The organism is Streptomyces sp. NPDC036813 (genome assembly GCF_055609245.1).
The window spans coordinates 151,670-265,701 of record NZ_JBVJPV010000003.1; the positions used below are offsets into that span (position 1 = coordinate 151,670).

At 69.8% G+C, this 114,032-nt stretch carries 98 protein-coding genes and 1 riboswitch (1 of these 99 cut by a window edge); of the genes, 55 read left to right on the forward strand and 43 right to left on the reverse strand.

What is annotated here, in order from left to right; translation table 11 throughout:
- Positions 1–385: 385 nt before the first annotated feature.
- Positions 386–1,354, reverse strand: a complete 969-nt coding sequence (locus ACZ67Q_RS08270; protein ID WP_471178056.1) for a DNA-methyltransferase — start codon at positions 1,352–1,354, stop codon at positions 386–388.
- Positions 1,355–1,553: 199 nt separating this feature from the next.
- Between ACZ67Q_RS08270 and ACZ67Q_RS08275 the strand changes: the two genes are divergently transcribed.
- The 6 genes from ACZ67Q_RS08275 to ACZ67Q_RS08300 all read left to right on the forward strand — a co-directional run bounded on the left by ACZ67Q_RS08275 (position 1,554) and on the right by ACZ67Q_RS08300 (position 7,846).
- Entirely contained in the window at positions 1,554–2,159 is a 606-nt protein-coding gene (locus ACZ67Q_RS08275; protein WP_471178058.1) for a hypothetical protein, read from the forward strand.
- Positions 2,153–4,279 (forward strand): DEAD/DEAH box helicase family protein, encoded by a 2,127-nt coding sequence (locus tag ACZ67Q_RS08280; protein WP_471178061.1) that lies wholly within the window; start codon positions 2,153–2,155, stop codon positions 4,277–4,279. The genes ACZ67Q_RS08275 and ACZ67Q_RS08280 overlap by 7 nt, the downstream gene beginning before the upstream one ends.
- Complete coding sequence (locus ACZ67Q_RS08285) at positions 4,276–4,503, forward strand: hypothetical protein (RefSeq protein WP_451206359.1); 228 nt, start codon at positions 4,276–4,278, stop codon at positions 4,501–4,503. Before ACZ67Q_RS08280 ends, ACZ67Q_RS08285 begins: the two co-directional genes overlap by 4 nt.
- Positions 4,503–6,449, forward strand: a complete 1,947-nt coding sequence (locus tag ACZ67Q_RS08290; protein ID WP_471178064.1) for an AAA family ATPase — start codon at positions 4,503–4,505, stop codon at positions 6,447–6,449. The genes ACZ67Q_RS08285 and ACZ67Q_RS08290 overlap by 1 nt, the downstream gene beginning before the upstream one ends.
- Positions 6,449–6,826: a hypothetical protein gene (locus ACZ67Q_RS08295; RefSeq protein ID WP_471178066.1), complete on the forward strand. Its 378-nt coding sequence runs from the start codon at positions 6,449–6,451 to the stop codon at positions 6,824–6,826. Before ACZ67Q_RS08290 ends, ACZ67Q_RS08295 begins: the two co-directional genes overlap by 1 nt.
- A gap of 585 nt (positions 6,827–7,411) precedes the next feature.
- The gene (locus tag ACZ67Q_RS08300; RefSeq protein WP_471178068.1) at positions 7,412–7,846 is read left to right on the forward strand and encodes a hypothetical protein; all 435 of its coding nucleotides are present in this window, start codon (positions 7,412–7,414) and stop codon (positions 7,844–7,846) included.
- A 1,309-nt stretch (positions 7,847–9,155) separates the two neighbouring features.
- Here ACZ67Q_RS08300 and drmB read toward each other — a convergent pair.
- The 5 genes from drmB to ACZ67Q_RS08325 form a co-directional block, all read right to left on the reverse strand.
- Positions 9,156–10,958: a DrmB family protein gene (drmB, locus tag ACZ67Q_RS08305; RefSeq protein WP_471178071.1), complete on the reverse strand. Its 1,803-nt coding sequence runs from the start codon at positions 10,956–10,958 to the stop codon at positions 9,156–9,158.
- Positions 10,939–14,118, reverse strand: coding sequence for a helicase-related protein (locus ACZ67Q_RS08310; RefSeq protein WP_471178073.1), 3,180 nt, complete (start codon positions 14,116–14,118; stop codon positions 10,939–10,941). The genes drmB and ACZ67Q_RS08310 overlap by 20 nt, the downstream gene beginning before the upstream one ends.
- Positions 14,115–15,632, reverse strand: a complete 1,518-nt coding sequence (locus ACZ67Q_RS08315; protein ID WP_471178076.1) for a nuclease-related domain-containing DEAD/DEAH box helicase — start codon at positions 15,630–15,632, stop codon at positions 14,115–14,117. The genes ACZ67Q_RS08310 and ACZ67Q_RS08315 overlap by 4 nt, the downstream gene beginning before the upstream one ends.
- Positions 15,629–20,341: a DEAD/DEAH box helicase gene (locus tag ACZ67Q_RS08320; RefSeq protein WP_471178079.1), complete on the reverse strand. Its 4,713-nt coding sequence runs from the start codon at positions 20,339–20,341 to the stop codon at positions 15,629–15,631. The genes ACZ67Q_RS08315 and ACZ67Q_RS08320 overlap by 4 nt, the downstream gene beginning before the upstream one ends.
- A gap of 877 nt (positions 20,342–21,218) precedes the next feature.
- Complete coding sequence (locus ACZ67Q_RS08325) at positions 21,219–21,503, reverse strand: hypothetical protein (protein WP_471178081.1); 285 nt, start codon at positions 21,501–21,503, stop codon at positions 21,219–21,221.
- A 342-nt stretch (positions 21,504–21,845) separates the two neighbouring features.
- Between ACZ67Q_RS08325 and ACZ67Q_RS08330 the strand changes: the two genes are divergently transcribed.
- From ACZ67Q_RS08330 to ACZ67Q_RS08345, 4 genes are all read left to right on the forward strand, one after another.
- Positions 21,846–22,238: a hypothetical protein gene (locus ACZ67Q_RS08330; protein ID WP_471178084.1), complete on the forward strand. Its 393-nt coding sequence runs from the start codon at positions 21,846–21,848 to the stop codon at positions 22,236–22,238.
- Positions 22,239–22,265: 27 nt separating this feature from the next.
- A complete protein-coding gene (locus ACZ67Q_RS08335) occupies positions 22,266–22,694 on the forward strand; it encodes a hypothetical protein (RefSeq protein ID WP_471178086.1) in 429 nt (142 codons plus the stop codon).
- 66 nt (positions 22,695–22,760) lie between these two features.
- Positions 22,761–24,263 (forward strand): hypothetical protein, encoded by a 1,503-nt coding sequence (locus tag ACZ67Q_RS08340; protein WP_471178088.1) that lies wholly within the window; start codon positions 22,761–22,763, stop codon positions 24,261–24,263.
- Between the two features lie 204 nt (positions 24,264–24,467).
- The gene (locus ACZ67Q_RS08345; RefSeq protein ID WP_471178091.1) at positions 24,468–26,258 is read left to right on the forward strand and encodes a beta-ketoacyl-[acyl-carrier-protein] synthase family protein; all 1,791 of its coding nucleotides are present in this window, start codon (positions 24,468–24,470) and stop codon (positions 26,256–26,258) included.
- A gap of 30 nt (positions 26,259–26,288) precedes the next feature.
- Here ACZ67Q_RS08345 and ku read toward each other — a convergent pair whose 3' ends face one another.
- Positions 26,289–27,350: a non-homologous end joining protein Ku gene (gene ku, locus ACZ67Q_RS08350; RefSeq protein ID WP_471178093.1), complete on the reverse strand. Its 1,062-nt coding sequence runs from the start codon at positions 27,348–27,350 to the stop codon at positions 26,289–26,291.
- Between the two features lie 71 nt (positions 27,351–27,421).
- Here ku and ligD point away from each other — a divergent pair, with 71 nt between their 5' ends.
- Positions 27,422–28,303 (forward strand): non-homologous end-joining DNA ligase, encoded by an 882-nt coding sequence (gene ligD, locus ACZ67Q_RS08355; RefSeq protein ID WP_471178096.1) that lies wholly within the window; start codon positions 27,422–27,424, stop codon positions 28,301–28,303.
- 4 nt (positions 28,304–28,307) lie between these two features.
- Here the strand turns inward: ligD and ACZ67Q_RS08360 are convergent, their stop codons facing one another.
- A complete protein-coding gene (locus ACZ67Q_RS08360) occupies positions 28,308–29,111 on the reverse strand; it encodes a nuclease-related domain-containing protein (protein ID WP_471178099.1) in 804 nt (267 codons plus the stop codon).
- Positions 29,112–29,227: 116 nt separating this feature from the next.
- Between ACZ67Q_RS08360 and ACZ67Q_RS08365 the strand changes: the two genes are divergently transcribed.
- From ACZ67Q_RS08365 to ACZ67Q_RS08395, 7 genes are all read left to right on the forward strand, one after another.
- Positions 29,228–29,734, forward strand: a complete 507-nt coding sequence (locus tag ACZ67Q_RS08365) for a protein-tyrosine phosphatase family protein (protein WP_471178101.1) — start codon at positions 29,228–29,230, stop codon at positions 29,732–29,734.
- A gap of 89 nt (positions 29,735–29,823) precedes the next feature.
- Positions 29,824–30,663 carry a hypothetical protein gene (locus ACZ67Q_RS08370; protein WP_471178104.1) on the forward strand — a complete coding sequence of 280 codons (840 nt, stop codon included), beginning with the start codon at positions 29,824–29,826 and terminating at the stop codon, positions 30,661–30,663.
- Positions 30,660–31,916, forward strand: coding sequence for an ATP-binding protein (locus tag ACZ67Q_RS08375; protein ID WP_471178106.1), 1,257 nt, complete (start codon positions 30,660–30,662; stop codon positions 31,914–31,916). The genes ACZ67Q_RS08370 and ACZ67Q_RS08375 overlap by 4 nt, the downstream gene beginning before the upstream one ends.
- 876 nt (positions 31,917–32,792) lie before the next feature.
- Positions 32,793–33,314 (forward strand): SH3 domain-containing protein, encoded by a 522-nt coding sequence (locus ACZ67Q_RS08380; protein WP_471178109.1) that lies wholly within the window; start codon positions 32,793–32,795, stop codon positions 33,312–33,314.
- A 73-nt stretch (positions 33,315–33,387) separates the two neighbouring features.
- Complete coding sequence (locus ACZ67Q_RS08385) at positions 33,388–34,755, forward strand: FtsW/RodA/SpoVE family cell cycle protein (RefSeq protein WP_471178112.1); 1,368 nt, start codon at positions 33,388–33,390, stop codon at positions 34,753–34,755.
- Positions 34,752–36,209, forward strand: a complete 1,458-nt coding sequence (locus ACZ67Q_RS08390) for a penicillin-binding transpeptidase domain-containing protein (RefSeq protein ID WP_471178115.1) — start codon at positions 34,752–34,754, stop codon at positions 36,207–36,209. The genes ACZ67Q_RS08385 and ACZ67Q_RS08390 overlap by 4 nt, the downstream gene beginning before the upstream one ends.
- Positions 36,210–36,254: 45 nt before the next feature.
- Positions 36,255–36,776, forward strand: coding sequence for a DUF3291 domain-containing protein (locus ACZ67Q_RS08395; protein ID WP_471178117.1), 522 nt, complete (start codon positions 36,255–36,257; stop codon positions 36,774–36,776).
- 1 nt (position 36,777) lies between these two features.
- On the opposite strand, the gene ACZ67Q_RS08400 is transcribed toward ACZ67Q_RS08395, so the two are convergent.
- Positions 36,778–37,659 (reverse strand): hypothetical protein, encoded by an 882-nt coding sequence (locus tag ACZ67Q_RS08400; RefSeq protein WP_471178120.1) that lies wholly within the window; start codon positions 37,657–37,659, stop codon positions 36,778–36,780.
- 94 nt (positions 37,660–37,753) lie between these two features.
- Positions 37,754–38,863 (reverse strand): ferritin-like domain-containing protein, encoded by a 1,110-nt coding sequence (locus ACZ67Q_RS08405; RefSeq protein ID WP_471178123.1) that lies wholly within the window; start codon positions 38,861–38,863, stop codon positions 37,754–37,756.
- A 167-nt stretch (positions 38,864–39,030) separates the two neighbouring features.
- On the opposite strand from ACZ67Q_RS08405, the gene ACZ67Q_RS08410 reads away from it, so the two are divergent.
- From ACZ67Q_RS08410 to ACZ67Q_RS08425, 4 genes are all read left to right on the forward strand, one after another.
- Positions 39,031–39,972, forward strand: a complete 942-nt coding sequence (locus tag ACZ67Q_RS08410; protein WP_471178126.1) for an AurF N-oxygenase family protein — start codon at positions 39,031–39,033, stop codon at positions 39,970–39,972.
- Positions 39,973–40,772: 800 nt separating this feature from the next.
- Entirely contained in the window at positions 40,773–41,423 is a 651-nt protein-coding gene (locus tag ACZ67Q_RS08415) for a TetR/AcrR family transcriptional regulator (RefSeq protein ID WP_471178129.1), read from the forward strand.
- A gap of 10 nt (positions 41,424–41,433) precedes the next feature.
- Positions 41,434–41,763, forward strand: coding sequence for a hypothetical protein (locus ACZ67Q_RS08420; protein ID WP_471178132.1), 330 nt, complete (start codon positions 41,434–41,436; stop codon positions 41,761–41,763).
- Positions 41,764–41,866: 103 nt separating this feature from the next.
- Positions 41,867–43,240, forward strand: coding sequence for a C40 family peptidase (locus tag ACZ67Q_RS08425; protein WP_471178135.1), 1,374 nt, complete (start codon positions 41,867–41,869; stop codon positions 43,238–43,240).
- A 144-nt stretch (positions 43,241–43,384) separates the two neighbouring features.
- Here the strand turns inward: ACZ67Q_RS08425 and ACZ67Q_RS08430 are convergent, their stop codons facing one another.
- The 5 genes from ACZ67Q_RS08430 to ACZ67Q_RS08450 all read right to left on the reverse strand — a co-directional run bounded on the left by ACZ67Q_RS08430 (position 43,385) and on the right by ACZ67Q_RS08450 (position 49,136).
- Positions 43,385–44,635, reverse strand: coding sequence for a styrene monooxygenase/indole monooxygenase family protein (locus ACZ67Q_RS08430; protein ID WP_471178138.1), 1,251 nt, complete (start codon positions 44,633–44,635; stop codon positions 43,385–43,387).
- Between the two features lie 62 nt (positions 44,636–44,697).
- Positions 44,698–45,354 carry a GTP-binding protein gene (locus ACZ67Q_RS08435; protein WP_361630982.1) on the reverse strand — a complete coding sequence of 219 codons (657 nt, stop codon included), beginning with the start codon at positions 45,352–45,354 and terminating at the stop codon, positions 44,698–44,700.
- Positions 45,335–45,748, reverse strand: a complete 414-nt coding sequence (locus tag ACZ67Q_RS08440) for a DUF742 domain-containing protein (RefSeq protein WP_471178923.1) — start codon at positions 45,746–45,748, stop codon at positions 45,335–45,337. The genes ACZ67Q_RS08435 and ACZ67Q_RS08440 overlap by 20 nt, the downstream gene beginning before the upstream one ends.
- Before the next feature lie 5 nt (positions 45,749–45,753).
- Positions 45,754–46,260, reverse strand: a complete 507-nt coding sequence (locus ACZ67Q_RS08445) for a roadblock/LC7 domain-containing protein (protein WP_471178141.1) — start codon at positions 46,258–46,260, stop codon at positions 45,754–45,756.
- Positions 46,257–49,136 (reverse strand): sensor histidine kinase, encoded by a 2,880-nt coding sequence (locus tag ACZ67Q_RS08450; RefSeq protein ID WP_471178144.1) that lies wholly within the window; start codon positions 49,134–49,136, stop codon positions 46,257–46,259. The genes ACZ67Q_RS08445 and ACZ67Q_RS08450 overlap by 4 nt, the downstream gene beginning before the upstream one ends.
- Before the next feature lie 369 nt (positions 49,137–49,505).
- Between ACZ67Q_RS08450 and ACZ67Q_RS08455 the strand changes: the two genes are divergently transcribed.
- A complete protein-coding gene (locus tag ACZ67Q_RS08455; protein ID WP_471178147.1) occupies positions 49,506–50,297 on the forward strand; it encodes a protein phosphatase 2C domain-containing protein in 792 nt (263 codons plus the stop codon).
- A gap of 160 nt (positions 50,298–50,457) precedes the next feature.
- Here ACZ67Q_RS08455 and ACZ67Q_RS08460 read toward each other — a convergent pair whose 3' ends face one another.
- Entirely contained in the window at positions 50,458–50,949 is a 492-nt protein-coding gene (locus tag ACZ67Q_RS08460) for a MarR family winged helix-turn-helix transcriptional regulator (protein WP_471178150.1), read from the reverse strand.
- A 264-nt stretch (positions 50,950–51,213) separates the two neighbouring features.
- On the opposite strand from ACZ67Q_RS08460, the gene ACZ67Q_RS08465 reads away from it, so the two are divergent.
- Positions 51,214–52,035: a lysozyme gene (locus ACZ67Q_RS08465; protein ID WP_471178152.1), complete on the forward strand. Its 822-nt coding sequence runs from the start codon at positions 51,214–51,216 to the stop codon at positions 52,033–52,035.
- An 860-nt stretch (positions 52,036–52,895) separates the two neighbouring features.
- On the opposite strand, the gene lon is transcribed toward ACZ67Q_RS08465, so the two are convergent.
- From lon to ACZ67Q_RS08480, 3 genes are all read right to left on the reverse strand, one after another.
- Positions 52,896–55,310, reverse strand: a complete 2,415-nt coding sequence (gene lon / locus ACZ67Q_RS08470) for an endopeptidase La (protein ID WP_471178155.1) — start codon at positions 55,308–55,310, stop codon at positions 52,896–52,898.
- Between the two features lie 186 nt (positions 55,311–55,496).
- On the reverse strand, positions 55,497–56,300 hold the full coding sequence (locus ACZ67Q_RS08475; RefSeq protein ID WP_471178157.1) for a rhomboid-like protein: 804 nt from the start codon (positions 56,298–56,300) through the stop codon (positions 55,497–55,499).
- A 246-nt stretch (positions 56,301–56,546) separates the two neighbouring features.
- A complete protein-coding gene (locus tag ACZ67Q_RS08480; protein ID WP_471178159.1) occupies positions 56,547–57,515 on the reverse strand; it encodes an ATP-binding protein in 969 nt (322 codons plus the stop codon).
- A gap of 233 nt (positions 57,516–57,748) precedes the next feature.
- Between ACZ67Q_RS08480 and ACZ67Q_RS08485 the strand changes: the two genes are divergently transcribed.
- The 5 genes from ACZ67Q_RS08485 to ACZ67Q_RS08505 all read left to right on the forward strand — a co-directional run bounded on the left by ACZ67Q_RS08485 (position 57,749) and on the right by ACZ67Q_RS08505 (position 64,805).
- The gene (locus ACZ67Q_RS08485; RefSeq protein WP_471178162.1) at positions 57,749–58,426 is read left to right on the forward strand and encodes a spermine/spermidine synthase domain-containing protein; all 678 of its coding nucleotides are present in this window, start codon (positions 57,749–57,751) and stop codon (positions 58,424–58,426) included.
- A gap of 124 nt (positions 58,427–58,550) precedes the next feature.
- Positions 58,551–59,288 (forward strand): response regulator transcription factor, encoded by a 738-nt coding sequence (locus ACZ67Q_RS08490; protein WP_103781389.1) that lies wholly within the window; start codon positions 58,551–58,553, stop codon positions 59,286–59,288.
- On the forward strand, positions 59,285–60,394 hold the full coding sequence (locus tag ACZ67Q_RS08495; RefSeq protein WP_471178165.1) for a sensor histidine kinase: 1,110 nt from the start codon (positions 59,285–59,287) through the stop codon (positions 60,392–60,394). Before ACZ67Q_RS08490 ends, ACZ67Q_RS08495 begins: the two co-directional genes overlap by 4 nt.
- Before the next feature lie 291 nt (positions 60,395–60,685).
- A complete protein-coding gene (locus ACZ67Q_RS08500) occupies positions 60,686–64,540 on the forward strand; it encodes a multifunctional oxoglutarate decarboxylase/oxoglutarate dehydrogenase thiamine pyrophosphate-binding subunit/dihydrolipoyllysine-residue succinyltransferase subunit (RefSeq protein ID WP_471178167.1) in 3,855 nt (1,284 codons plus the stop codon).
- Positions 64,541–64,625: 85 nt separating this feature from the next.
- On the forward strand, positions 64,626–64,805 hold the full coding sequence (locus ACZ67Q_RS08505) for a DUF6104 family protein (RefSeq protein ID WP_003992906.1): 180 nt from the start codon (positions 64,626–64,628) through the stop codon (positions 64,803–64,805).
- 130 nt (positions 64,806–64,935) lie between these two features.
- On the opposite strand, the gene ACZ67Q_RS08510 is transcribed toward ACZ67Q_RS08505, so the two are convergent.
- Positions 64,936–65,787, reverse strand: a complete 852-nt coding sequence (locus ACZ67Q_RS08510) for a hypothetical protein (protein WP_471178170.1) — start codon at positions 65,785–65,787, stop codon at positions 64,936–64,938.
- A gap of 139 nt (positions 65,788–65,926) precedes the next feature.
- On the opposite strand from ACZ67Q_RS08510, the gene ACZ67Q_RS08515 reads away from it, so the two are divergent.
- Complete coding sequence (locus ACZ67Q_RS08515) at positions 65,927–66,880, forward strand: DUF4097 family beta strand repeat-containing protein (RefSeq protein WP_471178173.1); 954 nt, start codon at positions 65,927–65,929, stop codon at positions 66,878–66,880.
- 1 nt (position 66,881) lies between these two features.
- Positions 66,882–67,910 carry a PadR family transcriptional regulator gene (locus ACZ67Q_RS08520; protein WP_471178176.1) on the forward strand — a complete coding sequence of 343 codons (1,029 nt, stop codon included), beginning with the start codon at positions 66,882–66,884 and terminating at the stop codon, positions 67,908–67,910.
- A 19-nt stretch (positions 67,911–67,929) separates the two neighbouring features.
- Here ACZ67Q_RS08520 and ACZ67Q_RS08525 read toward each other — a convergent pair whose 3' ends face one another.
- From ACZ67Q_RS08525 to ACZ67Q_RS08540, 4 genes are all read right to left on the reverse strand, one after another.
- Complete coding sequence (locus ACZ67Q_RS08525) at positions 67,930–68,496, reverse strand: Clp protease N-terminal domain-containing protein (RefSeq protein WP_471178179.1); 567 nt, start codon at positions 68,494–68,496, stop codon at positions 67,930–67,932.
- Complete coding sequence (locus ACZ67Q_RS08530) at positions 68,496–68,705, reverse strand: helix-turn-helix domain-containing protein (protein WP_471178182.1); 210 nt, start codon at positions 68,703–68,705, stop codon at positions 68,496–68,498. Before ACZ67Q_RS08530 ends, ACZ67Q_RS08525 begins: the two co-directional genes overlap by 1 nt.
- Positions 68,706–68,844: 139 nt before the next feature.
- The gene (locus ACZ67Q_RS08535) at positions 68,845–69,810 is read right to left on the reverse strand and encodes a zinc-binding dehydrogenase (RefSeq protein ID WP_471178185.1); all 966 of its coding nucleotides are present in this window, start codon (positions 69,808–69,810) and stop codon (positions 68,845–68,847) included.
- Positions 69,811–70,146: 336 nt separating this feature from the next.
- Positions 70,147–71,370 (reverse strand): NAD(P)-dependent malic enzyme, encoded by a 1,224-nt coding sequence (locus ACZ67Q_RS08540; RefSeq protein WP_471178188.1) that lies wholly within the window; start codon positions 71,368–71,370, stop codon positions 70,147–70,149.
- A gap of 583 nt (positions 71,371–71,953) precedes the next feature.
- Between ACZ67Q_RS08540 and ACZ67Q_RS08545 the strand changes: the two genes are divergently transcribed.
- From ACZ67Q_RS08545 to ACZ67Q_RS08555, 3 genes are all read left to right on the forward strand, one after another.
- Positions 71,954–72,919 (forward strand): ABC transporter substrate-binding protein, encoded by a 966-nt coding sequence (locus tag ACZ67Q_RS08545; RefSeq protein WP_471178190.1) that lies wholly within the window; start codon positions 71,954–71,956, stop codon positions 72,917–72,919.
- Positions 72,920–72,954: 35 nt separating this feature from the next.
- A complete protein-coding gene (locus ACZ67Q_RS08550) occupies positions 72,955–73,893 on the forward strand; it encodes an amino acid ABC transporter permease (RefSeq protein WP_471178193.1) in 939 nt (312 codons plus the stop codon).
- 104 nt (positions 73,894–73,997) lie between these two features.
- Entirely contained in the window at positions 73,998–74,750 is a 753-nt protein-coding gene (locus ACZ67Q_RS08555; RefSeq protein ID WP_471178926.1) for an amino acid ABC transporter ATP-binding protein, read from the forward strand.
- 62 nt (positions 74,751–74,812) lie between these two features.
- On the opposite strand, the gene ACZ67Q_RS08560 is transcribed toward ACZ67Q_RS08555, so the two are convergent.
- A complete protein-coding gene (locus ACZ67Q_RS08560) occupies positions 74,813–75,601 on the reverse strand; it encodes a class I SAM-dependent methyltransferase (RefSeq protein WP_471178196.1) in 789 nt (262 codons plus the stop codon).
- Between the two features lie 99 nt (positions 75,602–75,700).
- Here ACZ67Q_RS08560 and ACZ67Q_RS08565 point away from each other — a divergent pair, with 99 nt between their 5' ends.
- On the forward strand, positions 75,701–76,330 hold the full coding sequence (locus tag ACZ67Q_RS08565) for a CGNR zinc finger domain-containing protein (protein ID WP_471178199.1): 630 nt from the start codon (positions 75,701–75,703) through the stop codon (positions 76,328–76,330).
- Here ACZ67Q_RS08565 and sodX read toward each other — a convergent pair.
- Complete coding sequence (gene sodX / locus ACZ67Q_RS08570) at positions 76,234–76,677, reverse strand: nickel-type superoxide dismutase maturation protease (protein WP_471178929.1); 444 nt, start codon at positions 76,675–76,677, stop codon at positions 76,234–76,236. The genes ACZ67Q_RS08565 and sodX overlap by 97 nt on opposite strands.
- A 145-nt stretch (positions 76,678–76,822) precedes the next feature.
- Between sodX and sodN the strand changes: the two genes are divergently transcribed.
- Complete coding sequence (gene sodN, locus ACZ67Q_RS08575; protein ID WP_103781377.1) at positions 76,823–77,218, forward strand: superoxide dismutase, Ni; 396 nt, start codon at positions 76,823–76,825, stop codon at positions 77,216–77,218.
- A gap of 242 nt (positions 77,219–77,460) precedes the next feature.
- Here sodN and ACZ67Q_RS08580 read toward each other — a convergent pair whose 3' ends face one another.
- The 6 genes from ACZ67Q_RS08580 to ACZ67Q_RS08605 all read right to left on the reverse strand — a co-directional run bounded on the left by ACZ67Q_RS08580 (position 77,461) and on the right by ACZ67Q_RS08605 (position 84,575).
- Positions 77,461–78,441 (reverse strand): hydroxyacid dehydrogenase, encoded by a 981-nt coding sequence (locus tag ACZ67Q_RS08580; protein ID WP_471178932.1) that lies wholly within the window; start codon positions 78,439–78,441, stop codon positions 77,461–77,463.
- A gap of 38 nt (positions 78,442–78,479) precedes the next feature.
- Entirely contained in the window at positions 78,480–79,388 is a 909-nt protein-coding gene (locus tag ACZ67Q_RS08585; protein ID WP_471178202.1) for a carbohydrate ABC transporter permease, read from the reverse strand.
- Positions 79,385–80,332 carry a carbohydrate ABC transporter permease gene (locus tag ACZ67Q_RS08590; RefSeq protein WP_471178205.1) on the reverse strand — a complete coding sequence of 316 codons (948 nt, stop codon included), beginning with the start codon at positions 80,330–80,332 and terminating at the stop codon, positions 79,385–79,387. The genes ACZ67Q_RS08585 and ACZ67Q_RS08590 overlap by 4 nt, the downstream gene beginning before the upstream one ends.
- A complete protein-coding gene (locus ACZ67Q_RS08595; protein WP_471178208.1) occupies positions 80,332–81,669 on the reverse strand; it encodes an ABC transporter substrate-binding protein in 1,338 nt (445 codons plus the stop codon). The genes ACZ67Q_RS08590 and ACZ67Q_RS08595 overlap by 1 nt, the downstream gene beginning before the upstream one ends.
- Before the next feature lie 211 nt (positions 81,670–81,880).
- Positions 81,881–82,942, reverse strand: coding sequence for a substrate-binding domain-containing protein (locus ACZ67Q_RS08600; protein WP_471178210.1), 1,062 nt, complete (start codon positions 82,940–82,942; stop codon positions 81,881–81,883).
- A 142-nt stretch (positions 82,943–83,084) separates the two neighbouring features.
- Positions 83,085–84,575 (reverse strand): right-handed parallel beta-helix repeat-containing protein, encoded by a 1,491-nt coding sequence (locus tag ACZ67Q_RS08605; RefSeq protein WP_471178213.1) that lies wholly within the window; start codon positions 84,573–84,575, stop codon positions 83,085–83,087.
- 164 nt (positions 84,576–84,739) lie between these two features.
- Here ACZ67Q_RS08605 and ACZ67Q_RS08610 point away from each other — a divergent pair, with 164 nt between their 5' ends.
- Genes ACZ67Q_RS08610 through ACZ67Q_RS08620 form a run of 3 tightly spaced genes read left to right on the forward strand, consistent with a single transcriptional unit; the run spans position 84,740 to position 86,395 of the window.
- On the forward strand, positions 84,740–85,132 hold the full coding sequence (locus ACZ67Q_RS08610; protein ID WP_471178215.1) for a helix-turn-helix transcriptional regulator: 393 nt from the start codon (positions 84,740–84,742) through the stop codon (positions 85,130–85,132).
- Positions 85,133–85,142: 10 nt separating this feature from the next.
- Positions 85,143–85,553: a VOC family protein gene (locus ACZ67Q_RS08615; protein WP_471178218.1), complete on the forward strand. Its 411-nt coding sequence runs from the start codon at positions 85,143–85,145 to the stop codon at positions 85,551–85,553.
- Between the two features lie 11 nt (positions 85,554–85,564).
- Complete coding sequence (locus tag ACZ67Q_RS08620; RefSeq protein ID WP_471178220.1) at positions 85,565–86,395, forward strand: VOC family protein; 831 nt, start codon at positions 85,565–85,567, stop codon at positions 86,393–86,395.
- A gap of 62 nt (positions 86,396–86,457) precedes the next feature.
- Here the strand turns inward: ACZ67Q_RS08620 and ACZ67Q_RS08625 are convergent, their stop codons facing one another.
- The 4 genes from ACZ67Q_RS08625 to ACZ67Q_RS08640 all read right to left on the reverse strand — a co-directional run bounded on the left by ACZ67Q_RS08625 (position 86,458) and on the right by ACZ67Q_RS08640 (position 90,488).
- On the reverse strand, positions 86,458–86,793 hold the full coding sequence (locus ACZ67Q_RS08625; RefSeq protein WP_471178223.1) for a DUF952 domain-containing protein: 336 nt from the start codon (positions 86,791–86,793) through the stop codon (positions 86,458–86,460).
- A 333-nt stretch (positions 86,794–87,126) separates the two neighbouring features.
- Entirely contained in the window at positions 87,127–87,735 is a 609-nt protein-coding gene (locus ACZ67Q_RS08630; protein ID WP_471178225.1) for a GNAT family N-acetyltransferase, read from the reverse strand.
- Between the two features lie 204 nt (positions 87,736–87,939).
- Complete coding sequence (locus tag ACZ67Q_RS08635) at positions 87,940–89,019, reverse strand: polyprenyl synthetase family protein (protein WP_471178228.1); 1,080 nt, start codon at positions 89,017–89,019, stop codon at positions 87,940–87,942.
- A 62-nt stretch (positions 89,020–89,081) separates the two neighbouring features.
- Complete coding sequence (locus ACZ67Q_RS08640; protein WP_471178231.1) at positions 89,082–90,488, reverse strand: family 2B encapsulin nanocompartment shell protein; 1,407 nt, start codon at positions 90,486–90,488, stop codon at positions 89,082–89,084.
- 293 nt (positions 90,489–90,781) lie between these two features.
- On the opposite strand from ACZ67Q_RS08640, the gene ACZ67Q_RS08645 reads away from it, so the two are divergent.
- Both ACZ67Q_RS08645 and ACZ67Q_RS08650 read left to right on the forward strand, forming a co-directional pair.
- Complete coding sequence (locus ACZ67Q_RS08645; protein WP_471178233.1) at positions 90,782–91,372, forward strand: N-acetylmuramoyl-L-alanine amidase; 591 nt, start codon at positions 90,782–90,784, stop codon at positions 91,370–91,372.
- Positions 91,373–91,418: 46 nt separating this feature from the next.
- Positions 91,419–92,315: a 1-aminocyclopropane-1-carboxylate deaminase/D-cysteine desulfhydrase gene (locus tag ACZ67Q_RS08650; protein ID WP_471178236.1), complete on the forward strand. Its 897-nt coding sequence runs from the start codon at positions 91,419–91,421 to the stop codon at positions 92,313–92,315.
- A gap of 36 nt (positions 92,316–92,351) precedes the next feature.
- On the opposite strand, the gene ACZ67Q_RS08655 is transcribed toward ACZ67Q_RS08650, so the two are convergent.
- Complete coding sequence (locus tag ACZ67Q_RS08655; protein ID WP_471178239.1) at positions 92,352–93,950, reverse strand: Na+/H+ antiporter; 1,599 nt, start codon at positions 93,948–93,950, stop codon at positions 92,352–92,354.
- Between the two features lie 61 nt (positions 93,951–94,011).
- Here ACZ67Q_RS08655 and ACZ67Q_RS08660 point away from each other — a divergent pair, with 61 nt between their 5' ends.
- From ACZ67Q_RS08660 to ACZ67Q_RS08670, 3 genes are all read left to right on the forward strand, one after another.
- Positions 94,012–94,272: a UBP-type zinc finger domain-containing protein gene (locus tag ACZ67Q_RS08660; protein WP_471178241.1), complete on the forward strand. Its 261-nt coding sequence runs from the start codon at positions 94,012–94,014 to the stop codon at positions 94,270–94,272.
- Positions 94,273–94,599: 327 nt separating this feature from the next.
- The gene (locus ACZ67Q_RS08665; protein WP_103781358.1) at positions 94,600–95,016 is read left to right on the forward strand and encodes an ATP-binding protein; all 417 of its coding nucleotides are present in this window, start codon (positions 94,600–94,602) and stop codon (positions 95,014–95,016) included.
- Positions 95,013–96,197, forward strand: coding sequence for an RNA polymerase sigma factor SigF (locus tag ACZ67Q_RS08670; RefSeq protein WP_471178244.1), 1,185 nt, complete (start codon positions 95,013–95,015; stop codon positions 96,195–96,197). The genes ACZ67Q_RS08665 and ACZ67Q_RS08670 overlap by 4 nt, the downstream gene beginning before the upstream one ends.
- A gap of 64 nt (positions 96,198–96,261) precedes the next feature.
- Here ACZ67Q_RS08670 and ACZ67Q_RS08675 read toward each other — a convergent pair whose 3' ends face one another.
- A complete protein-coding gene (locus tag ACZ67Q_RS08675) occupies positions 96,262–96,726 on the reverse strand; it encodes a hypothetical protein (RefSeq protein ID WP_471178247.1) in 465 nt (154 codons plus the stop codon).
- Positions 96,727–96,874: 148 nt separating this feature from the next.
- Here ACZ67Q_RS08675 and ACZ67Q_RS08680 point away from each other — a divergent pair, with 148 nt between their 5' ends.
- Positions 96,875–97,843, forward strand: coding sequence for a diacylglycerol/lipid kinase family protein (locus tag ACZ67Q_RS08680; protein ID WP_471178249.1), 969 nt, complete (start codon positions 96,875–96,877; stop codon positions 97,841–97,843).
- Between the two features lie 321 nt (positions 97,844–98,164).
- Positions 98,165–98,422: a WhiB family transcriptional regulator gene (locus ACZ67Q_RS08685; RefSeq protein ID WP_003992873.1), complete on the forward strand. Its 258-nt coding sequence runs from the start codon at positions 98,165–98,167 to the stop codon at positions 98,420–98,422.
- Between the two features lie 286 nt (positions 98,423–98,708).
- Here the strand turns inward: ACZ67Q_RS08685 and ACZ67Q_RS08690 are convergent, their stop codons facing one another.
- Both ACZ67Q_RS08690 and ACZ67Q_RS08695 read right to left on the reverse strand, forming a co-directional pair.
- Complete coding sequence (locus ACZ67Q_RS08690; RefSeq protein WP_471178252.1) at positions 98,709–100,184, reverse strand: sensor histidine kinase; 1,476 nt, start codon at positions 100,182–100,184, stop codon at positions 98,709–98,711.
- Between the two features lie 415 nt (positions 100,185–100,599).
- Positions 100,600–101,262: a TetR/AcrR family transcriptional regulator gene (locus ACZ67Q_RS08695; protein WP_471178255.1), complete on the reverse strand. Its 663-nt coding sequence runs from the start codon at positions 101,260–101,262 to the stop codon at positions 100,600–100,602.
- A 95-nt stretch (positions 101,263–101,357) separates the two neighbouring features.
- On the opposite strand from ACZ67Q_RS08695, the gene ACZ67Q_RS08700 reads away from it, so the two are divergent.
- From ACZ67Q_RS08700 to ACZ67Q_RS08735, 8 genes are all read left to right on the forward strand, one after another.
- A complete protein-coding gene (locus ACZ67Q_RS08700) occupies positions 101,358–102,110 on the forward strand; it encodes an SDR family oxidoreductase (protein ID WP_471178258.1) in 753 nt (250 codons plus the stop codon).
- A 193-nt stretch (positions 102,111–102,303) separates the two neighbouring features.
- Positions 102,304–103,089: a glucosamine-6-phosphate deaminase gene (gene nagB / locus ACZ67Q_RS08705; RefSeq protein WP_471178260.1), complete on the forward strand. Its 786-nt coding sequence runs from the start codon at positions 102,304–102,306 to the stop codon at positions 103,087–103,089.
- A 409-nt stretch (positions 103,090–103,498) separates the two neighbouring features.
- The gene (locus tag ACZ67Q_RS08710) at positions 103,499–104,257 is read left to right on the forward strand and encodes a GntR family transcriptional regulator (protein ID WP_361631128.1); all 759 of its coding nucleotides are present in this window, start codon (positions 103,499–103,501) and stop codon (positions 104,255–104,257) included.
- A gap of 151 nt (positions 104,258–104,408) precedes the next feature.
- Entirely contained in the window at positions 104,409–104,675 is a 267-nt protein-coding gene (locus ACZ67Q_RS08715; RefSeq protein WP_471178263.1) for a DUF3311 domain-containing protein, read from the forward strand.
- A complete protein-coding gene (mctP, locus tag ACZ67Q_RS08720) occupies positions 104,672–106,300 on the forward strand; it encodes a monocarboxylate uptake permease MctP (RefSeq protein WP_471178266.1) in 1,629 nt (542 codons plus the stop codon). The genes ACZ67Q_RS08715 and mctP overlap by 4 nt, the downstream gene beginning before the upstream one ends.
- Before the next feature lie 73 nt (positions 106,301–106,373).
- The gene (locus ACZ67Q_RS08725; protein ID WP_471178269.1) at positions 106,374–106,880 is read left to right on the forward strand and encodes a GNAT family N-acetyltransferase; all 507 of its coding nucleotides are present in this window, start codon (positions 106,374–106,376) and stop codon (positions 106,878–106,880) included.
- Between the two features lie 52 nt (positions 106,881–106,932).
- Positions 106,933–107,057, forward strand: a riboswitch (cobalamin riboswitch).
- A gap of 123 nt (positions 107,058–107,180) precedes the next feature.
- Positions 107,181–109,538 (forward strand): ribonucleoside-diphosphate reductase subunit alpha, encoded by a 2,358-nt coding sequence (locus tag ACZ67Q_RS08730; RefSeq protein WP_471178272.1) that lies wholly within the window; start codon positions 107,181–107,183, stop codon positions 109,536–109,538.
- Positions 109,538–110,551 carry a ribonucleotide-diphosphate reductase subunit beta gene (locus tag ACZ67Q_RS08735; protein ID WP_471178274.1) on the forward strand — a complete coding sequence of 338 codons (1,014 nt, stop codon included), beginning with the start codon at positions 109,538–109,540 and terminating at the stop codon, positions 110,549–110,551. The genes ACZ67Q_RS08730 and ACZ67Q_RS08735 overlap by 1 nt, the downstream gene beginning before the upstream one ends.
- On the opposite strand, the gene ACZ67Q_RS08740 is transcribed toward ACZ67Q_RS08735, so the two are convergent.
- A complete protein-coding gene (locus ACZ67Q_RS08740; protein ID WP_471178277.1) occupies positions 110,464–110,706 on the reverse strand; it encodes a hypothetical protein in 243 nt (80 codons plus the stop codon). The genes ACZ67Q_RS08735 and ACZ67Q_RS08740 overlap by 88 nt on opposite strands.
- A 93-nt stretch (positions 110,707–110,799) precedes the next feature.
- On the opposite strand from ACZ67Q_RS08740, the gene ACZ67Q_RS08745 reads away from it, so the two are divergent.
- Positions 110,800–111,765 (forward strand): GlxA family transcriptional regulator, encoded by a 966-nt coding sequence (locus tag ACZ67Q_RS08745; protein WP_471178280.1) that lies wholly within the window; start codon positions 110,800–110,802, stop codon positions 111,763–111,765.
- A gap of 4 nt (positions 111,766–111,769) precedes the next feature.
- Here ACZ67Q_RS08745 and ACZ67Q_RS08750 read toward each other — a convergent pair whose 3' ends face one another.
- On the reverse strand, positions 111,770–113,140 hold the full coding sequence (locus tag ACZ67Q_RS08750; protein WP_471178283.1) for a bifunctional albaflavenone monooxygenase/terpene synthase: 1,371 nt from the start codon (positions 113,138–113,140) through the stop codon (positions 111,770–111,772).
- A protein-coding gene (gene cyc1, locus ACZ67Q_RS08755; protein WP_471178285.1) for an epi-isozizaene synthase crosses the window boundary here: on the reverse strand, positions 113,137–114,032 show its 3' portion. It continues 202 nt past the right edge of the window; 896 of the gene's 1,098 nt are visible here — the last part of the coding sequence; its start codon lies off the right edge, out of view — the gene reads right to left on this strand; its stop codon occupies positions 113,137–113,139. Before cyc1 ends, ACZ67Q_RS08750 begins: the two co-directional genes overlap by 4 nt.

Consider the following 114,032-nt stretch of genomic DNA (forward strand, 5'->3'; position numbering starts at 1 on the left):
GAGTTACAACTTTCTTCACGGGTTCAAGGCGGCTCGCTCCGCTCCCCGCGCGCGGCCCGGCCCCCGGCCGGGCCTGCGCTCCTGTCTCCGCCCCGCTCCAGCCCGGCCGGCGCCCGTGCCGCGCTCTTGGCGATCAGCCACCTGACGTCAGAGAAGGGGTACGTCGTGGCTGAGGCGGTCGGCTCCACGGCTTTAGGCAGCCACTTTGGCGCGAGCCTCGCAGATCATGGCCCCAACGTCGTGCTTTGCCGGGCAGGTCCACAGACTGCCCGACGCGCCGGAAGCTTACGGGGCCATGATCACTCGCGCCAAAGCAGCTCCAGCCCAAAGCCGCTCCACCGACCGCGCCTTACTCTGCTGCAGCACTCCAGTCCACCATAAAGATCTACAGAAGCAGCGTTTGATGATCTTCAATGGCCTTGACTGAATCCCTTACGACTTCGAGCGGCGCTCCTTCGAGGAAGCGGACAGCCGAGAGCGCACAATAACTGCTATCCATCTCCATAGATAGCCACCGGCGCCCGAGCGACTCAGCCGCACGTCCGGTCGTGTTGGATCCACTAAAAAAATCGACGACTAGATCACCAGGATCAGTCAACATCTCTATGAAAAAACTCGGCAACTTCACAGGGAACCGAGCTGGATGCCCCGGCCTACCCAATTCCTTCAGAGTCCGCAAGTAGATGTCATTGGACTGCGAGTTAGGGATCGCCAAAAGGTTCGAAGGGATAGCGCCGCCGTTATCCTTACCGAAGCCTTCACCGATCTCATGCTCAGAATGCCGCAGCTTCGGCCTGTAATATTTAGCAGGATCCTTCAAAAGCCGCTTCATTGAATCCGAATACGGCACGAGAACACGCCGAACGTCAGCCTTAGGGCTATCCGTCTTGGAAAGCCACCAAACGGTATTGACTGAATCCTTGGCTCGAATCTTGCGCTTATTTACCCACTCAATCGGAGAAGGCAACTTGGCGGGATTATGCCAGTAGAACTCCTCAGCGAGTCGATAATCTAGATCATCGACGAACGACAACAAGGCGCGGAACTGATGCAGCGAACGCACCGGCCGCCCGCTCTGATATGCGCCGCCGATATCAATGACGAGACTTCCGGTTGGCTTCAGAGCATCTCGCGCTAGCTTTACGAAATCCGTCAGCCAATTAACATAGTTCTGCTGCTCTTCATTGCCATAGGCTTTCTTGCGCAGCAGAGGAAACGGCGGACTGGTAACGAACAGGTCTACGCTCTCTGCTGGCAGCTCCGCCAATAGTTCCAAGCTGTCTCCGCACACCTGCTCGCCCAGTTGGGTTGTGTAGCAGACACGCCCAGAGCCCAGCAGCTCACCTGGTCGCACCGTTAGATCTCCCCTTGCTCATCGTACAGCAACCCTACAGGCAGCCTCTAGGACAGATGGAACTTCGCCTCCTCAGGGGCTGCAAGTTGAGCCTGCGCTTGACCGTAGGGATCGCAGCTGTTACGTCTTCACCTGGGGACACTTGCGACAAGCCGCGGGCACAGGGGGGAAGCTGATCGTGCATCAGGAGTGGCTGCACATGGATGATGACGACTTCTATCGTCTACCGGTGCCGGCCACGAGCCGCAACAGCGCCTACTTCGGCAAGGCACTAGCGAGGGCACTGCGGGACCATCTGAGCGTTGTACCCACAGAGGAAGCTCTTCGTACGAAACCGCTACTCCTGCGATTGAAGCCGCCGTTGCCACTTAGGCTTCGTGTCTACATATTCCGAGCCACTCAGCACATATCCGAACGCCAGGAAGGCGCCTTTCGGGTACAGCTAACGACAAAAACTAACCCTCTCGCAGGAGACTTCCCCAAGCCACGCTACAAATTCGAGCGTACGGACAATGTCCGATGCATGTTGATCGGCTACAACCCAGAACTTCGTACATTCATCATCTGGGATGCCGATCTGCACGACGCAACGGGTTTCACCTATTCAAGCGGCGTACAAGCACCGCCCGGGGTCGTCTTCAAAGCGCTGGCCGCTGGAATTGCAGAATCCAAGCGCACTCTGAAGCGATCGCCACGTGCAGAGACGATCATAGCAGCCAGACCCGAGCGGTTGGCAGAGGCTATTGAGCGCCGAGTTGATCTAAGTATCGAAGCTCTTCTGGGCGAGGTGATTCCCGGATGCTGACAGAACTAGGCAACATCAAGACGGACTACGCAAGCGATTCGGACGATATCGCCGATGAATTTTACAACCCCTGTCTACGGCATTCAGTACAGTACGACCGCATCACAGGGTACTTCAGCTCAAGCGTGTTTCATCTTACCTGGCGCGCCTTGAGTACCTTTGTGCTCCAGAACGACGGGAAGATGCGGCTCCTGTGCTCACCCAGACTCTCGGAAAAGGATGCGGAGGGGTTGCTGTTCGGGTACACAGCCAGAAATGACGAGTCGCTGGCGTCGCAACTCTGTGCAGAACTGCGTGAAATGCTTGATTCTCCCCTCTCTGACACGGCTCGACTATTCGCTGCCCTAATTGCGGATGGTCGGATCGACGTGAAGCTAGCTCAAGTGGCAGAAAAGGCCAACGCGCAGACGAAACGCATGTTTCACGATAAGGTGGGACTTTTCTGTGACAGTAGCGGAAATATTGTGGGATTCCGCGGCTCGATGAATGAGACTTTCCTTGGGCTATCTCCGCAAGGCAACGTTGAATCGATCGACGTTTGGCCTTCGTGGGAGGGAGGTCGCGATGCGGAGCGAGTAGCCAACGCCAGAGCGCGCTTTGATCGCGTGTGGTCTGGGGACATCCGCGGAGTCACGGTAGTCAATCTGCCCGGTCCGGTACTTGAGGAGGCCAGAAGAATCGCCTCAGGCTCTACGATCGAGCATCTGTTTGACCGTGTGATTAAGGAGGCGCAGAAGGCGACTGAAGCAAGTCGCCCGCCATCCGTTGGGGGAATCCAGCTACGTAGCCACCAGTTGAGAGCGGCCAGCACTTGGCAGCAGAATGGCATGCGTGGACTTCTGAGCCATGCAACGGGTTCAGGAAAGACCATCACTGGGCTCTACTGTGCACAGCAGATGCTCGCCAAGGGCCTGGTCCCTGTGTTTGTTGTGCCCTCTACGCTTCTTCTTGAGCAGTGGGCTCGGCAAGTGAAAGAACTCCTTGGCTGTCGTGTTGTTCTTTGCGGCGCCGGCAACACGCGGTGGTCGTCCGATGGGCTAGTGCGTGCTGCACTAGAGCAACAGAATTCCGCAATTCCGTATGCGATTGTCACTGTACTCAATACGGCCGTGACACCAGCTTTCCGAGGTCAGGTCAGGCCAGTCGCTAGACGCGTCGGACTAATCGCTGACGAAGCTCACCGTTTGGGCAGCCCAAATGCACTAGGTGTTCTAGATTGGTTGAATGCATCCGCCCGGCTGGGTTTGAGCGCCACTCCCGAAAGGGCAAACGACCTAACCGGGACTCACAGCCTACTAGACTATTTTGGCGGCATCGTCGATCGGTACTCTTTGGCTGACGCTCTAGAAGACAAGGTGCTTACTCCCTACGTCTACGAACCGAGCTGGGTGTCACTCGACGAGCAGGAACAGCAAGCTTGGGACCGCCTCACGTCCCAAATCCGTCGGCTCTATGCGATGGACAAGAGAGATGGAAGCTCCAGCGAGCAAGCAACTCGAATAAAGATGAAGTTGATTGAGCGCGCTCGCATCGCAAAAGGTGCCTCGGCGAAGGTGTCCGCAGCGGCGGATATCGTTTCGACTAATTTCAGGCAAGGCCAGAAGTGGCTTGTTTATTGTGACAATCAAGAGCAACTGAAGAGCATGCAAACCGCTCTAGCGGATCGCGGGTTGCCGGCGATGGAGTACCACCGCCAGATGGCTGGTAGCCCAGATCTGACACTCAAGCTCTTTGACATGAATGGCGGCGTGATCGTTGCCATTAAGTGCCTGGATGAGGGCGTAGATATACCATCGGCATCACACGCCCTGATTCTAGCCTCCTCCCGGAATCCACGAGAGTACATTCAGAGGCGCGGGCGCGTTCTGCGAAAGTCGCCGGGAAAGACGTTCGCTTACGTGTATGACGTCCTCGTCCTTCCAGACACGTACGATTCCAGCGACCCTACAGCCTCGCTGACATTCGCAGAAATCGCACGCGCTCTCCAGTTCGCAGAATGGAGCTCAAGTCGGAGATCCGTATCACGATTGGAGCAGAAGTGTGTTGACCTCGGTCTTCCGCTAGAGCGTCTGGATGAAATGCGTAACAGCGGCCTGGAGTCGGACGGAGTAGACGAATGACCAACACTGTCGAAGAGAAGGAAGTTCGCGAATCTGCGAGCCTCTTCGCCACGGTGGAAGAGATCCGTGCAGCTGGCTACCCACACCTTGATCAACAGTTGGTCGCTGAGATTTTGAGCGTACAGCGCAAATTCGTTGAGGATCGGGTCGAGGCGACTAGGCGGACCAGCCAAGTCATTAACCGGTGGGTCTCAGAGCAGTTGCAGCATGAAGGGCGCTCCTAATGCTTTCATATCGTCGGCTCACGATCGAAGACTTCGGCCCATACCGGGGACGGCAAATCGTCGACTTCCCTCGCGAACGCGGTGTCTACATCATCTCGGGTCTCAACGGGCGAGGGAAGACCAAGCTACATAACGCCTTCCGTTATGCGCTCTACGGGCAGATCATGGGCAGGTCTGGCCCCCTGAGCGCGGCAGACTTCGCCAACAGCGAGGCACGCAAGGAGGCCGGCGGATACGGTTCTTTCTCGACTGTCCTAGAATTCACACACTCCGGCGTCCCGTACCGTCTGACTCGCAAGTACGACGAACGACGCCAGCCGAACGTGAGTGTCTTCCTGGAACGAGACAACGTAGCGTTGTCCGCTTCTCAGGCCGACAAGGTGCTGCAGCAGATCGCACCGGTTTCAGTTAGCCGATTTTTCCTCTTCGACGGCGAGTTGCTTCGCGACTATGAAAATCTACTTGACGCAGAGAACGACGAGGGTAAGAAGCTAGAGGATGCGATCGAGCGCGTCCTCGGTATTCCGATTGTTGCCAACGCACTCGCCGACGTAGAGGAAGTCCGCACTCAGGCAAATAAGCGGGTGGCTGAACAGGCAAGCGCTGATGCCAAGACACGGGACCTAGGCGCCGCCCTAACCGAGGCCGGCGATCTCCGCGCTGAGATGGTGCGCGATCGGGAAGGTGTACGCGAAGCTAGGGACAGAACCGAACAGAGGATTGAAGAGATTTCGGCTGATCTCCGTGCTCAGCCACGCGCAGAAAACATCCTAGCTCAGATTGACAGCTTCTCTCAGCAAGCTGCGACGGCTAAACAGCAAAAGCAGCAGGCCTGGCAGTCGCTCTTGGATCTCTCCGGCGAACTTTGGCAGGCAGTCCTAGCTGGACCTGCTCGCGCGCAGAGGGCGGCGCTTCAGGAAGAGGTCGAGCGCTTGGAATCAGAGCTGCGGAAAGCCTCCGCCGATGCTCGCGACTACGCTTACCTGCAAAGTCACGAACATTGCCCTGTGTGTCGCAGAGACCTCGATGAAACAGCTCGCACTGAGATTCTGCGGCACATCGAGAGTAACGACTCCGCTCCAGGCCAGGAGCACCTTGCCGATCAAGTTGCTCACTTGCGTCGTCACCTTGAAACCTTGCTCGAAGTCGCATCATATGACGGACGCCTAGTTCAGGAGAGAGATCGGAACTACCGTCAAGCGTCTCTCACGCTTTCGAACATCTCGAATGAGATTATTGCCCTGGACGAGCAATTGAATGAGGTGGACCAAGAGAAGGTTCGGAGCTTGGTCAAGGAACGTGAGGAGCGACGGCTCGAACTAGCTCGGCATGACAAGCGGCTGGAGGAGATCGAAAAGGACCTGCAGAAGCTGGACAAGCGGATCGCCGATATCAACGATCTACTCGATAAATACAACTTCACACCGGATGCTGCTGTGCAAATGAAGAAGCGGCTATCCGATGACCTGGTAGGACTGTTTCAGCAAGCCATTTCGGTCTACCGGAAACAACTGAAAGACCGCGTTGAGGAACGCGCCTCCGTTATCTTCACGGATCTTTCTGCAGAGAAAGAATATACGGGACTGCGGATCACGAACCGCTACGGCCTGGAGATCGTCGGAGCAGACGGGTCCGTAGTAACTGGTCGATCGGCTGGCTACGAACATCTCGTCGCCTTGTCACTGATCGCCGCCTTGCAGACAAGCGCCGCGGTAAGAGGCACGGTGGTCATGGACTCGCCGTTCGGCAGGCTCGACTCCGATCACACAGCCAATGTCATCGCGGCACTGCCGCGAATGGCCGAGCAGGTCGTTCTCTTGGCTTTCGATTCAGAGTTTGACAGGCAAGCAGCGATACGAGCACTTGGGAGCGACTTGGTCGCCGAATATGAGCTTGAACGAATCACGCCAAGACACACACAGATTCGGTCTAAGGATATTCTCTAATGGCGGACCTGAAGAACATCGCTCTAACTCTTGAGGCCGAACGAGTTGCGGTTGAGTTGGCGGAAAACCTGCCGGTGACCGACCGGATGGATCTTGCCCGCCTAGGCTTCGCCTATGCTCTCCGGAACGGTGTCACAGTGGAGCGGGGGGATGACTTTGGTCTACGCCGTGGTAGCAACTACAGCATCGCTGGCATTGACCCGGGCGGGAAGATGGCAGCCGTGGTCGCTGTGTTCTACAGGAACCAAGATGTCGTCGCGGAGCCGTACCGTGTGATCGAGACACTGATGAACAAAGGACTTCTGCTCCTAAGCCAGCATCTTGACGAGGGACGAATCGGTAATGTCAGCGACGTCATGGCTGACGATCTCGACTGAAAGAAACTGGCAGCCGTAGCCCGAGCGGGGGCTCAACGTGAATGGGCTACGGCTCTCCATTCCGCTTACTCGTTCCGACCAGTCTCTGTTCTCTGCATCGACAGGCGGCATGGGGAGCCGGCACCCACTCCCACGCATACGAGGCCATCCGTAGTGCGGTAGTTGTGCTTCGGAATCTCCCAGGGCTGTCGAGGAGCGATCATTTGGCTGCCCCCTGGTCGGCTCATCCTGCAGATGATCGTTCCCGATGCTGTCGAAGCGGTCGATCCGCGCGAGGGCTTCCCGCGATGGTCACTAGCGCAGCCGCGAGGGCGACCGATCGCAGCGGGTTGGCAACTGGCCCCTTGGCGTCCGAAGCCACTGGTTCCGGAGCAAGCGACTACACAACAGCTGGTCGAACACCTCCGAGCCCGTGCGCTGTTCTGTGCGCTCCAGTTGATGATGCGGCCCGTCGCGAGCACCTGGAGCATCTCATTACCACATGACTTACACCAGCAGCAGAGGATTCGGGAAACCTAAGCGCGGCGTCGGTCTATTGACGATCCTGTCTCCTATTAACAGTTCGTTAATGAGGAGGTAGACGTCATGGTATCCGTGCGCACCAGCACACTTAAATGGATCGAAGACACTGTAAGTAGAAACGACGGCGCCGCTGTCATCCGTAACGCTTGGGTTCGCGATCGAGAGGGAAAGGACCGACTCAGGCTTACCCGGCTACAGGCTGTCCAGGCTCATCTTGTGCGTCGAGGGCTGCGTACCTTCCCTGATCACTTGCTCTACTCCGGGGAATCCTGGTCTTTCGTTGTCTATAGGCCTGAGCTGCTCGTCGTCGACGTCGGCGTGCTCGCTGCAGCCCCCGAGACACGTGCGGCGCTCGACTATGTTATGGAATCGCTCAATCAGAGCGCCCACGGTCAGTTCTTCATTAGCGAGCACCAATTTCACAGCAAGCTCCTGAAGCTCGCATTGGCGCGCCCTGAGATCTCCTGGCAGTTCAAACAGCAGGCTGCCGTTGCATAGTCAGAACCAGCTCAATGAGGGCTTTGACACGGATACTGCCGGGCGTGACGGCGGCAGACCGCGCAATGCACGTGACTCCCGTGCCGTTTGGTGGATTCGTTTCCTCAACCTTCAGGCGCAGGAACCGCCCCGGTTCCGTATCGACCGTAGGCCCTGAAGGTGCCGTGAACGCACGGAGGCCCCGGAGCGCCAACTGTAGGCTCCGGGGCTTTGCCGTTAGATTGAGGACCCAGGACATTTTTACTGACCGCGGAAGCTCTACCTGCGCTGCAACCACCAGACAGCGAGGGAGGCAGCAGCTGAGCCTGCGACAACACTCACCAGCCGCAGGGTTTGCGACCAGCTTTCGAGTGTCGTCCTGAAGAGGGCCGACATCACTTCCATAAGGAACTTTTTCTCCCGCGACGGCGGCCTATTCAGGTTCAAGTTAGACACTTGCCTTTCCCCCTTCCCCGGCAGTGTCCGCCGGCACTGCATTGGACGCTGAGGTAGCGTCCCTAGTGTGGGTAGTCAGCACTGTAGTCTGACCCAATTTCTCAATGATCAATGGCGCTGCTACACCTGCGGCCAAAGCGCCAAAGACACCGTTGACTTGACCCCCGACTCCGGCAGCGGAGGCTACAATCGCTCCGATGACCAACCGAATGATCATCGATATCAGAGAGGCCGGAAGTCCAGGTTTGCCGGGTTTCTTCCAGGGCCACCCTCCGAGCGTTTTAACCTCGGTAGTGAGCTCTAGCCCTTCGACTGCGAAACTTCCTGCCGCCCCCCAGAAGGCGAACTCTAGCCCTGTCACATGGTGCAGCCTAAAGTACGACGGCCCGCGGCACACCACGTTCACGGTGATTGAGTAGGAGCGCGGCACACGCCGCTCCCGTGGCGCTGGAGGGCTTCGAAGCCTTATCCGCAGCGGGATCGTAGGCGGTGCTTCGACCCTGCGGCTGGCGGTGACGGTCCTCGACCAGGTACGCGGGCCGCACGGGCATCAGTCGGCCGACACGCTAGCCGACTGCGCCTGGGCGTGGACTCGACTTTGTGGACCATCTCCGGACAGTAGACGGGTTTCTCTATGTCTGCCCTACCTCTCACCTGGGCATTCTCCGGGAACTTAAGCCCCCTCCGGAACTGTTGCAGCATGGCACCGCAGCTGAGCCCGTCGACCGACGAAAACCATAGGGGTTTCCTCAGGCAGACGGATCGCAAAGCCTGAGAGGGCAGCGACGGTTGCAGACCCCGCCCAACAGCGTCCGAGGATGGCCGCTCTGCGGCCCCAAGCATGTGCGTCGGGGCCGCAGAATGCCAAAGGTCGTCACCTGGGCCGTCGAACGTCCGTCAGAACGTCGTCCAGCAGTCCTCTCACGTCGCTTCCGCCGAGGACCAGCTGTCGATCCAGTAGCCGGTTTCCGGTCTCGCAGGAGGTTTCACTCACCAGGGAGCACCCGTGGCAGGCCGAGAGATTCAGCTGTGAGGCTCCCTGACGGTCGCTCTCGATGCAGACCGGATCGTTGGAGCAGAAGTCCGCGTCGTCCAGAGCTGCCACCAGGAGTGGGATCAGCTTCTTGGGGTCCCCGAGCCTGACGAGCCCGCCGAGAGTCCCCTGGGCGTCCCCTGCCGCTGTATAGATCAAGATCCCGGCGGTCTTGTCCGTTCGGTCGGAGTTCGCGTAGATCCGTTCTTGCAGCGAGGCAGACGCGTAGCCGCTGGCGAACGCCAGTCGCCGGATAAGCAGGTGGGCCAGCGTGTGCAGGGCGATGTACCTGGGTTCCGGCACGTCGAGGCGGCCGGCCCAGGGAGAGTCCGCCCTTCTCTTTTTGAGGATGCCGGCGCGTGCCTGCACCTCCGGCTGTGCCTCCCATGCGGCGAGCTTCTCCTCGCCGAACCGCAGGAAGATTCCTTCCCCGAACAGTTCGATCGCCGGGTAGGTGGGCCGATACGACCGGTCCGATCCCAGATCGGCGTTGATCAGCTTCGCTTCCGCGTCGTGGCGTCGGAACCCCCGCAGGGCACGGACCTCCCGTACCCGGCGTACCTGTCCGATGCCGCTGATCTTGGCGAGGAGGCTCTGCGGTCCCGCGAGCCCTTCGAGGCTTCTCCCGTCGACGACGAAGTCGCTTCCCGTGCGGTCGCGTCCTTCGTCTAGTTTCTTCAGGAAAGCCGCCCACTCACCGTCCTTCAGGTCTAGCAGCAGCTCACTCGCGGGGTTTTCCTCCCCCGCCGCGACACCGAGGACGGTTTCCGCCGTCACTCCGATATCGTCGGCGATCATCTGCGCCAGCACTTCCGACTGGGGCCCGCCGTTGTCGGTCACGACTTTCCCGAAGAGCATGTGACCACGGATCTTGTCGGCCGTCTCCGCGGACTGCGGGCGTTCCTCTGGGATGTCGAGAGCCGAGATTCTCTCGACGATGTAGTTGCCCGTGGCACCGCGCTGCACCGCAACCAGCTCGTACGGGCAAGCTTTCTTGACGGAGGCCTCCGGCTCCCAGGGCTGCCGTCCCGCGCAACGGATCCCGTCGCGGTGCAGGGCCCCCTTCGTCACGAGTTCAGCGAGACTGCGCTCATTCCCGCACCCGTGGCACTTCACCACCAGGGCCGCGAGGCCTTCGCCACGAGTGGCCAGCTTGCGGAACCTGAGTGCTTTGTAGTCACGGCAGAAGCGGACCGGTTCGTTCAGGCTCGCCGCGCGCCCACGATGTGCCCACTGGAACCAGTTGATGTCCTGTATGTGGCTGCCCTTTTCGCAGACGGCAACATATCGCATCGGTACGAGCGCGCCGCCGCAGTCGCAGGTGTTGCTCCACTTCCCCTTTTTCCTACCGGTCAGCTTCGAGAGCTTGTCGCAACGCTCGCAGAACCGCCAAGCGGGAAAGCGCCAGTACGGCAACGCGGGGGTTTCCTTCGCGGCCCGGCTCGCGTGTGCTGGCGGTTGTCTCAGGACACCGGCACCGAGGCGGGCCATCAGACGCTCACAGCTGATCTCATGGGCGAACCTCTTGTCCCACCAGGACGTGTCCGGCGCCATGAGCGACTCGCCTCGCACGTCGACGATCGCTCCCACACCGAACGGTGAGATCGTCTCGGAGAGGCGCAGGTCATGCCTGATCTTCTCCATGGTGCACCTCCTCCTGCGGTTCCTGGACCTCGACCGCCACATTGGGCTCCACGGACCTCATCGAATCCGCGACGAGCCACCCCTCGCCGGGCTGGCCGAACTTCTTCAACAACGCTGCCTGATCCTTCTTCGTCCGCTGGTAGTACAGAGGCTCGCCCGACTCCCGTGCCTGGCCTGCCCGTCGGTCCCAGTCCCTCAGGAGGCTCCATACCGCGGAGCGTGTATCCGGGGCTTCGATGCCGTCGGCCCGCGTCACGTAGCCGAGGAACCGTTCCACGAGTCGATCGACCGCTTCGCGGATCCTGTCGTCCCCGAGGTCGAACCGACCCGCCGCTTCGTTCAGAGCGAGTGGTGTGAACGACTGCCTCAGCAGTGTCACGAGGGCGCCGGCGAGCGATCGCTCGCGTGAGGCCAACGACCACGGCGTGACGCTCGTGGGCTCCACGCTCCGGTAGAGGGCCTCGTGGTAGCCACGGAAAGTCTCGAAGTGCGAGCGATCACGGGCCCTTCCCGACCGGAACAGCGTGACGACGACGCCCTTCGTGTCTCCACGTCCGACACGGCTCGTGGCCTGGATGTACTCGGCCGTGGTCTTGGGCTGCCCCACCATGAGCATCAGCGCGAGCCGCGGGATGTCGATGCCCACGGAGAGCATGTTCGACGAGAGGACCACGTCGACGGCCTCCGGCGACTCGTCGGCCCTGACCCTGAGCGCGCGGAGATCGTTCGGTAGTTCCTCGGCTCCGCGACGGCTCGTCAGTTCCAGTACCTTCCCCGCCCTGACGGGCCGCAGCGGGAACCCGAGCCTCTCGGCTCGGGGCTCCAGACGACCGTTGACGTCATCGACGACCAGCGTCCCGGTACGTCCGAGCTCACGAAGACTGTTGTGGTACATGACCAGCGTCCAGTACGCGTCCCGTGACGCGGCGGCCGGGGCGCGGCCAGCGAGCGCCTCCGGCATCTCCACCATGGGGGTGACGGCCGCGATGACGGCCGACGGCTGCGAGACCGACTGCGGCATCAGGCCGACGTAGAGACGTCCTTCTCCGCTTTCCACCGGGCGGGAGAAAAAGGTCCGGTCGTCGTCGAGTCCCGAGGGCGGATACAGGGCGACCTCTCGACCGTACAGGCCCTCCACCTGCTCGTCGGACGCGCGGATGGTGGCCGTCGAGGCCACGATCTTGGGACTGGAGCCCGAGCGGCTCAGCAGGACCTGGATCACCGCGTCGAAGACGGCGACGGTGGTTCCGAGCGGTCCCGAGAGGAGGTGCAGCTCGTCCTGGATGATCATGGACGGTTGCCTGAAGGTGGTCCCGAGACCGAGTAGCCTGCCTGCTTCCGGCTTGAACTGCAGACGCGCGAACTTGTCGACGGTGGCCAGGAGGATGGTGGGCGGTTCCTTGTACAGCACCTCGTCGACGACCGCGAGCGGGAGCTCGCCGGCGAAGTCGCACGACGCGTCGACACAGTGGAGCACGACGTCCACGCCGTCCAGGCGCATGCCGTAGTCCTCTGGCTTGTCGCTCCTGAGCCTCGGCACCAAGGGCGTCAGACACCAAGGGCAACTCTCGACCTGGAACTCGTTCGCCTCTTCCGGGCGCGCGGCCTTCTGAAGCCGTTTGAGTGCTTCACGCGCCTCTACTCGCGTGCCGGGGGTGACTTCGTTGCCCACCCACAGACCGATCGAGAACGGCGCCATGCCTTTCGCCCGGTCGTCCGTGTCCCGCAGCCGCTCCATCGCGCAGACCAGTGCCGCGGCCCGTTGGAACTGCTGAGAGGTCAGGAGCCGCAGGGTGTAGCGGGTGATGACGGCGGTTCCCCCGCCGGCCGTGCCGTGAGCGAGCCGTCGGCGGAACACCTCGATCGCGGCGAGACCCAGGTATGCCTCGGTCTTGCCGCCACCGGTCGGGAACCAGATGAGGTCGACGAGGTCCCGATCCTTGTGCCCCTCGTCGACGGTGGAGGCCAGCGACACGAGCAGGAAGCCGAGCTGGAAGGGTCGCCACCGCGGCTCCGGCACCTGCTCCTCCGGCTTCCCGCGGTTGATGGACGCCTGCCGCATCTGAAGACGCATGGCGGCCATGCCCAGTGAGAAAGCCGTTCGAAGGTCCTGTCGTCCCGGCGCCCGGAGGAGGTCTATGCCTTCCCTCATCCTGTCGACGGCGTCCTGCGAACGCCCGGCGATGCGGACGGCCACGGCCCTGTCGTCGCCGAACGCCTCCGCCCGTTCCATCTGTCGGGAGGCCCAGCCAGCGAACGCCTGGAGGAAAGCGTCCAACGATCGAAGGACCGCTTCGGGATCCTTGTCGATCTGCTGAAGGTGCCCCAGTTCCAACGCCTCGGCCTCGGCCGTCCCTTCATCGAAACCCGTGGTCTCGACGGCGGGCACCACGAAGGCCGGCACGGGATCGAGGAAGACCTTGGAACAACGGCCGTCCGCGAACTCCCAGTCCGCGGCCATTCCGTGCCCGACCGCGTAGACCTTTCGGTTGCGATATCGCAGGCGCAGCTCGGCGGCTTCCGGGTCGGTGTCGATCGAGCGCGTGGTGTCGTACTCCAGGATCTCCGCCCCGGCGGAGGGAGCGGCGGCCAGGTGGACCTGGAACAGCGTCCGAGGGATGTCGAGTCGGTCGTCTCCCGTGGATTCGGTCAGGACCCGTACGTGGACGGTGACCAACGAGTCGCCCTTGAAGTCGCGCCAACGCGACCCGATCTCGACCGAGACACCACCCACGGAAAGGCGCTCGGGCCCCTTGCCCCGCCGGAGGTCGAGGCCGTCGACGAAGTACGGGGTACGCTGCCACCTGGGCGGCCCGTCTCCCTCGACAGCGGCGTACGTACCGCACGAGAAGTCGACGTCGACCGAGTCGCCGTCGGTGACGAAGGAAAGCGCGACGGACGAGGGCTTCCAGTCCTCGGCCAGGGGGACACCGGCCCCACTCTCCTCGACATCACCATCGGGGACATCCGCCGATACCTCTTCGTCCGTGTTCCCGTCGCCGTGAGAGCCTCGGGCCTCGGCCTCGACCGGGAACAGCATGCCAACGGCGTACTGCCGGTGAGGCAGGTTCGCCGTGACCTCCTCGTCTCCGGCCTCGGGCCCCACGTAGGAGGCTCGGAGATGGTGGAGGGCCTCCTTCTGGGCCGCTGTGAGGTTCACTTCCCAACCTGCTTTCGAAGAAGATCCTGGAGCCGCTTCTTGTCGTTCTTGGACGCGACCACGTGGAGCGTGACCCGCGCCCGCGTGACAGCCACGTAGAAAGCGGCGAGTCCCCGGTCGTCGTATTCCTGGGGCAGGTCGCACACGATGACGTGCTCTGCCTCCAGCCCCTTGGCGTAACGGGGGTTGGTCACGAGGAATCCGGCCTCGCTCCTGCGCGGCTCGGCGTCCTCGGACACACTGATGATCCAGATGTCCTGGCGACGGGCCCCGTTCGCGACGAGGTCGCGAGCCACGGTCTCGGCCGCGGCGACACCGGCCGTCCCGTCGGACCACCGCCATTCCACTCGGTCGCCATGGACGATGCCCGGGTCCCCGACGTCGGCGCCGAGGTACTCCTGCACGACGTGGACGATCGCACGGGTGTTGCGCACGTTCCGGTCCAGGTCGTACTGAAGCGCCTCCTGCTGGACCAACTCGCAGACCTCCGGATCGAACTCGCCGTCGACGCGTGCCTGGTTGTTGGGGTCGAGAAACATCCTCCACCGGCCGCCCTCTCGACCCCCGCGGATCACGGCGTCCAGGGCATCCATGCCGCCGGCGTTCATGAGGTCCTGTGCCTCGTCGACGAAGACGACGTCGTACTGCTTGTCACCGGACAGGTCCGCGAACGGAAGGAGATCGATGTCTCTGCCCTCGATCCGCGGACCGAAGAAGTCGACCAGGGCGGGCGAGTGAAAGGTGATGAGAACCGACTTCCCTTCGCCCGCCTCCTGCTTTGCGCCTTCCGCCAACACCAGGGATTTCCCGGTGCCCGCGCCACCGAAGACGAGCATCCTCGGGTTCCGGGAGAGGGCGGCCAAGACCCTGGCCTGGCCCTCGGTCGCTCGATTCTGCTCCTCCAGCACGGCGCCCCGCTGCGCATCGATGACGGGCATCCTGGTGAACTCACCGAAGAGGCGCGCCCGGAGAGTCTCGGACCGGGCGACTCTGATTCCGTGGGGAGCGGTCCTCGCTTCGCCGGCGACCTTCTCGAAGGCTTCGGCCAGTGCGGCAATGCTCATCTGCTCCTTGGCCCACCAGTGGCTCCCCTTCCATTCGACGGCTGCCGGAGGCGCGTCTATGTCGGGGGTGAGGGCAACGGCCTCGGTCGCGAACCAACCGACGCCTTCCTCCTGGAGGATGTCGCGCAGCGCGTACATCGCCGACTGCGCCTGGTCCATCGGCGACTCACGCAACTTCTTCCAGTCACCGTGACGGTCGATGGAGTACCAGACACCGTCGTACTTCCTGACGCCCCCGCCCTTGACCTCGACGATGACGACGACGCCGTTCCAGAGCACGACGAAGTCCGCTTCCCCCTGCTGCTTGACCGCGTGGCTCCGCAGCTTCACGGAGTGGAAGGCGACGGCGTCGGGGGGGCCTTCGATCGCTCGCAGCAGTCGGGCCACCCGCCGTTCGGCGTTGCTGGTGGTGGCCGTCTCGATGTCGGCGATATCCGGTATGAGGATCATGATCCCTGCTTTCGCCAGAGGCCCTCGTAAGCACGGAATCCGAGGAAGTCGTTGACCGCGCCGAAGTTGTCGGCGACGTCCACGATGAGGCACTCCTCCTTGCCGCCGTTCTCAGGACCACGCAGACCGCGGCCGGCCATCTGGATGTAGGCGCTGGGACTGAACGTGGGCCTCGCGATGTACAGCGCCCGGACGCCGGGCGCGTCGAATCCCTGGATCAACAGGTCGCAGTTGGCCAGAACCCTGATCTCATTCCTCTTGAACCTCTCGATGACGTCACGGCGCGTCTGCCGTCCGGTCTGGCCGCTGACCGCCTCGGCCGCGACCTTCCGGTAACGCAGTGTCGCGGCGAGGACCTGGGCGGACAGGACGTTCGGCGTGAACACGAGGATCGGCCATTCCGGATCCCGTTTCAGGATGTCGTCCACGAGGATCTTCATGCGGGCCTGGTCCCGGCCGATGCGGTCGAGGACCTGGGGTTCGAGCCTGCGCAGGGACCGCACCTGTGCGAGTTCGTCCGGCTCCAGCGCGACCTTCACGCCGTCCAGCACTTCGTGTCGGACCCTGGCGAGGACACCTCTCTTCGACAGCTCCGGGTAGGCGTTGCCGTCGAAGGCGCTCATCTTGTGGTGACCGAAGCGGGCTGCCAGTTCCTTCGTCGGCTCGGTGACATCGCCGCTGCCCTTGAACGGCGTCGCCGAGATGCCCACCAGAGGCCGTTCCCAGCTACGACCGTCGACTCCGAGCCACCTGAGGATCTTCGTGTACATCTTCGACCCGCCGGCCCGGTGCGCCTCGTCGATGAACACCGCGGAGGCCCTGCTCAGCCACTCGTACTCAGGAGTGTCGGCCACCCGGTCGAGCTTGGCGTCGGTGGCCACGACCACACTGAACTCGGTGTCGGGTTCGTGAACGACGTTGGTGTTCCAGAGCCGACCAATCGTCAACGGACGCTCGTCCCCAAGCCAACGCCAGACGGTGCCGAACGTCTGCACCGCCTGCTCGCAGAGCTCCTCCGACTGCGCGATCCAGAGCACGGTTCCGCTCATCTCGCCGTCGACGAACAACCGCAGCACGGTTTCAGTGGCCACCCGGGTCTTCCCGGCTCCCGTCGGAAGCTCCACCATGCCCTTGAGCGCACGACCGTCCCGTCCCCGGGACGTCAGGACCTCCTCCAGTTCCTCCCTGATCTTCTCCTGGAAGTCGTGCAGGGGCTTGAGCTTCACAGCACCGGGCACGACGAACTCATCGTCCTGGTGCCGGGTGCGACGCCCGGCGTACTTGGCGCCGAACCCCATCTTCCGAAGCCAGGCGACGGTCGACGCTCCCCCTGCCCACGTCGTGGGAACGTCCGTGTATCCCTCGGCGCTGAACTCCTCCGCGAGAAGCTTGATCGAATCGCTGCCGTAGACGGTCAGAAAGAGCTCGGCGACGGACGTGGAGCCGTCCACCAAGCCTTGGCCCTCAAGTGCCTGCCAGAGTCCCTTCGGCAGGTTCTCCTTCAGCGTGTCGTCACCGATGTAGATCGCCAGCCGCTCCACGTCACTGGACGCGGCCCGGGCGTCCTGCCGTTGCATCTCCAGGTGTTGGTCTACGCGTGCCTGAAGGATGTCGCTCAACTCGGCGTTCGACAGGCGCAGGTCGAATGCCTCGTTGACGATCTGCAGGACACGACGTTCGTCGAGTTCTGCCTGGACCACCAGGGTCATTCCCTGACGGTGCCACTCGAGCGACTGATCCTCGACACCGTCCTCTGTGGTCACACGCTTCGTGATCTGGACGGCCTTCGCCACGGTCGCGTCCGTGACCTTGTCCTCGACGAATGTCGAACGCAGTCCGGTGTACAGGTCGATGACGCGCTCCTCGACCTGACGGCCGTCGACCAGGAGCGAGAAGGAGAAGCTGTCCTCGAACCGTCGGCATCCGACCACGTCGACGAAATCGTCCGCTTCGTCCTCATCCACCTTGAGGTACGGCTTCTGCCTCAGGTTGAGGAACTCGCGTTCCTCCTCGGTCGTCGCCAAGTACACCGCATCGGGCCGCCTCCTCTCGATGGCACGGCCCACCCGGGCGGGGATGAACTTCGGGTGCCCCTCGGGGAATGCGAACCGACTCGCGGTGAGGACGAACCCCGTCAGGGCCACGTTGCTGATCGGCGAGGTGACCTCCGCCTCGAGCGCTTCGCGCAGGACCTCCACAGGGACCTCGCCCAGGTCCTTGGGCAGCTTCAGGGCGTCCTCGACGTGACGCGGTCCTCGGAAGAGAGGCAGCAGGGCCTCATACTTGACGAGGGAAGCGGAGACGACGCGACCGGGAGCCCGGTGGCCGCGATTCGACTTCAGCAGGCCGGCCCGACCCGCCGCCCAGCGGACAGGGGACAGGACCCGGTGGCTGAGCCCCGTGTCGATGTCGGTACAGAGCCAGTGCCCCACCTGGTCGAGCCTGAGCAGTCCTTCCGTCCACCGCTCGCGCAGGGGTTCGGGCGCGCCCGCCTCCTGCAACATCAGAAGCGCCGAGAACGGACCGGGACCCTCCCCCCTGTCGAACTCGACCTGCTCGACGGGGCGCTCTCCGGGCCCGAGCCGACGGTTCACCTCGTCCAGCACGTACTGGCAGTAGTCCTCGAAATGGACCTCGTCCTCGAGCGCGTACGAGGCCACTGGCTCGGTGATGACGCCAGCCGCATGTGCCAGCTGGGGAACGCACCTCGCTCGGTCCAGGACTCGATCGGGAGTGCTGTCACCGAGGCCGTCGACGTCCAGCACATACGTGGGCAAGGCCCAACCACCGTCAAGCGTAGGGACCCTGAGAGCCCCCGCCTTATTGCCCGCCACGACCTTCTGTGCCTGTGCCATGGGCACATCAGTGGCGGCGTCCCAGAACTTCGGGAGGTCGTCGTCCTGGGACTCCGGTGACAGCCTGGCCATCCTGGCCTCGAACATCGCGAGCGGATCGAGGTCCCGGAACCCCCTATCCACGAGCTTCTTCTCGACGCCAGGAACGGCCAGGAAGTCCGGATCGACGAAGCACGATCCCTCGACGTCGACGTCCTCAGCACGATGGAGGAAGACCCGGTCACGGTCCTTGATGGACAGCATGCCATCGGTCGTCGGTATGACCTTCGCGGGACCGAAGCCATTGGGATTCCTCAGCACGAAATCGAGCGCCTTCGCCGCAGAGGCCACATCGGGCCCCTCCGCCCATTCACGCAGCCAGGACAGGACACCTCGCTTCGGGATCCTCTCCAACGCCTTCATCTCGTCTCTGGGACGTGAGTCGGCGAAGGCGGAGGAGACGCTGCACACGTAGAGCGCCCTCAAGCGAGTCACACGCTGCTGACCGTTGGCATAGCAGCGCCAGTGCGGCACTGCGTCATCGGTTTGGGGCGATTTGATCCACTCTTCGTGATCACGTTCGGACGCGTCACCGACGCCAAAGTCGAGGGGGCGGAGCTCCGGCGGCGTGCGCAGCACGCCGGTGGCGTCAGGGATCAGGGCCTTCTCACAGCCGAGCTGCGGAACATGGGCACAGAGGATCTCGTCGCCGAACGAGTGGGTCTCTCGGCCACGCGCCGGCATGTAGTCCAGGTGTGCTGCCGGATCGTCGACGGACGAGACCTTCGGCAGCATGTCGAGGAACATTCCAGAGAGAGTCACGAGGATCTCTCGGTTGTACGTGTTCGAAAGCAGGGTGGTGCGGTCGTCGTTGACGCTCCAGGGGGCGTTGAAAAGGGCGGACGCCGATGTCCGGTCCTGCAGCGGGAAATACGACCAGAACTCGCCCGTTCTCAGTTGTGCGAAGCGCGCCGGCATCGCAACCGTGACCTTCATTCGGTCACGTGACACCGCTTCGCCGACTTCGATCCGAGCCTCGGGACTGGGTGCATGCATCCGGTTGTCGACGTACCACTCTTCGTGGTCACCGTCTGGACGCTCGATCCGAAACCTGCCGTCGCCCAGCTCCCGCGACACATGACTCGTCACGAAGTTCGCGTCGGCTCCGATTACCCGGAGCCGGATCTCACGCACCGAGTTGACGAATAGGAGGAACTCGGACCGAAATTCCTCGATCTCCTTCTTGAGATTCTCGAGCCTCGTCGCATGTGGCAATCTGACTATCGTCACCGCCCACTCCGCCAGCTCGGCCAGGATCGGGTCCTTGACGAACTCGGCCGCCGCGTCGATCCGGGTCAGGGTCCTCAGCACCGGGAGTCTCTTGGGAGCGGGCGCGATCGTCGCGATCGCCGCCTTCGCCTTTGACGAGTTGAACTCGAAGGCGACCGATCGGCTGAACACCTGTGGAGTATCGGTGACCGCGAGAACCGACTTGAAACCGAGCCCGAACCGCCCGATCTCGTCGCCTCGCTTACCACTGAGATGCGCATGGGCCAGCGTGGTGAGGCCGCTCCGGGAGAACGGACGGCCAGCGTTCGCGCAGTACAGTGTCTGGCGGTCGAGATCGAGAACGATCTCGACCCGCCCTGCGCCCTCCTCGTGCTCGCCAGCCCCCGACATGGCGTCAGCTGCGTTCTGCACCAGTTCCAGAAGTGTGCGATTCGAGTAACCGCCGACCCGGATGGACTCCTCTTGGTTGGCGTGCTCCGTGATCAGGTTCGGATTCGCACGATAGGAATCAATCGCCCGCCCAAAGAGGTCATCAACCTCGCGAACCAACCCGGCGTCGGGGACCCACTCGGCACGTTTGTTCATCACGACTACACCGCCTCAACTGCTGTCACCACGATGTACAACTGACAGCCCTGCATTTACGTGGCTCCTGAACTACGATCGCCCTGTTTCCGCCAATGCGTTTCATCGCACGCCGTCGGACCTGCTGCGGACAGCGAGAACAGCCACCGACAGGTCGGTTTTTGTTGCCTTGGCGGACGAGCCGTGGTTATCCGGCGTCCGAACGTCCAACTTGCTGCAGGTCAAAAGAGTTAGGGCCCTAACCCTCTCTGCAACCAGCGCGTCCTGATGTCAGCGATCGGGTTTACAGGCTGGCATCGCGCATTCATTGCCGGGATCAGCCGAACGTATCCATGCTCCAACGTGCCGACGTCCAGGGTGGACCCAGACCTCAAGCTACTGGGGCACGGCCGACTGCCCTGAAAGCGGAAGCCTTCGACATCGCCCCTGCATGGACCGCACTGCGGGAGTGGTCCCGCCAGCCCCAGCGGGGTGCAGCCGGGTCTCCTCGTGTGTGACTGCTGGATCAATGAAGCGCCCGAGCCCCCCGCCTGACCCCCCGCCAGGCACGCACAACAACCTTCACTAGTCCCCCTCATTCATGGAGCTTAAGCGTTCAACAAAATGCCACGACAGGGAACCCCTGTTACCGATTCGCAACTTACGTGCGACATACGGCACGCAGCCACAGAGGCGTCACTCCGTCAGGAGGTTTGCCTGACAGGCAAAATACTTCGCACCGGGAGCCGCCTCGACCGAACCAACTGGCCACCTCAACGGCGACCGCTGCCTAGCGCCACACCTCGGTGGCACATGAATCGATCTTCACAAATCCCCGTGTTTGTACCCTGTTCAAGCTTTCAGGAACCCCTCAGGAAGCGGAAGCAGTTTTGCCGAATCAGCTCAGACCAGTGGGGCACACCACCGAGGGAGTGCGCCCCTTGTGCGCCCCCGTGCCACCCCACCGGATCGCGGAACGGCTCACGGCATGCGGCGTAGCGAAGAGAATCGCGCTCGCTGCGGCACGGGTGGCGGTCTCCCAGTCAACCTGGGTCTCGTGGCGGGCGGCGCGCTCGCCGTGCCAGGACTCGGGCCTCAGCACCGTCAGCGGCTGGTCGCCAGTCACCTGGGCGGCGAGGGCACGGACGGCCTCAGGCCGCCAGGGCAGGACGGGCGCGCTCATGTCGGGGTGAAGCCAGCGAGAAGACGGACGGGCCGCACCGGCGAACGTTTGCTGTGGACTAGCTGTGGACGAACTTCGCCTCGGTGAGCCAGCGAAAAGGCCTGACCTGCGCAGATGTAGTGGCTCTCAACGGCCTCCGGAGCCGTGTGCGCAGGTTCGAATCCTGCCGGGGGCACCCAGCATGAGGTGCCCAAAGACCCCGTCACCAGCGGAAACGCTGAGGCCGGGGTCTTCGCGTATGTGCAGGCGCGTGCGGGCCAGAACGGCCGCAGGTGTCAGGGGCCGCCAGGCGGCGGGATGCGGAATCGACTACTCCCGCAGCCGGCGGGCAAGCGGGTGCGCATGACGCTGGCCCGCTCCTTACCCGACGATGCCACCGAGTGGTGGATCTACCTGGGCATCTTCACCCTCTACGCGCTCGGCCGCTGGTTCTTCGCCTGGCGGCAAGCCCGACGCGACGGCGACAGCCATCCGCTGCGCACCGCGGTCGCCGAGGAGGACGAGCCTGCTGCGATGTACGCGGCAACGACAGGCGGCTTCCGCTCGTACCGGCAGTTCTTCGGCTTCGTCGGCAGCGCCGTCACAGTGGGTCTGGTGGCCACCTTGACCAGCGGCCGGCTCCGGGTCGCGCTGCTGTGGAGCGTGATCCCGCTGCTCGTCGTGGCGCTGTCGTACCTCGACTTCCGCCAAGCCCGGAAGGCGCGTCAGGGAGCTCGACCAACGGCTCAGCGATAGGCTCAACTTCCCTTAATATCGCCCGCTATGACGACTTTCGTTGCATCCATCGCGTTGGGGTATCGCGAGAACTGGGAGATCTGCAAGCGGGAGGGTCTCTGGGGCGTCCCACGCGGCAACAACGCGGAGAAGGCCGCACGCATGCTCGACTCCGGTGACTCCGTCTTTGTGTGGCTCTCGGGAGGTCGTGCGCAAGGCGGTGGGCTTGCAGCATGGCTACGGGCAACCGGGTCCGCAACCAGCGCGGTTCACGTTCCTTGGCCTGACGCCACGCGATACGCCTACACCTTTCCCATTGAGCAGATCGGCGAGCTTCCTCGGCCCATCCCCGACTCGTTTCCCGACAACAGAGCGGGCGAGCGATTCGGCATCCAGAACATGTGGATCAACTGGGGCTTCTGGCATGTGCCGGATGCAGTGGCCGACAAGCTGCGCGCATGCTTTACAGCCGGCTGACGGCTCCGGAACTCAAGGCAGTACGTCGGCGGACGTCGCGTGCTTCTTCGCTGGCACCATACGTCCATGCCCTCCTCCCCCGCCCAAGCCTGGCTTCGTGGTGTTGCCGCCAACCCCTCCGCGTCGGCCGGTGTTCTGCTTCGGCTCCTGGAGCCGGGTGGGCGGGTCGCCTGGGCGGTGTTGTGTGAGGAGCGGCGGGGGCTTCCCGGTGAGGTGATCGATGCCGTGGTCCGGCATCCGGAGCGAGCCGTTCGTCGGGGGTTTGCTCGTAATCGGTATGTCGACCCCGCTCTGCGGAGCCGGCTGGTCGATGACTCCGACTCGCTCGTCGTCGCCGACCTTGCCGGTGGGCCTCATCCGCGGTTCGGGCGCGTTGCGTCGCTGCCCGACGGTGTCATCGAGAGGTTGCTGACCGGGCGGCATGAGCGTGGTCAGGAACAGGCGGTCACGGCCGATGAGATAGCTCAGGAGTTGGTGTTCTCCGGTCAGATACCCATGTCCTTCTATCGAAGGTTGTGGGCGCACTCGGACCCCGGCCTTCGGGCGTACGCCACCGGGCGGTGGCTCTGGCTCACGCCCGCTCAGCGGGATGCCCTGCTCGGCGATCCTGTTGCCGCCGTGCGGGACGCCGCCCGGCGAGACAGCCGGGTCCTCGATCCCGTGGCCATGGAGGCCGAGCTTCCGGAGTTCGACTGCCATCAGCGCTCGCTCCTGCTCGTCAACTACGCCGTTTCGCAGGCCGTTGCCGACGCGTGTCTCGCGGACGATCGTGATCTGTGGGCCCTTGCCCACAACCCCCATACACCCGCCGGCGCCGTCGCCCGCCTCGCCCGTCACCCCGATCCCCATGTGCGCGAGCGCGTGGCCGCTCGTGCCGATCTCGATCCGGTGCTGCATGCCGAGCTCGCCCAGGATCCCGACGACGCCGTGCGCACCCGCGCCCTGGCGCATCCGTTCCCCCGCACCTGGGCCCAGCGGGCGGCCCTCGACCGGGTGGCTGGGTGTAGCGCCGAGGTCATCGGGCCGGTCGGTGAGTTGGCGGTGGAGCCGGACGCCGACTGGTACCGCATGTGTGCCACCTCACCTCAGCCCTTGCTGCGGCGGGCCGCCGCCGTTTCCCCCGGGCTTCCCCCTGAGCTGGTGACGCGGCTGGCGGGTGACTCCGACGCGGAGGTGCGGCATCTGCTCGCCTGCAACCACCCGCTCGCCCCGCCCGGCATCGTCCTGGATGCCTTCGTCGCCCTGCCGCGGCAGCGTCCCTTCCTTCTCACGCTGCCCGGTCTTCCCCGCACCGGCCTCGAGCATCTGCTCGGCCACCCGGACCCGCAGGTGCGCGCCCTGGCCGCCGCCGATCCCTCGCTGGAGCGGCCGCCCCTCGCCCTGCTCAGCGATACCGATCCCGGCGTGCGCCACGCCGCAGCCACCAACCCGCTGCTGCCTCGCGAGCTGATCGCCACGCTACTGGAGGACCCGGACACTGCGGAGGGGGCGGCGGCCAACCCGGCGTTGCACGTGACGGACCTCCACGGGCTGCTCGACCACTGCGGACTGCCCGCCACGACCGTGTGACGTCCAACACGGTCGATTTGGTAGATTTTGGGCAATTCACCCAACAACTAAGCATGGTGACTTTTCGTCGGGTGTGCGCGTCTACACCACCCATGTGACCCAGTTCGCAGATTCAGCATTCAACTGTGGCTTTTCGGCTCTTCGCCCGCTTCACTCATTCCCGTCCGCTTTACGCCAGTTCGGGATCAGGAAGCGTGGTGACGTATGTCCCATTCGCATGGAACGCCGGAAAACCGACTTGTCCTCGACCCTCACTCCGTCAGTGCCGCCGAGGTGGTTCCCGGGGATCTCGTCGACCTCTCCGCTGAAGCCGAAGGGGCCGCGCGGGCCTGCTGGTACGTCGTCGTGCACACGTTGCCGGAGGCTCCCGAGTGGATACGGCTCACCCTGCGGCCCGCGCTCGGCGGGAGGGAGCGGGAGCATCTCGTCGCGCGGCAAGCGCTGGTCACCGTCGCCGGGCATCGGGTCGATCCCGCCGGCGTGGGGCTCGTCGAGTCCGACGATGTGGCGGAGGCTCGGTTCCGGGACGGGGATCGGGTCGGTGTGCTGCGCGTCGTCGATCCGGGGGCCGTCGAGGAGACGTATGTGCGGCGGTGGGGGGTCTGGCACCGGGATCTCGATGACGGGAGTGGTGTCGCTCACTCCGATGAGGATGTGCGCGGGTGGGCAAGCGACGCCCGGCGCGGTGACGAGGTCGTCGTGCGGTACCGCCCCCGGCCGAGCGCCGATGCCTCCACCCCCCGGTCCCGGCGTGTCGTCGTCACCGGGCTCGGGGCCGTCACTCCGCTCGGGCTCGGGGTCGGGGAGCTGTGGCGGGGGCTGATGGAGGGGCGGCACGGGATTCGGGAGGTCGACGATCCCGAGTTCGCCGAGCTGCCCGTGCGGACCGCCGGGGTCGTGCCCGTCGATCCGGGTGAGGTGCTGCCGCGGGCCGTCGCGCGGCGGATGAACCGGGCCGCGCAGTTCGCCGTGATGGCGGGTCGGGAGGCCTGGGGGGACGCCGGGTTCCAGGAGGGCGGGACCGAGGCCAGCCACATCGATCCCTCGCGGGTCGGGGTCTGCCTCGGGGCGATTCTCGGGGACGCGTCGGTGCTCGTCGGCGGGGACCGCAAGCTGCGGGACCGCGGGCCCCGCGCGGTGTCGCCGCTCACCACGCCCATGACCGTGCCCTCGCAGGCCGCCTCACAGGTCTCCCTCGATCTGCACATCACCGGGGAGGCCCGGACCGTCACCAGCGCCTGCGCGTCCGGGACCGAGGCCATCGGGGAGGCCATCGACCGCATACGGTACGGCCGGATCGACGTCGCCCTCGCCGGCGGCGCCGAGGCCGTCGTCACGCCGGCGATCATGGCCTCCTTCGCCGCCATGCGGGCGCTGTCCACGCACGAGGTCAAGGACGGTGTCTCGCCGTCCCGGCCCTTCGCCGAGGACCGTGACGGGTTCGTCAACGGGGAGGGCGCGGGGGTGCTCGTCCTGGAGGCCGAGGAGCACGCCCGGGCCCGGGGGGCGAAGATCTACTGCGAGGCCGCCGGATGGGGGCTGTCCGCCGACGCCCACCACATGGCCGCCCCCGATCCCAGCGGCAGCGGTGTCGCGCTCGCGCTGCGGCGGGCCCTGCGGGACGCCGGCGGGCATGTCGTCGACGTCGTCCACGTCAATGCGCATGCCACCGCGACCGTGGAGGGGGATCTCGCGGAGGCCGCCGCGCTGCGGGGCGTGCTCGGCGAGCGGGCCGTACCGGTGACCGCGCTCAAGGGGAACCTCGGGCATCTGCAGGGCGCCGCCGGCGGTGTCGAGGCCGTCGCCGCCGTCCTCACACTGCGCGACGGCGTCGTACCTCCTACGGTCGGGAGCACGACCATCGACCCCTCCATCGGACTCGATGTCGTCACGGGCGCGGCACGGCAGCTGCCCCGGGACGGCGATCTGGTGCTCAGCAACTCGTTCGGGTTCGGTGGGCACAACGCCGTGCTCGCGCTTCGGCGAGTGGCCTGACCCCGTCGCCCGGAGAGGGTCGGCGTCCCCTCACGCGCTCCGCTTGCGGGACGCCGTCTTCTTCGGCGGGGTCTTCTTCGCCGTGGCCTTCGACGAGGCCGCCGTCTTCTTCGCGCCGGTGCTCTGCGCCGACTTCGCGGTCGTCTTCTTCGCCGAGGCCGCCGTCTTCTTCGCGGCGGTCTTCTTCGCCGAAGCCGAAGTGGACGCCTTCTTCGCCGAAGCCGGCTCCTTCTTCGCCGCCGTCTTGCGCCCCCGCAACGGCCTGACCTCGGCCTCCTCCTCGGCAGTCTCCGCGCCCTCCGCCCTGCCGCCCTCCCCACGGGACTCGCGGGCCGCGCGCACGCTGTTCTCCAGGGCCGCCATGAGGTCCAGGACCGTGCCGCCGGCCGCGGGTTCGGGGGCCTCGGGCGGGGCCACGCCGGACACCTTGGCGGCGATGACCTCCTCCACCGCCTCGCGGTACTCGTCGTGCAGGTCCTCCAGGTCCACCTCGCCGAGGGTGTCCATCAGGGCGTCAGCGAGGTCCAGCTCCTTGTCACGGACGGTGACATCGGCGTCCGGTGCGACGCCCTCGGGGGCGCGGACCTCGTCGGGCCACAGCAGGCCGTGCATGGCGATGGCGTCGCCGACGACCCGGAGCATGCCGAGGCGCTCGCGGCCGCGCAGCGCGTACTTGGCGATGGCGACCTTGTTGCTGCGTTTGAGCGCCTCGCGCAGCAGGGTGTACGGCTTGGCGGCCGGGGCGCCGCTGGCGGCGAGGTAGTACGCGGCGTCCATCTGGAGCGGGTCGATCCGGTCCGCCGGGACGAAGGCCACGATCTCGATCGTCTTCGCCGTGGGCAGCGGCAGACTGGCCAGGTCCTCGTCGGTGATCGGGATGATCGAGCCGTCCGCGTCCTCGTAGCCCTTGCCGATCTCCGCCTGGGTGACCTCACGGTCCTCCAGCTCGCAGACTTTGCGGTAGCGGATCCGGCCGCCGTCCTCCGTGTGGATCTGGCGGAAGGAGATGGAGTGGCTCTCGGTCGCGTTCACCAGCTTGATCGGGATGCTGACCAGGCCGAACGAGATGGCGCCGTTCCATATGGATCTCACGTGCACACCCTTTCGGTCAGGTTCGTCCGTATCTGTACGGATATCTCCCTTGTGCGGGGAATTCTCATCGTATGACGCCGATCACAGAGGTGGAGGGGCGGCGGATCGCGCTCAGCAACCTGGAGAAGGTGCTGTATCCGGCGACCGGGTTCACCAAGGCCGAGGTGCTGCACTACTACGCGACCACGGCCGAGGCGCTGCTGCCCCATCTGCGCGACCGCGCGGTGTCCTTCCTGCGGTATCCGGACGGCCCGGACGGGCAGCTGTTCTTCACCAAGAACGTGCCGCCCGGTACGCCCGACTGGGTCACGACCGCCGCCGTGCCCCGGTCGGAGGGCCCGGCCCGGATGGTGGTCGTGCAGGATCTGGCGAGCCTGATGTGGGCGGCGAACCAGGTCGCGGAGTTCCATACGCACCAGTGGCGGGTGCAGACGCCCGACGTGGCCGACCGGATCGTCTTCGACCTCGACCCCGGACCACCCGCGACCGTCGTCGAGTGCTGCGAGGTCGCGCTGTGGCTGCGGGAGCGGCTGGCCGAGGACGGGATCGAGGCGTATGCCAAGACGTCCGGGTCGAAGGGGCTGCATCTGCTGGCGTCCGTGCGGCCGGCGCCGTCGGAGCGCACCTCCGAGTACGCCAAGCAGCTCGCCGTCGAGGCGGAGAAGGCCATGCCGCGCCTCGCGCTGCACCGCATGACGCGCAGCCTCAGGCCCGGGAAGGTGTTCGTCGACTGGAGCCAGAACGCCGCCCGCAAGACCACCGCGACGCCCTACACGCTGCGGGCCCGGTCGCACCCCTGGGTCTCGGCGCCGGTGACCTGGGAGGAAATCGAAAACTGCGGGGCGCCGGAACAGCTCACCTTCGGCGCCGGCGACATCGCGCCCCGGCTCCAGGACTACGGCGACCTGCTGGCACCGCTGCTGGAGCCGGGGCGCGCGGGAAGCGTGCCCTGAGCGCTCAGACGCGGGCCCAGGTGTTGCGGTCGCGGGCCATCGCGTGCAGGGCCTCCACGTCCGCCGGTTTCAGTACGCCGCCCTGGCGGGCCAGCTCCGGCAGGTCCGTGTCCGTGACGACGCGGACCTCGCGCGGCGGTGCGGCGACCTGGACGGACGCGGGGGCGAGCAGGCAGAGCACCGGGCGGACCTCGGCGGTCAGTGCGTAGGAGGCGCGGGCGGCGACCGCACGGACGTCACGCGGCAGCGGCACGGGGTCGCGCCGGCCCAGGCTGAGCAGCGGCCCGTCCACCGTGACCTTCTGCTTGCGGGCGTGCACGGCGTGCAGCGCGAACAGTCCGCCGGGGCCGATCAGCAGGTGGTGGACGCGGTCGCCGCCGGGCAGCGGGACGGAGTGCAACGCGTGCCAGCCGGCCCCGTCCAGCCGGTCCAGCACCTCACCGACGCACTGCTCAGCCTCCAGTGCCCGGCGGCGCGGGTCCGGGCGCAGCCGGTGCGCGGGGCCCGGATCGCGTTCCAGGGCGACCAGGAGGGCCTCGCCGGGCCGGTTGGGGGCGAGGTCGTCGTCTGGGTGGAGGCTGAGCCGGGCCAGCTCGGCGGGGGTGGGCACCGGTGGCGGGCCCACCGCGACCTGGCCGGTGAGGAACGGGCCGAGGGCGTCCAGGACGGCCTCCCGGTGGTCCTCGCTGAGCAGGTTCACCCGGCCGGCCTCCCGGTCGTACCAGGCGATGTTCCGTCCGTCCGTGGAGCAGACGTACAGCCGTTCTCGGCCGTGTCTGTAGGTCGGTATGACGCGCAGTCGGCTCATGCCCCATCACCCCATGACCATGGGAACAGGCAGGGTGCTCCCGGGGCAAGAAGGCGGCTACCTTGGGAGGGAGTTGCGCGGGCGGGACAGTGGTGAGCGGGGTTGGGGAGGCGCCGTTGCGTACGCGTGGGAAACAGCCCGACGTGCCCGCTCCGGACAGCCCGTGGAGCGAGATCGTGCCGGGCCTGTGGATGGGCGGGCACGAGTTCCGGGGGGCGTCCGGAGGGCTGGAGTTCGCCGTCGTACGGGACGAGTTCGAACTGGTGCAGACGCTGCTGCGGCTGCCGGGGCACGGACCGGACCCCGGGGTCGAGCACCATGTGTGGGACATCCCGGACGGGCCGCTGGACGGCACCCAGCTGGCCGGGGTGCTGCGGCTGGCCCGGGCGGTGGGCGAGGCGCTGGACGACGGCCGGCGGGTGCTGGTGCGCTGCTACCACGGCTACAACCGCTCCGGCCTGGTCGTCGCACAGGCGCTGATCCACCGGGGCCACCCGGTGGAGGACGCCATACGGCTGATACGGTCCCGTCGCTCGCCATGGGCCCTGCACAACGAGCTGTTCGTGGCGTACCTGCGGGCCGGGCTGCCGACGGTGCGGTTGCTGGAGGAGCTCGCCGAGTAGGTTCCCGAGCAGGTTCCCGAACAGCAAAAAGGACTTACCTACGAATATGGTGTACGGGGCCCTCGAACATCCCTACCCACAGGAGTCCCGTGCCCCCTCGCCGCCCGCGTGCCCTGCTCGCCGTCCTGGCCGTCGTGCTGGGGGCTGCCCTGACCGCCTGCGGTGACACCGGATCGCTGGAGGGCGCCGGGCCCACGCGGGTCGCGGTCAGCCCGGCCCGGCTGTGGCCGGAGCTGACGCCGGCGTCGTCTCCGGCGTACGACATCGACGAGGTCGAGCGGGAGGTCGTCAAAGGCGTGTCCGTGCCCGGCGACGACATCCGCAAGGTCGATCCGGCGGCGATCGTGCGCGCGGAGATCGCGGCGCACCCGGACCGGTACAAGACCGGCGGCAAGAGCGGCGAGGCCTCCCCCGAGACGGCCCGGCTGGTGCGCGACGCCTGCGGGCAGGGACCCGAGCGGGGGCGCTGCCCGGTGCTCAAGCCGTACTACCGGGACCTGACCGGGGACGGGCACGACGATCTGGCCCTCGGTTTCCGGCTGCTGCCCGGGCCCATGACGGCCGTACGGGTGTACACCGTGGACCGCCACCGGCTGGTGCAGGTCATGAAGTGGGAGGACGCCGTGAGCGCCGTCGAGGTGGCCGGGCGCTCGCTCGTGCTCAGCTCGCCGTCCGATCTGGCGCGCTACGAGTACCGGCTCGAGTGGACCTGGGACCCGGACCAGAAGGCGATGCTGCTCACCCACGACGAGATGGTGCGCACGGGGAGCGGGGTGCATCCGGGGCATCCGCAGCGCAAGCCCGCCGCGTCGCCGTCGGCGTCCGCGTCGTCCTCGGCGTCCTCGGTGTCGGGGGCGGCTTCGCCGTCGGTGTCGGGGGCTGCTTCGCCGTCCGCCTCAGGGTCGGCAGGGTTGGCAGGTGTGCGATGAGGTCCGTGCTGCCGCAGTGGTCCGGGCCGCTGGCGGTGCGGGCGGCCGCGTTCATCACCGTCATGTGCTGTGCGCTGGCCGCCCTGCTCGGCGTGCTGGTGCATGTGCAGGTGACGAACCAGACCGTCGGCCAGGCCCGCGACCTCGCGCTCGCCCGGCTCGCGGACGCCACGCAGGCCTTCGAGGCCGGCGACACGCTGCTGCCGAACGCCGGGGTCGATCCCCCGGACCTGCCCGCACGGCTGCGGACGCTGGCGGCGGCCGGGGAGCGGGGCACGATGGTCGGCGAGCACCGCGGGGAGCCGGCGATGTGGGCGGCGGGGCCCGTGGAGGGCGGCCACGCGCTGGCCGTACGCGTGGACTACGCGCAGCAGGCCCGCACGATTCAGGGCCTGGACGGGGCGATCCTGTGGTCGTCGGCGCTGGCGATCGGGGCGACCGTGCTGGTGGGGGCGTTCGCGGTGAGCCGGGTGACACGGCGGCTGCACGCCACGGCGCGGGTGGCGCGGCGGATCAGCGCCGGGGACCTGGACGCGCGGGTGGACGACTCGCGGGCCGGGGACCCGTCGCGGCCGCAGGACGAGGTCGCGGCGGTCGCCGGCGCGCTGGACTCCATGGCCTCGTCGTTGCAGGGCAAGCTGCTGGCGGAACAGCGGTTCACCGCGGATGTGGCGCATGAGCTGCGTACGCCGCTGACGGGGCTGCACGCCGCCGCGGAACTGCTGCCTCCGGGGCGGCCGACGGAGCTGGTGCGCGACCGGGTGGCCGCGTTGCGCACCCTCACGGAGGACCTGCTGGAGATCTCGCGCCTGGACACCGGGCGGGAGCGGCTGGACGTGGACAGCGAGGAGCTGGGGGCGCTGGCCGAGCGGGTGGTGCGGGCGTCGGGGACGCCGACGGAGGTCCGGGTCGTGCGGGACACGCGGGTGGAGACGGACCGGCGACGGCTGGAGCGGGTGCTGGGGAACCTGGTGTCCAACGCGCACCGGCACGGGAAGGGGCCGGTGGTGGTGACGGTGGACGGGCCGGTGGTGACCGTGCGGGACCACGGGGACGGCTATCCGGAGTACCTCGTCACGCACGGGCCGCAGCGGTTCCGTACGGAGGGGGGTGCGACGGGGCACGGGCTGGGGCTGACGATCGCGCTCGGGCAGGCGGAGGTCCTGGGCGCCCGGCTGACGTTCGCGAACGCGGTGGGGGGCGGGGCGTTGGCCACGCTGTCCCTGCCGGGGGCTCCGCCGGTCGGGGGGTGATCTTGCGCAAGAGGTGCCGCCGGTTCGGGTCGACCTTGCGCAAGGGTGCCGCCGGTTCGGGTCGACCTTGCGCAAGAGGTGCCGCCGGCTTCGGGTCGACCTTGCGCAAGAGGTGCCGTCGCGGGGCTTCGCCCCGGACCCCGGGGGGTTTGCCCACCCGCCCACCCGTCCCGGTCGGCCAAGAGACCACGCCACGGGACTCCGCCCCGGACCCCGGCGGGGGCTCCGCCCATCACCCCGGCGGGAGCTCCGCCCCCTGCACCCCGCAGGGCGTTCCCCACCGCCCCACCCGCCCCGGTCAGCCAAGAGACCACGCCACGGGACTCCGCCCCGGACCCCGGCGGGAGCTCCGCCCCCTGCACCCCGCAGGGCGTGGCGTTCCCCACCGCCCCACCCGCTCCCGTCGGCCACGAGACCACGCCACGGGACTCCGCCCCGGACCCCACCACGGGCTCCGCCCCATCACCCCGCCACGAACTCCACCCCACGCCCCCAGCAGGGGCTCCACCCCGTGACCCCGGCAGGGCTCCGCCCCCCTTGCACACCCACCGTTACTCGGCCCCCCTCCGGGCCCCCACGGGTACCGCTCCCCCCCTGATGCGCCCTCACCCTCCCGACCTTCCCCACCCGGCGTTTCGCTCCCCCGCCGCACTTCGCCCCCCGGCGCTCCCCGACCAGCACTTCCCCGCCGGCGCGCGCACCCCCCCACCCGCGCTCCCCCCAGCGCGCTCCCCCATCCGGCCTTCTCCCTCCCCTCTCAGCTCCTTCCTCCCACCCCCTCCCGATGGCCCAGCATTTCGGGCAGGACTCTGCGCGGGCTCCTAACGTGGCGGTCAGTCAGGTTTTGGCCCCTCAGGTTCCTCGTGGAGGTACCCCATGTCTCGTCGGCCCCGTCTCGCGCGGTTCGCCATAGCTGCTGCCACCGTCGTGTTCGTCAGTGCCGTTGCCGGTACGCCTGCCGTCGCCGATGACGGGTGGGGGGAGGACAGCTCCTCGGCCTCCAGTCAGGGCGGTGACGGCGGAGGCGGCGGCAGCTGGGAGCAGCAGGGCGGCGACGGGGGCGGTAACGGCGGCAGTTGGCAGCAGCAAGGCGGCGACGGGGGCGGCGACGGTGGGAGCTGGCAGCAGCAGGGCGGCGATGGAGGCGGCGGTGGGCACGAGTCGCGGCTTGCCCGGGGGCGGGTCACCGCCGGGACGTTGCTGCTGCGCAGCGCGCCCAACCGGGGGAGCCAGGTGATCCGTTCCGTGCACCGCGGTGAGATCGTCTCCATCTACTGCCAGACCCGCGGCCAGAGCGTCGAGGGCGACCGCCTGTGGTACCTGCTGACGGACGGCACCTGGGCCTGGGGCTCCGCCCGCTACATCCAGGTCCTCGGGTCGTCGCCCCGCTGGTGCTGACGCCGCTGACACGCCCTCACCCGCTCGCCCTGCAGGCGCGGCACAAGTCGCCCTGTTTGGGTAAGTTCCGGACATGACGAAGGCCGGAACCGGAATCACCGTGGCAGTGGCGGACATCCCCGCTCCCCCGGTCCCCCTCCCCCGGCGCCGTGGTGTCGAACTCGCCCTCATCGTCGTCGCCGTCCTGCTGTCGGTGTGCGGCTACTGCGTGGTGGGGCTGGGCCGCACCGGCGCCGTGCCGCCCGGCGCCGCCGGTTACGGCGCCGGGCTCGGCGTCCTCGCGCTGCTGGCGCATCTGATCGTCCGGCTGCGCGCCCGGTACGCCGATCCCCTGCTGCTGCCGATCGGGGTCCTGCTCAACGGGCTCGGGCTGGTGCTCATCTACCGGCTGGATCTCGAGACACCCGGCGACCGGGCGGCGCCCACGCAGCTGGTGTGGTCGACGCTCGGGGTGGCGCTCTTCATCGTCGTCGTCGCCATGCTCCGCGATCACCGGATGCTCCAGCGCTACGCCTATGTGTGCGTGGCCGCCGCGCTCGCGCTGCTCACGCTGCCGATCCTCTTCCCCGCCGTGAACGGGGCCCGGATCTGGATCCGGATCGCCGGGTTCTCCATCCAGCCCGGGGAGTTCGCCAAGGTGCTGCTGGCCGTCTTCTTCGCCGCCTACCTCGCCGCGAACCGCACCGCGCTGACGTACGCCGGACGGCGGGTGTGGCGGATGCAGCTGCCGACCGGGCGGGTCCTCGGGCCGATCCTCGCGGTGTGGCTGGTGAGCGTGGGGGTGCTGGTGCTGGAGCGGGACCTCGGGACCTCACTGCTGTTCTTCGGGTTGTTCGTCGTCCTTCTGTACGTCGCCACCGGGCGCAAGGGGTGGATCGCCGTCGGGCTGGTGCTCGCGGCGCTGGGTGCCGTCGCCGTGGGGCAGCTGGAGCCGCATGTGCACGCACGGATCGAGGACTGGCTGCATCCGTTCGCCTCCATCGAGGCCGGGCAGGGCGCCAACCAGCTCGCCCAGTCGCTGTTCGCGTTCGCCGCAGGCGGGCTGCTCGGCACCGGACTCGGTCTCGGGCACTCGGTCCTCATCGGGTTCGCCACCAAGTCCGACTTCATCCTCGCCACCGCCGGGGAGGAGCTGGGGCTCGCCGGACTGTCGGCCATCTTCCTGCTGTACGGCCTGCTCGTGGAGCGCGGCTACCGCGCCGGGCTCGCGCAGCGGGACCCCTTCGGGCGGCTGCTCGCCGTCGGCCTCGCCTCGATCGTCGCGCTCCAGGTCTTCGTCATCGCGGGTGGGGTGACCGGGCTGATCCCGCTGACCGGGATGGCGATGCCGTTCCTCGCGCAGGGCGGCTCCTCCGTCGTCACCAACTGGGCCATCCTCGCCCTGCTCATCCGCGTCAGCGACTCGGCCCGGCGGCCCGGCGCCACCCCGGAGGCGCCATGACCCGCACCATCCGCCACTCCGCCGTCTTCTGCGCCCTGCTGCTGGTCGCCCTGCTGGTCAACGCCGCCCGCGTCCAGCTCGTCGTCGCCGGCGGCTACAACGACAACCCGGCCAACCGCCGCCCCACCATCGCCCGGTACGCCCAGCCCCGCGGCGACATCGTGGTGGGAGGCCGGCCCGTCACCGGCTCCCGGGACTCCGGCGAGCAGCTGCGCTACGAACGTGCCTACACCGACGGCCCGTTGTACGCGCCCGTCACCGGGTTCTCCTCCCAGGAGTACGGCACGACGCTGCTGGAACACACCGAGGACGCCGTACTGGCCGGCACCGATCCGCTGCTGGCGTCGCTGCCGCTGGTCGGCGACCTCACGCGGGCCCGCGACCCGGGCGGCGACGTGGTGACCACCCTCGACCCGCAGGCGCAGCGGGCGGCCTACGAGGGGCTGGCCGGGCGCAAGGGCGCCGTGGCGGCGATCGAACCGGCGACGGGGCGCATCCTGGCGCTGGTGTCCGCTCCGTCGTACGACCCGGGAGTGCTGTCCGGGAACGGGCCGGAGGCGGCCCGCGCCTGGGCGCGGCTGAACGCGGATCCGGACCGGCCGATGCTGAACCGGGCCGTGCGGCAGACGTATCCGCCCGGCTCCACCTTCAAGGTGGTCACCGCGGCGGCGGCGCTGGACGCGGGCCTGATCAGGAACCTGGACGAGCCGACCACCTCCCCGGACCCCTACCGGCTGCCGGGGACGACGACCCGGCTGACGAACGAGGGCGACGGCTGCCGGGACGTCTCGCTGCGGGACGCCTTCGAGTGGTCCTGCAACACGGTGTTCGCCAAGCTCGGCGTCGATGTCGGGGCCGCGCGGATGGTGCGCACGGCGCAGGCCTTCGGCTTCAACGACAAGCGGCTGCGCATCCCGTTCTCCGTGGCGCCCAGCACCTTCGACACGACCGTGGACCGGGCCCAGCTGGCGCTGTCGTCGATCGGGCAGTACAACACACGGGCCACGCCGTTGCAGATGGCGATGGTCGCGGCGGCGGTCGCCAACGGGGGGCGGCTGCGGACGCCGTATCTGGTGGAGCGCACCACGCGGCGCGGCGGTGCCACGGTCACCACGGCGGGGCCGCGTCCGACGCGGCAGGCGATGCTCCCGTCGACGGCGGCGAAGCTGCGCAAGCTGATGGAAGGCGTGGTGCGCGAGGGCACCGGCACCAACGCGGCGATCCCCGGCGCGATCGTGGGCGGCAAGACCGGCACGGCGCAGCACGGCCTCGGCAACTCCGGTACTCCGTACGCCTGGTTCGTCTCGTGGGCGCAGGACGAGCGGGACATGGAGGCGCGGGTCGCGGTCGCCGTGGTGGTGGAGGACGGCTCCGCGAACCGCGGCGAGATCAGCGGCGGGGGTACGGCGGCGCCGATCGCCCGTGCGGTGATGCAGGCGGTGCTCAGCTCGTGAGACGGGGGCTTCCGCGAGGCGGATGGCCCGACCTACCGTTCGGTCATGACTGACGCCGCGTTCGAACTCGCCCAGGTCAACATCGCCCGCCTTCGATTCCCGCTGGACTCACCTGAGTTGAGGGACTTCGTCGACGGTCTCGACCCCGTCAACGCCGACGCGGACGCGGCGGAGGGTTTCGTGTGGCGGTTGCAGAGCGAGGGCGGCGACGCCACCGACATCGCGGTGTTCGACGACGAGTGGCTGATCGTCAACATGTCGGTGTGGCGGGACTCCGACGCACTGACGGCGTTCATGTACCAGGGCCTGCACCGCGAGCTGCTGGCCCGGCGCCGGGAGTTCTTCGAACGGGTACGGGAGGCGATGGCGACCCTGTGGTGGGTGCCGGCGGGTCACCGTCCGACGGTCGCCGAGGCCGAGGCCCGGCTGCTGCATCTGCGTGCCCACGGCCCGACGCCGTACGCCTTCACGCTGCGTACGTCCTTCCCGGCGCAGCACGCGGATCCGGTCCTCGGCGATGTGCCCGCGCGGGGCGCGGTCGCCGAGGACCTGGAGTGCCCGGTGTAGGTCAGAGCGGCTTGAGAAGTTCGGTGCGGACCTGGAGCGCGGTCTTCGCGGCGGCCTCCAGGTCGACCTTCTGCGGGTCCTGCGTCATGGTCTCGGCGGTGATCTCGGCGATGGAGGCACCGGTGTTGTCGTCGGCCCAGCCGCACATGGGCACGGTCAGCGTGGTGCCCAGCTGCACCTGGGTGAGCACCTCGCAGGTCACGGTGATGCCGGAGGCGTCGGGGTGGAAGTCCTTCGGGGGCACGACGACCTTGGCCTCGCCCTCTCCGGCCCCCTTCATCATGTTGTCGCGGGCTCGGTCGGGGTGCTTGAACCGCCCGTACATGCCGGAGACCACCAGGGTGCCCTTGGTCTGGTCGCCGCCGAGGGCGTACTGGCCGACGACGGCGTGGGTGTCCTTGGCGTCCCAGGAGCCGTCGGCCTCGTCCTCGATCTTCTTGCCCTCGGAGCCGGACAGATCCTGGCTGAGGGTGTAGCGGCCGTTCAGCAGCGTCTTGGACAGCACGAGCTTGTTCTTGGCCTCGGGGAAGCCGCCGCCCTTGGAGCCGACCAGCGCGAGCGCGGCCACGACCACCACGATCAGGGCGACGGCACCGCCGACGATGCCGATGACGAGCCCGCGCCGCTTCTTGGGCGGCGGCGCGCCCCAGCCCTGGGGCTGCGGCGGGTAGGGACCGGGGGGCTGCTGGCCGTAGGCCGCGTAGGGCGGCTGTCCGCCGGCGACCGGGGGCTGCCCGTACGGCGCCTGCGGCGCTCCGGCGACCGGGGGCTGCCCGTACGGCCCCTGGGGCTGCTGCGCGCCGTACGGGTTCTGGCCGTAGGGCCCCTGCCCGTAGGGGTTTTGAGGCGGCTGACCGTAAGGATTCTCGGGAGGCGTGGACACGCCAGAACCGTACTCCACCCGGGTGAGGCGTCAGGCCCCAGCCGCCCCCCTTCCGGAGGCGTCAGGCGTCGGCCGCTCCCCCCTTCCGGAGGCGTCAGGCCGCCCCCTCCCCTTCCCGGATCGCCGCGCTCACCTCCGCGACGCGCTCCTTCTCCTCCGCCGCGAAGCGCTCGGCGTCGAGCCGTTCGGCTATCTCCTCGTCCTGGTTCATGAGCAGGTCCAGGTCGGAGTCGCCGAGCTCCAGGACCCCCAGGTCGACATAGGCCTGCTGGAGTCGCTTGCCCCACAGCCCGATGTCCTTCACGCACGGCACGATCCGGCTGAACAGCAGCTTGCGGAAGAGCCGCAGGAACTCGGAGTTCTCGCTGAGCTGCTCGGCCTCGGCCTTGGGGATGCCGAAGTTCTCCAGCACCTCGGTCCCGCGCAGCCGGTCGCGCATCAGATAGCAGCCCTCGATGACGAACTCCTCGCGCTCGCGCAGTTCGGCGTCGGTGAGCTGCCGGTAGTAGTCACGCAGGGCCATGCGCCCGAAGGCGACGTGCCGCGCCTCGTCCTGCATCACGTACGCGAGGATCTGCTTGGGCAGCGGCTTGTCGGTCGTGTCCCGGATCATGCCGAAGGCGGCCAGCGCCAGCCCCTCGATCAGCACCTGCATGCCCAGATAAGGCATGTCCCAGCGACTGTCCCGCAGCGTGTCCCCCAGCAACGCCTGGAGATTGTCGTTGATCGGGTAGACCAGCCCGATCTTCTCGTGCAGGAAACGGCCGTAGATCTCGGCGTGCCGGGCCTCGTCCATGGTCTGGGTCGCGGAGTAGAACTTCGCGTCCATGTCCGGCGCCGACTCCACGATGCGCGCCGCGCAGATCATGGCGCCCTGCTCGCCGTGCAGGAACTGACTGAACTGCCAGGAGGCGTAGTGCCGTCGCAGCTCACTGCGATCCCGGTCGGACATCTTGTCCCAGTACCGGCTCCCGTACACGGACATGGCCTCGTCCGGCGTCCCCAGCGGGTCGTAGGGATCGACCTCGAGATCCCAGTCGATGCGCCTGGCCCCGTCCCACTGCTTGTCCTTGCCCTTCTGGTACAGAGCGAGCAGGCGGTCGCGGCCGTCGTCGTACTCCCAGCTGAAGCGGGCCGCGCCGGACGCGGGCACCTCCCAGTGCGAGGCGCCCGGATCGTCGGCATACAGGTCGAAGGTCGGCATGCACGGCAGGCTCACACGGGCCGGACGCGGGGTCAACGAGTTCCTCGGCACACGGAAGACGCGAGTTGCTGCACAGGGATTGACGGGCTTGCTGACAGGCAGTCTCATAAGAGGAGTGACCGGCGGGTAACTCCGCCCTGCCCCCCGCACGACGAGGTGGATCAGCCATGACGACGACCCTGACGGAAGCCGAGGCGCTGGACGGCCTGCGCGATGCGCTCGGCCTGCTCAAGGACCGCGAACAGGTGGCCGAACGCCTCCTCGCCTCCTCCGCGAAGCACTCCTTCGACCCGGACAAGGAGCTGGACTGGGACGCGCCCTTCGAGGAGGGCAAGTGGTTCTGGCCGCCGGAGCTGGTGTCGCTCTACGACACGCCGCTGTGGAAGCGGATGAGCGAGGAGCAGCGGATCGCGCTCTCCCAGCACGAGGCCGCGGCGCTGGCCTCGCTCGGCATCTGGTTCGAACTGATCCTGATGCAGCTGCTCGTCCGGCACATCTACGACAAGGCGGCGACCAGCGCGCACGTGCGCTACGCCCTTACCGAGATCGAGGACGAGTGCCGGCACTCGAAGATGTTCGCCCGGGTGATCTCCCGGGGCGGCACGCCGTGGTACCCGGTCAGCCGGGTGCACCAGAACCTGGGCCGCGTGTTCAAGACGATCTCGACGACGCCGGGGTCCTTCACGGCGACCCTTCTCGGCGAGGAGGTCCTGGACTGGATGCAGCGGCTGACGTTCCCGGACGAGCGGGTCCAGCCCCTCATCCGGGGCGTGACGCGCATCCACGTCGTGGAAGAAGCGCGCCACGTCCGCTACGCCCGCGAGGAACTGCGCCGCCAGATGCTGACGGCGCCGAAGTGGTCGCAGGAGTTCACGCGGGTCACCTCCGGTGAGTTCGCCCGCGTCTTCTCCATCGCCTTCATCAACCCCGAGGTCTACACGAACGTCGGCCTGGACAAGCGGGAGGCCGTGGCCCAGGTGAAGGCCAGCGGCCACCGCCGCGAGGTCATGCAGACAGGGGCGAAGCGCCTGACGGACTTCCTGGACGACATCGGAGTCCTCCGAGGAGTGGGCCGCCGCCTGTGGAAGTCCTCGGGCCTCCTGGCGTAACGCCTCCCGCGGAGCGGTGCCCCACGCTGGGCGGCGCCCGGCACTTGCGGTGCCCCGCATTGGGCTGCGCGCCCGGAGTTCACTGGTGCCCCGCGTCGTGGCTGACCGGGGGTGGGTGCGCAGCCCGGCGCGACGGGGTGCCCCCCAGGCTCTCGAGCAGGGGGACCCCCAGCGCCCACCCGTGCCGCCCCAGCAGCACGACTGCCCGCGGCTACGGCGAGATGGCGCCCGCCACGACGCTGAGGCACCCGCGTACGGCGGCGAGGGGCCGGGGTGGGGGGTGTCCGCCCGCAGCGTCCGGCACCGGCACAGGGTGCCCTCGTCGGGGACGGGCGGCCGGGCCGAGGACGGACACCCCCCACCCCGGCCCCGCCGTGGAAACCGGCCGTAGGCGCCAGGCACGCCACGACGCGACCGCAACGGGCCGCCGCAGGCAAAAAAGGGGCGCGGGGAACGGCGCGACCAGCCACAACGCACCCGCAGCGACAACACACCCAGCCCCGCAGGCACACGCACCCGCAGCCGTGGGCGCCAGGCACGCCACGACGCGACCGCAACGGGCCGCCGCAGGCAAAAAAAGGGGCGCGGGGAACGGCGCGACCAGCCACAACGCACCCGCAGACGACAACGCACCGGGCGCCGCAGGCACACGCACCCGCAGACGACAACACACCCGGCGCCGCAGGCACACGCACCCGCACACGACAACACACCCGGCGCCGCAGGCACACGCACCCGCAGCCGCAGACGACAACGCACCCACCCCCCACCCCCACGCGGACGCGACTACGCTGCGAAGCATGACCCCCTCCGCCACCCCCGCCTACCGCCGCCTCAGCGTCGAGGAACGCCGCAGTCAGCTGCTCACCGCCGCCCTGTCGCTGTTCGCGCACCGGGCACCGGAGGAGGTGTCCTTGGACGACGTGGCAGAAGCCGCCGGCGTCTCCCGCCCCCTGGTCTACCGCTACTTCCCCGGCGGCAAGCAGCAGCTCTACGAGGCAGCCCTGCGCTCCGCCGCCGACCAGCTCCAGCTCTGCTTCGACGAACCGCGCACCGGCCCGCTCCTCCCCCGCCTCTCCCGCGCCCTCGACCGCTACCTCGCCTTCGTCGACGAGCACGACGCCGGCTTCAGCGCCCTCCTCCAGGGCGGCAGCGTCGTGGAGACGTCCCGCACCACCGCCATAGTGGACGGAGTCCGCCGCGCCGCCGCCGACCACATCTACCGCCACCTCGGCGTCCGCACCCCGGGCCCCCGCCTGCGCATGACCGTCCGCATGTGGATCACCGCCGTCGAGGCGGCCTCCCTCATGTGGCTCGACGACGACAAGCAGCCCCCTGCCGCCGAGCTGCGCGACTGGCTCGTGGAGCAGTTCGTCGCCGCGCTCGGCGTGACCGCGGGACGCGACCCGCAGACCGCCGACGTGCTCGCCGCGCTCTCCGGGGATGTCTGAGACTGGTGGTGTGAAGAGCGAAGACACCCCCTTCGAGGGCGGCCCCATGGACGGCCGGGTCCTCCCCGTGCTCGTCGGCCCCACCGGCCACCCCCCGAAGACGTACCGCATCCCGGTCCCGGACGCCGCCGGCGGCCCGCCCACCGTGCTGGTCTACCGCCGGGTCCCCCGCGGGCACAGCAAGCGCCTCAACCTGACCCAGGGCTGGAAGTACGCCTTCGACCCCACGGGTGACACACGCACCGGCCGCCGGCGCTGGCCCTGGTCGAAACCGGCCCCCCGGCCCCACCGCACGCCAGACGCCACGCCGGACGGCAACCCGCACGACCCGGACGAGTGACACCCTTGCGCCGGTCCGCGCACGCCCGGCGCGCGCACCTCGCGGACCCGCCCCAAGCTGCCGGTGCGGGGCAGAGGGGCTGCCCCGCACCGGAGGTGATGACGTGTCAGGAAAGCTGCTGCGTCTCGTCGGTACGACGATGGCGGCGGCGCAACTAGCGCTCGCACCCACCCATGCCGCAGCCGTGCCCGACCCCCAGCCGCAACCACCAGCGGACGCGCAACAACAACCGCCCGCAGACGCACCCCAGAAAGCACCATCGGACGCCCTCTCGGACGCACCCCAGGAAGCACCCTCAAACCCGCCCTCGGACGCGCCCTCGGACGCGTCCGCGGACACCCCGAAGTCCCTGCCCGCCCTCCTGACCCAGCTTCAGACGCTGTACCAGCAGGCGGAACAGGCCACCGAGGCCTACAACGCCACCGAGGAGGCGCTGAAGAAGAAGCGCGCCGAGGTGGCCCGGCTGGACACCGCGCTGGCCAAGGCCCGGCTGTCCCTGGACGCCGGCCGCGGCGCCGCCGGCCGGCTCGCCCGGCAGCAGTACCAGAACAGCAGCGACCTCTCCCCGTACCTGCGCCTGCTGCTCGCGTCCGATCCCGAGCACGCCATGGACGAGGGCCATGTGATCGGCCGGCTGGCGCGCGAGCGCGCGCAGACCATCGGCCGCCTCACCGGCAGCGAACGCAGGGCCGCGGACCTCGCCCGCCGCGCCCGTACCGCCCTCGACCAGCAGCTGACGCTCACGGAGCGGCAGAAGAAACAGCGTGACGACGTCCGCCGTCGCCTGTCCGACGTCGAGAGGCTCCTCGCCTCCCTCACCGCCGACCAGTTGAGCGCCCTGACCGCGCTGGAGCGCACCGGCGCCGCCCAGGCGCAGCGCAGCCTGGTCGCGTCCGGCGCGCTGGACGGCGACGACAAGCCGTCGTCCACCGGGGGTGAGCGCGCCGTCCGGTACGCCGAGCGGCAGATCGGCAAGCCGTACGCGTGGGGCGCCGAGGGCCCGGCGTCGTACGACTGCTCCGGTCTGACCTCCCAGGCCTGGCAGGCCGCCGGTACGCCGATCCCGCGCACCAGCCAGGAGCAGTGGGCGCGGCTGCCCCACGTGCCGCTGCGCACGCTGCGCCCCGGCGACCTGGTGGTCTACTTCCCGCAGGCCACGCATGTGGCGCTGTACGTGGGCGGCGGCAGGGTGATCGAGGCGCCGCGCCCCGGGGAGAAGATCAGGCTCTCCCCGATCGCGGCGCACCCGATCCTGGGAGCGGTACGCCCGGACCCGAAGACCCCGGCCCACCCACTCCCGGCGAGCCCGGCGCATCCGCTTCCGGCGACGTCCACGCACCCGCTTCCGGCGACCCCCGCACACCCGCTCCCGGCGCACCCCGCGCGCCCTGCCCCGAAGGAGCAGGCACCCCCGGCCCCGAGATACTCGGTGCTCCTGCCTCAGGAGAAGCCGACCGCCCTCTGGCCGGCCGGATAACACGGCCCCGAAGCCACCCCGGCCGGCCGGATCACGCGGGCCGCCGCTGAGCGCCCCCGGCCGGCCGAAGCAACACCTGAGCCACCCGACCGCCGCGGCCCGCCTCAGCCGGGCCGGATCCGCGTCAGCCGACGGCGTCCGACGTCAGCCGGTCAGCGAACCCAGGTACGCGGCCGTCTTCTCCGGCTCGTAGAAGAAGTTCTCGAAGTCGGCCGGGTCGTTGAACGCGTTCGCGAACCGGTCGGCGGCCGGCTGGAGCTGGCCCGCGGCGCCGATGAGGTTCAGCACGTGCTCCGGCGGCGGCGCCAGCATCGCGTTGGTCCACTTCACGACGTGCTGCGCGGTCTGCCAGTAGCGGTCGAACGCCTGCTGCATGAAGTCCTCGTCGAACGGCTTGTCACCGTGCTCGAGGATGGCGGCCAGGTAGGCGGCCGCGCACTTGGACGCCGAGTTGGAGCCCTGCCCGGTGATCGGGTCGTTCGCGACGACCACGTCGGCGACGCCGAGCACCGCGCCGCCACCGGGCAGACGCCCGATCGGCTTGCGCACGGTCGGCGCGTAGCGGCCGGCCAGCGTGCCGCCCGCGTCGGTCAGCTCGACCTTCGTGGCCCGCGCGTACTCCCAGGGGGTGTACCGCTCCATGAGTTCCAGGGTCAGGGAGAGGTGCTCCGCCGGGTCCTTGACGCCCTTGAAGACGTCGAGCGGGCCGCCGGGTATGCCCTCCCAGAACAGGATGTCGGCGCGGCCGGAGGTGGTGAACGTCGGCATGATGAACAGCTCGCCGACGCCGGGCACCAGGTTGCAGCGGACCGCGTCGAACTCCGGGTGCTCCGGGCGCGGGCCGAGACCGTGCACGTACGCCACCGCCAGCGCGCGCTGGGGTTCGCTGTACGGGGAGCGGGAGGCGTCGCGCTCGAACATCGACACCAGTTCGCCCTTGCCGGCGGAGACCAGGACGAGGTCGTAGGCGCGGGAGAAGTAGTCGAGGTCGGAGACCGCCGCGCCGTGGATGACGAGCTGGCCGCCGCGCTGTGCGAACGTCTCCATCCAGCCGGCCATCTTCACCCGCTGGTCCACCGACTGCGCGAACCCGTCGAGCCGGCCCACCCAGTCGATGGCGCGGGCCGCCGGGCCCTCGGCCCAGGAGCCGGGGGCCGCCACCGAGACGCCGAGTCCTTCGATCTTCGGGGCCTGGGACTCCCAGAAGTTCAGCTGGAGGTCACGCTCGTGCTGGAGTGCCGTGTGGAACATGCACTGCGTGGACATGACCCGGCCGGAGCGGATCTCGTCCGCGGTCCGGTTCGACATCAGGGTGACCTCGTAGCCGTGCGCCTGCAGGCCGAGGGCGAGCTGGAGGCCGGACTGTCCGGCCCCTACGACGAGTATCTTCCGCATGCGGGGATGTCTCTCCTAGATGGACTTCTCGGGTCCGGTTGGACCCCTCGGTACCGGTGGGACTACTCGGGGGTTTCCTCGAGCGTGTGGGCCACGAGGGCGAGGAGCGTCTCGATCACCGAGATCCGGCGCCGCGCGTCCATGATCATGACAGGTATGTGCGGAGGAATCGTGAGGGCCTCGCGCACGTCCTCGGGCTCGAACAGCTCGGTGCCGTCGAAGTGGTTGACCGCGACGACGTACGGCAGCCCGCAGCTCTCGAAGTAGTCCAGCGCGGGGAAGCAGTCCTTCAGCCGCCGGGTGTCGGCCAGCACGACGGCGCCGATCGCGCCGCGCACCAGGTCGTCCCACATGAACCAGAACCGCTGCTGCCCCGGCGTACCGAACAGGTACAGCACCAGGTCGTCGTCGAGCGTGATGCGGCCGAAGTCCATCGCCACCGTGGTGGTCAGCTTGCCCGGGGTGGCCGTGAGGTCGTCCGTCTCCTGGCTCGCCTCGGTCATCAGCGCCTCGGTCTGCAGAGGCGTGATCTCCGAGACGGACGTGACCAGTGTGGTCTTGCCCACGCCGAAGCCGCCAGCCACCACGATCTTCGTGGCGATGGGGGCACGGGTGCGGTCCGTCTGCCAGGACTTCAGCTCCTCGTCGGGCTCGGCGACACGGGCCGCCTCGGCGAACGGGGAGACGCCACGAGCGGCGTCAGAGACGACGGAGTCCACTCAGCACCCTTTCCAGCAGCGCGCGGTCCGGCCGGCCCGTGCCGTGGCCGGTGCCCGTTCCGTACACGCGGATCTTTCCCTGGTCCGCGAGGTCGCTCAGCAGGACGCGGACCACACCGAGCGGCATCTTCAGCAGCGCGGCGATCTCGGCCACCGTGCGCATACGGCGGCACAGTTCGACGATGGCCCGCATCTCCGGCATCACGCGGGTGGCGAGCGTACCCTTCGTCAGCTCCCTGCGCTCCTCCGGGGCGTCCAGCGCGGCCACGAACGTCTCGACGAGCAGCACGTGACCGAAGCGGGTACGGCCGCCGGTGAGCGAGTAGGGGCGCACACGGGCCGGTTTGCGGTCGCCGCCGCGCACCGGCAACCGGTCCTTCGCGGCATGGGACATGCTGCTCATCGCTCACTCCCCATCGAGGAGGACTCCAGGGATTTCCGCAGTTCGCTGCGGAGTTCGGGGGTCAGCACATGCCCGGCACGGCCCACGAACAGGGCCATGTGGTACGCCACGACGCTCATGTCGCACTCCGCGGAGCCGTGCACGCCGAGCAGCGAGCCGTCGCTGATCGACATCACGAACAGGCTGCCTTCCTCCATGGCGACCATCGTGTGCTTGACCGCGCCGCCGTCCATCAGCTTGGCCGCGCCGATGGTGAGGCTGCCGATACCGGAGACGATGGTGGCGAGGTCGGCGGCGGAGCCGCGGGGGCCGGTGGTCCGGGTGGCCTGCTGGGCCTGCCTGGCCTCGAGGTTGCGGTCCTGGTCGGAGGAGAGCAGCAGCAGGCCGTCGGAGGAGACCACGGCGACCGAGACGATGCCGGGGACCTCCTCGACGAGGTTGCTCAACAGCCAGTGCAGGTTGCGGGCTTCACTGCTCAGACCGAAGGTACTGGGCGCGGTCAACTGCTTGCCTCCTCGACTGTGCCCCCCGTGGCGTCTTGTGTAGGTCGTCGCTCCGCGGGCTGCGCCGCGGGTGTCCTGGTCTGGCCCGTCTGCTCGGCGATCTCCGCCTGGGCGTCGCGGTAGCCGGCGGTGGCGCCCTGGCGGAAGCCGCCGAGCCGCCGACGCAGGGCTTCGGCGTCCACGGACTTGGTCCGGGGGCGCTCCGCCTGGGCGGGGGCGGTGATCTTGGGGGTGCGCTTGGGGAGGCCCTTCGCGGTGTACTGGTCTTCCTCGTCCGCGGTGCGCTCGTGCTCCGCCTCGGCCTCCGCCTCGGCTTCGCCGCCGCCGGGTCCGTCGCCGTCGGCGGCCACGGATCCGGGGGCGGGGGCCGGCACCGTCGCGGGCTCGGACGCGGGCTCGGGGGCCGCTTCCTCCGTCTTCGGGGACGGGATCAGCAGCTCCATCGTCATCTCGGCGGGGGACTCCGCGGGCGGCGCGGGCTGCGGTACGGCGTCCTCGGCCGGTGCCGGCTGCCCGGCCCGCTGCGGCTCCGGCTCGTCGGCCGGCGTCGGCTGCTGGGCCGTGTCCTGCCCGGGCGCGCGCTCCCCGGCCTGGGCCTGCTCCCGGTCCCGTACCGCCTTCTCCGCGAGCGCGATCAGGCGGTCGCCGTCGCTCGTGCGGCCGTGCAGGACGTTGGAGTTGGCCTCGGCGTCGGCGCCCGGCAGGGAGAAGGTCTGGGTGGTGCTCGCGGTGTGCGCGGGCGGGGCGACCGCGGCCGGCGGGGTGGGGGCCAGCAGCGACTGCGGCAGGACGACGACCGCGGCCGTTCCGCCCTGCTTCTGCTCGCGCAGCCGCACCCGCACGCCGTGCCGGTGGGCGAGGCGGGCCACGACGTAGAGGCCGAGGCCGAGGCCCTCGTCGCCCTCCTGGTCGTACGGCGTGTTGGGGTCGAAGGCGGTGAGGCGGGCGTTGAGCCGCTCCATCCGCTCGTCCGTCATGCCGATGCCCTCGTCCTGGACGGAGAGCATGACCTCGCCGTTCTCCAGCAGCCATCCGGAGACCTCGACGGGCACGTCGGGCGGGGAGAACGCGGTGGCGTTCTCCATGAGTTCGGCCAGCAGGTGGGAGAGGTCGTCGGCGGCGAATCCGGCCACGTGCCCGTGCGGCGGGAGGGCCGCGATGCGGACCCGTTCGTAGCGCTCGATCTCGCTGACGGCGGCGCGGACGACGTCGACCAGCGGGACGGGGCCCGCGTGCTGCTGGACGTGCTCGGTACCGGCGAGGACGAGGAGGTTCTCGCTGTGCCGGCGCATGACCGTGGCGAAGTGGTCGAGCTTGAACAGGGTGGCCAGGCGGTCGGGGTCCTGCTCGCGCTCCTCCAGGCCCTCGATGACGGCGAGCTGACGCTCGACCAGGCCGAGAGTGCGCAGGGCGAGGTTGACGAAGGTGGAGCCGATGCTGGCGCGCAGCCGGTCCAGCTGGGCTGCGGACTCGGCGAGTTCGGCGCGCAGTTCCTCGCGGGCGTCGGCCATCTTCTGCCGCTGGCCGACCAGGTGCTTGCGGTCGGACTCCAGGGTGCCGACGCGCTCGGCGAGGGCGACGGCGTGCGCGTGCAGGGCGTTGACGGAGCGGACGACCTGGGCGAACTCGTCGTTGCGGCCGGTGAACTTCACCGGTTCCTGCGTGGCCGGGTCCTCGGCCTCGGCCAGGCGGGCCGAGCCGCGCCGCAGCACCGACAGCGGGCGGGTGAGGCTGCGGGCCATGGCGGTGGCGATACCGACGGTGAGCAGGATCAGCGCGCCGAGGATCCCGACGCGGATCTCCAGCGCGGTGACGTCGTCGTCACGCAGCTGCTCCAGGGCCTTGGTGCGGTGCTCGTAGAGCGCGGCCTCCGCGCCGCGCATCAGCTCGATGCGCGCGGACAGGGCCGCGTCGAGCTTGCGGGCGGAGGTGTCGAGCTCGTCGTCGTCCAGGGCGGGCTGGTCGGTGAGGCGGGCGAGGTACTTCTCGGCGGTGGTGGTCTCCGGTCCGGTGACGGTGGAGTCGTACGACGTCACCGCCTGCCGGGGCGCCGACTCGTGGAAGTCGGCGAGGGCGGCGTCGGAGCGCAGCCGGGCCTGCTGGGCGGCGGCGGTGAGCGCGTCGCGCTGCTTGGCGGCGGACGAGTCCGAGCCGGTCTCGGACAGGCCGGTGACCGGGTCGATGGTGCTACGGCTGCCGGCGGGGACGTTCAGCGCGGCGAGCAGCAGGCCACGGGTGGCGGCGGCCTGCTGGACGGCGGAGTCCAGCTGGGCGAGGGCGTAGGCTCCCCCGAGTTCTCGGCTTCGCTCGAACAGGGGGGACCCCCATGAGCCGGCGCGCGGCGGGCTCTGCTGGGCGAGCTGCTCGGTGAGCCGGTGCAGTTCGGTGATCGCGGCCGAGTACGCCTGGTGGGCCTCGAGGGCGCCGCTCCGGCCGGTCAGCGCGGCCCGGCGGACGGCGGCGATGCCGTCGAGGTCGGTGCGCAGTGCGGCGGGCAGGTCGGTGTCGGCGCGCAGTTCCTCGACCTGCCGGTCGACGCGGGCGCTGCGCTGCTCGTCGGGCGCCTTCGCCTTGGGCCGGCCGGCGGCGACGTACGAGGTGACGTCGTCGCGTTCGTCGGCGAGGGCGTGGGCGAGGGTCAGCGCCTCCTGGGTCTGTCCGGCGAGGGTGACCAGGTCCTGGGTGTCCTTCAGCTGCCCGGAGGCGGCGATGACGGACGGGGCGCCGGCGCCCGCGATGGCGGCTGCCACCACCGCCACGGCGACGATCAGCCGATTGCGGACGTGGGTGGGGCGGCCCTTGCCGACGACTGGGGGCTGTGCGCCCCCTTCGGGGGCCGACTGCCTGCCTGTGCGCCGAGGCCGCGTCTTCTGCACCGGTGCTCGCATTCCTGTACTCGTGTAGCCATGGGACCGGATGACACCCCGTCAATCGGCGCGTGCGTCCGGTACGGTTCCCGACCCTCCCAGTGCCGGTGGGCAGCGGGCGGGCATCACCTGCCCCGCCACCCGAAGGAGTGAACATCGGGGACGAGTTGGCGGGCAAGTTCCTCTGGCGCGTGCAGCGCCCTTGCGCGGCGGGCCGGTTGGACGTCTGCGGCGCGCTTTGGCAGGATTCGCCGCCACGCCTTGGCGGAGTGAAGCATTCCATCCCAAAACCGGCGCCGCGGCGGGGCCGGTACGGCGAAGCCGCGATGTTTGCCAGCCGTTCGCGGAGCATGTGAAGGGCTCGTGCAGACTGGCCGGATGCGTACGGAACTCGTCTCGGAACCCGGTGACCCGATCCGCCCCAACGAGGACTTCGCCGGCATCGGAGTGCCCGCTTCCGGACAGGGCGGGTCGCTCGTCGTGCTGGACGGGGTGACCCCGCCCAGGGGCGGGGACATGGGCTGTCTGCATTCCGTCCCCTGGTACACGGCACGCCTCGGCGGAGCACTGACCGAACTGACCGTTTCGCTCCCGGATGTCCCCCTGGCGGAGGTCCTCGCCCGCGCCATCGCACGCACCTCCGCCGCACACGCGGGGACCTGTGACCTTTCTCACCCGCGCACCCCCCAGGCAACCGTCGTCCTGGCCCGCTGGTCCGCGGCTCTCGTCGAGTACCTGGTGCTGTCCGACTCCGCGCTGCTGGTGCACTCCCCGGCGGGCCTGGTGACGGCGGTCCTCGACGAGCGGCTGGCCCGGCTGCCGCGTGCCGCGCTGGCCACGGACGAGATGATCGACGCGCACCTGCGCAACAAGGAGGGCGGCTTCTTCACGGCGGCCGCCGACCCCTCGGTCGCCGATCGAGCGGTCACCGGCTCCCTGCCGCGCGAGGAGGTGACCGCGCTGGCCGCGCTGACGGACGGGGCGACGCGCTGGGTGGAGAAGTTCCGCGAGGGCGACTGGGCGGACTGTCTCAGGCTGATCCAGAAGGAGGGCGCCCAGGCCCTGGTGGCCCGCGTCCGCTCCCTGGAACGCGCGGACGCGCAGGCACGCGCCTGGCTGGGCGGCAGCAAGACCCACGACGACGCGACGGTGGTCTACGCGGAGTGGTGACCCACGGCCCCGCCGCCCGGCCGCCCGCAGTGACCACCTGTGGCCCCGCCGCCCGGCCGCGCGAAGTGACCACCTGTGGCCGCGCGGCCGGTCGCGACGATGGTCTGCGCGGAGTGATGACCCACGGCCGCGCCGCCCGACGCGCCCGAAGGCGGGGCCGTCACTTCTCCATGCCCCGGTTCAACTGGTTCAGCAACCGGGCCAGTTCGGCCACCTCGCGGCGGTTCCAGTGGGCGAGCTTGCTGACGTAGCGGGCGCGGCGGGCTTCGCGGACGCTGCTCACCCGGCGGTGGCCCTCCTCGGTGAGATGGACCAGCCAGGCGCGGCCGTCGGCCGGGTCGGGTTCACGGGCCACCAGACCCAGCTCCTCCAGGGCCCGCAGCTGGCGGGACATGGTGGCCTTGCCGACACCGATGTAGGCGGCCAGTTCGGTGGCGCGCTGCCGGCCGCACTCGTCCAGCCGGACCAGCAGGCCGTAGGCGGCCGACTCCAGGTCCGGGTGGACCTCGCGGGCCATCTCGCCCTGGCTCGCACGGGCCCGGCGCAGGAAGACCGTCAGCTCGCGTTCCAGCGCCAGGAACTCCTGGTCCACACCACTCGGCGCCGCCCCGGGTTCGCCCCGATGCTCCGCGCCGTTCGCGTCCTCGTGCACGTCAGTCCCCTGATCCGGTTTCCCGATCCTGAAAGTTTCCGCCAGGCGCCCGCCATCGCCGCAGCTCGGTCAGTATTTCGCAGGGCTAGACCAACGGCAGCGCCCGGACCCCTTCCCTCCATACGGTCTACGTGCGTAGCTTCTTTTACCAGGCCCCTGACTGGCATGCCCACGCCAGTCACGATCGGGCCACCTGTGCAGCACGTCGTCCAGCGTTCCCCACCGACGCCCAGCGTTCCCCACCGACGCCTTCGGAGGCACGTCATGCCCGTGCACAGACCCGGTTCCGCACGCCGCCGCCTGCTCGCCCCGCTCGCTGCGGCCGGTCTCGCGGTGCTCTCCCTCGCCCTGCCCGCGTCCGCTCAGTCGGCCGACGTCCCCGCACGCGGCTCCGCCTACATGGGCATGGGCGTCGTGGCCCACGACGGCCGCAGCGGCACGCCCAGTACCGGTGACGCCACCCAGACGGAAGGCGTCGATGTCTCCGGCCACCAGGGCAACGTCGCCTGGTCCACCCTGTGGAGCAGCGGCGTGCAGTGGTCGTACGTCAAGGCCACCGAGGGGACGTACTACACGAACCCCTACTTCGCGCAGCAGTACAACGGCTCCTACAACGTCGGCATGATCCGCGGCTCGTACCACTTCGCGACGCCCGACACCACCAGCGGTGCCACCCAGGCCAACTACTTCGTCGACCACGGCGGCGGCTGGTCCCGCGACGGCAAGACTCTCCCGGGCGCCCTCGACATCGAGTGGAACCCCTACGGCGCCGCCTGCTACGGCAAGACGCAGAGCGGGATGGTCGCCTGGATCAGCGACTTCCTGAACCAGTACAAGGCCCGCACGGGCCGCGACGCCGTCATCTACACGGCGACGAGCTGGTGGACCCAGTGCACCGGGAACTACGGCGGCTTCGCCACCACCAACCCGCTGTGGATCGCCCGGTACGCCACCGATCCGGGCACGCTGCCGGCCGGCTGGGCGTACCACACGATGTGGCAGTACACCTCGTCCGGCCCGACGGTCGGTGACCACGACAAGTTCAACGGGGCCTACGACCGGCTCCAGGCGCTGGCCAACGGCTAGCGGACATCCCGCGCCGGCGGCCTTCTGGCCGTCGGCGGGGGTGCGCCGCCGTCCGTCGCGGCGCGCGGCCGCCGTCCGCACCGCACCCGCGCATCCGGGCGCGGCACCAATAGGCCGGCCAGGTCCGCGCACCGCCCGTCAGCGGCGCGCTCGCGGCGGCGCCGCGACCGGTCGCGCCCGGTGCACGGCCGAGCCCGTGGCCCGCCGCCAGGGCGAGCACGGCGGAGACGACGCGGGCGATCACCCCTCGTGGGAGGCGACCGACTCGAACAGCAAGCCCGCGGGGCGGCTCGCCGGCGCCCGAGGGTGACGCCCTCGGCCTGCAGGGCCGGGCGGTCGCGCGGCCCTGCAGGCCGAGGGGCACACGGACGAGGCGACCGCCAAGCGCCTCGGCGTCTTCGCGTGCACCGCCCGCGCCTGGCCGCACCTGCTGGACCGTCTCGGCGCCCGCAGCCGCTTCGGCGCCGGCGTCCGAGCCGTCCGACGCGGCCGCTCCCGCACGCCGGATGACGCGTCCGGCGCCCGGTGCTGCTCGTCGCGGCGGTGGACAGCGCTTCCGCGCCATCGCGGCGGGGACAGCACCTCCGTACCGCTGTGGGGCTGGTCGGTACCGGACGCGGCCGCCTGGCCGGTCACGGTCGTGGCCTTCGCCCCGGCCGGTCACGGTCGTGGCCTGCGCCGCCGGGACCGCGCCGGTGCGGATGTGGCGGACGCGGACCTGGCCGGCGCGCCGTGCGTGCCGAGCGCGCGCCGGCGACGGCGGCTGTGTACGGGTCGGGCCCGGGCCTCCCTCACGGGACCCGGGCCTTCCCTCGTCCGGTCGCGTCCTCCCCCCGTGCTCGACGCCTGGGAGAGGCCCGCTACGCCGCGACCGGAACCTCCGGCGTCGCCTCGCTCGTGGCGGGCGCGAGCGCCAGTTCCAGGACCTGCCGGACGTCGGTCACGGCGTGCACGTCCAGCTTGTCCAGCACCTCGGCCGGGACGTCGTCCAGGTCGGGCTCGTTGCGCTTGGGGATGATCACCGTGGTCACCCCCGCGCGGTGGGCGGCGAGCAGCTTCTGCTTCACGCCGCCGATGGGCAGCACCCGGCCGGTCAGCGACACCTCGCCCGTCATCGCCACGTCGGTGCGGACCAGACGGCCGGACAGCAGGGACGCCAGGGCCGTCGTCATCGTGATGCCGGCGCTCGGGCCGTCCTTGGGGACCGCGCCCGCCGGGAAGTGGATGTGCACACCCCGGTCCTTCAGATCGCCCACGGGCAGCTCCAGTTCGGCCCCGTGGCTGCGCAGGAAGCTCAGCGCGATCTGCGCGGACTCCTTCATCACGTCACCGAGCTGACCGGTGAGGGTCAGTCCGGCGGCGCCGGTCTCCGGGTCGGCCAGGGACGCCTCGACGTAGAGGACGTCACCGCCGGCGCCGGTGACCGCGAGGCCGGTCGCCACACCGGGGACGGCGGTGCGGCGCTCGGCCGGGTCCTGGGCGGACTCGGGCACGTGGTGCGGGCGGCCGATCAGGTCGCGCAGGTGGTCCGCGGTGACCGTGAACGGCAGCTCGCGCTCGCCCAGTTCGTGCTGGGCCGCGACCTTGCGCAGCAGACGGGCGATGGATCGCTCCAGGGTGCGCACCCCCGCCTCGCGGGTGTACTCGCCGGCCAGCTTGCGCAGGGCGTCCTCGTCGAGGGTGACCTCGTCCTTGCTCAGTCCGGACCGCTCCAGCTGACGCGGCAGCAGGTGGTCGCGGGCGATGACGACCTTCTCGTCCTCGGTGTAGCCGTCGAGGCGGACGATGTCCATGCGGTCGGCGAGCGCCTCGGGGATGGCTTCCAGGACGTTGGCGGTGGCCAGGAAGACGACGTCGGACAGGTCGAGTTCGACCTCCAGGTAGTGGTCGCGGAACGTGTGGTTCTGCGCCGGGTCGAGAACCTCCAGCAGGGCCGCCGCCGGGTCGCCCCGGAAGTCGGAGCCGACCTTGTCGATCTCGTCGAGCAGGACGACCGGGTTCATGGAGCCGGCCTCCTTGACGGCCCGCACGATCCGGCCGGGCAGCGCGCCGACGTACGTACGGCGGTGACCGCGGATCTCGGCCTCGTCGCGCACACCGCCGAGGGCGACGCGGACGAACTTGCGGCCCATGGCGTGGGCCACCGACTCGCCGAGGCTCGTCTTTCCCACGCCCGGCGGGCCCACCAGGGCCAGCACGGCACCGCCGCGGCGGCCGCCGACGACGCCCAGGCCGCGGTCGGCGCGGCGCTTGCGCACGGCCAGGTACTCGGTGATGCGTTCCTTGACGTCGGTCAGCCCGGCGTGCTCGGCGTCCAGGATCGCCTTGGCGCCCTGGATGTCGTAGGCGTCCTCGGTGCGCTCGTTCCACGGCATCTCGAGGACCGTGTCGAGCCAGGTGCGGATCCAGGAACCCTCGGGCGAGGCGTCGGAGGCGCGCTCCAGCTTGTCGACCTCCTTGAGCGCGGCCTCGCGGACCTTCTCGGGGAGGTCGGCGGCCTCGACGCGGGCGCGGTAGTCGTCGGACTCCTCGCCCTCCGTCTCGCCGTTCAGCTCGCGCAGTTCCTTGCGGACGGCCTCCAGCTGGCGGCGCAGCAGGAACTCGCGCTGCTGCTTGTCGACGCCTTCCTGGACGTCCTTGGCGATGGTCTCGGCGACCTCCTGCTCGGCGAGGTGGTCGCGCAGCTGCTGGGTGGCGAGCTTGAGCCGGGCGACCGGGTCGGCGGTCTCGAGCAGTTCCACCTTCTGCGCGGTGGTGAGGAAGGGCGAGTAGCCGGAGTTGTCGGCGAGCGCGGAGACGTCGTCGATGGCCTGGACGCGGTCGACGACCTGCCAGGCGCCTCGCTTCTTCAGCCACGAGGTGGCGAGGGCCTTGTACTCCTTGACCAGTTCCTGCACGTGTCCCGGCACGGGGTCCGGCTGTGTCTCGTCGAGCTGCGTGCCCTCGACCCACAGCGCCGCACCCGGGCCTGTGGTGCCGGCGCCGATCCGGACGCGGCCGCGGCCGCGGATCAGGGCGCCGGGGTCGCCGTCGGCCAGCCGGCCGACCTGCTCGACGGTGCCGAGGACACCGGTGCTCGCGTAGGTCCCGTCGATGCGTGGCACGAGCAGGACCCTGGGCTTTCCGGCCTGGGAGCCGGCGGCGGCCTGCGCGGCCTCCACCGCGGCGCGCACCTCGGAGTCGCTCAGGTCCAGCGGAACCACCATCCCGGGCAGCACGACCTCGTCGTCGAGCGGCAGCACAGGGAGGGTGAGCGATGCGGACGTCGAAGCCATGATCTCCCTTTCGGCAGTCAAGTTGAGTTGTACCGACTCAATGCTTGGGCGCCGCGGGATGTTCCCAGACAGGTGTTCGCTGTGAGCGATCAAGGGGCCGAGGGGCGATCAGGGGAATGGTGATGCGGGTCGTCCGGCGGCTTCCGCACCTGCCGCTGCGTGCGTCGGGCCCGCGACTGCGGGCCGTCAGCGCCCGCCGCGGGTCACCGCGCGGCGCAGGCCGGGCCAGGTGGTGATGCCGATGGTCAGCGCTATCGCGTGGCCCCAGCTGGTGAGCGGGTCGTAGGAGGACAGCAGGTCCTGGCCGATGATCAGCGCGACCCAGGCCAGCAGGGGCCAGCGCAGCCAGGGAGTCAGCAGCCCGGCCAGCGCGCCCACCCCAGCGGCGACGCCGAAGCTGATGCCGTAGTCGAGGCGGTGCAGTGAGGTGTCCGGCAGCTGACCGGTGGCGACGGCGACTCCGACCGGCACCTCGGTCGCCAGCGTCGCCAGCACGTGCCCGCACAGGAAGACACCGGCCGTGCGCAGACCGCCGACGCGCCGCTCCAGCGCGGTCAGGACGAGCAGAAAGCCGAGCGTGTACGGCGAGAGCACCCCGCCGGCGATCCACAGCGCACTGCCGACGAGCACCAGCACGGGGTGGCGCACCAGGTGCGCCACGTCCGTGCTGGACCCCTGCTGCAGCGCCTGCACGACGGCGGGGTCGGCGTACGCGGAGACGAGCGAGGTGACGGCGAGGACGACGGCGTAGGCGAACGTGAAGGGGGTCGCCCGTGGAGTGGGCAGCAGCTGCCCGGGGCGTACCGCTCGCAGCCGGTCACGGGCGGCCGGCGCGGCCTCGGTGGCACCGCCGAGCGGCTCGACGCGTGCCTGCGGGCCCTGGCGCCGGGATTGGCCGGGCATGCCGTCCAGCAGTTGCGTGAGGTCCGGCAGATCGGCCGGAAGGGGCGCGTCGGCGGGTGCAGTGTCGACCCTCGCAGTGCGTTCCACGGTGAGGCGCTCCTTCCGTCACCGCCCACCTTTCGGGTTCCGACTGCCCACTGTCTGTGATCCACGCCACCCGTGACCGGATTCTCAGCAACCTCTCAACGTTCTTACGCGTCCGCCGGCCGCCGGCGCTTCACGGGCGCAGCAGCGTCACCTCCCGGGCGTGGGCGGCCTGCGGGGCCGGCGACCAGTCCCCCGTGCGGTACACGGACGTCTCGCTGATCGCACCGTCGCGGACGTCGGCGCGCATCATCTCGCGGCAGTACCAGCGGCCCTGTTCGTCCTCCCACTGCTCGTCGAACTCCAGGACGAGCCCGGTGGGGGCGGCGTCGACGCGGTGACGCGGGACGCGACGGCCGGCAGCCGCGCGGCAGGCGGCGTGAGCTCGGCGAGCCGCGCGGCGACCGCGGCCCGTACGGCAACGGAGGGGCCCCCGGGCAGCCCGCCTGTCGGCGTCCCGCCGCCCGCGCGTCCCAGCCGCCGGCCCGCAGCAGCTCCGTGACGAAGAAGGCGTCCCCGCCGGTGCGCCGTACCAGTGCGCGCACGGCGCCGGGTCCGCGGCCGTGCCGGTGGCCGCCGCCACCAGCGCGGCGACGTCCTCCTGCGGCAGCGGGCCCAGCGGCAGGGTGCGGCCGCGGCGCAGCAGCTGGGCGCGGCCCGGGCACGGTCGGGCCAGACGGCGTCGTCGCGGGCGGTGGCGAGCAGCAGCACGGGCGCGCAGCGGGCGGTGTCGGTGGCCTCCAGCAGCAGGCGCGGCGAGGAGGCGCCGGCGGCGTGCACGTCGTCGAGGACCAGCAGCACCGGGCACCGCGCGGCGGCCTGGGTCAGCAGCTCCGCGACGTCGCCGGTGAGCCGCAGCCGCGCGGTCCCGGGGGCCGCGCCGTGCAGCGCGTCGGCCGTGGCGCCGGACAGCAGGGCCCGCAGGGGTGGGGAGGCCGCGGCCGGCCTCCCGCACCGCACGTCGGCCGCGAAGAGCGGGCGCGGCGGCCGCGCCCAGGGGCGGAAGGCGGTCGTGGCGGTCTCCGGCGGGCACCAGCTCCGCAGGGTGCGCACGCCGTCCGCGCGGGCGGCGGCCTCCTCGGCGGTACGGGTCTTGCCCGCGCCGGCGGCCCCGGTCGGCGTGAGGAGTCCGCCGCGTCCGGAGGCGGCCCTCTCCAGCGCGCGGCGCAGCTCGAACAGCACGTCCGCGCGTCCCACGAACGGGTACTCCGCGACCACGGTCACAGCCCTTCGCCGCACACCCGCCCCCGCCCGCTTCCGAGCGTAGGCGTGCCACCGCGTCCACCGCGTCCACCGCGTCCACCGCGTCCACCGCGTCCGCCGCGTCCGCAGCTGGCGCCCGGGCCGGCGCCGGGGGGCGAGGCGCCGAACGTGCCGCGCCGCGCGGGGCGCTGAACGCGCATCCGGTAATTCCCGTTCCCGCAAAGCCACGTTCATGCAGGATGGGGTCCATGTCCACGACGTACGACAGTCCTGAGGTCCTGGACCGCCGCGAGGGTCCCTACGGCGAGGTCGTGCTGCGGCGGCACGGCGAGCTGCTGCAGATCATCGCCAACGGATGCTTTCTGATGGACACCTCCGACGGCCGCAGCGAGCGGCTGCTGGTCGACGCCGCGCTGGAAGCCCTCGGCGGCCGCCCCGCGCCGCACGTGCTGATCGGCGGGCTGGGCGTCGGCTTCTCGCTGGCCCATGCGGCTGCGAATTCGCGGTGGGGCCGGATCACCGTGGTGGAAAGGGAATCGGCCGTCATCGACTGGCACCGCGGCGGTCCGCTCGGCGAACTCTCCCGCGCGGCACTGGCCGATCCGCGCACCGAGATCGTCCACGACGACCTGGTGGACTACGTCAATGAGACATCCGCCACGTTCGACGCGCTGTGCCTGGACATCGACAACGGGCCCGGCTGGACCGTCACGGACGGCAACGACGGACTGTACTCACCGGCCGGACTGGCAAGCTGCGCAAGGGCGTTGAGGCCCGGCGGAGTGCTCGCGGTGTGGTCCGCCCAGCCGTCTCCGGAATTCGAAGAAACCTTGGGGAATGTCGGGTTCCAGCAGGTGCGTACGGAAGAGATCCCCGTTGCCCGAGGCGTTCCCGACGTCGTGCACCTCGGGATCCGACCTGAATAGCAAAGCCGTGGTGACTCCCCGTACGCTGCTTCCCTGACGCGGATCATTCAAGCGTCAATCGCAGTCACGCGCAGACCGAGGGATCACCCCACTGATTCCGGAAAGCACACTTCAGGGGCGGGCGATGGAGCAGACACACACCTCCCAGAGCGGCACGACGGCGACCCCCGGCGCGCAGCGGCGGGTCCTGGTCGTCGAGGACGATCCGACGATCGTCGACGCCATCGCGGCCCGCCTGCGCGCCGAGGGATTCCTCGTGCAAACCGCGGGTGACGGCCCGGCGGCCGTCGACACCGCCGAGGCATGGCAGCCCGATCTGCTGATCCTCGACATCATGCTGCCCGGCTTCGACGGGCTCGAGGTCTGCCGGCGGGTGCAGGCGCAGCGGCCGGTTCCGGTGCTGATGCTCACCGCCCGCGACGACGAGACCGACATGCTGGTCGGGCTGGGCGTCGGGGCCGACGACTACATGACCAAGCCGTTCTCGATGCGGGAGCTGGCCGCCCGCGTGCACGTGCTGCTGCGCCGGGTGGAGCGGGCCGCGCTGGCCGCCGCCACGCCGCGCAGCGGTGTGATGCGCCTGGGCGAGCTGGAGATCGACCACGCGCAGCGCCGGGTCCGGGTGAAGTCGGAGGACGTGCATCTGACGCCCACCGAGTTCGACCTGCTGGTGTGCCTGGCGAACACCCCGCGCGCGGTGCTCTCCCGTGAGCAGCTGCTGGCGGAGGTGTGGGACTGGGCGGACGCCTCCGGCACCCGCACGGTCGACAGCCACATCAAGGCGCTGCGCCGGAAGATCGGCGCCGAGCGGATCCGTACCGTGCACGGTGTGGGCTACGCGCTGGAGACGCCGACGCCATGAGCGACGGGCGGCCGGCCGCACGACGCCGTCCCAGGGAACCCTGGGGCGGCGTTCGCCCGTTCTCGATCAAGACCAAGCTCGGTGCGCTGGTCGTCATCGCGGTGCTGATCACCACGGGCCTGATGATGATCGCCATGCGCACCCGCACGGAGCTGCGCTTCATCACGGTCTTCTCCATGATCGCCACGTTGCTGATCACGCAGTTCGTGGCGCACTCGCTGACCGCGCCGCTGGACGAGATGAACACCGTGGCCCGGTCCATCTCGCAGGGCGACTACACGCGCCGGGTGCGCGAGAGCCGCCGGGACGAGCTTGGCGACCTCGCCCAGACGATCAACGTGATGGCGGACGAGCTGGAGGCGCAGGACCGCCAGCGCAAGGAGCTGGTGGCGAACGTCTCGCACGAGCTGCGCACCCCCATCGCGGGCCTGCGGGCGGTGCTGGAGAACATCGTCGACGGCGTCACCGAGGCCGATCCCGAGACCATGCGCACGGCGCTGAAGCAGACCGAGCGGCTGGGCCGGCTGGTGGAGACGCTGCTGGACCTGTCCCGGCTGGACAACGGCGTCGTACCGCTGAAGAAACGTCGCTTCGAGGTGTGGCCGTACCTGTCCGGCGTGCTGAAGGAGGCCAACATGGTCGCCTCGGCGCGCGCGGGCATCGCCTCCGGCTCCGGCAGCCACACCCGTGCCGACGTCCATCTGCACCTGGACGTCTTCCCGAGCGACCTGACCGCACACGCCGACCCGGAACGCATCCACCAGGTCGTGGCGAACCTCATCGACAACGCGGTCAAGCACAGCCCGCCGCACGGCCGGGTCACGGTCAAGGCGCGGAGCGGGAGGACGCCCGGCTCGCTGGAGCTGGAGGTCCTGGACGAGGGGCCCGGTATTCCGAAGTCGGAGTGGCACCGCGTCTTCGAGCGGTTCAACCGGGGTGTGGTCACGCGGCCGCACGGTCCCGGCAGCGACGGCGGCACGGGGCTGGGCCTCGCGATCGCGCGCTGGGCCGTGGACCTGCACGGGGGCCGCATCGGGGTGGCCGAATCCGAGCGAGGTTGCCGGATTCTTGTCACTCTTCCAGGAGAGTCAACCGTTCAAAGTTGACGTAGGGTTCGAAGCGGAGCCTCAAGATCCACGAGCGTCCGCGCCGACGGACACGTGTGATCAGGCACAGGCCCGCACGCAGCGCGTGACGGGCCCTCGTCGCCGTACCCCGGCACGCCTCTTTCACACCGGAACCACGCTTGTTTCCCGCCATTTCAAGCCCCGAAACACGGGCTGAGATGTGACTTACGCGACGATGAACGGGCCCGACCTGACCTTCACCCTCAGGGAGGCGTAGCCTTTATTCCCGCTGTCCATCACCTTGTGAAGCGGAAGAGGGCGGTTGCCGCCGTGTCGCCACAGTCCCCCAGTAACGCATCGAGCGCACCTACGACCGACGCCGACCAAGCGGGAAAGAACCCCGCTGCCGCGTTCGGTCCCAATGAGTGGCTCGTCGACGAGATCTATCAGCAGTACCTCCAGGACCCGAATTCGGTAGACCGTGCCTGGTGGGACTTCTTCGCCGACTACAAGCCGGGGGCGGCAGGAGCCCCGGTTGCGTCGGGTAGCGCGGCCGCGGGGGCCGCGCAGACCCCCACCACGACGCCCCCCACCACCCCGGCCCCGCAGGCGGCCGCTCCGGCCGCTCCGGCGCCGAGCGCCGCCCCGGCTCCCGCGGCTGCGAAGCCCGCGGCCGCCGCGCCGGCCCAGGCCCCCGCCCCCGCGGCGAAGGCCGCCCCCGCCCAGGCTCAGCCGGCGCGTCCCGCACAGGCGCCCGCTCAGCCGAAGGCGGAGCCCGCCAAGGGGGCCCCGGCCGGTCCGGAGAAGGAGGCCCCGGCCGGTCCGGAGCTCGTGACGCTGCGCGGTCCGTCCGCCGCGGTCGCGAAGAACATGGACGCCTCGCTGGAGATGCCGACCGCCACCTCGGTGCGCGCGGTCCCGGTGAAGCTGCTCTTCGACAACCGCATCGTCATCAACAACCACCTCAAGCGCGCCCGCGGCGGGAAGATCTCCTTCACGCACCTCATCGGGTACGCGATGGTGCAGGCCATCAAGGCCATGCCGGCGATGAACTGGTCGTACCAGCTCAAGGACGGCAAGCCCACCCTGGTCAAGCCGGAGCACGTCAACCTCGGTCTCGCCATCGACCTGGTCAAGCCCAACGGCGACCGCCAGCTCGTCGTCGCGGCGATCAAGAAGGCCGAGACGCTGAACTTCTTCGAGTTCTGGCAGGCCTACGAGGACATCGTCCGCCGCGCCCGTGACGGCAAGCTGACGATGGACGACTTCACCGGTGTCACGGTCTCGCTGACCAACCCCGGCGGCCTGGGCACCGTCCACTCCGTGCCGCGGCTGATGCCCGGCCAGTCGGTGATCATGGGCGTCGGCTCCATGGACTACCCGGCGGAGTTCCAGGGCACCAGCCAGGACACCCTGAACAAGCTCGGCATCTCGAAGGTCATGACGCTCACGTCGACCTACGACCACCGGGTCATCCAGGGCGCCGCCTCCGGCGAGTTCCTGCGGATCGTCGCGAACCTGCTGCTCGGCGAGAAGGGCTTCTACGACGACATCTTCGAGGCGCTGCGCATCCCCTACGAGCCGGTCCGCTGGCTCAAGGACATCGACGCCAGCCACGACGACGACGTCACCAAGGCCGCCCGCGTCTTCGAGCTGATCCACTCGTACCGGGTCCGCGGCCACGTCATGGCCGACACCGACCCGCTGGAGTACAAGCAGCGCAAGCACCCCGACCTGGACATCGTCGAGCACGGCCTCACCCTGTGGGACCTGGAGCGCGAGTTCGCCGTCGGCGGCTTCGCCGGCAAGTCGATGATGAAGCTGCGCGACATCCTCGGCGTGCTGCGCGACTCGTACTGCCGCACCACCGGCATCGAGTTCATGCACATCCAGGACCCCAAGCAGCGCAAGTGGATCCAGGACCGTGTGGAGCGCCCGCACTCCAAGATGGAGCGCGAGGAGCAGCTGCGCATCCTGCGCCGCCTGAACGCCGCCGAGGCCTTCGAGACGTTCCTGCAGACGAAGTACGTCGGCCAGAAGCGCTTCTCCCTGGAGGGCGGCGAGTCCGTCATCCCGCTGCTGGACGCGGTCATCGACTCCGCTGCCGAGTCCCGCCTGGACGAGGTCGTCATCGGCATGGCCCACCGCGGCCGCCTGAACGTGCTGGCCAACATCGTCGGCAAGTCGTACGCGCAGATCTTCCGCGAGTTCGAGGGCAACCTCGACCCGAAGTCGATGCACGGCTCCGGCGACGTGAAGTACCACCTGGGCGCCGAGGGGACGTTCACCGGCCTGGACGGCGAGCAGATCAAGGTCTCGCTCGTGGCCAACCCCTCGCACCTCGAGGCGGTCGACCCGGTCCTGGAGGGCGTCGCCCGCGCCAAGCAGGACATCATCAACAAGGGCGGCACGGACTTCACCGTCCTGCCGGTGGCGATCCACGGCGACGCGGCCTTCGCGGGCCAGGGCGTGGTGGCCGAGACCCTGAACATGTCGCAGCTGCGCGGCTACCGCACCGGCGGCACGGTCCACATCGTCATCAACAACCAGGTCGGCTTCACCGCGGCCCCCGAGTCCTCGCGTTCCTCCATGTACGCGACGGACGTGGCCCGCATGATCGAGGCCCCGATCTTCCACGTGAACGGCGACGACCCCGAGGCCGTCGTCCGCGTCGCGCGGCTGGCGTTCGAGTTCCGCCAGGCGTTCAACAAGGACGTGGTGATCGACCTCATCTGCTACCGCCGCCGCGGTCACAACGAGTCGGACAACCCGGCCTTCACCCAGCCGCTGATGTACGACCTGATCGACAAGAAGCGCTCGGTGCGCAAGCTGTACACCGAGTCCCTCATCGGTCGCGGCGACATCACCCTGGAAGAGGCCGAGCAGGCGCTGCAGGACTACCAGGGCCAGCTTGAGAAGGTCTTCACCGAGGTCCGCGAGGCCACCTCGCAGCCGGCCGGCGGCGCCGCCGCCGAGCCGCAGGACGGCTTCCCGGTCGCGGTCCCGACCGCGATCTCCGCGGAGGTCGTCAAGCGGATCGCCGAGTCCCAGGTCAACGTGCCCGACCACATCACCGTCCACCCGCGTCTGCAGCCGCAGCTGCAGCGCCGGGCGGCCATGGTCGAGGACGGCACGATCGACTGGGGCATGGGCGAGACCCTGGCGTTCGGTTCGCTGCTGCTGGAGGGCGTGCCGGTCCGCCTGGCGGGCCAGGACTCCCAGCGCGGCACCTTCGGCCAGCGCCACGCGGTCATCATCGACCGCAGCACCGGCGAGGAGTACACGCCGCTGCAGTACCTCTCCGAGGACCAGGCGCGGCTGAACGTCTACAACTCGCTGCTGTCCGAGTACGCGGCCATGGGCTTCGAGTACGGCTACTCGCTGGCCCGCCCGAACGCGCTCGTGCTGTGGGAGGCCCAGTTCGGCGACTTCGTCAACGGCGCCCAGACGGTGGTGGACGAGTTCATCTCCTCCGCCGAGCAGAAGTGGGGCCAGACCTCCGGCGTCACGCTGCTGCTGCCCCACGGCTACGAGGGCCAGGGCCCGGACCACTCCTCGGCCCGCCCGGAGCGGTTCCTGCAGCTGTGCGCGCAGAACAACATGACGGTCGCCATGCCGACGTCCCCGGCGAACTACTTCCACCTCCTGCGGTGGCAGGTGCACAACCCGCACCACAAGCCGCTGGTCGTCTTCACGCCGAAGTCGATGCTGCGTCTGAAGGCCGCCGCGTCGAAGGCGGAGGACTTCACCACCGGCCAGTTCCAGCCGGTCATCGGTGACTCCTCGGTGGAGGCAAACGCGGTCCGCAAGGTCGTCTTCTGCTCCGGCAAGGTCTACTACGACCTCGACGCCGAGCGGAAGAAGCGGGGCATCACGGACACCGCGATCCTGCGTCTGGAGCGCCTGTACCCGCTGCCGGGTGCCGAGCTCCAGGCCGAGATCGCCAAGTACCCGAACGCCGAGAAGTACCTGTGGGCCCAGGAGGAGCCGGCCAACCAGGGCGCCTGGCCGTTCATCGCCCTGAACCTGATCGACCACCTGGACCTGGCGGTCGGCGCGGACATCCCGGCCGGCGAGCGCCTGCGCCGCATCTCGCGTCCGCACGGCTCGTCCCCGGCGGTCGGTTCCGCCAAGCGGCACCAGGCGGAGCAGGAGCAGCTCGTGCGCGAGGTGTTCGAGGCGTAACCGCTCCCGCGGGTCGTACGTGACCGGGCCGCACCCCTGCTCAGGGGTGCGGCCCGGCCGTTTGCGCGCACTTATCCTTGACCTCATGTACTTCACCGACCGTGGCATCGAAGAACTGGAGAAGCGGCGCGGCGAGGAGGAGGTCACCTTCGAGTGGCTCGCCGAGCAGCTGCGGACGTTCGTCGATCTGAACCCGGACTTCGAGGTCCCGGTGGAACGCCTGGCGACCTGGCTGGCGCGGCTGGACGACGAGGACGACGAGTAACGCTTCGCGTGCGTGCGCGGGGCACCCACGGGCGCCCGGCGCACGGTGTCGGTCGCGGGGTGGGTGAGTACGTAACGTGAGCACGTGACGTCCGGCCCGGTGTCGGTCCCGGGGTGCGTGTGTGGGTACGTCAGTCGCGGGGATGGGCGAGTGCGTACGTCAGGCCGAGGGCGCCGTGGGCCAGCAGCAGCGCCCCGGCCGCCGTCCAGCCGCCGCTGTGCCGTCTGAGGCCCCACAGGGCGAGCGAGAGGCCCGTCGCGAGCTGGGCGGCACCCAGGGCGCGTGCCTGAGGGGTGGTGGCCCAGGGCAGCCAGGGGGCCAGGGCGGCGCGTTCCACGGCGTCCAGTTCGCTGCGCAGCGCCTCGCGCAGGCCGTGGGCCTCGAGCTCGCGGACGCCGGGGCGGCGCAGGACGGCCTGCCTGAGCTGGTCGGTGGGGGCTCCGGGGTCGAGGCCGGGCGGCAGGACGACGCCGGCGCGGGTGAGGACGGCGAGGAGCCCGCGCAGCCGGGCGCGGGCGTCGGCGGCCGCGTCGGGGCGGGTGAGCTGGTCCAGGGCCTGCACGTCCAGGACGGGGTCGAGGCCCAGCCGGGCGGCGAAGGTACGCATCGCCTCGTCCTCGCCGGCGGCGGTGCCGTTGGCCAGCCAGACGTAGCCGACGGGGCGGCGGAAGCCCGCGGCGAGGGTGTAGCCGGCGCGATCGGTGTCCCACCACAGGGCGAGAACGGGCCAGGGCGCGGCTACGGCGAGGGCGGTGGCCCAGCCGGTGAGGACCCGGTCGGCCGGTTCGCCGCCGTGCCGCCAGGGCCGTCCCTCGGGCACGAGGACGCTCCATCCCTCGCCCGCGTCGGCGAGCAGCATGGGCTCGCGCAGCAGGTGGGCGGTGGGGGCGACGGCCGCAGGTGCGGCACGGCAGAGCAGCAGCGCGCCGGACGCGGCACCGCCGGCCGGGCGGCCGCGGCCATGGGCGTCTTCCGTCGGCATGTCCCCACGCTAAGGCCGCGGCGCCGCCCTCCGCTCTCCCTGATCACCAGAACGAGTGTCTTGACTTCCCGGGCCCGCGATATATCGTGAATCACGTAAGACGCGATATGGCGTGTCGAGGAGGTCTAGGAGGTCTCCCATGTCCGAGTGGTCCGTCGCGGAGCCGCAGAAGCTCACCTTCGACGAGCCGGTGAGCGAACTCCACGTGCGCATCGTCAGCGGCACGGTGAACGTGGTGGGCACGGACGAGGGTTCCGCCCGCCTGGAGGTCTCCGAGATCGAGGGTCCGCCCCTGCTCGTCACCCAGCAGGGCGGCACCCTGACGGTGGCGTACGAGGACCTGCCCTGGAAGGGCTTTTTGAAGTGGCTCGACCGCAAGGGCCGGCGGCGCAGCGCCGTCGTCTCCCTGGCCGTTCCCGCGCACACCCGGGTGGAGGTGGGCGTGGTCGGCGCCGAGGCCGTGGTCTCCGGCATCGACGGCCGCGCCGAGGTCAAGGGGGTCACCGGGGACACCACCCTGGTCGACCTCGGCGGCCCGGTGCGCGCCGACACCGTCTCCGGGAACGTGGAGGCGCAGGCCCTGCGCGGCGATCTCCGCTTCAACTCCGTCTCCGGCGACCTGACCGTGGTGGACGGTTCCGGTTCCGCGGTCAGGGCGGACTCGGTGAGCGGTTCGATGATCGTGGACCTGGACCCCGCCGGCCATCCCACCGATGTCAGTCTGACCAGCGTCTCGGGCGAGATCGCCATCCGCCTGCCGCACCCGGCGGACACACGGGTGGAGGCGAACACCGCGAGCGGTTCGGTCTCCAACGCCTTCGAGGACCTGCGGGTCACCGGCCAGTGGGGCGCCAAGCGGATCACCGGCCGGCTCGGGGCGGGCAACGGCCGGCTGAAGGCGACCACCGTCTCCGGCTCCATCGCCCTGCTGCGGCGGCCCCTGGCGAAGGACGAGCCCGGGGAGGCGCGGCCGCACGACGACGGCCCGGCCGCAGGCTCCGGCAGCACCTCGGGGGACAATTCCGTTTCCGGTCCGGGCGCGGGTGGATCCGGCGCCCCGGCCGACGGCACGACCGACAAGAAGGTGCTCTGACATGCCTCCCGTCTTCGCCCACGGCCGCCTGCGTCTGTACCTGCTCAAGCTCCTGGACGAGGCCCCCCGCCACGGCTACGAGGTGATCCGCCTCCTGGAGGAGCGTTTCCAGGGGCTGTACGCGCCGTCGGCCGGCACCGTCTACCCGCGGCTGGCGAAGCTGGAGGCCGAGGGCCTGGTCACCCACACCACCGAGGGCGGCCGCAAGGTGTACGCCATCACCGACGCCGGCCGCGCCGAACTGGCCGACCGCAGCGGTGAACTGGCCGACCTGGAGCTGGAGATCCGCGAGTCGGTCGCCGAACTGGCCGCCGAGATCCGCGCCGACGTGCGGGGCGCCGCGGGTGACCTGCGCCGCGAGATGCGCGCCGCGGCGAGCGAGGCCCGCAGCGGCCGGACGAGCCACGCCCAGGAGGTCCCGGACCTGTCCGATTTCGGCGACGCCGACGACAAGGAGGCGTGGCGCGCCGCCAAGGAGGAGATGCGCCGCGTCAAGCAGGAGTGGAAGGAGCAGGCGCGGCGCGCCAAGGACGAGAGCCGCCGGGCCCGCGAGGAGGCCCAGCGTGCCCGGCGCCAGGCCAAGGAGGCCCAGGAGCGGGCCCGCGCCCAGGCGCAGGAGGAGCTGCAGCGCATCGCGCACCGGGTGCAGGAGCAGGTGCAGGACCACTTCGCGCGGGGCGACTGGCCGACGGGGGTGAAGGAGGGGCTGACCGAGCTGGCCAAGGAGTTCGGCGACTTCGGCAAGGACTTCGCCTGGGGCCGTACGACCCCCGACAGGCCGTACGCGGAGCCGGAGTACGAGCGGACGCCGGAGGACTTCCCAGCCGTCTACGAGCCCTCCTGGGCCCACGAGCCGCTCACCGGCGAGCCGGCTCGCGATCTCGACCGGCTCCTGGACCGCTTCCGCGACGACATCCGCGACGCGGCCCGCGACCACGGCGTCGACGCCGACCAGCTGCGCGACGCGCGCCGCCATCTGTCCACGGCGGCCGCCCACATCGGGGCGATACTGCGCTCCCCGAGGGCGTGAGGCGAGGCCGGGGGCCGGTTCAGCCGGCCTTCGCCTCTCCCCCGCCGTACAGCACCCGGGTCACCGACGCGTGCGTCACCCCGTGATCGGCGAGCACCTCACCGGCCACCCCCGGCAGGACGGTCAGCGCCAGCAGCAGATGCTCGTCGCCGATGTGCCGGTCCCGCCGCGCGAGGGCCATCCGCAGCGACTTCTCCAGCACGTCCTTGGCCTCCCGGCCGAAACTCGTCCGCCGCCCGGACCACCACCGGCCGTCCCGGCTGTCACCGGCCATGGCCCCCACGCCATGCGTCTCCTCCACCCGGGCCACGATCTCCGACACATCGATCCCCAGCCCCGCGAGCGCGTCCGCGTCGGCCCGTGTCAGTCCGCCGCGCCGCCGTGCCTCGCCCAGATCCCGCCGCGCCGACTCCCGCCACCCCTCGGCCCCCAGAGCGGCGAGTGCGAACGCCGCCCTGCTGCCCTCCCGGTCGAGCAGGGCGAGCAGCAGATGCCCGGCATCGACGGTCTGTGCGCCTTCCGATCCCGCCAGGGCCACCGCCCCTTGGACGACAGCCCTGGCGTCCTTGGTGAACCGCTCGAACATCAACGCCTCCCGTACTTCTTGTGCACGGCCTGCCTGCTGACCCCGAGCTCCGCGGCGATCTCCTGCCACGACCAGCCCTGATTCCGGGCACTGCGCACCTGCACCGCCTCCAACTGCTCCAGCAGCCGTCGCAGTGCGGCAACGGCCCGCAATCCGACCCGCGGATCCCGGTCTCCCGCCTGCTCGGCGAGATCGGTGGCTTCACTCATGCAGTCAACCTACGTTGACACCCCACTCTTGTCAATGAAAGTTGACAACCCCGGCGGCAAAAAGGCGGGCCCGACCCCGGACCCGCCTTCCCTCCCTCCCGGGAGGCTCCCTGCACCCTCTGGAGGCCGCGCCTCCCGCTCAGGAGTTGGTGAGCACGACCTTCCCGAACAGCTCCCCGGACGCCATCCGCTCGAAGCCCTCACGGGCCCGGTCCATCGGGAGCACCTCGTCGATGACGGGCCTCACCCCGGTGGCGGCGCAGAAGGCGAGCAGATCCTCCAGCTCGTCCTTGGTGCCCATGGTCGACCCCACGACCTTCAGCTCCAGGAAGAAGATGCGGGTCAGCTCGGCGTGCGGGGGCCGGTCGCCACTGGTCGCCCCGGAAATGACGAGCGTGCCGCCGGGCCGCAGCGACTTCACGGAGTGCGACCAGGTGGCGGCGCCCACGGTCTCGATGACCGCGTCCACCCGCTGCGGCAGCCGCGCCCCCGACTCGAGTGCCTCCACGGCACCCAGCTCCAGCGCCCGCTTCCGCTTGGCCTCGTCCCGGCTGGTCGCGAAGACCCGCAGCCCGGCGGCCTTGCCGAGCACGATGGCGGCGCTGGCGACACCACCACCGGCGCCCTGCACCAGCACGGAGTCCCCGGGCCGTACACCGGCATTGGTGAACAGCATCCGGTAGGCCGTCAGCCACGCGGTGGGCAGGCAGGCGGCCTCCTCGAACGACAGCTCCTTCGGCTTCGGCAGCACGTTCCACGTCGGCACGGCCACCTGCTCGGCGAAGGTCCCCTGATACCGCTCGGTCAGGATCGACCGGGGCTCCTTGGGCCCGACCCCATGACCGCTCTGGCCGATCACGGAGTGCAAAACGACCTCGTTGCCGTCCTCGTCGACCCCCGCGGCGTCACAGCCGAGGATCATCGGCAGCTTGTCCTCTGCGAGGCCCACGCCACGCAGGGACCACAGGTCGTGGTGGTTGAGGGAGGCGGCCTTGACGTTGACGGTGCTCCACCCGGGACGGACCTCAGGAGCGGGACGTTCCCCCAACTCCAGTCCGTTCAACGGCTGGTCGCGGTCGATTCGAGCGGCGTAGACAGCGAACATGCCCCCGACGATAGGTTCCCCACGGCCCATACGGAACGCCACCGCGCTGTGACACACACCCTCTTGCGCACCGGCGCACGACGAGCGGTGGTCGCACAGGGCGGCTCACCCACCGGCCGCAGGCGACCCACACCACGACGCGACCGCAACGGGCCGCCGCAGGCACAAGAATGGGCGTGGGGAACAGCGCGACCAGCCACAACGAACCCGCAGGCGACGACGCACCCGGCGCCGCAGGCGCAACGCACCCGCCGCCACCAGGCACAACGCAAACGACCCCGCCCACCCGGGACGGGGTCATCAGCCAAGCCGGTCAAGCCGGCGCAGCGCTGGGCGTTACCGCCGCGCCACACCCTCCGCCCGAGCCGCGGCGGCAACCGCCGCCGTGACGGCCGGCGCGACCCGCTCGTCGAAGGGCGACGGGATGACGTAGTCCGCGGCGAGGTCGTCCCCGACCACCGACGCCAGCGCCTCCGCCGCCGCGATCTTCATGCCTTCCGTGATCCGCGTGGCCCGCACCTGCAGCGCGCCCGCGAAGATGCCCGGGAACGCCAGCACGTTGTTGATCTGGTTCGGGAAGTCGGACCGCCCGGTCGCCACGACCGCCGCGTACTTGTGCGCGACGTCGGGGTGGACCTCCGGGTTCGGGTTGGCCATGGCGAACACGAACGCGCCCTCGGCCATGGACGCCACGGCGGCCTCCGGCACCGTACCGCCGGAGACACCGATGAACACGTCGGCTCCGGCCAGCGCGTCCTCGAGCGACCCGCTCAGCCCGGCCTTGTTCGTGAAGGACGCCAGCTCCCGCTTCACGGAGGTCAGGTCCTCACGGTCCGAGGACACGACACCCTTGCGGTCGCAGACGGCCACGTCCCCGATCCCGGCCTCGATCAGCATCTTCGCGATGGCGACACCGGCCGCACCCGCCCCGGAGATGACGGCGCGCAGCTGCCCGATCTCCCGCCCGCTCAGCCGCGCGGCGTTCCGCAGCGCCGCCAGCGTCACCACGGCCGTACCGTGCTGGTCGTCGTGAAAGATCGGGATGTCCAGCCGCTCCTGCAGCTTCCGCTCGATCTCGAAGCACCGCGGCGCCGAGATGTCCTCGAGGTTCACACCACCGAAGGACGGCGCGAGGCGCACCACGGTCTCGACGATCTCGTCGACGTCGGTGCAGGCGAGCGCGATCGGCACCGCGTCGACGCCGCCGAACTGCTTGAAGAGGATCGCCTTTCCTTCCATGACCGGAAGGGAGGCCTCGGGGCCGATGTCCCCGAGTCCCAGCACCGCCGTGCCGTCGGTCACCACGGCGACCACGGACGACTTCCAGGTGTAGTCGTTGACCAGCTCCGGCTGCTCCGCGATCGCGGTGCACACGCGCGCGACGCCGGGGGTGTACGCGAGGGACAGGTCGTCCTTGTCACGGACCGGCACGGTGGCCTGCACGGCCATCTTGCCGCCACGGTGCAGCGCGAACACCGGATCGAAGGAATCGAGGGGCTCCGCACCGCCCTCCTGATCCGCTTTGCTCTCGCTGCGAGGATTGACGATCTCCGCTGCCACTTTCTCTTTACCCCTTAAGTATTCATGGTTTGAGGGTTTGTGACCGCCCCTGGTGAGGGGCGGGCGGGCACCGCGTACGGCCCGGTTTGACTGATGCGTACGGGCACCTACGCGACGGGCGCGCCGCACACGCGCCCTGAGCCCCGGATGAGGGGTGTAAAGAACCTTCTTACCCGACGGACGGTGTCGCCGACGAGTCGATACCGCAAAGGTCACACGTCAGACGCATGGCACGACTTCGCTCATGGCCGAATATGCGGACAAGGTCTGGACAAACGCTCAACCCGCACTCAAGCGGACACGCTCAGGCAAGCGCGGGCGCCCACATGATGAGATGAACCGAAGATCTTCCGGCCAGAACCCCGGATTCCCGCAGAACATGCGCTGTGATGTACCGGAGTGATGTGGTTCGGGTGTCGCCCGTTATCCGATTTTGACATGGCGAGTCACCTGAATGTCGGAGTCCGAATGGCAAGATGCCGTAATCACACGAGGTCGCGACACTCGAAGGTGTGTGTTCTCGTCGACCCATCGGCACTGCCGTCAACCATCGGCACCATCCATCCCGCCGGAGGAACCCACGATGACCGCAAGCTCCACCCGTCGTACGACCGCCGCGCACTCACGGCTAGCAGCGGTCGGTGCGATCGCGGTCGCAGGCGCACTGCTGCTCACCGGCTGTGGTGACCAGACCAAGAAGGACACCGGTTCCCAGAGCAGTGGCGGGGCCTCCACCACCACCACCCCGCTCGCCGATCTGCTCCCCAAGGCCGTCCGTGACAAGGGTGTCATCAAGGTCGGCTCGGACATCGCGTACGCGCCGGTGGAGTTCCGGGACAGCTCCGGCAACACGGCCGGCATCGACCCGGACATCGCCGACGCCCTGGGCAAGCAGCTCGGCGTGAAGTTCCAGTTCGAGAACGGCACCTTCGACACCCTGATCACCGGTCTGCGCTCCAAGCGCTACGACATCGCCATGTCCGCGATGACCGACACCAAGGACCGCCAGCAGGGCATCGACGCCGACACCGGCAAGAAGGTCGGCGAGGGCGTCGACTTCGTCGACTACTTCACCGCCGGTGTCTCGATCTACACCCAGAAGGGCAAGGACCAGGGCATCAAGTCCTGGGCCGACCTGTGCGGCAAGAAGATCGTGGTGCAGCGCGGCACGACCTCCGAGGACCTCGCCAAGAGCGAGGCGAAGAAGTGCCCGGCCGGCAAGACGCTGTCGATCGAGGCCTTCGACACCGACCAGCAGGCCCAGACCCGCCTGCGCGCGGGCGGCGCCAACGCCGGTTCCTCCGACTTCCCGGTCGCCGCGTACGCGGTGAAGACCTCCGGCGGCGGCAACGACTTCCAGATCGTCGGCGACCAGGTCGAGGCCGCCCCGTACGGCATCGCCGTCGCCAAGGCGAACACGCAGGTGCGCGACGCCCTGAAGGCCGCGCTGGACGCGATCATCAAGAACGGCGACTACGACAAGATCCTCCAGAAGTGGGGCGTCACGGCCGGCGCCGTGAAGCAGGCCACCGTCAACGGCGGCAAGTGACCGCTCGTTCCTGCGGGCACTGAAAGGCAGCACCCGTGACTGTTGACATAGACAAGACGACGGAACCGGCGGCCACCCCGCCGGCCGGCCCGGAGGCGATCAAGGCCATCCCGGTCCGTCACTACGGGCGGTACATCTCGGCCGTCATCGCGCTCGCCCTGCTGGGCGGCATCGTCTACGCGTTCTCCCAGGGCAAGATCAACTGGGGCGCGATCCCGGACTACTTCTTCAACCACCGCGTGCTCAGCGGCGTGGGCAACACCCTGCTGCTGACGGTCCTGTCCATGCTGATCGGCGTGGTCGGCGGCATCGTGCTCGCGGTGATGCGGCTGTCGAAGAACCCGGTGACCTCGTCGATCGCGTGGTTCTACATCTGGTTCTTCCGCGGCACCCCGGTGCTGGTCCAGCTGATCGTCTGGTTCAACCTGGGTCTGGTCTTCGAGTACATCAACCTCGGGCCGATCTACAAGGACGAGTGGTCGGACTTCATGACCCCGTTCCTGACCGCGCTGCTCGGCCTCGGCCTCAACGAGGCCGCGTACATGGCGGAGATCTGCCGCGCCGGTCTGCTCGCGGTCGACGAGGGCCAGACGGAGGCGGCGCACGCGCTGGGCATGAGCCACAGCAAGACGCTGCGCCGGATCGTCATCCCGCAGGCGATGCGCGTGATCGTGCCGCCGACGGGCAACGAGGTCATCAACATGCTGAAGACGACCTCGCTGGTCTCGGTCGTCCAGTACTCCGAGTTGCTGCGCGTCGCGCAGGACATCGGCCAGACCTCCGGCGCCCCGGCCGAGATGCTGTTCCTGGCCGCCGCCTGGTACCTGCTGCTGACCTCGGTGTTCAGCGTGGGCCAGTACTACCTGGAGCGCTACTACGCCCGCGGCTCCAGCCGTCAGCTGCCGGCCACGCCCTGGCAGAAGATCAGGGCCAACGTGCTCTCCCTGTCCGGCCGCAAGGGGGCCACGGCATGACCGACAAGACCGCGAAGCCCGTGAAGACCGACAAGCCGGTGAAGACCGACAAGACGGACGGGCCGGTGAAGACGGACGCCGTGACCGGGCAGTCCACCGTCTCGATGGTGAAGGCCGAGGGCGTCCACAAGAGCTTCGGTGCCGTCGAGGTGCTCAAGGGCATCGACCTGGAGGTCAAGCAGGGCGAGGTGTTCTGCCTGATCGGCCCGTCCGGCTCCGGCAAGTCGACCTTCCTGCGGTGCATCAACCACCTCGAGAAGATCAACGCCGGGCGGTTGTACGTCGACGGCGAGCTGGTCGGCTACCGCCAGAAGGGCGACAAGCTGTACGAGCTGAAGGACAGCGAGGTCGCGCGCAAGCGCCGGGACATCGGCATGGTGTTCCAGCGGTTCAACCTCTTCCCGCACATGACGGCCGTCGAGAACGTCATGGAAGCGCCGATGCAGGTGAAGGGCACCGGCAAGACGCAGGCGCGGGAGCGTGCCCTGCAACTGCTGGAGCGCGTGGGCCTGGCCGACAAGGCGCGCAACTACCCCTCGCAGCTCTCCGGCGGCCAGCAGCAGCGCGTGGCGATCGCCCGGGCGCTGGCGATGGACCCGAAGCTGATGCTGTTCGACGAGCCGACCTCGGCGCTGGACCCCGAGCTCGTGGGTGACGTCCTCGACGTCATGCGGGACCTGGCCGAGTCGGGCATGACAATGGTCGTCGTCACGCACGAGATGGGCTTCGCCCGCGAGGTGGGCGACAGCCTGGTCTTCATGGACGGCGGTGTGGTGGTCGAGTCCGGCCACCCGCGCGAGGTCCTGACCAACCCGCAGCACGACCGGACGAAGTCCTTCCTGTCCAAGGTGCTGTAGGCGCACGCACGCGGGGAAGGGGCGGTACGGCCAGGCCGTACCGCCCCTTCCCGTATCGCCCGCTACTTGAGGGCGAGCAGCAGCGTGTCCGCCGGTGAGGCCCACACGGGCCGTACTTCGGCGAAGCCCTGTTCGCGCAGCACGCGCGCGTGCCAGGCGGCTGAGGGCGTCTCGCCGTCGGCGTGGGCGCCGGCGTAGATCTCGAAGCGGCGGGCCGTGGGGCCGGCGAGGACGGGGTCCTTGGCGGCGAGCGCCCACCACTCCGCCCAGTCGAGCGCGCCGGAGCGCAGGGCCTGATCCATGCGGGCGCGGCGCCAGATCCCCTCGGCCGCGTTGATCCGTGGCGTGCCGTCGTCGATCATGTGGTCCGCGTTGAGGAAGACGCCGCCGTGCCGGACGACGCCGCCGAGCTGCCCGTAGAGAGCTCGCAGAGGCTCTTTGCGCAGCCAGTGCAGTGCGGTCGCGGTGAGGACGGCGTCGTAGGTGTCGTACGGCAGCCTCGCCGGCCAGTCCGGGTCGGTGAGGTCGGCCTCGACGAGGGTGACGCGGTCGTCGCCGGCGAAGGTGCCGCGGGCGATGGTGAGCAGGGCGGGGTCGAGGTCGACGCCGGTGCTGACGGCGTCCGGGAACCTCTCGAGGAGGCGGGCGGTGATGCTGCCGGTGCCGCAGGCGAGGTCGAGGACGCGCGGCTGCGGCCCGCAGAAGGCCTCGACCATGTCCAGCATGGTCCGGAACCGGTCCTCGCGGTCCGGCATGTACCACTCCTGCTGGCGGTCCCAGCTGGTCTGCCAGGCCCGCCAGTCGGTGCCGAAGGCCGTGGTGCCCGTGGTGGCCGCCGAGGTGTCCGTCATCGCTGCCCCTCCGTCATGGATGCCGTAATACCCTGTAACCACGACCGGCTGTTACCCGACCGCACCCACGACCATAGAGCGCCTCCGTAAGGACTACAAGTGGAACTGGCCTATTACTCGGATTACGCCGTACGGCTCGTGAACAGCGAGGAGCCGGTCCGCGGCAAGGACTCCCTGACGTCGGTGGAGGCCGTCCGGGAGCTGTTCGGCGTCAACCAGTCGGCGGCCCGCCGGGCCACCGACGCGGACGTCACCCGGTTCCGCTCGGTCCGGGGGCGGCTGCGCGCGGTCTTCGAGGCCGCCGCCGGGGGCGACGAGACCCGAGCGGTGGACCTGCTGAACGCGCTGCTGCTGGAGTTCCCGGTCAGCCCGCAGGTCTCCGGCCACGACCACCGCGACGACGACGGCCGCCCGCTGTGGCACATGCACCTGGCCGACCACCCGTCCAACGCGACGGCCGGTTACGCCGCGATCGCGGCGATGGGCCTGGCGTTCCACCTGACCGAGTACGGCGTGGACCGTCTGGGTCTGTGCGAGGCCGCGCCCTGCCGCAACGCCTTCCTGGACACCTCGACCAACCGCTCCCGGCGCTACTGCTCGGACCGCTGCGCCACCCGCGCCAACGTGGCCGCCTACCGGGCCCGCAAGCGCCTGGAGGCCGACCGGTCGGCGAACACGGGCCTCGCGGCCGACAGCGCCCAGCGCACGACGGCCAGCGGCGAACGCTGATCCGGCTCCGGCGGGCGACGGAAGCGGAACAGCACCCGGCCGACGACCAGCTCGTCCGGTACGACGCCGTAGTCCTCGCTGTCGGTGGTCGTGCCGAAGGCGTTGTCGGCGAGCACCCACCAGCCGCCCTCACGGCGCTCGGCCGCGCGCTTCACGACCAGCAGGTTCTGCTGCAGCGGATGGCGCAGGACGATGATGTGGCCCGGGCGGACCCGGCTCCGGTACCGCACCAGCAGCTGGTCGCCGTGGTACAGCGTCGGCACCATCGACGGGCCCGTGACCTCCACCCAGCCGAAGGGCGGCTCGGCGCCCCTGCCCTGCTCGGTGCCCTGCGACAGCTCCGGCATCACCCGTACCTCCCCGGTCCGATCGTCCACCAGTCCCAGTCTGACCCTGGACTTTTGTCCTAAGCCCAAGGGGGCACTCGCGAAAAGCCGTGCCACAGGGAGTAATGTCCCACCTGAGAAGACGATCACGAGGAAGGAATGCTCCATGCTTTCCCGCCTGTTTGCCCCCAAGGTCAAGGTCAGCGCGCACTGCGACCTGCCCTGCGGCGTGTACGACCCGGCCCAGGCCCGCATCGAGGCGGAGTCGGTGAAGGCCGTGCAGGAGAAGATGGCCGGCAACGACGACCCGCACTTCCAGGCTCGTGCCACGGTCATCAAGGAGCAGCGCGCCGAGCTCGCGAAGCACCACGTCTCCGTGCTGTGGAGCGACTACTTCAAGGCCCCGCACTTCGAGAAGTACCCGCAGCTGCACCAGCTGGTCAACGACACCCTGAAGGCCCTGTCGGCCGCCAAGGCCTCGACCGACCCGAAGACGGGCGAGAAGGCCCTCGAGCTGATCGCCGAGATCGACAAGATCTTCTGGGAGACCAAGAAGGCCTGATCACGGCTTTCGCAGGCCCGCGGTCGGTGCACCGCCGCGGTGCGCGGCCCGTGCGCGAAGGGGCCGGTCGGTTCGTCCGACCGGCCCCTTCGTCGTGCGCGCGGTACACGACCGCCATGTCCGTGCGTGTCACGTGCTGCGCGGTGCACACCCGCCGGGCGCCCGGCGCACGTACTGCGCGCGGCGCACGTACTGCGCGCGGCGCACGTACTGCGCGCGGTGCACCACCGCGGGTGCCCGGCTCACGCCGAGCGGTGCCACTCCGCGCGGCTCACCGGATGCGCGAACGGGCGGCCCGTGGCGTAGCGCTCCAGTTCGTCCGCCGCGGCCGCGGCCATGCGGTGCAGTTCGTTGCCGAGGGAGCCCGCGATGTGCGGCGTCAGGAGCACGTTGGGCAGGTCGTACAGCGGGGAGTGCGCGGGCAGGACCTCCGGGACGGTCACGTCCAGGACCGCGTCCAGGCGTCCCGCGGTCAGCTCCTCGGTCAGCGCGTCCTGGTCGATCAGGGAGCCGCGGGAGGTGTTGATGAGCGTGGCGCCGGTGTGCATGAGCGCCAGCCGGTCCGCGTCGATCAGGTGCCGGGTCTCGGGGAGTTCGGGGGCGTGCACGCTGACCACGTCCGACGCGGCGCACAGCTCGTCGAGGCCGACGGAGGCCGCACCCAGCGCCGCCGTGTCGGCGGGCGGGACGTAGGGGTCGTACAGGAGCAGGTCCAGGTCGTGGGGGCGCAGGAGTTCCAGGACGCGGCGGCCGATGCGGGAGGCGCCGACGATGCCGACCGTCCGGCGGTAGTTGCCGGCCCGGGCGTAGGCGCCCTGCCAGTCGTGGGGGGCGCGGCGGCGCCGGTAGTCGTCGCGGATGCGCAGCAACTGCTTGTTGGCGAGCAGGATCAGGGCGACGGTGTACTCCGCGACCGGCAGGGCGTTCGCCCAGGCCGCCGACGTCACCTGGATGCCGCGCTCCCAGCAGGCCTCGGTGATGTGGTGCTTGACCGAGCCGGCCGCGTGGACGACCGCCCGAAGGCGGGGAGCCGCGGCCAGCACCTCGGCCGTCAGCGGCGGGCAGCCCCAGCTGCTGACGATGACCTCGGCGTCCCGCAGGACGGCCGCCGCCCGCGGTTCGGTGAGGTCCTCGGCGACGAGCTTGGGGTCGAGGTCGGCGAGGTCGGTGAGCCGGGTCATGGTCGCCGGGTCGATGAGCTTGGCCGCCAGGTCGGCGTGCATGGCCAGCAGGGCGCGCGGGCGACGCGGAAGCGCAGTGGTCACTTGACGGCCCCCGCGGTCATGCCCGCCTTCCAGAACCGCTGCAACGCGACGAAGGCGACGACGAGCGGGACCACGGCGAGCAGGGAACCGGTCACCACCAGCGGGTAGTACTCGGGGAACGAGTGGGTCTGCGTGTTCCACGCGTACAGACCGAGGCTGACCGGGAAGAGCTTGGTGTCGGACAGCATCACCAGCGGCAGGAAGAAGTTGTTCCAGATCGCCGTGAACTGGAACAGGCAGATCGTCACGAACCCCGGCATCACCATCCGCAGCCCGATCGACCAGAAGGTCCGCAGCTCCCCGGCGCCGTCCATGCGCGCGGCCTCCAGCACCTCGCCGGGCACGTATCCGGCGCAGAAGACGCGGGCCAGGTAGACGCCGAACGGGTTCACGAGGGACGGCAGGAACACCGCCCAGAAGGTGTTGACCAGGCCCGTCCTGGAGGCGAGCAGGTACATCGGCAGGGCGAGCGCGGTGGTCGGCACCAGCACGCCGAGCAGCACCAGCCCGAACAGCTTCTCCTTGCCGGGGAAGCGCGCGACGTGGAAGGCGTACCCGGCCGCGACGCAGATCAGCCCGCACAGCAGGGCGCCGACGCCGGCGTACAGCAGGGAGTTGAGGTACCAGCGGAAGTAGACGCCGTCGCCGGTCGCGGCCAGGTTCGCGAGGTTGTCGCCGAGGTGCCAGCGCGACGGCGACAGGGTCCGGCCGCCGAGCAGGTCGCCGGTGTTCTTGGCGGCGGCGGTCAGCAGCCACAGCAGCGGGAAGAGGGTGTAGGCGGTGGCCAGCAGCAGGATGCCGTTGACGGCCGTCCTGGACAGCGACCAGGGGGCGCGTCCGGGCGGCGGGGTGTCGTCGGCGGGAGTCTTCAGCGGCTGCGGCCGCACGGGCGTGGCGGTGCTCATGCCTTCGCTCCCTTCGGCTCGGCACTGCGGCCGCCCGTCAGCCGGGTGACCACGAAGGACAGGACCGCGGCGGCGAGGGCGAGCAGCACGGAGGCGGCCGCGGCGAGTCCGTAGTCGCCCCGCTCGAAGGCCGCGGTGTAGGCGTACATGTTGGGGGTCCAGGTGGTGACGACGCCGGGGGCCGCGCCGTGCAGGATCGTCGGCTCGGTGAACAGCTGGAGCGAGCCGATCACGGTGAACAGGCCGACCATGGCGAGCGAGGGCCGGATCAGCGGCAGTTTGATGCCGATCGCCGTGCGCAGCGGGCCGGCCCCGTCCACGACGGCGGCCTCCAGCACCTCGCGCGGGATGGCCTGGAGGGCGGCGAAGAAGATGATGAGGTTGTAGCCGGTCCACTCCCACAGCGCGATGTTGACGACCGCCGGGACCGGGTGGCCGAGCAGGTCGGCATCGATGCCGCCGGAGTTCAGGGCGCCGATCACCGGGCTCACCCCGGGCGTGTACAGGTACATCCACACCAGGGCGGCGATGATGCCGGGCACAGCGTGCGGCAGGAACAGCGCCAGCTGGAAGAAGCGCTTGGCCCGGGCGAGCGTCGAGTCGAGCAGCAGCGCCAGCAGCAGGGACAGGGCCAGCATCAGCGGGATGTACAGCGCGCAGTACAGGGCCAGGTTGAGGAAGCCGTCCCGGAAGGCGGCGTCGCCGAGGGCCTGCGTGTAGTTGCCGAGGCCGGTGAAGACGTTCTGCACGCCGCCGAAGCCGAGTCCGGAGCGGCGCTCGCGGTAGAGGCTGAGGTGGACGGCGTTGCCGATGGGGATCAGCGTGCAGGCGGTGAAGAGCAGGAAGAACGGCAGCAGCAGGACCACCGGGGCGCCGGGCCTCCCGCGCCGGCGTGCGGGGCGGGAGGCTGGGGCGCTGCCGCGGGGCAGCGTCGGGGCGACCATCAGCCGGTCACCTTGATGCCGCGGTTGCCCAGCTCCTTCGTGGTCGCGCTCTGGGCGCCCTTGACGCTGTCGAAGATGCTGCCCTTGCCGCCCTTGATGCCGGCGAAGGAGTCCTTGAGCGAGTTGTTGGTGACGCCCATGGCCGGGCCCCAGCTCCAGTCGGTGCGGATGGACTTCGCGGCGTCCTGGAAGAGCGTGTAGACGTCCTGCCCGGCGAACAGCTGCCCCTTGAAGGAGTTCTTGGCGACCGGGACGAGCGCGGGTGCGGCCGGGTAGGCGGAGGAGGTGCCGCTGGCGATACGGGCCTTGATGCCGGCCTCGGTGGTGGTCGCCCACTCGGCGAACTTCACCGCGGCCTCGGCCTTCTTGCTGTCCTTGGAGACGGCGAAGGTGGAACCGCCGAGCATGCCGCTGGCGGGATTGCCGTCGGCGGTCGGGATCGGCGCGGCCGCCCACTTGCCGGTCTGGTCCGGCAGGGTGCCGCCGAGCACGCCGGCGCCCCAGCTGGCGCCGAGGTAGCCGACGGTCTGCCCCTTCTGCAGGGCGGCGGTCCACTGCTGGGAGAAGGACGGGGCGACGTCGATCAGGTCGTCGTCGATCATCTTCTGCCAGTAGTCGGCGGTCTGCTGGGTCGCGGAGTCGGTGAAGTTCACCTTCCACGAGTCGCCCTCGGTCTTGAACCACTGCGCACCCGCCTGCCAGGCCATCGCCTCGAAGGTGCTCGGGTCGTCGGGGAAGAAGGTGGCGATGCGGGCCTTGGGGTCGGCCTTCTTGATCTTCTCGGCGTCGGTGCGGAACTCGGCCCAGGTCTTCGGCGGCGCGGTGATGTGCGCCTTGGCGAAGACGTCCTTGCGGTAGTAGAAGGTCTGCGGCGCGGCGTCCAGCGGCAGCGCCCAGGTCGACCCGCCGAGCGTGGTCAGCTGCACGGCCTGCGGCAGGTACTTGTCCTTGAGGCCGGCCGGGACCAGCTTGCTGATGTCCTTGACGGCGCCCTGGCTGACGAAGTCCGGCAGCTGCGGGTACTCCACGTTGAACACGTCGGGCGCGTTGCCGGCCTTCACCGCGTTGGAGATCTTGGCGTAGCCGCCGGCGTTGCCGGAGGGGATCTCCTGGAACTGCACCTTCACGTCGCTCTGTGCCGCGTTGAAGGCGTCGACAACGTCCTTCGTGCCCTTGGCCCAGCCCCAGAAGGTGATCGTCACCGGACCGTTCTTGCCGGCGGCGCCGGCGTCCGCGTCCTCGCCCGAGCCGCAGGCGGCGAGCGCGCCGAGGGACAGGGCGGTGACGGCGGCGAGGGCGGTGGAGCGGACTCTGCGGGAGGTGGCGGAGGAAGTCATGGGCGCGGCTCCTTGAACGGGGCGGGATCGAGTGACATCCTCAAGCGCCATTTGATCGGAGTCAAGACTCTTCGATCAAATGATCTAAAGTGATCAGACGGAGCCACGAGAAGCCGTGCCCGGCCCCGCAACGGCCTCAGCGCACGGCACCGCAACAGCCTGACCGCCCGGCTCCGCAAGGGCCGCGCCGTCAGCCGTCAGCCGTCAGCCGTCAGCCGCAGGACGCGCGCACCGTGAGCGTCGGCAGCAGCTCGATCTGGTGGACGGGCAGCGCGTCGCCCTCGTCCAGACGGCGCAGCAGCAGCCTGAGCGCCTCCGCGCCCACGGCCCGCTTGGGCGGGGCCACCGCGGTCAGTGGCGGGTCGGACAGGTTCGCGTAGACGTCGTCGTACGACACGAGGGCCAGATCGTCGGGGACGGTGAGGCCGTGCGCGCGCAGCAGCGGCGGCAGCTGGATGGCGTCCTGGTCGTTGTGGACCAGCACGGCCCGTACGCCGGAGGCGGCGGCCTCGGCGATCCGCGCGGCCAGTTCCTGGTGGGCGCTCGCGGGGTGCGCGGCGGCCGGTGTGGGCACGTCGATCACCGGCAGGTCGGCGAGCCCGAGGCCCTGGACCGCCATGGCGTACCCGGCGCGCACCTCGTGCGCGGTGCGGGTGTCGGAGCGGGCGGCGAGCAGGACGGACGTATGGCCCCGCCCGGCCAGCCGGCGCAGGGCGAGGAGCACGCCGTGACGGTGGTTGGAGCAGACCGCGTCGAGACCCGCGGCCGGGCTCGCGGGGGCGGCCCGCCGCTCGACCAGAACGGCCGGGACGGGCAGGTCGCCCAGCCAGTCGCTGCCCGCGAGGCCGCCGTCGGCCGACCAGTTGGGGGTGAGCAGCAGCCCGTCGACGTCCGACTCCAGCAGCCGCTGCACCTGGGCGCGGTCGCTGTCCGTCTCGTAGGGGGCGATGCCGAGCACCACGCGCGCCCCGGCGGCGGTCGCCGCGGCGCTGGCGCCCGCGACGACCTCGTCGAAGTACGACCCGACGGACGGCACGAGCATGCCGATCACCCGCCCCTGCCCGCCGGGCCCGGCCGCCGACGCGCCCGCCGGCAGCGAGACCGCCCCGTGCGTGCGCTCCAGACGGCCCTCGTCGGCCAGCGCGGCCACATCGCGGCGGACCGTGACGGCGGGGATGCCGAGACGTTCGGCCAGCTCCACGACCCGGACCGATCCGGCCTCCCGCACCACCTCGAGGATGCGTGTACGGCGTTCCTGCGCCGATGCGGCCATCGGGACCTCCTGATCTGGCGCGGTGGCGCCCGTCGCCCTCTGTCTCGGGGGCTCACGACCTCCCGCCCTCACGGTATCCGATCACATCGAGGTCATCTGATCAATTCGCTCAATCACAGCGGGGACGGCCGACGGGGACCGGCTACAGCCCGGGACCGTTGTAGGCGCCCCGGTGCGGCTTGGCGGTCGCGGAGACCGGGTTGCCCCAGTAGTCGCGGCCGCCGTTGTCCTGGACGACACCACCGTTGCCGAGCGCCGGGGAGCCTGCCTTCAGCCGGTAGCCGGCGGCGGAGGCGAGAGTGTCGCCGCCCGTGCCGGGCGCGGTGAACTGCGGGTCGCCGACGATCCCGTTGGCGGTGGGCCGGGGCACGCCCTGGAAGACGTTCCACAGCCACGAGATCCCGGACCCGGTGGGCAGCCTGGAGTCGGCGGTGCCCACCCAGATGTTGTTCTCCACCAGCGCGTCGGCGGGCAGCGTGACGTCGAACTTCTTGTCCGGGCAGTAGAAGACGTTGTTGTACATCCGCAGCGCGGACCGGCCGCCCGAGGCGTGGACGATACGGCAGTCGTTCTCGGAGACGTTGTAGCGGACGACCTGCGTCGCCGCGCCGCTGGTGCCGCAGCCGTCGCAGTCCAGGAAGAAGCCGCCGATGTTGTCGCGGCTGAAGTTGTACTGGATCGTGCAGGTGCCGGTGTTCCCCCAGTCGCAGTCGAAGGACTCGCTGTCGAAGACGGACATCCGCGTGATGTCGTGGACGGCGTTGAACTGCATCACCGGGTCGTGGTCGCCGAGCACCCAGATCCCGGCGAAGTTCCCGCCGGAGAACGGATAGACACCGTTGCCGACCCCCGCGGCGGTGTTGTACTGGATCAGCGGCGCCTCGGCGTAGCTGACGATGACTCCGTCACCGCCGACGTCGGTGATCGTGTTCCGCTCGACCAGCACCCCGCTGCCCTTGAGGGCCATCGAGCCGACCCGGACCTTCACGCCTCCGCCGCCGGTGTTGCTGACGGCGTTGTCGTGGACGTGGATGTCGTCGAGCGCGGACCCGGTGCCGCTCGCGCCGGTGACGATGCCGGCGGACTGCACGTAGTCGTCGGTCGTCGGGCTGTTCTTGTTCGTCTGTCCGGCGACCCGGTCCACGACGAGATCCCCGATGTCGAAACCTGAGTGCACATGGCCGTCCGTCGCGGACACCCGCAGTCCGGTGCGCCGGCCCAGGCCGGCCGCCGGGTTGGTGATCTTCAGGCCGCTGATCGTCCAGTGGTCCTGGTCGGTGAAGGCGACGGCGTCGGGCGCGCCGGCCCCGTCGATCACGGGCCGGGCCCCGGATCCGTACGCGGTCAGGGTGACGGGGGCGGCGGCGGTACCGCTGCCCCGGGGCGTGAGGGCGCCGGTGCAGGTCGTACCGGCGGCCAGCGCGAGAGTGTCGCCGGGGCCGTAGGTGCGGGCGCCGGCCTGGGCGAGGCTGTTGAAGGGGGCGGCCGCAGAGCCGTCGCCCGCGGTGGTGCGCGAACAGTCGACGTAGGTGGTGGTACCGGCGGCCGACGCGGATACGGCGGGCAGGGCGGCCGTGCCCATCACGACGAGCGCGACGACGGCCAGCCGGCGCCGGGCAGGGGTGATCCTCATGACGCGTCCACCTTTCTGGTGGCTCAGGGGACTGGGACGACGCCCGAAGCTAGGGAGGCGCACGGATCACGTCAATGGTTGCGTATCAAACGATCGGTATTTGCTCAGTTTCCGATCGACTGATCGGCCTGTCCCGGGCCGGTCCGGCGTGGCATGCTGGCCGGGTGACCCCCGAGGACCTGGTGCGACTGCGCAGGGCACGCGACCGAATGGACCGCGAGTACGCCGAGCCACTGGACATCTCCGCGCTCGCCCGTACGGCGCTGATGTCACCGGGGCACTTCCAGCGCAGCTTCCGCGAGGCCTACGGCGAGACTCCGTACGGCTACCTCATGACCCGCCGGGTCGAACGCGCCAAGGCGCTGCTGCGGCGCGGGGATCTGAGCGTGACCGACGTGTGCCTCGCCGTCGGCTGCACCTCCCTGGGCTCGTTCAGCTCCCGGTTCACCCAGCTCGTGGGTGTGACACCGACCGCGTACCGGGCCCGTCCGCACGAGGCGGTCGCGCAGATCCCGCCCTGCGTGGTGCGCAGGCTCACGCGACCGCGCCGACCCTAGGGTGACCGTCATGGATGTGAAACTGAAGCAGTGCTTCATCACCGTCGACGACCCCGACAAGGCACTCGCCTTCTACCGGGACGTCCTCGGCCTCGAGCTGCGCAACGACGTGGAGTTCGAGGGACTGCGCTGGCTCACGGTCGGCTCCCCGCTCCAGCCGGACGTGGAGGTCGTCCTGGAGCCGCCGGCCGCCGACGCCTCCCCCGCCGACCGGGAGACGCTGACCCGGCTGCTGGCCAAGGGGGTGCTGCGCGGGGTCATCTTCACCACCCCCGACTGCGAGTCGCTGTGCGAGAAGGTCCGCGAGGCCGGCACCGACATCCTGCAGGAGCCGATGGACCAGCCCTACGGGGTCCGCGACTGCGCCTTCCGGGATCCGGCGGGCAATCTGCTGCGGTTCATGCAACGAACGGAGAGCTGACCATTTCCGCCATGTACCAAGACATGGGCCAAGACATGGGCCGGGACACGGGCCCGGACACGGACCGGGACACGGACCGGGACACGGACCGGGACGTTGACCGGCACGTGCGCTGGACCTACGCGTTCGTCGACCGCCCGGCCGAACTCCTGGACCGCGCCTGCGCGTTCTGGACAGCCGTCACCGACACCCGGCTGTCCCCGGCGCGCGGCGACCGAGGGGAGTTCACCACCCTGCTCCCGGACGGCGGCGCCGACGCCTGTGTGAAGGCCCAGGGGGTCGCGTCGGGACCGGGCGGCGCACACCTCGACTTCGCGGTGGCCGACGTGCCGGGATTTGTCGCGTCGGCGGTGCGGCTGGGCGGGCGCGTCGAGGCCCTGCACGAGGGCTGGGCGGTGCTGCGCTCCCCCGCGGGGCAGCTGTTCTGTGCGGTGCCGTGGGACGGCGAGCAGCAGCGCCCGCCCGTCGTCGACGGCAGCCGCCTCGACCAGGTGTGCCTCGATGCGCCGCCTTCGTCGTACGACACCGAAGTCGCCTTCTTCACAGCGCTGTTGCCGCAGTGGACGTCCCGGCCCGGCTCGCGCCCGGAGTTCCATGTGATCGCCCCGCCCGACGGGTTGCCGATCCGCATCCTGCTCCAGCGCCTGGGAGAGGAGCGGCCCGTCTCCGCCCACCTGGACGTGGCCTGCGCCGACCGGGCGGCGACCCGCGCCCGGCACGAGGAGCTGGGCGCCACCGTCGTCTTTGCCGGTGCCCACTGGACGGTGATGCGCGATCCGGCGGGCGGCCTGTACTGCCTCACGGCCCGCGACCCGGAGACGGGCGCTCTGCCCACCCGGTGAGGGCGCGGGCTCACGCCGCTCGGAGAAAGCGCGGGCTCACGCCGCTCGGTGAATGGGCGGGCTCACGCCGGCCACGGCTCCACGGACACGACCGCCTCCACCGGGATGGGCCCGTACACGTGCGGGAACTCCTCACCGCCGGGCGCGACGGCCTCGTACTTCAGTGGTACGTCCAGCCGCGCCGGGTCCACGACCAGGACGACCAGCTCGTCAGGGCCGTCGTGGCGGCCGTACAGAAAGTCGGCCACCGATGCGAGCTGCTCCCGGGTGGAGCAGTGGATGAACCCCTCCTGCTCCAGCGTGCGGCCGCGGGTCGACATCGTGTACCGGCCCTGATCGCGGGCGGCCTCCCACAGGGAGCGTTCGGTGATGTGGAGGATGTGCGGGGCGTCGGTCATGTGCTCACGCTATGCGGTGGAGGGCCTGTCGACCCAGCCGTTATGACCCGTCCGCCCCGGAAGCGCCGGACCCCCCGGACCCACGGGATGGGCCGGACGCGTCGCCGTCCTCGGCCGGGGCGGCGACGACCGGGTGTTCGGGGCGGGACGTACCCGCGGTGGACGGTTCCCCATAGGCCGGGCACTCGGCGTTGCGGCAGGGGCCGGGCGCCCACACCGGCACCCAGGCGCCCAGCGTCTTGTGACGCCGGACGACCGTCTCGACGTGGTGTCCGCACAGGGGACACACGGGTTCGTCACTGCCCACGCCATCAGCGTAGGGCGATGCGCGGCTCAGCGCTTCCCGCGGCGGGGCTCGCGCCACATCGGCCACATCCTCGGGCCGTCGGGCAGATCCAGCACACGGTCGTCCATGACCGTGAAGCCGAGCCGCTCGTACAGCGCTCTGCTGCGGGCGTTGCTGGCCTCCAGATACGCGGCCTGCCCTTCGCGGTCGCACCGCTCGAGGACGTGCTCGATCAGCGCGGTGCCCACTCCCTCACCCTGCCGGTGCGGCGCGACGCCGATCATCCACAGATAGGCGTGCGGGCGGTCCGCGGGGTGGATCCCGGCCGTCAGCCGCCCGATCAGCTCCACCCGCTCGTTGCCCGGGTCCACGGCCCGGCGCAGTCCGGCGGGGCCGTCGTCCCCGGCGTCGTCGTGCTCCCCACCCGGAACGGACAGCCACAGCGCGCATGCCGCCCCGTCCTCGGTGAGGTCGATCCAGCCGTCGCCGAGGGCGATGTCGGTGAACGCGGCCATGAGCCGGTGGTGGGTGCCGCGCCGGTACTCCTCACCAGGGAACACCCAGGTGCTGACCGGATCGTCCTGAAAGGCCTCGTCCAGCAGCCGTACGACCACCTCCCGGTCGCCCGCGCCCGCCCGCCGTATCGCCACACCCATCCCGGCCCCATTCAACGCGCCCGTCATGTACGGGTGTTGACCCTATCCCGGGCGCTACGGCCGTGACGGAAGGGCTCGATCCATCCTTCCCCTTCCGGCCATCCACCTTCCGGCCCTCTCCGCCCATCTCCCTCCGTCCGCCTCTCCGTCCGCCTGTCTCCGCCCGCCTCTCCGTCCGTCCCTCGCGATCCCGCCCCCGACCCGTCACGCGCCGCGCCGGGTCACGAGCTCCGCCAGGCTCAGCAGGCCCCCAGCCCGCTCCGGCACCGGCACCGCGCGGGCCAGTGCGCTGACCGCGCGGGACATCCGGTCGGCGGCCTCCTCCTGCACCCAGTCACGGCCACCGGCCCGCTCGACCACCGATACCGTGCGCTCGACATCCGCCGGGTCCGACGGTGTCCCGTGCAGCTCGGCCGGTCGGCCGGCCGCCGTGGTGCCGGAGACCAGCGCGGCCACCACCGGCAGCGACTTCGCGGCCACCACCGGCAGCGACTTCTTGCACACCGCGAGGTCCGCACCGGCCGACTTGCCCGAGCACCCGGGACCACCCCAGATCCCGATCATGTCGTCGATGAGTTGAAACGCGAGCCCGGCCTCGCGCCCGAACACGTCCAGCGCCTCGACGTCCTCGGCAGCCGCACCCGCGTACAGCGCACCGACGGCACACGCGCACCCCAGCAGCGCCCCCGTCCTGGCCTCGGCCACGGCGAGCACTTCGTCGAGGTCCATGTCACCGGGCGATCTCCGACCCAGCGTGGTGTCGGTGTGCTGAGCGGCACACAGCTCCACGACGCAGGCCGCGAGCCGGGCGGCGGCCGCCGCGGACGCCGGATGCGGGTCCTCGGCGAGCAGTCCGAGGGCAAGCGCCTGGAGCGCGTCGCCCGCGAGGATCGCGTCGGCGTCACCGGACACGGTCCCCGCGGTCGGCCCGTGCGGGCGGGTGACCTCCCGGTCCATGACGTCGTCGTGCAGCAGCGTGAAGGTGTGCACCAACTCCACCGCCGCTGCCGCCCGCACCGCGCCGTCCCGGGCCGGTGTGCCGCCCAGGGCATCGGCCGCGGCCAGCACGAGCGCGGAACGCAGGGCGTTGCCCGCGGTACCCGTCGCCGGGCTGCCGTCCGGCTGCTCCCACCCGAGGTGGTGACGCGCGACGCGTCGCAAGGGCCCCGGCAAGGACTCGATCGCCGCCCGCAGCTCGGGGCCGACCAGGTCCCGCGTGTCCTCCAGGAGCGCCGCCGCCTCGGCTCCGTCCGCCGGCCCCGCCGGTCGGCTCCGGGCGGGCACCGTGACCGAAGGATGTGCCCGCCCCGCGGCGGGGCGGGCACGGGGCCCCTGGAGGGGGAGGGTCACCGCCAGCGGCCGATCTCGACGTTCTCCAGCACACCCAGCGCGTCCGGCACGAGCACGGCGGCCGAGTAGTAGGCCGTGACCAGGTACTTGATGATCGCCTGCTCGTTGATGCCCATGAACCGCACCGACAGGCTCGGCTCGATCTCGTCCGGGATGCCCGACTGGCGCAGACCGATGACGCCCTGGTCCTGCTCGCCGAGACGCATCGCGATGATGGAGGTGGTGCGCGCCTCGGTCACCGGGATCTTGTTGCACGGGTAGATGGGCACACCCCGCCAGGTGGGGATGCGGTTGCCGCCCACGTCGATGGTCTCCGGGACCAGTCCCCGCTTGTTCAGCTCGCGCCCGAACGCGGCGATCGCGCGCGGGTGGGCGAGGAACATCTTGGTGCCGCGCCGCCGGCTGAGCAGCTCGTCCATGTCGTCGGGGCTGGGCACGCCGTCGTGCGGCTGGATCCGCTGGTCGTACTCGCAGTTCGACAGCAGGCCGAACTCCCGGCTGTTGACGAGCTCGTGCTCCTGGCGCTCCTTCAACGCCTCGACGGTGAGCCGCAGCTGCTGCTCGGTCTGGTTCATCGGCTGGTTGTACAGGTCGGCGACGCGCGAGTGGATGCGCAGCACGGTCTGGGCGATGCTCAGTTCGTACTCGCGGGGCCGGGGCTCGTAGTCGACGAAGGTGTGCGGGATGTCCGGCTCGCCGGAGTGGCCGGCCGCCAGCTCGACCTCCTTCTCCCCGTACTTGTTGGTGCGCTGCTCGGGGATCGCGCGGGCCTGCCGGAGCTGTTCGCGCAGCGACTCGGCGCGCTCGGCGACCTGCTCGACGTCCTGGCGGGAAAGGATCAGGACCGTGCAGGCGGTGTCCGCCCGGGCGGTGTACTCCCAGATGGCGTCGCCGGACAGCAGCGCCTGCTCACCGAAGTAGGCACCGTCGGCGAGCACGCCGAGGACCTGGTCGTCGCCGTACGGGCCGGTGCCGACCTTCTCCACCCTGCCGTGCGCCAGCAGGTAGACCTCCTCTGCCTGGCTGCCGAAGGAGGCGATCACCTCGCCGGGGGCGAACTGGTGCTGCCTGCAGCGCTGGGCCAGCTCCGCCAGCACCTCCTCGTCCTCGTAGGCCCGTAGGGCGGGCAGCTCGCCCAGCTCCGCGGGGATGACCTCGACACGGTCACCGGTCTTCACGAACGTGATGCGGCCGTCGCCGACCGCGTAGGTCAGCCGCCGGTTCACCCGGTACGTGCCGCCCTGCACGTCCACCCACGGCAGCAGCCGCAGCAGCCAGCGCGAGCTGATCTCCTGCATCTGCGGCACGGACTTGGTCGTGGTGGCCAGGTTCCGCGCGGCCGCGGTGCCAAGGCTCTGCTGCGGCCTGGTCTCTTCCGTGCGGACCTCTTCGCCTACCGACATAGAGAACTGCCCTCCCAGTGCTGCACTGGCTCCGAACCGCGCCAGGCATTCGATCTGGTGACCAGGCTCCCATCACGGAGCGTGCCGGTGCTATTACACGAAAGAGCGGGGTTGGATCACTTCCCGGAGGGAAGACTGAACAGCTCTCCGGGCGGCCCGCGGCAGGACGCCATGTCCGGATCGGCTCGCACACCGTACGAACGATGTCGTCCGTCTCGTCCGGTTTCGGTACAAGCGGGGTACGACGGCGGCCGCGCCCCGTGGCCCCGGGACAGCAGCACGAAGGAGGCGACATGGCCTCACCCCTGTCCGCGAACGACTTCCTCACCGCTCTGAGAGCCGAGGGCCTGGAGGTCGTCGAGGTCGGCGACTGGAGGCATCACAATCGCAACCACAAGGGCCCCTGGGGCCCGGTGCACGGCGTGATGATCCATCACACGGTGACGCGGGGCGGCGCGCGCACGGTGGAGATCTGCCGGGACGGCCGCCCCGGGCTGCCGGGGCCGCTGTGCCACGGCGTGATCACCAAGGACGGCACGGTCCACCTGGTCGGCTACGGCCGCGCCAACCACGCCGGTCTGGGCGACGACGACGTCCTGCGCGCGGTGATCGCGGAGAAGGCGCTGCCGCACGACAACGAGGCGAACACCGACGGCAACCGCCACTTCTACGGCTTCGAGTGCGAGAACCTCGGCGACGGCGAGGACCCCTGGCCCGAGGCCCAGCTGGTGGCGATCGAAAAGGCCGCGGCGGCCCTGTGCCGCCGGCACGGCTGGACGCAGCGGTCGGTCATCGGCCACCTGGAGTGGCAGCCGGGGAAGGTGGACCCCCGGGGCTTCACGATGGCGTGGCTGCGGGAGCGGATCCGCGAGCGCCTGAAGTGACCGTGCCGCGAGGGGCCCGACGGGACGGCTGTTCGACAATGGTGCGGTGACCAGCCTGGACGCCCTCCATCCCCGCCTGCCCTCCCCTGTGGAGGAGGCGGCGGACGACCGTTTCGCCCGGCACGGCGTCCGGCTGCTGCTCAAGCGCGACGACCTGATCCATCCGCAGCTGACCGGCAACAAGTGGCGCAAGCTGGCTCCGAACCTGGACGCGGCGAACGGGCGGCCGATCGTGACCTTCGGCGGCGCGTACTCCAACCACCTGCGGGCCACGGCGGCCGCGGGCCGTCTCCTGGGCGTCCCGACGATCGGCGTGGTCCGCGGTGAGGAACTGGCAGGGCGTCCCCTGAACCCCTCCCTCGCCCGCTGCGCCGCCGACGGCATGCGGCTGCACTTCGTCGACAGGTCGACCTATCGCCGTAAAACGGAACCGGACATTCTTGCCGCGGTGCTGGACAGCGTGAACGCCCGGGAGGCCTACGTCGTCCCGGAGGGCGGCAGCAACGCGGCGGCCGTGCGGGGGTGCGTCGCGCTCGGTGCGGAGCTGCGCGGGCGGGCCGAGGTGGTCGCCCTCGCCTGCGGTACCGGCGGCACGCTGGCCGGCCTGGCCGCCGGGCTGGGCCCCGGGCAGCGCGTGCTGGGTGTCCCCGTCCTCAAGGGGGGCTTCCTGCCCGGCGACATCCGGTCGCTGCAGGAGCGGGCCTTCGGCGGGCCGCGCGGCAGCTGGCTGCTGGACGAGCGGTTCCACTTCGGCGGCTACGCGCGCGTGCCCGCCGCTCTCGACGCCTTCGCGGACGACTTCGAGGACCGCCACGGACTGCCCGTGGAACGTCTCTACGTCGCCAAGATGCTGTACGCACTCCTCACCCTCACCGAGGAGGGCGCGTTCCCCAGGGGCACCTCCCTTGCGGCGGTGATCACCGGCCGGCCCTTTCCGGAGTGACGCACCGGTCCCGACCGGCGCACCGCCGGACAGGTCCTACGTAGCCTCCCGGTAGGCCGCCGCCTCCTCCAGGTCCAGCCGGCGCAGCAGGGCGCGCAGCATCTCGTCGTCGATGTAGCGGCCGTCGCGCAGCTTCACGAAGACCTCGCGCTCGGCGCTGATCATCTCGCCGGAGAGCCGCCGGTAGGTGTCGTCGGCGGTCTCGCCGGTGATCGGGTTGACCTGGCCGAGGCGTTCCCAGACCGCGTTGCGGCGGCGCTCCAGGACGCTGCGCAGCCGGTCGGCGAGCGGTGGCGGCAGCGCGTTGCGCTCGTCGGCCAGGAGGTCGTCGAGGCACTGCTCGGCGGCGCGGGATGCCTGCGCCTGGGCGTTGGCCTCGGCGAGGGTCGCGGCCTGCGCGTCGCGGGCGGGGAACTTCAGCAGGCGGATCAGCGGCGGCAGGGACAGGCCCTGCACCACGAGGGTGCCGATGACGGTGGTGAAGGTCAGGAAGAGGACGAGGTTGCGGTGGGGGAAGGGCTGGTCGCCGTCGTGCAGGTGGAGCGGGATGGAGAAGGCGATGGCCAGGGAGACCACGCCGCGCATCCCGGCCCAGGCGATGACCACCGGGGCGCGCCAGGTCGGGTTGTCCTCGCGGGCGCGGATGCGCGCGGACAGCAGCCGGGGCAGGAAGGTCGCCGGGTACACCCACAGGAAGCGGACCGCGACGACCACGAGGAACAGGGCGACGGCGTACCAGGCGGCGTCGGCGCCCGCGTACTCCCCGAGGCCCTGCAGGACGACCGGCAGCTGCAGCCCGATGAGCGCGAACACGGCCGATTCCAGTACGAAGGCGACCATTTTCCACACCGCCTCCTCCTGCAGCCGGGTGGCGAAGTCGACCTCCCAGTTGCGGTGGCCGAGATAGAGGGCGACGACGACCACGGCGAGTACGCCCGAGGCGTGGACCTGCTCGGCCGCCGCGTACGCGACGAACGGGATGAGCAGGGACAGCGTGTTCTGCAGGAGGGGTTCCTTGAGGTGGGTGCGCAGCCAGTGGATCGGCGCCATCAGGATCAGGCCCACCACCACGCCGCCGACCGCCGCGAGCAGGAACTCGCCGATCCCCCCGGCCCAGGACGCGCCCTCGCCGACCGCCGCGGCGAGCGCCACCTTGTAGGCGGTGATCGCGGTGGCGTCGTTCAGCAGGGACTCGCCCTGGAGGATGGTCGTGATCCGCGAGGGCAGCCCGACCCGGCGTGCCACCGCCGTCGCCGCCACCGCGTCCGGCGGCGCGACGACCGCGCCGAGCACCAGCGCCGCGGTCAGCGGCAGGCCGGGCACCAGGACGTACGCGGCCCAGCCGACGGCGACGGTGGCGAACAGGACGTAGCCGACCGACAGCAGCGCCACGGGCCGCATCTGCGCCCTCAGGTCGAGGTAGGAACTGTCCACCGCGGAGGTGTACAGCAGCGGCGGCAGCAGCAGGGGCAGGACGACGTCGGGGTCGAGCCGGTAGTCGGGAATGCCGGGGACGTAGGCGACCGCGAGGCCGACAGCGACCAGCAGCAGCGGTGCCGGCACCGGGGTGCGCCGGGCGGCCGCGGCCACCGCCGCACTGCCCGCCACCAGCAACAGCAGTGGCATCACGTCCATCGTCCTCGCCCACCCTCGTTCTACGCGCCGCTCACCGCACGCCCGTCGTAACCTGGCAATCATGAAACAGTGCACGCACGCCGACGCGCTGCCGCGTCCGGAACCGACTCCGCTCAGCGAGACGTGTCCGGAGTGCCTGCGGGACGGCACCCACCCGGTGCAGCTGCGGCTGTGTCTGACGTGCGGCCACGTGGGCTGCTGCGACTCCTCGCCCAACCGGCACGCCACCGAGCACCACAAGGAAACCGGTCACCCGGTGATGCGGACCTTCGAGCCGGGCGAGGACTGGCGCTGGTGCTTCGTCGACCACGTGCTGGTGTGAGCGGCCGGTCACGGGTGCGAGCCGCCGCGCTCGGCCCGGTACGGGCGGAAATGGGACCGCGGGAGGAGACCGGAAGGGGCCGCAACGGGTACGGTTCGAGCGTCTGACGCCTGGGTACGTCAATCCGGCGCGCGCTGTTCCCAATTGGGCCCGCTCACCCCCTAGCCACGGAGCGTATCCGGAGCTTTACTATGAGTGACGGCAAGGGGTTGGGGCCCCGGGACAGGAAACTTCTGGGCGCGATAGCGTCACCGCAGTACCACACTTCGCGTTGACCCGGGGGGCGACCCTCGGCCCCGAACAGCTTGTACCACCTTGGAGGTGAGGGTGTCCCAGATCGCAGGCGAGCCCGCGGTGAACCAGGACTTCGTGGAGGTCCGGCTGCCGGCTGCGGGTGCCTACCTGTCGGTGCTGCGGACGGCCACGGCCGGTCTCGCGGCCCGTTTGGACTTCACCCTGGACGAGATCGAGGACCTGCGCATCGCCGTGGACGAGGCCTGCGCGATCCTGCTGCAGCAGGCCGTGCCGGGCTCGGTGCTCTCCTGCGTCTTCCGGCTCGTCGACGACTCACTCGAGGTCACCGTCTCGGCGCCGACCACGGACGGGCACGCCCCCTCACGGGACACGTTCGCCTGGACCGTCCTGTCCGCTCTCGCGGGCAAGGTCTCCTCCGCCGTGGACGAGGACAAGACCGTTTCGATCAGCCTCTACAAACAGCGCGGCGCGGGACCCGGGCCGGCGTGAGGAACGGGGACGGGCCGGTGCGGGACGAAGAGCGTGGCACCAGGGAACTGCCGCCCGAGAACGCCCTGGGCGCTCAGGGTGTTTCCCGGCGTACGGCGGACGGCATCGACGGCATCCCCGAGCAGGCCCGGCCGCACCCGGAGGACGAGTCCTCCCGGGCCGGGGCGGTGGACGCCGGTCTGCGGGGCACCGCCGACGGCGGCCCGCGGCCAAGCGAAGGCGCCGGACGGGGCACGCCCCGGGGCCGGCGGAACGGGGGCACCCCTGTCCCAGCGGAAGCCGGGGCTCGGGGCAGGGCAACGGGCGGGACGATGAGCGAGCACGAGCGAGACGCCGAGGAACAGGCGCCGGACGGTCAGGCCGTGCGCGAAGTGCAGACGCCGGACGGGCAGGCCGTGCGCGCGGTGCACCTCACGCAGCACGGCCCGCAGGACCGCAGCGGGGCGCGGGCGATGTTCGTCGAGCTGCGCGCGCTGAAGGAGGGCAGCGCCGAGTACGCCGAGCTGCGCAACAAGCTGGTCCGGATGCACCTGCCCCTCGTGGAGCACCTCGCGCGCCGCTTCCGCAACCGCGGCGAGCCGCTCGACGACCTCACCCAGGTCGCCACCATCGGGCTGATCAAGTCCGTCGACCGCTTCGACCCGGACCGTGGCGTGGAGTTCTCCACGTACGCGACCCCGACGGTCGTCGGCGAGATCAAGCGGCACTTCCGCGACAAGGGCTGGGCGGTGCGGGTACCGCGCAGGCTGCAGGAGCTGCGGCTGTCACTGACGACGGCCACGGCGGAGCTGTCCCAGCTGCACGGCCGCTCGCCCACGGTCCATGAGCTCGCCGAGAAGCTGGGGATCTCGGAGGAGGAGGTCCTGGAGGGTCTGGAGTCCGCCAACGCCTACTCCACGCTGTCCCTGGACGTCCCCGACACCGACGACGAGTCCCCGGCGGTCGCCGACACCCTGGGCGCCGAGGACGAGGCGCTGGAGGGCGTCGAGTACCGGGAGTCGCTCAAGCCGCTGCTGGAGGGCCTCCCGCCGCGCGAGAAGCGGATCCTGCTGCTGCGCTTCTTCGGCAACATGACCCAGTCGCAGATCGCGCAGGAGGTCGGCATCTCCCAGATGCACGTGTCCCGGCTCCTGGCGAGGACCCTGGCACAGCTGCGGGAGAAGCTGCTCGTGGAGGAGTGACGAGCTCTTCCTTGTCACCGACGGCTCCCGGTGCGGGCGTGAGCGCCCACGGGAGCCGTCGCCGTTACTTCTGCGCCCCCGGTCCCGCCCCCGGTCCTCGGATGCCGAGGGCACGGGTCGTCTCGCCGTTGACCAGGAGGACCAGCCCGGCGATGGCGACGGCGGTCAGCGCGATGCCCGCCGGGATGGCGGCGCCGTCGGCGTGGATCAGGTTGTAGGCCACCGGCAGCGCGATGATCTGCGTGATGACGGCCGGACCGCGGCTCCAGCTGCGGCGGGCCAGCAGCCCGCGGGCGGCCAGCAGCGGCAGCAGCGCGAGGACGACGATCGTCACCCCGCCGGTCACGGCCTGCTGCCGGTCGTCCGGGGCGCCGGTCAGCCCGAGGACCAGCATCCACACCCCGCCGACGAGCAGCGCGAGCCCTTCGAGGCCGGCGAGCACCGCGGCGTACGTCAGACGCCGCGGGCGCGGGCCGGCGGTGTCCTGGGTCTGCGTGGAGGTGGGGGTGGGGGTCTGCTCACTGCTCACCCCTGAAGGGTAGCCCTCGGCCGACGCGTCCCCGGGGGCAAGCCCCACCGGCCGACGCGTCCCCGAGGGCAAGCCCCACCGGCCCCCCTCTTACCTGTTCCCTACCTTGCCCTCGTACGAGTACCGCTCAGTAGGTACGCTGCACGTCATGCGTGCACTTCTCGTGGTCAACCCGGCGGCAACCACCACCAGTGCGCGCACACGCGACGTGCTCATCCACGCGCTCGCCAGCGAGATGAAGCTGGAGGCGGTCACCACCCAGTACCGCGGGCACGCGCGCGACCTCGGCCGGCAGGCCGCCACCGGCGACGACATCGACCTGGTCGTGGCGCTCGGCGGCGACGGCACGGTCAACGAGGTGGTCAACGGACTGCTGCACGCCGGCCCCGACCCGGCCCGGCTGCCCGGCCTCGCGGTGGTGCCCGGCGGTTCCACCAACGTCTTCGCCCGCGCGCTGGGCCTGCCCAACGACGCCGTGGAGGCGACCGGCGCCCTGCTGGACGCGCTGCGCGAGGGCAGCGAACGCACGGTCGGCCTGGGGCTGGCCTCCGGCACGCCGGGCACGGAGGACGAGGCGGTGCCGGAGCGCTGGTTCACCTTCAACGCGGGGCTCGGCTTCGACGCGGGTGTGGTCGGCCGGGTGGAGCAGCACCGCGAGCGCGGCAGGAAGTCGACCCACGCGCTCTATGTACGGCAGGTGGTGCGTCAGCTGCTGGGCGAGTCGAATCGCCGGCACGGCTCCATCACGCTGGAGCGGGAGGGCGAGGAGCCGCTCACGGATCTCGTCCTGTCCATAGTCTCGAACACCTCTCCGTGGACGTTCCTCGGCAACCGCCCGATCTACGCCTCCCCGCAGGCCTCGTTCGACACGGGGCTCGATGTGTTCGGTCTCAGCCGCCTTTCCACGGCCGCGGTTGCCCGGTATGGCACCCAGTTGCTCACTTCGTCCCCGGAGCGCGGACCGCGCGGCAAGCATGCCGTCGCACTGCACGATCTGGACCGCTTCACCTTGCATTCGAAGGTGCCGCTCCCCCTCCAGATGGACGGTGACCATCTGGGGCTGCGTACCAGCGTGACGTTCACAGGTGTACGCCGTGCACTGCGTGTGATTGTGTGAGCAGAAAGGGCCAAAGTCCTTTCACTCGAACGTTTAGGCCAGGATCCACCCCATGGAAGTACGGCTGTGACCTAGTCGACACCGAAGAATCAAAAAAAACTTTCCTGAAGGGGTTGTATCCGCCGCTGAGGTTTGCGAGTCTCTACGTGGCGATCGGGACGGCCCGCAACATCGGCCTCCACTGATCACCAGAACCCCTCACCAAACACAGGACCCCGCCGGGGAAGACTCGGTGGTCGGCCCTTCACTTGTTGAGGGATTCGTGAAAGCGTTCACATTCACAAGCAACTTGCACAGTCATACCAAGGAGAGGTAGCAGCCATGGACTGGCGTCACAACGCCGTTTGCCGCGAGGAAGACCCCGAGCTCTTCTTCCCCATCGGCAACACCGGTCCTGCGCTGCTGCAGATCGAGGAAGCCAAGGCCGTCTGCCGTCGCTGCCCGGTGATCGAGCAGTGTCTGCAGTGGGCGCTCGAGTCCGGTCAGGACTCCGGCGTCTGGGGTGGTCTCAGCGAGGACGAGCGTCGCGCCATGAAGCGCCGCGCCGCCCGCAACCGGGCCCGTCAGGCTTCTGCCTGACGACCCACCCCTGCTGACAGCCTGAGCTTGGCGGCGCGCACATCGCGTGCGCATCTCCCGCCCCCGAGCCGCAGCGCGCAGTGAACGAAGAAGTCGAGCACTAGCCTCGGACCAATGGCGGTCCGGGGCTTTTTGCTGTCCGCCGGCCGTGGTGACATGGCCCTCAACTGGTGGGTGGCGCGGGCCACTTGTGCCCTATGACGAGGGCCACTCCTCTCCTATGACGAGGGCCACTCACTCTCTGTGACGTCCGCTGCTTCCGCGCCCGTACCGCGGCCGACCGGCCCTACTTCTGCGCCCGCACCGGGATGTCGAGGATCACCTGGGTGCCGCGCTCGGGCGCCGGGACCATGTCGAAGGTGCCGCCCAGCTCGCCCTCGACCAGGGTGCGGACGATCTGCAGCCCGAGATTTCCGGCGGTCCGTGGATCGAAGCCCTCAGGCAGGCCGACGCCGTCGTCCTGGACCGTGACCAGCAGGCGCGCCTCCTTCGTCGTGCCGCCCCGCACCGCCGAGACCTCGACCGTGCCGGTGTCGCCCTGATGGAAGCCGTGCTCCAGGGCGTTCTGCAGGACCTCGGTGAGCACCATCGACAGGGGCGTGGCGACTTCGGCGTCCAGAATGCCGAAGCGGCCGGTTCGCCGGCCGGTGACCTTGCCCGGGGAGATCTCCGCGACCATGGACAGCACGCGGTCGGCGATCTCGTCGAACTCGACCCGCTCGTCCAGGTTCTGGGACAGCGTCTCGTGCACGATGGCGATGGAGCCGACCCGGCGGACCGCCTCCTCCAGCGCCTCCCTGCCGCGATCGGAGTCGATGCGCCGGGCCTGCAGCCGCAGCAGGGCGGCTACCGTCTGGAGGTTGTTCTTCACCCGGTGGTGGATCTCCCGGATGGTGGCGTCCTTGGTGATCAACTCACGCTCGCGGCGCCGCAGTTCCGTCACGTCCCGCAGCAGCACCAGCGAACCGATGCGCGTGCCCTTCGGCTTGAGCGGGATCGCCCGGAACTGGATGACCCCGTCGCTGGCCTCGATCTCGAACTCCCGCGGGGCCCAGCCGCTGGCGACCTTGGCGAGCGCCTCGTCCACCGGTCCCCGGGTCGGGGCGAGTTCCGCGGTGGTCTGGCCCAGGTGCTGGCCGACGAGGTCGGAGGCGAGGCCGAGCCGGTGGTAGGCGGACAGTGCGTTCGGGGAGGCGTACTGGACGACGCCGTCCGCGTCGAGCCGGATCAGGCCGTCGCCGACGCGTGGCGAGGCGTCCATGTCCACCTGCTGGTCCGGGAAGGGGAAGGAGCCCGCCGCGATCATCTGCGCGAGGTCGGAGGCGCTCTGCAGATAGGTCAGCTCGAGCCGGCTCGGGGTGCGCACGGTGAGCAGGTTGGTGTTGCGGGCGATCACGCCGAGGACGCGGCCGTCCCGCCGTACGGGGATCGACTCGACCCGGACGGGGACCTCCTCGCGCCACTCCGGGTCGCCCTCGCGCACGATCCGGCCCTCGTCCAGTGCGGCGTCCAGCAGGGGCCGGCGGCCGCGCGGGACGAGGTGGCCGACCATGTCGTCCTGGTAGGAGGTGGGGCCGGTGTTGGGCCGCATCTGGGCGACCGAGACGTACCGCGTGCCGTCGCGGGTGGGGACCCAGAGAACCAGGTCGGCGAAGGAGAGGTCGGAGAGCAGCTGCCACTCCGACACCAGCAGATGCAGCCACTCGAGGTCGGAGTCGTCGAGGGCGGTGTGCTGGCGGACCAGTTCGTTCATGGAGGGCACGGGTGCGAGCGTACCTGGCGGTTTGTACGGCCCTGAAATGTACGGCGCCGACCTGGGGCCGCGAGACGGGCCGGCCGGCGACCGTGGGACGGAGGGGCCCGGAAACACCCGCGGGCCGCGGCGCCTGGGAGGGACCCTCAACCCTCCCGGCACCGCAGCCCGGAGCAATATCGGCCGTGGGGTGTGCGGTCCCGGTCGGCCGAAGGTGAGGAGCCGGGGCAGTCAGGGCAGAGAGCTCCGGTTCCTCGATCCGTCTTCCTGTGCGGGGAAGACGGAAGCTGTGATCGCTGCGCCCGGTCGTGCTCGCACCGTCCTGTCGCATTCTGGACTAGACCACTAGGCCTGTCCATGCGCCGGGACGAACCGCTCACGCAGCCCGTGTGAAGTTATTGCACCGCAGCCTAGCCCGCCCTGGTCAGCAACGGGGCCACACCGTCATGGCAAATTCCGCGAGCGCTTCCAGTTCCTCCCGGCTCGCCCCGTCCCGTGCCTGCTGCGACATTCCCTGGACGACGGCCCCGGCGTGCCGGGCGAGCACGGCGGCGTCGGTGTCCGCCGGCAGCTCCCCCGCCGCGACCGCCTCGCGGATGCGGCGCTCGAAGGCGGCGATCTGGGCGGTGCGCACCCCGCGCAGGAATTCTTCCACCTCGCGGCTCGTGCAGTTGGTCGCCGCATGGACGAACAGGCAGCCGTGCGGGTGCCCGGGGGCGGTGTACATGACGGCGGCCTCGCGCAGCACGCGCCGCACGGCCGATCGCGCGGTGGGTTCCTCGGCCAGGGCGCGCTCGCCGAAGGAGCCGTACGTGGCGCCGTACTGCCGGACCGCCTCCTCGAAGAGGGAGCGCTTGTCACCGAAGGCGGCGTACAGGCTCGGGGCGCCGATCCCCATGACACGGGTCAGGTCGGAGACGGAGGTCGCCTCGTAGCCGCGCTCCCAGAAGGCCATGACCGCCTTCTCCAGGGCGGTCTCGCGGTCGAAGCCGCGGGGGCGTCCGCGAGGACGGGGGGTGCGTGCCGCCGCCGCGCCGCCGTCCACGGTCGCCGTGTCCGTTCGCTGCTCACCCAGCTGGTCACCCATGAGGGGGATTTTATAGCGGGCACTAGAGAAAGGACACCGAACCGCTGTACGGTCTTTTTGTAGCGACCGCTAGTCAATTGCGAGGGGGCAGGGACATGGGCGTGCTCACGGGCAGGACCGCGCTGGTCACAGGGGCGAGCCGAGGGATCGGACGGGGCGTCGCCGAGCGGCTGGCGCGGGACGGGGCGCGGGTCGGGGTGCATTACGGCCGCAATGAGGCGGCGGCGAAGGAGACGGTGGCCGCGATCGAGGCAGCCGGCGGCAGGGCGTTCGCGATCGGCGCCGAGCTGGGCGCGCCCGGCGACGCCGAGGCCCTCTGGACGGCCTTCGACCGGCATGCGCAGGCAGTGGACATCCTGGTCAACAACGCGGGCGCGGCGTTCTTCGCGACCGTGGGCGAGACGGACGAGGAGTTGTTCGAGCGCACGCACGCGATCAACGCCAAGGCACCCTTCTTCATCATCAAGCACGGGCTGCACCGGCTGCGCGACCAGGGCCGCATCATCAACGTCACGGCGGCGACCCACCTCGGCATCCCCGGCATCGCCGCGACGCACATGGCCAAGGGCGCGGTCACCACGCTGACCAGATCCCTCGCGGTGGAGCTGGCACCGCGGGGCATCACCGTCAACTCGGTCGGGCCAGGGTTCGTCGAGACGGACCTGACGCATGCGGTGCTCTCCGACCCGGCGGTGCGCGGGCACGCGGAGGCCGTCTCCGTCTTCGGACGGGTCGGCACCGTGCCCGACGTGGCCGACATCGTGGCCTTCCTGGCGTCGCCCGACTCCCGCTGGATCACGGGCCAGCACTTGGACGCGACCGGCGGCACGCTGCTGAGCCTTCACTAGACGGGACGGGACGGGGCAGTGGCGGGCAGGGAGGGGTGCGGAGACCCTGGGAGAGGAGTGCCCGCCTCTGTTAGATTGGTCTAAACCACATTGCCCGATTCCGGGCACCGGGCCCCGGCGGGTCACCCAGCGCCTCCCGGTCCCGGCCACCCCGGTCCCTCCCCGAGTCCCCTCTTCGAAACGGCAGGCCAGCGTGGAAGTTGTCATCGTTCCGGACGCCGAGGCGGGCGGCGAGCTCATCGCCGAGGCCATGGCGCAGCTGCTGCGGCGCAAGCCCGACGCCCTGCTCGGCGTCGCCACGGGCTCGACCCCGCTGCCCATCTACCGGGCCCTGGAGGCGAAGGTGCGCTCCGGTGCCGTGGACACCGGCCGGGCGCGGGTCGCCCAGCTCGACGAGTACGTGGGGCTGCCCGCCGAGCACCCGGAGTCCTACCGCTCGGTGCTGCGCCGCGAGGTGCTGGAGCCGCTCGGCATCGGCATGGAACGGTTCCTCGGCCCGGACGGCACCGCGAAGGACGTGCAGGCGGCGTGCGAGGCGTACGACAGGGCGCTGCCCGAGGCCGGCGGAGTGGACCTCCAGCTCCTCGGGATCGGGACCGACGGACACATCGGCTTCAACGAGCCGTGCTCCTCGCTCGCCTCGCGGACGCGGATCAAGACGCTGACCGAGCAGACCCGGGTGGACAACGCCCGCTTCTTCGACGGCGACATCGACCAGGTGCCGCACCACGTGATCACGCAGGGCATCGGCACCATCCTGGAGGCCCGCCACCTGGTCCTGCTGGCCACGGGCGAGGGCAAGGCGGACGCGGTGGCCGCGACGGTCGAGGGCCCGGTCGCGGCGGTCTGCCCGGCCTCCGCGTTGCAGCTGCACCCGCACGCGACGGTGGTCGTGGACGAGGCGGCGGCGTCCAAGCTGAAGCTGGCGGACTACTTCCGGCACACGTATGCGAACAAGCCGGAGTGGCAGGGCATCTGACCCGCGGCGGGCCGGACACGGGACCGGACGAGCGCGTCGGGCCGGGCCTGGGTGCCGGCCGGGGCGTGGGTGCCGGGCCGGGCGAGCGCGTCCGGCCGGGCCTGCGCGCCGGGGCGGGCCTGGGTGCCGGGCCGGGGCCTGCGCGCCGGGCCGGGCCTGGGCGTCCGGCAGGGCATGGGTGCCGGGCGGGGCATGGGCGTCGGACGGGGATCGCACGCATGCCCGGTGGAACACTCGCGGGAGCGTCCTCGCTGGACTAGACCAGCGGGGGCGGCGACGGTATACAGAGGAGATCAGGGAGCGTGCGGAGGCGCCCACCGAGGTCACCCCGCACCAAGCCGTGCCACGATGTGAGCCCGCGGCCGATGGCGTGTCGGCCGCTTCGGCACCGGAGCCGGGAAGGCAGAGCATGAGCACCGACGTCAGCAGTGCGGAGAACGACAGTGGCGCCACCGTCCGTACCGCGCGCGTGCCCAAGTACTACCGCCTGAAGAAGCACCTGCTCGACATGACCGAGACGATGCCGCCCGGCACCCCCGTCCCGCCGGAGCGGACGCTCGCGGCGGAGTTCGACACCTCCCGCACCACCGTCCGCCAGGCGCTGCAGGAGCTGGTGGTCGAGGGCCGGCTGGAGCGCATTCAGGGCAAGGGCACGTTCGTCGCCAAGCCGAAGGTCTCGCAGGCGCTGCAGCTGACGTCGTACACCGAGGACATGCGCGCGCAGGGCCTGGAGCCCACCTCGCAGCTGCTCGACATCGGCTACATCACCGCCGACGACCGGCTCGCCGACCTGCTCGACATCACCGCCGGCGGCCGGGTGCTGCGCATCGAGCGGCTGCGCATGGCCAACGGCGAACCGATGGCCATAGAGACCACCCACCTCTCGGCCAAGCGTTTCCCGGCGCTGCGCCGCTCCCTGGTGAAGTACACGTCCCTCTACACCGCGCTCGCCGAGGTCTACGACGTCCACCTCGCCGAGGCCGAGGAGACCATCGAGACCTCGCTGGCCACCCCGCGCGAGGCCGGCCTGCTCGGTACCGACGTGGGCCTGCCGATGCTGATGCTCTCCCGCCACTCCTTCGACCGGCAGGGCGAGCCGGTGGAGTGGGTGCGGTCGGTCTACCGCGGGGACCGCTACAAGTTCGTGGCGCGCCTGAAGCGGCCGTAGGACGCTCCGTCACATCCCGCGGGAGTCGCGGTCGGATAACGGTCCAGACCGTCAACGCCCGTTATGCGGACGAGGGGTTCCGTTCCTGCTACACCTGACCTAGATTTCCTGCGCATTGCACAGGTGATCAGTGAGGGGACGGAACCGCGCGATGACGAATGCGCCAGATGTGTCCAGACCGGCGACGGTGACGCCCGTGCGCGTCGTCATCGCCCTCTGCCTGGTAGCGCCCTTCGTGGCGATGCTGTGGGTCGGAAGTTACGCGAAGGTGGACCCGGCGTTCATCGGGATCCCCTTCTTCTACTGGTACCAGATGCTGTGGGTGATCATCTCCACGGCGCTGACCGTGATCGCGTACCAGCTGTGGCGGCGTGACCAGCGCGCCCGTGCTTCCCGGAAGGGCGGTGCGGACAAGTGAAGGACGGCGTGAACGGCGTCGCACTCGGCGTCTTCATCTTCTTCTTCCTGCTCGTCACCGTGCTCGGCTTCCTGGCCGCGCGCTGGCGCAAGGCCGAGAACGAGCACAGCCTCGACGAATGGGGCCTGGGCGGACGGTCGTTCGGTACCTGGATCACCTGGTTCCTGCTCGGCGGCGACCTGTACACGGCGTACACGTTCGTCGCCGTGCCGGCGGCGATCTACGCGGCGGGCGCGTCCGGCTTCTTCGCGGTGCCGTACACGATCCTCGTCTACCCGCTGATCTTCACGTTCCTGCCCCGGCTGTGGTCGGTGTCGCACAAGCACGGGTACGTGACGACGTCGGACTTCGTGCGCGGCCGCTTCGGCTCCAAGGGGCTGTCGCTGGCGGTTGCGCTGACCGGCATCCTCGCGACGATGCCGTACATCGCGCTCCAGCTCGTCGGCATCCAGGCCGTGCTGGACGTGATGGGCGTCGGCGGCGGCGAGAACACCAACTGGTTCGTCAAGGACCTGCCGCTGCTGATCGCGTTCGGCGTGCTGGCGGCGTACACCTACTCGTCCGGTCTGCGGGCCCCCGCGCTGATCGCCTTCGTGAAGGACGCGCTGATCTACATCGTCATCGCGGTGGCGATCATCTACATCCCGATCAAGCTGGGCGGCTTCGACGACATCTTCGCCAAGGCGGGCCACGCGTTCAGCCAGGTCAACCCGGCCACCGGCAAGCCGCGCGGCGCGCTCGCCCCGGCGGAGGCCGGCCAGTGGACGTACGCGACGCTGGCGCTCGGCTCCGCGCTCGCGCTGTTCATGTACCCGCACTCGATCACCGCGACCCTGTCGTCCAGGAGCCGTGAGGTGATCCGGCGCAACACCACGATCCTGCCGCTGTACTCCCTGATGCTGGGCCTGCTCGCGCTGCTCGGCTTCATGGCGATCGCGGCCGGCGTCAAGGTGCAGAACGGCCAGCTGGCCATCCCGCAGCTGTTCGAGGACATGTTCCCGGACTGGTTCGCGGGCATCGCGTTCGCGGCGATCGGCATCGGCGCGCTGGTCCCGGCGGCCATCATGTCCATCGCGGCGGCGAACCTCTTCACGCGCAACATCTACAAGGACTTCATCAAGCAGGACGCCACGCCGAAGCAGGAGGCCCAGGTCTCCAAGATCGTCTCCCTGCTGGTGAAGGTGGGCGCGCTGGTCTTCGTCCTCACCATGGACAAGACGGTCGCGATCAACTTCCAGCTGCTGGGCGGCATCTGGATCCTGCAGACCTTCCCGGCCCTGGTCGGCGGCCTGTTCACGCGCTGGTTCCACCGCTGGGCACTGCTGGCGGGCTGGGCGGTCGGCATGGCCTACGGCACGCTGGCCGCGTACGGGGTGGCCTCGCCGACGCAGAAGCACTTCGGCGGCTCCGCGAAGGAGATCCCCGGCATCGGCGAGATCGGCTACATCGGCCTCACGGCGTTCGTGCTGAACGTCGCGGTGACCGTGGTCCTCACGCTCGTCCTGAAGGCCGTCAAGGCCCCCGAGGGCGTCGACGAGACCCGGCCGGAGGACTACACGGCGGACGCCGGCGACCCGGGCGTCCAGACCGAACTCCCCCCGGCCACGGCGGGCGCCGGTCACTGAGCAACCCACGCGCACGGGCCGCCGGAGAAAAACCGGCGGCCCGTCGTCGTACCCGTGGGGCACACTCACCGTCATGGACATCGTGATCCGGCCCGTCGCACCCCATGAACACGCCGCCCTCGGCGAGATCACAGCCCAGGCCTATCTCCAGGACGGGCTCCTGGACTTCGGCGAGAGCGACGAGTACCTCGGCGAGCTGCGCGACGTCGCCAAGCGTGCCGCCGCGGCCGAGGTGCTCGTCGCCACGGCCGACGACACCCTTCTCGGCGGCGTCACCTTCGTACCGGCCGGCGGCCCCATGGCCGACATCGCGCGTCCCGGCGAGGCCGAGATCCGCATGCTGGCCGTCGCCCGCGCGGCTCGCGGCCAAGGCGCCGGTGAGGCGCTGGTGCGGGCCTGCATCGACCGGGCCCGGGCCGTCGACGGCTGCGGAGCGATCGTTCTGTCGACCCAGCGGACCATGGTCACCGCCCACCGCCTCTACGAACGGCTGGGCTTCGTCCGTACGCCCGAGCGGGACTGGAACCCGCTCCCCGACCTCGACGACATCATGCTCCTCACCTACGAGTTGACGCTGTGAGATCAGCGCAACACAACATCTGGGGGTGACGCGACAGCCCGGCACTAGATGTATGCTCATGCTCGCTGTCGTCGCAGGGGAATCCGGTGCGAATCCGGAACTGTCCCGCAACGGTGTACATGCGTGCTTCGCGCACGCTGGTCCAGTCCGAGGACCTGCCGACAGTGCACCCGGCCACCCGGCCGGCGTGCCCTGACGTCCGGGCCTCGTGGAATGGGCCGGTGGACGCGACGCCGCGTGCGCTCGTGTGCTGCCCCCTGCCCTCGCCGAGGCCCCGTGCCGAGCGAGGGAGAGCCCCACGTGACCATCGCGCCAGCCGATCCGGCCTCAGCCACCGAGCGGGAGCAGGACGGTCCCGGTGCCGCGCTGCTGCGCACCCTGACCGAGCTGACCATCGACCTCCCCGACGCCGACCCCGGCCGGGTCGCCGCCGCCGCGCTGCGCGGCCGCTCGGCGCACGCCGACGAGGCGGAGCTGCGGGAGCTGGCCACGGAGGCCGCCGCCGGACTCATCTCCGAGGACCCCGCCTACTCCCGGCTGGCCGCCCGTCTGCTCACCCTCACCATCCGCGCACAGGCCGCCTCCCAGGGCGTCACGTCGTTCACGGAGTCGGTCACCGTGGGGCACCGCGAGGGGCTCATCGCGGACCGGACGGCGGCGTTCGTACGGCTGCACGCCGAGCGGCTCGACGCCCTCGTCGACACCCGCGCCGACGACCGCTTCGGCTACTTCGGCCTGCGCACCCTGCACAGCCGCTACCTCCTGCGGCACCCGATCACCCGCAAGGTGATCGAGACGCCCCAGCACTTCCTGCTGCGGGTGGCGAGCGGCCTCGCCGAGGACGACACCGTCCGTTCCGTGGACGAGGTCGCGGCGCTCTACGGGCTCATGAGCCGCCTCGACTACCTGCCCTCCTCCCCCACCCTCTTCAACTCCGGCACCCGGCACCCCCAGATGTCGTCCTGCTATCTCCTCGACTCCCCGCTGGACGAGCTGGACTCCATCTACGACCGCTACCACCAGGTCGCGCGGCTCTCCAAGCACGCCGGCGGCATCGGGCTGTCGTACTCCCGCATCCGCAGCCGCGGTTCGCTGATCCGCGGCACCAACGGGCACTCCAACGGCATCGTGCCGTTCCTGAAGACGCTGGACGCCTCGGTCGCCGCGGTGAACCAGGGCGGGCGGCGCAAGGGCGCGGCCGCGGTGTACCTGGAGACCTGGCACTCCGACATCGAGGAGTTCCTGGAGCTGCGGGACAACACCGGTGAGGACGCCCGCCGTACGCACAACCTGAACCTCGCGCACTGGATCCCGGACGAGTTCATGCGCCGGGTCAACGCGGACGCGCAGTGGTCGCTGTTCTCGCCGGCCGACGTGCCGGAGCTGGTCGACCTGTGGGGCGAGGAGTTCGACGCCGCGTACCGCAAGGCGGAGGACGCGGGGCTGGCGAAGAAGACGCTTCCGGCCCGCGAGCTGTACGGCCGCATGATGCGCACCCTCGCGCAGACCGGCAACGGATGGATGACCTTCAAGGACGCAGCCAACCGCACCGCCAACCAGACGGCCCTGCCGGGCCACGTGGTCCACTCCTCCAACCTCTGCACGGAGATCCTTGAGGTCACCGACGACGGTGAGACGGCCGTCTGCAACCTCGGCTCGGTCAACCTCGGCGCGTTCGTGGCCGACGGGGACATCGACTGGGAGCGGCTGGACGCCACCGTCCGCACGGCCGTCACCTTCCTCGACCGCGTCGTCGACATCAACTTCTACCCGACCGAGCAAGCGGGCCGCTCCAACGCCAAGTGGCGCCCGGTCGGCCTGGGCGCGATGGGACTGCAGGACGTCTTCTTCAAGCTGCGGCTGCCGTTCGACTCCCCCGAGGCCATGGCCCTGTCCACCCGGATCGCCGAGCGCGTCATGCTCGCCGCGTACGAGGCCTCCGCCGACCTCGCCGAGCGCAACGGCCCGCTGCCGGCCTGGGAGAAGACCCGCACCGCGCGCGGCGTGCTGCACCCCGACCACTACGACGTGGAACTGACCTGGCCGGAGCGCTGGGAGGCACTGCGCCGCCGTATCGCCGAAACCGGCATGCGCAACTCCCTGCTCCTCGCCATCGCGCCGACCGCCACCATCGCCTCCATCGCGGGCGTGTACGAGTGCATCGAGCCGCAGGTGTCGAACCTGTTCAAGCGCGAGACGCTGTCCGGCGAGTTCCTCCAGGTGAACTCCTATCTGGTCGCCGAACTGAAGCAGCTCGGCGTGTGGGACGCCCGCACCCGTGAGGCGCTGCGCGAGTCGAGCGGCTCGGTGCAGGACTTCGCCTGGATCCCCGAGGACGTACGGCGGCTGTACCGCACGGCGTGGGAGATCCCGCAGCGCGGCCTGATCGACATGGCGGCGGCCCGGACCCCGTTCCTGGACCAGGCGCAGTCGCTCAACCTGTTCCTGGAGACGCCGACGATCGGCAAGCTCTCCTCGATGTACGCCTACGCCTGGAAGTCCGGGCTGAAGACGACGTACTACCTGCGTTCGCGCCCGGCGACGCGCATCGCCCGCGCCGCCCAGGCGCAGGCCACCGTCCCCGTCCAGCAGGCGCCCTCCGAAGAGGCGATCGCCTGCTCCCTGGAAAACCCCGAGTCCTGCGAGGCCTGCCAGTAATGACCACCCGTAACACGAATCTCCTCGACCCGGGCTTCGAACTGACCTTGCGCCCCATGCGCTACCCGGACTTCTACGAGCGTTACCGGGACGCCATCAAGAACACCTGGACCGTGGAGGAGGTCGACCTCCACTCGGACGTCGCCGACCTCGCGAAGCTGACTCCGGCGGAGCAGCACCTCATCGGCCGTCTGGTGGCGTTCTTCGCGACGGGCGACTCGATCGTCGCGAACAACCTGGTGCTGACGCTCTACAAGCACATCAACTCGCCCGAGGCGCGCCTGTACCTGTCGCGGCAGCTCTTCGAGGAGGCCGTGCACGTCCAGTTCTATCTGACGCTGCTGGACACGTACCTGCCCGACCCGGAGGACCGCGCGGCCGCCTTCGACGCGGTGGAGAACATCCCGTCCATCCGGGAGAAGGCCGGCTTCTGCTTCAAGTGGATCAACGAGGTCGAGAAGCTGGAGCGCCTCGAGTCCAAGGCCGACCGGCGCCGCTTCCTGCTGAACCTCATCTGCTTCGCGGCGTGCATCGAGGGCCTGTTCTTCTACGGCGCCTTCGCGTACGTGTACTGGTTCCGCAGCCGGGGCCTGCTGCACGGTCTCGCCACCGGCACCAACTGGGTGTTCCGTGACGAGACCATGCACATGTCGTTCGCCTTCGACGTGGTCGACACCGTCCGCAAGGAGGAGCCGGACCTCTTCGACGAGGAGCTCGGGCAGCAGGTCACCGACATGCTCGAGGAGGCCGTCGAGGCCGAGCTGCAGTTCGCGCGCGACCTGTGCGGCGACGGCCTGCCGGGCATGAACACCGACTCGATGCGGCAGTACCTGGAGTGTGTCGCCGACCAGCGGCTCACCCGGCTCGGCTTCGCCCCCGTGTACGGCTCGGAGAACCCCTTCTCCTTCATGGAGCTGCAGGGCGTTCAGGAGCTGACCAACTTCTTCGAGCGGCGCCCGTCTGCGTACCAGGTCGCGGTGGAGGGCACCGTCGACCTGGACGAGGACTTCTGAGGCGTGGTCTCTCCCCTGGTCTCCTGGGCCTCCTTGATCTGCCGGTCCATCCGCCGCTCGCGCACGGTGCCGAGCAGGGACGGCAGGATCAGGAGGACCAGGATCCCCAGGGTGAAGAGCATTCCGATGAGACCTTCGATCTGGTTTCCGTTCATGGACACCACTCTCGCGCGGGACACTCCTTACCGTGAGTGGCAGGACTGCCGTAGAGCCTCGAATTACTGCCATCGGCGAGGCACACTGGCAGCATGCTGAAGAACGTGGCGGCCGTCCTGCTCGACGGCGTGCATCCCTTCGAACTGGGGGTCGTGTGCGAGGTCTTCGGTCTCGACCGGAGCGACGACGGACTGCCGATGTACGACTTCGCGGTCGTCTCCGCCGAGGGCCCGGCGCTGGGCACGCATGTCGGCGGGCTGACCGTGTCCACGCCGTACGGCCTGGACCGGCTGGCGGAGGCCGATCTGATCGTCGTCCCGGCGGGCGACGACTACACGCACCGCATCTATCCGCCGGCACTGCTGGATGCCCTGGTGCGTGCGGCGGAGCGCGGGTCGCGAGTGCTGAGCGTGTGCTCCGGCGTGTTCGTGCTGGGCGCCGCCGGGCTGCTGCACGGGCGGCGCTGCGCGGTGCACTGGCACCACGCCGAGGAGCTGCGGCGGCAGTACCCGCGGGCGGTCGTCGAGCCGGACGTGCTCTACGTCGACGAGGATCCGGTGATCACCTCGGCGGGCACCGCCGCCGGCATCGACGCCTGTCTGCACCTGGTGCGCAAGGAGCAGGGACCGGAGGTCGCCAACAAGATCGCCCGGCGCATGGTCGTGCCGCCGCACCGGGACGGCGGGCAGGCGCAGTACATCGAACGCCCCCTGCCGAAGGACTCCTGCGACACCGTCGGCGAGGTGCTGGCGTGGATGGAGCAGCACCTCGATCAGGAGGTGACCGTCGAACAGCTCGCCGCGCGGGCCCACATGGCGCCGCGCACCTTCGCCCGGCGCTTCCAGCAGGAGACCGGCACGACGCCGTACCGGTGGATCCTTCGCCAGCGGGTGCTGCTGGCGCAGCGGCTGCTGGAGGCGACGGACGAGACGATGGACGCGATCGCCTGGCGTACCGGGTTCGGGACGGCGGCGGCGCTGCGGCACCAGTTCACGCGGGCGTTGGGCACCACGCCGAACGCCTACCGCCGTACCTTCCGCGGCCCGCAGGCCGCCTGAGCGCTCAGCGCGGTACCGCCCGTACCAGCAGCCGGTGCGGGCGCAGGGTGATGCCGACCCGGACGGCGTCGTTCGAGCCGGGCACCTGCTCGAAGCGGTACCGCGCGGCGAGCGCGGCGGTGACGAGGGTCAGCTGCGCCATCGAGAAGTGGTCGCTGGGGCACTTGCGGTTGCCGGTGCTGAACGGGCTCATGGCGTGTTTGGGCACGTCCTTGGCCCGCTCCGGAAGCCATCGGTCCGGGTCGAACTCCAGGTTGCGGGCGTACGACTTCGGATCGCGCTGGATCGCGTACGGGCTGTAGATGATGTCGGACCCGGCCGGAATGCGATAGCCACCGAGTTCGGTGTCGACGACCGCCCGCCGGGTCAATATCCATACCGCCGGCCGCAAACGCATGGCCTCGATGACGACATTGTTGGTGTGCCGCAGCGTGCGCACGTCCTCGAATGCGACGGGTCGTCCGCCGGTGACGGATTCGACTTCGTCATGGACCTTGTCGGCGTGTTCGGGGTGCTCGGCAAGTGCCTGAAGCAACCACATGATGGTGGATGCCACTGTTTCACTGCCGGGGGTGAGGATGGCGACGACCTGGTCGTGGATCTCCTGCTCCCCGATGGGGTCGCCGTTTTCGTCCTTCGCGTCCAGCAATGCCGTCAGCAAATCGTCCGGCTTTTGACCAGATGCGCGTCGCTCGGCGATGATCTCGTCGACGAGGAGATGCAAATCGGCCAGCGCCCGATTGAATTCCCGGTTCCCCGGCGTCGGCAGCCGGTACAGCGGTCCGAGCGGGACCACCATCCGCCGGTACATGCCGCGGAAGACGACCGCGAGGGCGGTGCACAGCCGCTCGGCGCGCTCGTCCATGTAGTCGCCGCGCAGCAGGCAGCGGGCGGCGATGCGCACCGCGACGCGGAACGACTCGCCGGTGCAGTCGATCGTCCCGGCATCCCGCCATCGCTCGACGAGTGCATGCGCCTCCTCCTCCATGATCGGCCCGTAGGCGGGGATCGCGTCGAGCCGGAACGCGGGCTGGATGGTGCGCCGCTGCCGGCGGTGCAGGGGGCCGTTGGCAGTGGCCACGCCCTCCTTGCCGAGCAGGCCTTCCAGGGACTCCCACAGCGGACCGGCGATGTGGTAGTCGGGGCTGAGCGCGACGGCGCCGGTCAGTTCCGGGGTGGTGACGGCGTACAGCGTCTTGGGGCCGAGCCTGAGACGGACGACGTCGCCGTGGTCGCGCAGGGCGGACATGAACCGCAGCGGGTCACGGGCCAGCTTCCAGCCGTGGCCGAGGACGGGCACAGCGCCGCCCGCGATCGGCGGGTCGCGCAGCTCCGGGGTCGTGGACACCGAGGGCTTCACCGACTCGACGGTCATTTCTCACCTGCCGCTTCGTTGTTGACGTACGGGGGCGTGGACCGGTCGTCCCAGCTGTCGACCATGTACCGGCCGGACTCGTGGTGGAACCAGTAGACGGAACTGAACCAGTTCCGCATGTTCCCGACGCAGGCCCGTACGGCGGCGCTCAGTTCTTTTCCGCGCACTGTGCCGTCATCGAGTCCGTCGGCGAACCGTAAAGCGTCCTGTTCCGCGTCGAGGAATTCCGTGATGCATTCCTCCACGCGCCGCCGGACTTCGCGTACCGCTTCTTCCAGAGTCAGCCCCTCATGGGCGATGAGACTGATTCCGAGATTGTGCACCTCGTCGCCCGCTATTTCCTTCGGCAGCGAGCACAGGTCGTTGTACCAGGCGGCGAATTCCTGACTCAGCAGGGCCGGGCGGGAAAATGCCGGGTTCTTTCGTACGGCGTCGGGGAGTTCGCAGCCGGCGCTCGGTTCGAGCAGGTCGGTCCAGATCCGGTGCGCGAAGGTGAGCCGGCGCAGGGCCAGATACTCCGCGACCGTCGGCACGATGCCCTCGGTGCGGTTGCGGAACTCGCGGTCGTAGGCCTCGATCACCGCATGGAAGTGCCGGGTGAAGCGGGCGTTCCAGCCGCCCGGGAGGAACGAGAACAGCCGTCCCACGCTGTCCGCCAGCCCCGCGACCAGCGGGTCCTCATGGTCGAGATGGTCCTGGGGCGCGTCCAGCGCGGTGTGCAGCCGGTTCTTCAGACGGCGCCAGGCGACCGGCCTGCGGTGCACGATGTCGCGGTCGTGACGGTCGTCCCAGACGAAGAACCAGGCGCTGTAGTCGGCGATGGCCTGGAGCACCTCGTCGGGGGCGCCCAGGTAGTACCCCGCCATGAGGTCGGTGTAGCACAGGCCGTCGG

Excerpts from the sequence above, each read along its gene's own strand:
- ACZ67Q_RS08275 (WP_471178058.1), top strand. The coding sequence starts at position 1,554 with ATGGATGATGACGACTTCTATCGTCTACCGGTGCCGGCCACGAGCCGC.
- ACZ67Q_RS08280 (WP_471178061.1), top strand. The coding sequence starts at position 2,153 with ATGCTGACAGAACTAGGCAACATCAAGACGGACTACGCAAGCGATTCG.
- ACZ67Q_RS08285 (WP_451206359.1), top strand. The coding sequence starts at position 4,276 with ATGACCAACACTGTCGAAGAGAAGGAAGTTCGCGAATCTGCGAGCCTC.
- ACZ67Q_RS08290 (WP_471178064.1), top strand. The coding sequence starts at position 4,503 with ATGCTTTCATATCGTCGGCTCACGATCGAAGACTTCGGCCCATACCGG.
- ACZ67Q_RS08295 (WP_471178066.1), top strand. The coding sequence starts at position 6,449 with ATGGCGGACCTGAAGAACATCGCTCTAACTCTTGAGGCCGAACGAGTT.
- ACZ67Q_RS08300 (WP_471178068.1), top strand. The coding sequence starts at position 7,412 with ATGGTATCCGTGCGCACCAGCACACTTAAATGGATCGAAGACACTGTA.
- drmB (WP_471178071.1), bottom strand. The coding sequence starts at position 10,958 with ATGGAGAAGATCAGGCATGACCTGCGCCTCTCCGAGACGATCTCACCG.
- ACZ67Q_RS08315 (WP_471178076.1), bottom strand. The coding sequence starts at position 15,632 with ATGATCCTCATACCGGATATCGCCGACATCGAGACGGCCACCACCAGC.
- ACZ67Q_RS08320 (WP_471178079.1), bottom strand. The coding sequence starts at position 20,341 with ATGAACAAACGTGCCGAGTGGGTCCCCGACGCCGGGTTGGTTCGCGAG.
- ACZ67Q_RS08325 (WP_471178081.1), bottom strand. The coding sequence starts at position 21,503 with ATGAGCGCGCCCGTCCTGCCCTGGCGGCCTGAGGCCGTCCGTGCCCTC.
- ACZ67Q_RS08330 (WP_471178084.1), top strand. The coding sequence starts at position 21,846 with ATGACGCTGGCCCGCTCCTTACCCGACGATGCCACCGAGTGGTGGATC.
- ACZ67Q_RS08335 (WP_471178086.1), top strand. The coding sequence starts at position 22,266 with ATGACGACTTTCGTTGCATCCATCGCGTTGGGGTATCGCGAGAACTGG.
- ACZ67Q_RS08340 (WP_471178088.1), top strand. The coding sequence starts at position 22,761 with ATGCCCTCCTCCCCCGCCCAAGCCTGGCTTCGTGGTGTTGCCGCCAAC.
- ACZ67Q_RS08345 (WP_471178091.1), top strand. The coding sequence starts at position 24,468 with ATGTCCCATTCGCATGGAACGCCGGAAAACCGACTTGTCCTCGACCCT.
- ligD (WP_471178096.1), top strand. The coding sequence starts at position 27,422 with ATGACGCCGATCACAGAGGTGGAGGGGCGGCGGATCGCGCTCAGCAAC.
- ACZ67Q_RS08360 (WP_471178099.1), bottom strand. The coding sequence starts at position 29,111 with ATGAGCCGACTGCGCGTCATACCGACCTACAGACACGGCCGAGAACGG.
- ACZ67Q_RS08375 (WP_471178106.1), top strand. The coding sequence starts at position 30,660 with ATGAGGTCCGTGCTGCCGCAGTGGTCCGGGCCGCTGGCGGTGCGGGCG.
- ACZ67Q_RS08380 (WP_471178109.1), top strand. The coding sequence starts at position 32,793 with ATGTCTCGTCGGCCCCGTCTCGCGCGGTTCGCCATAGCTGCTGCCACC.
- ACZ67Q_RS08385 (WP_471178112.1), top strand. The coding sequence starts at position 33,388 with ATGACGAAGGCCGGAACCGGAATCACCGTGGCAGTGGCGGACATCCCC.
- ACZ67Q_RS08390 (WP_471178115.1), top strand. The coding sequence starts at position 34,752 with ATGACCCGCACCATCCGCCACTCCGCCGTCTTCTGCGCCCTGCTGCTG.
- ACZ67Q_RS08395 (WP_471178117.1), top strand. The coding sequence starts at position 36,255 with ATGACTGACGCCGCGTTCGAACTCGCCCAGGTCAACATCGCCCGCCTT.
- ACZ67Q_RS08405 (WP_471178123.1), bottom strand. The coding sequence starts at position 38,863 with ATGCCGACCTTCGACCTGTATGCCGACGATCCGGGCGCCTCGCACTGG.
- ACZ67Q_RS08410 (WP_471178126.1), top strand. The coding sequence starts at position 39,031 with ATGACGACGACCCTGACGGAAGCCGAGGCGCTGGACGGCCTGCGCGAT.
- ACZ67Q_RS08415 (WP_471178129.1), top strand. The coding sequence starts at position 40,773 with ATGACCCCCTCCGCCACCCCCGCCTACCGCCGCCTCAGCGTCGAGGAA.
- ACZ67Q_RS08430 (WP_471178138.1), bottom strand. The coding sequence starts at position 44,635 with ATGCGGAAGATACTCGTCGTAGGGGCCGGACAGTCCGGCCTCCAGCTC.
- ACZ67Q_RS08440 (WP_471178923.1), bottom strand. The coding sequence starts at position 45,748 with ATGTCCCATGCCGCGAAGGACCGGTTGCCGGTGCGCGGCGGCGACCGC.
- ACZ67Q_RS08455 (WP_471178147.1), top strand. The coding sequence starts at position 49,506 with ATGCGTACGGAACTCGTCTCGGAACCCGGTGACCCGATCCGCCCCAAC.
- ACZ67Q_RS08465 (WP_471178152.1), top strand. The coding sequence starts at position 51,214 with ATGCCCGTGCACAGACCCGGTTCCGCACGCCGCCGCCTGCTCGCCCCG.
- lon (WP_471178155.1), bottom strand. The coding sequence starts at position 55,310 with ATGGCTTCGACGTCCGCATCGCTCACCCTCCCTGTGCTGCCGCTCGAC.
- ACZ67Q_RS08485 (WP_471178162.1), top strand. The coding sequence starts at position 57,749 with ATGTCCACGACGTACGACAGTCCTGAGGTCCTGGACCGCCGCGAGGGT.
- ACZ67Q_RS08490 (WP_103781389.1), top strand. The coding sequence starts at position 58,551 with ATGGAGCAGACACACACCTCCCAGAGCGGCACGACGGCGACCCCCGGC.
- ACZ67Q_RS08495 (WP_471178165.1), top strand. The coding sequence starts at position 59,285 with ATGAGCGACGGGCGGCCGGCCGCACGACGCCGTCCCAGGGAACCCTGG.
- ACZ67Q_RS08505 (WP_003992906.1), top strand. The coding sequence starts at position 64,626 with ATGTACTTCACCGACCGTGGCATCGAAGAACTGGAGAAGCGGCGCGGC.
- ACZ67Q_RS08510 (WP_471178170.1), bottom strand. The coding sequence starts at position 65,787 with ATGCCGACGGAAGACGCCCATGGCCGCGGCCGCCCGGCCGGCGGTGCC.
- ACZ67Q_RS08515 (WP_471178173.1), top strand. The coding sequence starts at position 65,927 with ATGTCCGAGTGGTCCGTCGCGGAGCCGCAGAAGCTCACCTTCGACGAG.
- ACZ67Q_RS08520 (WP_471178176.1), top strand. The coding sequence starts at position 66,882 with ATGCCTCCCGTCTTCGCCCACGGCCGCCTGCGTCTGTACCTGCTCAAG.
- ACZ67Q_RS08525 (WP_471178179.1), bottom strand. The coding sequence starts at position 68,496 with ATGTTCGAGCGGTTCACCAAGGACGCCAGGGCTGTCGTCCAAGGGGCG.
- ACZ67Q_RS08530 (WP_471178182.1), bottom strand. The coding sequence starts at position 68,705 with ATGAGTGAAGCCACCGATCTCGCCGAGCAGGCGGGAGACCGGGATCCG.
- ACZ67Q_RS08535 (WP_471178185.1), bottom strand. The coding sequence starts at position 69,810 with ATGTTCGCTGTCTACGCCGCTCGAATCGACCGCGACCAGCCGTTGAAC.
- ACZ67Q_RS08545 (WP_471178190.1), top strand. The coding sequence starts at position 71,954 with ATGACCGCAAGCTCCACCCGTCGTACGACCGCCGCGCACTCACGGCTA.
- ACZ67Q_RS08555 (WP_471178926.1), top strand. The coding sequence starts at position 73,998 with ATGGTGAAGGCCGAGGGCGTCCACAAGAGCTTCGGTGCCGTCGAGGTG.
- ACZ67Q_RS08560 (WP_471178196.1), bottom strand. The coding sequence starts at position 75,601 with ATGACGGACACCTCGGCGGCCACCACGGGCACCACGGCCTTCGGCACC.
- sodX (WP_471178929.1), bottom strand. The coding sequence starts at position 76,677 with ATGCCGGAGCTGTCGCAGGGCACCGAGCAGGGCAGGGGCGCCGAGCCG.
- sodN (WP_103781377.1), top strand. The coding sequence starts at position 76,823 with ATGCTTTCCCGCCTGTTTGCCCCCAAGGTCAAGGTCAGCGCGCACTGC.
- ACZ67Q_RS08580 (WP_471178932.1), bottom strand. The coding sequence starts at position 78,441 with ATGCACGCCGACCTGGCGGCCAAGCTCATCGACCCGGCGACCATGACC.
- ACZ67Q_RS08585 (WP_471178202.1), bottom strand. The coding sequence starts at position 79,388 with ATGAGCACCGCCACGCCCGTGCGGCCGCAGCCGCTGAAGACTCCCGCC.
- ACZ67Q_RS08590 (WP_471178205.1), bottom strand. The coding sequence starts at position 80,332 with ATGGTCGCCCCGACGCTGCCCCGCGGCAGCGCCCCAGCCTCCCGCCCC.
- ACZ67Q_RS08595 (WP_471178208.1), bottom strand. The coding sequence starts at position 81,669 with ATGACTTCCTCCGCCACCTCCCGCAGAGTCCGCTCCACCGCCCTCGCC.
- ACZ67Q_RS08600 (WP_471178210.1), bottom strand. The coding sequence starts at position 82,942 with ATGGCCGCATCGGCGCAGGAACGCCGTACACGCATCCTCGAGGTGGTG.
- ACZ67Q_RS08605 (WP_471178213.1), bottom strand. The coding sequence starts at position 84,575 with ATGAGGATCACCCCTGCCCGGCGCCGGCTGGCCGTCGTCGCGCTCGTC.
- ACZ67Q_RS08615 (WP_471178218.1), top strand. The coding sequence starts at position 85,143 with ATGGATGTGAAACTGAAGCAGTGCTTCATCACCGTCGACGACCCCGAC.
- ACZ67Q_RS08620 (WP_471178220.1), top strand. The coding sequence starts at position 85,565 with ATGTACCAAGACATGGGCCAAGACATGGGCCGGGACACGGGCCCGGAC.
- ACZ67Q_RS08625 (WP_471178223.1), bottom strand. The coding sequence starts at position 86,793 with ATGACCGACGCCCCGCACATCCTCCACATCACCGAACGCTCCCTGTGG.
- ACZ67Q_RS08630 (WP_471178225.1), bottom strand. The coding sequence starts at position 87,735 with ATGGGTGTGGCGATACGGCGGGCGGGCGCGGGCGACCGGGAGGTGGTC.
- ACZ67Q_RS08640 (WP_471178231.1), bottom strand. The coding sequence starts at position 90,488 with ATGTCGGTAGGCGAAGAGGTCCGCACGGAAGAGACCAGGCCGCAGCAG.
- ACZ67Q_RS08645 (WP_471178233.1), top strand. The coding sequence starts at position 90,782 with ATGGCCTCACCCCTGTCCGCGAACGACTTCCTCACCGCTCTGAGAGCC.
- ACZ67Q_RS08655 (WP_471178239.1), bottom strand. The coding sequence starts at position 93,950 with ATGGACGTGATGCCACTGCTGTTGCTGGTGGCGGGCAGTGCGGCGGTG.
- ACZ67Q_RS08660 (WP_471178241.1), top strand. The coding sequence starts at position 94,012 with ATGAAACAGTGCACGCACGCCGACGCGCTGCCGCGTCCGGAACCGACT.
- ACZ67Q_RS08680 (WP_471178249.1), top strand. The coding sequence starts at position 96,875 with ATGCGTGCACTTCTCGTGGTCAACCCGGCGGCAACCACCACCAGTGCG.
- ACZ67Q_RS08685 (WP_003992873.1), top strand. The coding sequence starts at position 98,165 with ATGGACTGGCGTCACAACGCCGTTTGCCGCGAGGAAGACCCCGAGCTC.
- ACZ67Q_RS08695 (WP_471178255.1), bottom strand. The coding sequence starts at position 101,262 with ATGGGTGACCAGCTGGGTGAGCAGCGAACGGACACGGCGACCGTGGAC.
- ACZ67Q_RS08700 (WP_471178258.1), top strand. The coding sequence starts at position 101,358 with ATGGGCGTGCTCACGGGCAGGACCGCGCTGGTCACAGGGGCGAGCCGA.
- ACZ67Q_RS08710 (WP_361631128.1), top strand. The coding sequence starts at position 103,499 with ATGAGCACCGACGTCAGCAGTGCGGAGAACGACAGTGGCGCCACCGTC.
- ACZ67Q_RS08715 (WP_471178263.1), top strand. The coding sequence starts at position 104,409 with ATGACGAATGCGCCAGATGTGTCCAGACCGGCGACGGTGACGCCCGTG.
- ACZ67Q_RS08725 (WP_471178269.1), top strand. The coding sequence starts at position 106,374 with ATGGACATCGTGATCCGGCCCGTCGCACCCCATGAACACGCCGCCCTC.
- ACZ67Q_RS08735 (WP_471178274.1), top strand. The coding sequence starts at position 109,538 with ATGACCACCCGTAACACGAATCTCCTCGACCCGGGCTTCGAACTGACC.
- ACZ67Q_RS08740 (WP_471178277.1), bottom strand. The coding sequence starts at position 110,706 with ATGAACGGAAACCAGATCGAAGGTCTCATCGGAATGCTCTTCACCCTG.
- ACZ67Q_RS08745 (WP_471178280.1), top strand. The coding sequence starts at position 110,800 with ATGCTGAAGAACGTGGCGGCCGTCCTGCTCGACGGCGTGCATCCCTTC.
- ACZ67Q_RS08750 (WP_471178283.1), bottom strand. The coding sequence starts at position 113,140 with ATGACCGTCGAGTCGGTGAAGCCCTCGGTGTCCACGACCCCGGAGCTG.